Below are 115,343 nucleotides of genomic sequence, written 5' to 3' on the forward strand. Positions count from 1 at the left end.
TCTCGACGGCGGGGACCAGCGCCAGATCGCAGGGAAGCGGCAGGCTGGGGGGATCGACCGGCATTCGCTGAAACTCGACCGGGATGTCGCGGGCGATCCGGGAGAGCATCGCCAGCACGTCGTCCAGCGCCGGCCGGGTCCGGGCATCCGGCGGCGCGCACCACACCACCCGCCGGGGCGCTCCCGGCGGCGCGCCCATGCCCGGCGGCGGCGTCGGCGTCCCGGACAGCGCCGCGGCGAGGTCGGCCGCCAGCAAGGATATCTGCCGGTCACGCTCTGCCAGGGCGAGTTGCAGCGCCTCCAGCCGGGCGGGCGCATCGGATGGGCCGGCATCCGCTCCTTCGCCCCTGTCCTGCCCACCGATCCGGGCGGCGCTGCCCGACGGCGGCAGAAAGGTGAGGGTCGGCGGCATGCCGCGCAGGGGGATGTCGGTGCCGGCGAAGCGGAGCGTCACCCGCCGGGGCCGGCCGTCGAGCCAGGATTCCGGCGCCTCGGCGGCGAAGCCGCAGGGAATGGGACCACCGGATCCGTCGCCGAGAGGCGGCGGACGCAGCCGGTTGGCGGTGAGGCGGCCAACGGCCTCCTCCCCCTCGCACAGCTCCAGCTCGACCGGCCGGCCGGGCGCGAAGGCGTCGAGTGCCCAGCCGGTGATCTGCCGCCCCTCCACCGCCTCCAGATGGCCGATCAGCCCCGCCCGCTCCAGCATCGGCCCCTGGCCGCCATGGTCGGGCGGCCGGGCCTGATAGCCGAAGGGACTGCCGGCGAGGTCGCGGCCCAGGGCGTCGCGGATGCGCAGTTCATGGTTGGCGCCGTCGAAGCAGCGCGGTGGCAGCGGCAGGGCGAAGCCGTGCCGCCCGTCCCGTGCCTTTCCTTCCCCTTCCGCTGCCCCCTCCCCGGCCGGCGCCGGGTGGTCGGCGACGGCGAAGCGGAGAAGGAACACCCCGTCGTCCCATAATTCCAGCACGGTTCGGTCACCGGCATGCGGCATCGCCCGCACCCGGCCGAAGACGCGCCCGCCCGCCACACGCAGCACCGCCCCGTCGCACGGGCACAGCCCTTCCAGGTCCACCGGGCCGCCCTGGAGAAAGGCGCCGCCGACGATGCGCAGCTCCAGCCGGTGCGGACGGCCGTCGAGCAGAGGCTCCGGCAGGGGGGCGGCGAAGCCGAGCGCCGGCCAGGGCAGGTCCGGGCGCTGCCGGTCGGCGGGTCCGCGCAGATGGGGCACGCTGTCGACCAGCAGTTCCACCTCCGGCACCACGCGGCCGGTGGCGGCGACCCAGCCCTGCACCGCCCCCGATGCGACCTCCTCGATCCGGCCGTCGCAGGGCGGACGGACGGACGGAACGTCGGCTGCGGACGGAAAGGGGAAACCGGCGTGGATCTGCATGAAGAGGCGGCTTTTACCGGGCGGTGGGGAGGGTGGGATCAGGGGAAGCGGGTGATCAGGCAGTTGCGCATCGGCATCTCCGGCACAAGGTCCAGCGGCCAGCCGAGATGCCAGACGACCAACCCCTTGATGACGTTGCCATGGGCAACGACCAGCACGTCGCCGGTTTCCGCCGCCGGGGCGATGGCGCTCTGGAAATAGCGCACGGCGCGGGCCTGGGTATCGCCGATCGATTCGCCGCCCGGCGGCCGGTGATGCACGTCCAGGCAGGTCAGGCGGGCGGGATGGTCGGGCGGCAGGCCGGCGGGATCGGGCTGGTCCACCCCCTCCATCACGCCGAAATTCCGTTCGTCCAGGTCATGGTGGCGCACCACCCGCCCGCAGGCGCAGCCGCCATGGTCGAGGATCAGGGCGGCGGTGTCGATGGCCCGCGACAGGGTCGAGGTGAAGAGGGCGGCGAAGCGCCGCCCGGCGAGCTGCCCGGCCGCCTCCGCCGCCTGCCGCCGGCCGAGAGGGGTCAGGGCATGGTCGGTGACGCCGCTGAACACGCGCGCGAGATTGCCTTCGGACTCGCCGTGGCGGACAAGGAAGACGGACATGGGGGAAACCGCTCCGCTGCAACCGGCCCGGCCGGCATCGGCCAAGACATGCCGCAGAACGGCTTCCCGCACAATGCTTCAGGTCAGCCGTGGGGTGGTGCGGCATCCAGCCGGGAGGGCAGCGCGGCGATCAGCGCGGCCTCCTCCTCCGTCAGGGTCACCGGCTCGGCCGGGCCGAGGAACTCGCCCAGCACCGTCCCGCCCCCATCGGCACCGCCGTCGCGGGTGACGTAGCAGAACTGGGCATGGGCGCCGGCCAGCAGGCCGGTCTCGTCCCAGCGCACCAGCAGCTCGTAGGGGACCTTCTCGGTGATCATGCGCTTCTCCTGCTTCTGGGAAATGGGGGCGAAGGTCAGGCGACGGCGGTGCCGTCGGTCCAGCTCCAGCCGCTGCCCGACGACACCGCCAGCCGCCTGCCGCCGGCGCCGTCCGACACATGGATCAGGCGGCCGGCCGGGCTGGCGGTCGGCAGCGTCGCCACCGTGTAGCTGCGCAGGCTGACATGGCCGGCTGAGTCGAACACCGTGGCGCTGCCGACCGCCACGCCGCCGGTATTGGGGATGCGCAGACGCATCGTCGGACTGAGGCGGTTGGTGAGGAAGCAGATGTCCCCGGCATTGGCCAGGATGTTCAGCGACCGTGCGCCGCCGTGGGAGCTGTTGCCGCCGCTGTTGATCTGGACATAGGCGTCGCTGTCGTCGGCGTTGCTGCCCAGCGTCAGGCGGCAGGCGGCCGAGCCGCCGGCGCTGAGGTTGCGCAGCGCCAGCCCCTGGCCGGCATCGGCGGTGACGGCGGCGTTCTGCAGGGCGAGGCTGCCGAGGCCCAGGATGCCGCGCGCATCCGATGCCGCCGCCGCGGTCAGCAGCGCCCGGCCGGTGGCGGTGGAATCGGCGATGGCGGCGGAGTCATGGCCGTGCGAAGCCGCCGCAAGCCCGGCGCGCAGGGCGCCGACGGTGGTCTTGACGGTGGCTGTGCCGTCGTCGATGGGCACGATCTCGGCACCGGTCAACGGCCCGGAATCGGGAAGCTGGTGGAGGGCGATGTCGGTCATGGGCGTCACCTCATGGCTGGGATCGGGGGATGAGCCGGCTGCCGGAGCGGGTCAGCAGCGGGCAGCCCGAGCGGGCGGCCAGCCGGCGCAGGCGGCAGCCGGCGGCGGCCAGCAGCCGTCCGACGCGGCCCAGCATCAGCCCATCTCCGAGATGTGGAGCAGCCCGTCCTCGGCCGCCCGCACCACCGCGATGCGGTCGCCCGCCGCCGCGCGGAAATATTCGGGCACGCCCTGCGGCAGGTAATGGCCGGTCAGGACGTCGGCGGACGGCGCCGCGCCGAAGGCGACGAAGCAGGGGGAGGTGGCGACCAGCCGCAGGACCACCACCCCGAAGGGCTGCGAACTCTGCGTCGCGGCCCCGATGAGAACGGTGTGAGCGGCAGCCGGACGCAGCGCCTGGATGCGTTCGCCGAAATCGTCGATGGCAAGGACGGGCATGGCTTTCCTCCTGCTGGGATCGGGGAAACCGGCAAGGCCGGCGAGAACCATGACAACGTACCTAAAATCCGCCGCATGTGTGAGCTTATTTTCCTAAACCCTGAACAAGGGAAAGGCCGGCTCCGAAAGGAAGCCGGCCTTTCCCGCCGAACCGCCTTCTCCGCCTGCCGTCAGGCCGGAACCGTATCGGCCCGTGCCGCGGCAGCCGGGGCGGGAGCGGCGTCGGGCCACTCGCGCCCCTCGGCCTTGCCCTGGCGCTGGTAATGGTCGTAGGCCCAGGCGACCTTGCCGGCCAGCACCAGACCGGCGACATCGGGATAGCGGCGCAGGTAGAGATGGCCGGCAAGTTCCGACACGGGCAGGAAGCCGGGCCAGTCGCGCCCTTCCTGCCGGCCGCGGCCGAGGTAATGTTCGGCCGCACCCGCCACCCGGCCGGCGAACAGATCGGCGGCGACGTCGGGGTTGGCCTTCAGGTATTGCCCCTCCGCCAGCATGACCGCGTGGGCCAGGGCATCGATGGCCAGCTTCGGCTTGCCGCAGCGGCGGGCCGTGTGGGACAGCGAAGCCCAGAGGTCCCCGTCCTCCGCACAGAACAGGGACAGGCGGTCGAGGATGCGGCTGGCGGTGGCGTAGTCGCGCTCGTGCCGGATGATGGAGCCGACGATGGCCTTCAGCCCCTGGACGGTCTCCGCCTGGCTTGGGCCGGTCAGCGCCGCGTCCAGGTCGTCCGGCGTCCAGGCCCGCTTCTCCGCCAGCACGCGATAGCGGGTCAGCAGCAGGCGGCCGACGTCCGACCGCGCGCCGTCCTCGCCGAAATCGTCGAGGAACTGGCGGGCGAGGTCGAGCTTGCCGGCATCCATGATCGGCAGGATCACCGGACAGCTGTTCTGCACCGATTCCAGGCTCTCCACGATCAGCCTGCGGACGGTGACCGGCGACGGAGCGCCGAACATGTCGGCTCCGTTGCCGGTCTCGATGCCGATGTCGACGCTGCCGTTGCAGGTGTCGACCACGCCGCGCGGCAGGAAGAAGGACACGACCGCCGCCTCTTCTTCGCGGTAGATCTGCTGGAAATAGGCGTTGCCGTTCACCAGGACGCGGATGCGGCCCAGCGCCTCGGCCGGGCCGTCCAGATACAGCTTGCCCGAATACAGGAGGCGGCCGCCCTGCAGCTTCAGCAGGATATGCGCCCGGCCGGCCGGCCCGACAGGCCGGCGGGGGCGGGACCTGTCCGGTCCACGGGCGCCCAGCCGGTGCCGAAGAAGACGTCGGTCAGGTCGACCTCGTGGCGGGGGTGGTGCGGCAGCCCGGCCTCCCGGAAGAAATCGGGATAGGCGGCGTCCATGTCGCGCAGCCGGGTTTCCAGCTCGCCCATCGTCACGCTCTTGTCCGTGCGCAGCGCGCTGAGCCGGTCGCGCCAGCGGGAGCCGAAATACAGCTCCGCATGGGCATAGAGGTCGAAGTCGATCCCCAGCGCGCGCAGCGGTTCGGTGTGGGGGGACAGCGGCAGGGCGGTGCGCGCCGACTTGCCCATGGCAAGGATGGTGCCAGTCCAGTAGGGATGGCCGTTGTGCCAGCGGGGTTGCGAATACAGCCCCTCTTCGAGCGGAGCCATGAAACGGTCGGTCATGGCCTGGATCTCGGCCATGTCGTAGGTCTTGCCGCCGGCCCGGAACAGGGTCAGGACGCGGGAATTGGCCCGGTGCTCCGCCGTCGACCATTCGGAAATGTAGGACTGGAAGTCGCGCGGGTTCATCGGCACGTCCGGATGGACGAACTTCAGGTACTGCGTCTCCTTGTCCGGATTCTGCAGTTCCAGCAGCAGCATCTCGTCGGAATCGGCGACGGTGTGGATGCGGCCGGACGGCACCATCTCCGGGATGAAGCCATAGTCGCAATAGGCGGCGAGGTCGTTGCAGATCCGCTCCGGCCGGATGCACAGCATGAACAGCAGGTAGTTGCGGGCGACCAGCAGTTCGTCGTCGACATGCCAGTAGAACTGGTTCGCCAGGGTCGACACATAATCCGACCGCCGGGTCACCGTCTTGCCCTTCACCGTCGGGTGCAGATGGTCGAGCGCCAGCCGGGTGAAGGGACGCGACGGGATGGAGATCACCGGCCGGTCGCCGTCCCGCCGCCTCAGCATCTCCGGCACGATCGACGCCTCGTCCACCCGCAGGCTGGGGGCGAGAATGCCGTTGAAGTCCTCATGCGCCAGCAGATCGGCGAGATGGCCGAAGGAGCCGTCGGACGCGCAAAAATCGGCGTTCCAGAAGACGAAATGCGTGTTCAGCTGCGCCTCGCCCATCGCCATCACCCCCTTGTGGAAGGCGCGGGTCAGCACGATGCCGTAGGCGTTGCTGGCCGGGTGCCACCATTCCTGCAGAATGTCGTCGATCGGCAGCAGGTGGACCGGCGCCAGCCGGCGCAGCGCGTCATATTCCGGGATGGCGTCGAAATGGGGGGCGTCGGCCCCGGCGGTCAGGAAGACCAGATCGAAATCATGCCGGGCGGCGAGCGCCGGCAGGTTGCCCGGCGCCAGCAGGGTCGGCAGGCAGGACTGGCAGAACAGGCGGATGTAGGGTTCGCCCCAAAGCGCCACCAGCATGCGCACCCGCCGCCGCACCCCCGGCCCGGTCCAGGAGTCCTTGCGCACGGGAAGGGCAGCAGCCTCGGCAACGGCAGCCTCCGGCACCGGTGCGGCGGGCGCGGCCTCCGCCGGCTGGTCCTGGCGGCGGCACAGAAGCAGCCGGGTGAAGGAGAAGGCCGACGGCTGCGGCGGCTCGTCCGCGCGCCAGGGGCGCGACGGATCCTCTCCGGTCACGGTGAGGGCGACGAAGCCGCCGGCCGCCTGGACGACGGCGCGCGGCAAGACGCCGGTGCAGCGGTAGCGGTCCACCACCCATTCGACCTCGCCCTCCAGCGGGACGCCGCCGGCGCTGAGCCGGATGGTCTTCACCCCGCCTTCCGGCGCGCTGTAGACATACAGCTCCACATCATAGTCGCCCGGTTGCAGGCGGAGATGGACGGTGGCGCTGTTGTCGGGGCCGAGACGGCGCATGCCCTGCCCGAACAGGAAATCCTCGTCGCCCCAGCCGGTGCCGTAGAAGACGCCGCCCAGGTCGATCTCGACATTGGAGGCGGCCTCGATCCCGGAAGAGCGCACCGCCTCGGCATACAGGCGGTCGACCTCGCGCAGCCAGGCGGCGGCCTCGGCCTCCGTCGCCTTGAACAGGACGCGGGGGGCCGCCATCATCGCCGTCCCGCAGGCGCCGCCCAGCCGGCGGGCGGAATCGCGGTACAGTGAGAAGGAGCGCCGGAACCGGGTGCGGAAGGTCAGCCCGACCAGATCATGGACCTTGCGCGGCAGCAGGAAGGAGAAGCGCGGCTGCAGCCGGGCGGCGGCCTCCTGCCAGACGGTGCGGGCCAGCGGCGGCCCCCACAGCCCGGCGACGTCGATCGGGCCGGTGGAGACGATGGCGTCGTACCAGGCGTCGACCCGCCGCCGCACCGCCGTCCAGTCCGGCCCGCGGTCGCGGCCGGTATAGAAATTGATCACATAGCGCAGCACGTCGCGGTGGCGTGCGGAGCAGCAATGGGTGTTGCGGAAGAAATTGTCCCGGTACTGCTCGACGTCGCGCCGGGCATACCACGGCTTGACGTAATAATCGGGGTCGCTCATCTCCGCCGCGAGGATCTCGCGGGAATCGGTGACCACATGGGAGTCGGCGGGATCGGGGCAGACCCGGTCGACGAGGTCCCAGTCGATGGTGGTGATCTGGTCGACCGGCACGCGGTTGCGCGGATGGACGACGAAGGGATAGAGGTGCGTCGACCGCGCGATCAGGCCGGACCGCCCGACCCGGAAATAGGTGTGGAAGGGCATGAAGCCCTGGTCGTCCTCCGGCTCCCAGAAATGGGACAGGCTCATCTTGTGCAGGTTGTCGATCATCAGCCGCACCAGCCGGTCCGGCGGCACGGTGATCGCCTGGGTCGCCGGGTCGAAATGGCGGCCGCGCAAGCCCTCGACCATGCCCGGTTTGTTGGTGCGCACGCCCTCGATCTCGATGACCCGCTTGCCCGACGCCAGGATGCGGGCGATCGATTCGAAGGAGCCGTCGGAGAAGACCATGTCGGCGTTGAGGAAGACGGTCGCCGCCTCCGCCTCGTTGGCGAGCGCCATGCCGCGCAGATGGCCCCAGGACATCTGGTTGTACTTGTTGGCGTCGAAGCCGTCGAAGCAATGGATGTGGGACGGCAGCAGGGCGGACAGCGCCTGGAAGGACGGCGCGCTGCGGATCGTCTCCACCATGTCCGGCATGGTGAAGATGTGGAAGGCACAGCGGTACAGGCCCGGCAGGCAGGGGATGTTGCGCGGCGACAGAAAGGTCGGCAGCGTCACGTCCAGGAACAGCCGGACGTATTTCTCCCCCCACACCGGCACGACGAAATGAAGCGGAGGAACGTTATTCCTGACATCCATGGCCATTTCCCAGTCCTTCGTCGGAAAACGTTCCAACTTCCCAATATTCACGCCAGATATCGGTAGAATTAGCCTTCTAGTCCTGGGCAAGTATGGCTTTTAGCCGTTCGGCACCATATTTTTCCGGCACATACGGAGACAACGCCCCCGCCGCCTGTCGTTCTTCCAGCCAATCCAGAGCCCTGTCGATGTCATGGAAGGGGCAGCCGTACAAATCCTTGATGTTGTATTGCCACCAGGCGATTCGCTGAAGTCGCTCAATCGCTTTTTCGTCAAAGCGGTAGCGCTTGATCCGCCCCGGGTTGCCGACCACGACGGCATAGTCGGGGACATCCCTGGTGACCACGCTGCATGCGCCGATGATGGCGCCGTTGCCGATGGTCACGCCGGCCCTGATGTATGTGCTGTGCCCGATCCAGACATCATGCCCGACCTGCACCATGGCACGGGCGTCAAAGGGTTCGTAGCTGGGCAAGGCGTGCGTGGGGAAGAAGCCTGACCACTGGACAGGCGAGGTGCTGAGCCAATCTGTCGGGTGTTCCCCGAATCCGATATTGACATTGGTCGCAATCGAGCAGTATCGGCCAAATGATACATCATTATGGATGCCTGGACCTGAAATATAAGAGAAGGCTCCAATCGAATGTATTCCACCCATATTTGAACGAGTGAAAATCGGTGCCTCAATCACCATTTCCGGAACCGCATAGATGTCTCCTACGCATTTGATTCCATGCGCAAGCATCTTGTTGATTCCATCCCCGGAAATAGGAACCATCTCCATATCAATGTCCCCCTCCAAAATTCCCTATTCTTCTCACGCTGCACCATTCTCTCCGACCACGAACTGTTCCGGCGGCGGGGCCGGCTGGTAGCGCAGGGTCTGGAAATTTTCCGACCAATGGTCGGTGCGGATGCCGAAGTCGCGCTGCAACCGCCCGGCCATGTCGCGGCAATGGGTGTCGAACAGCGACCGGCAGGTCGCCGCCGACAATTCCTGCGTCCAGTTCGACTGGACGCTCAGCGCCGCAGCCACCAGTGCGGCCGGCGGATCGTTCCAGACCCGTTCGCGGCCGTTGCCGACGCAATAGACCAGCGTCCGCGGCGGAATCAGATAGCGCCGTTCGTGGCTTTCGATACGAAGAGGGCGTTCCGCGTTGTAGAGATAGCGCGGATGATAGCTGACATTGTCATAGCGGAGCGGGAATTCGTAGCTGGACAAGCCACAGAAATGCAGGGCGTTGGCAACCGTCTTGCGTGGGTTTTTCTTAGAATCAAGATCATAGTCGATGACAAGGACGTTCCTCTTCTGGAAGATGCTATAAATCCTGTCCAGAATTTCTGGTATATTCGGGAAGAACTGCTCCTCGTCATGCTCGACGGCTTCGAAGAAGGATTTCGGCCATCCGCCCTGGCGCAATCCATTGTTGTACAGCGAGAACGCCATGTTGATGGGGTTCCGAATGCTGAACAGGATCTTGACGTCCTTGCCGCAGGAATCGGCGATCCGTCGCAGGACCACCGGATCGGCATAGTAATGGGAGGTCATTTCGATCATGACGGGGGATTCGGCAACCCCGCTCACCAGAGCGCCGTCGACGAGGCGCTCATAATGCTTGAGATATTCCTCGATGAAATGAGGGCTGTCGGCCCAATTGGCCGAGAAGATGTCCCAGTCCTTCGCCAGGGTGATGGTTCGCGGATGGTCGCGGAAGGCCTGCCAGAACAGGAGTGAACCGGTTTTCTGCGTGCCGATGAAGACGACCTTGGGCCGGTGGGGCAGTGCCGCCCAGCGCTCCAGGATCGCGGCATCGTCCTGCTCCGAAGCCGGCTCCGGCGTCGGCGGCTGCTCCGCCTCCGATCCGTCCTCGCCGCCGGCCTTTTCCTCGCCGTCGCCCGCATAGCCGGTCAGTTCGGTCAGGGTCGCCGGATCGGAATACAGCCCGTCGCGGCTGCGCCGTTCCCAGTCCCTCAGGTCCGCGAGTTCACCCTCGAGTTGGCGGAGCCGCTCATTCCGCTCCCTCGCCTCGCCCATGGCGGCATCGAAGGAGGATTGCAGGACGCCGATGCGCGCGACGGCCTCCTCGTATGCCGAGCCCGATTGCGCGGCCTGGAGTTGGGCGAGTTCCGCCTGGAGCGCCTGGATACGGTCGCGCAGATGCGAGGTTTCGGCAATCGATGCGTCGAGGGAGGATTGCAGGCTGCGAATCCGGGCCTGGGCCTCCTCAAGGTCACGTCCCGCGGCCTCGCCGGCGGCCTGCCGGCCTTGGGTGAGGAGCTGGCGATCCAGATCGGTCTTCAGGCTGAGCGCGTCGATGAGAACGGCGTCGAGTGCCGAGCGAAGCGCAAGAATTCTGGCATAGGAGTCCGACGGACTTTCCAACATGAACCGATACCTTTTCCTTTGCGGGCGGGCGGGCCGATCCCGACGCCGTCCGCCTGTCAGAGCAGGAGAGGCGCCCGTTGCAGAAGGCGGTCGGCCATATGCAGCCCGATGGCGACGGCGTCGTAGGGAGCGAGGCGGTCGATTCCCATCACCGCTTGCGGCCCATGCAGCTCCATCGCCTGCCCCTCGCGCAAGGACATGCCGGAAATTTCAGCACGCCTTACGGGCACTTCATAAATATATCGCAACTTAATACCGCGATTCCACCGGCGCAAGTCGAAACACACTTGTGTGAAATAGGAGAATGCGCCCAGTTGATAGTCGAGCTCCTCGGACAATTCCCGCGCCAATGCTTCAGCCGGTTCCTCCCCCTCCTCGATGAGGCCGCCGAACAGACTGCAATAGCCGGGGAACCAGATGTCCGGCTTCTCGTCGCGCCGTTGCAGCAGGTAATGGCCGTCCTCGGTGACCAGCAGGGCGGCCACCGCCGCCGGGAAGGCGTCGAGCGTGACCGGACCCGGGGTGGCGGCGTCCATCGCCCTGTCGTTCATCGTCCCGGCCGCCCGCTCAGCCGGCCAGGGCGGCGCGGTGGACCTGCGCCAGCCCCTCTTCCAGCGGGGTTGCCGCGAAGTCCGGGAAAGCCTTGGCGCAGTCGGTCACGTCGAAGACGCGGCGGGTCACCGGCTGGGTGCGCGGGGTGAAGCGGATCTCGACCGGCCGGTCGAACTGCGCCGCCACCAGCCGGGCGAGGTCGCCGAAGCTGATGCTGCGGCCGCTGACCAGATTCAGCAGGCCGCGGCTGCGCCGGTTCAGGACGCGGACGATCAGCTCGACCGCGTCGTCGACCAGGATGTGGTCGCGCGTCTCCTCGCCCTCGCCGCCCAGCGTGATGACGCCGTCCTTGGCCGCCTGCCGGCGGAAGCGGTTGGGGCCGTAGGAGTTGTGGCTGTCGGCGGCGCCATAGACCAGGGTCGGGCGCAGCACCGCGACCGGCGCCTGGACCGCCTGCTGGACCATCAGCTCGCGCGTGCGGTGCATCGAGCCGTAGAGGTCGGTCGGCGAGGCCAGCGATTCCTCGCCGACCCGGCCCTCGACAAAGGGATAGACCGCGTCGGAGCTGATGTAGACGACATGGGCCACCGGCTGCCTGACGAGCGCCTCGCAGACGTTGCGGCCCATCTCCAGGTTGCGCAGCGTGGTGCCGATATCCCGGCCCTTGTCGGGGGTCAGGGCGCTGAGGAAGACCAGCGCGTCGTCAGGGCGCAGCTGCGCGGCCAGCCGCCCGGTCGCGTCCGGCGCCGCGAGGTCGAGGTCGGCGGAGGACAGCGGCAGGCAGGGCACGCCGTCGGCCGCCAGCCGCGCCACCAGGGCGGCGCCGATGAAGCCGCGGCTGCCGAGGACGACCACGCGGGCGGGCGGCTTCGGAGTGGGGTTCAGATGGTCGAGCATCGCGTCGGTTCCCGGTTCTTCGGATCGGAGGGCGGATTTGGGGGCGGTCAGAGCGCGCGACCCAGCACATGGTGCTGGAGTCCGGCGGCGGCGCAGGCGGCGGCATCGAGCATGGCGAAGGGGTCGATGACCACCCGGCCGGCGAGCGCCTGCGCCAGGGCGGCCGGATCGGCGTCGCGGTACTGCGCCCAGGGGGTCATGATCACCAGCGCGTCGGCGTCGCGGCAGGCCTCCAGCGGCGAGGCGGCGACGGTCAGGCGCGGATGGTCGACGGCGGCGCCGTCCACCACCGGGTCGTGCACGACCACCTCGACGTCGCGGATCAGCGACAGCAGGGCCAGCGACGGCGAGTTCTTGGTGGAGTTGGTGTCCTGCTTGTAGGCCAGCCCCCACACCGCCACCCGCGGGGCGCGCCGCTGGCTCAGCACCAGCGACTGTAGCCGGCGGAAGGCCCAGTCCTTGCGGTGGCGGTTGTTGGCGATCCAGGCGCGGACGATGCGGGCGTCGCTGCCATGCTGGTCGGCCAGCCGGCAGACGGTGGCGAGGTCACGCTCCAGATTGCCGCCGGCAATGCCCAGCCCCGGCACGATGTAGGAGTGCGGGCCGATCCGCTTGTCGAGCCGCAGCGTCGGCACGATCTCCGACCAGTCGGCGCCGATATGCTCGCACAGCTCGGCCAGCGTGTTGGCGACGCCGATGGAGGCGACGAGGCAGCAGTTGATGGCGATCTTCGCCAGCTCGGCGCTCTCGAAGCGAATGACGAACAGCGGGCAGTCGAAGGCTTCCAGGAAGCGGCGGTAGGCGGACGGCAGCGGGGCCGACGGATCGGCGCGGCCGATGATGGTCCGCTCCGGATACATGGCGCGCTCCACGGCGCGGCCGAAGATCAGCGTCTCCACCTGATAGGCGACCTCGCGGCCCGGCCGGACCAGCCCGCGGGTGAAGCCCGGCGGCACCTGGCTCAGGATCACCAGCAGCGCGTCGGGACGCATCGCCGGTTCCACCACCGCCAGCAGTGCCTTCAGCGGACCGAGGTCGCTGGCGCCCTGGTCGTCGGTCGCCACGTCCACCGCGATGTAGACCACGTCGCAGGCGGCCAGGGCGGCCGGGTCGGCGGTGAAGCTGATGTGGCCGGCGTTGCGCGCCAGCATCTCCGGCAGGTCGGGTTCGACCACCGGCAGCTCGCCGCGCGCCAGGGCGTCGGTGCGCGCGCCATCGGGATCGAAGCCGACCATGGCGAAGCCGCGCTCGGCCCCCGCCACCAGGGAGTTGATGCCGAGGTGGGTCATGCCGGCGTAGCCGATGACGGGCTGGTGGGGCACCGGCTGCTTGGCCGCTTCGCTCATGCTGCGTCTCCGGACAGCGCCTCGCCGGCGAGGGCGTTCAGGGTGTCGTTGATCCAGATGTCGGTCTGGAGGTTGTTGGCGGCCTCGCGGCACAGCCCCTTGAAATGGTCGTATTCCAGCCGCCAGGTCGGGTCGGGCTGGACCAGCGTCACCGTCTCCTCGTCGGGCCGGCCGCTGGGCAGCTTGCGGTCGCGCAGGCTGAAGCTGCTGGGTCCCCATTTGCACAGGGACTCGATGTGGGCGCTGCCCTTCTCCGCCCGGATGTCGGCGGTGAAGTGGTTGCGCCAGGACAAGAGCGTCATCTCCAGCTCGATGTGCAGCCGGCCGGAGGAGGCGACGACGACATGGTCGAAGGCGCGGTTCTCGAACCGGTTGGCGGCGACGATGCGGTAGGGGCCGGTGCCCTGCCCGAACCAGAAATCGATGGTGTCGAGCAGGTGGGAGCCGAGGTCGGGCAGCACACCCGCCCCTTGGTCGCGCCATGCCGATTCCCGCACCAGCCGGGCGGTGCCGTTGCCGTAGAACAGCCGCACCGTATAGACCTCGCCCAGCGTGCCGGCGGAAAGCGCCTGCTTCATGCGGACGAAATGCGGCTCGAAGCGGTGGTTGTAGGCGGTGTAGCAGGTGACCTTGCGCCGGCGCGCCAGCTGATCCAGGTCGCGCAGGGTGGAGGAATCGGCGGCGAACAGCGGCTTCTCGACCAGGACATGCTTGCCGCGGTCGAGAAGCTCGGCGATCAGCTCGATCTTCACCTCGTCCGGCGTGCACAGCAGCGCCGCGTCGAAGCGGTCGTAGCCGACCTCGCCGATGCTGCGGACATCGGCATTGGCGTTGACGGGGTCGACGGTGGCGACTAGGTCGGGGCCGGCGACGTCCCGGCGCTTGTGCCCCTGGACGCCCAACCCCACGACGATGACACGCATGCTGCTTGCTCCCGCCGCCGTTTCACTCGGCGCGATAATGGGCCTCGGACTCGATCTGGTCGATGCGCTTGCGCATCGCCTCGATCGTGATCGGATAGTTGCCGTCCATCTCGCATTCCAGCGCCGCCGAGATCGACCCCAGGATGGAGGCGATCGCCTCGTTGCTCTGGCCGTCCGCCGTGCGGGTGGCGAACAGCGCCAGGGTGGCGTAGGACAGCAGCGCGTCGCCCGCCCCCACCGCGTCGACCACATGGTTGACGAAGCTGTCCAGCGCGATGACGGTGCGCGGATCGCCCTCCGGCCGGGTGCGGAAGGTCAGGATGCCGCGCTCGCCCAGCTTCATGATCAGCGTCTTGCAGCGGGCCTGCCGGAACAGGTCGCCGGCGAGGGCGCGCACCACCGAATCCTGGTCGCCCAGGGCGAAGCGTGCCTCGCGCTCGTTGGGCGTGATCAGGTCGAAGCCCTGGAATTCCAGGATGTTGCCCCAGCGGCTGGCGACCTGGCTGTCGGCGACGCGGAAGGCGCGCTCCGGGATGGCCGACACCAGCCGCGGCACGGTCTCGCGGTTGAAGACGCCGTGCCGGAAGTCGCTGAACACCACCACGTCGGCGTCGACGCTGCGCAGATGCTCCTGCAGCTTTTCGACGATGGCGTCGGAGATGCTGCGGTTGTCGAGCGTGTCGACCTTCAGCAGCCGGTAGCCGTCGCAGATGATGTAGTCCTTGTTGGTGGTCGGCCGGGTCGGGTCGACGATGGGCAGAACCTCCACCTCGGCCTTGGCCAGATCCTCCAGGACGAAACCCTTGTCGCGGTCGTCGCCCAGCACGGTGGAGAAGGTGACCTTCGCCCCCGCCGCCCGCAGATGCTTGGCGACGATGCCGGCGCCACCGACGAAGCTGTGGCGCTTGTCGAAGCGCACGCTGACCGTCGGCGTCTTCGACATGCCGCCGATCATCGTGGTGTGGGTGTAGCTGTCGACGATGGTGTCGCCCACCACATGGACCCGCGTGCCCTCGAAGCGGGTCAGGATGCCGCGCAGGTCGTCGAAGCCGATCTCCTCCCCGTTCATGAGGAACATCAGCTTTTCGCAGCGCAGGTTGGGCGGCGCCGTCTCGATCAGGTGCGAGGAGGAATAGACGAAGTCCCCGGGGGAGAAGATGATCTCGCCGCCGTAGGAGTCGATCAGCTCTTTCTCCTCCCTGGTCTTCGGATGCAGCCCCTTGCTGATGTACTCGTAACCCTTGGCGTAGAGGTCGGGCTGGATGACCGACAGGTTGCGCAGCGGGGTGGGATCGGGGTCGATCACCACGTAATCCACCACCTGCAGGGCGGCCAGATTGAAGGCGCGCAGATCCTGCGGCACATAGGGGCGCAGCTTGCTCTTGGTGATGTGCTGGTCGGCGGTCAGGCTGGCGATCAGGATGTCGCCCTTGGATTTGGCGAACATCAGGTGGCGGATGTGCCCGGGATGCACGATGTCGAACGTGCCGTGGCACATGATCACCTTGCGGGATCGCGGCGGTGCGCCGACGATGGCGCGGATTTCCTCGGGTGTCTTGATCTTGGCGCTCAGCAGCGCCTTGCTGGCTTCATCCATCTTCACTCACCCTTCCGGTCCAGAGCCGCGAACCAGGTCTTGGTCGCCTCGGCGATGGAGGCCGGTTCCCACAGCGGCGCGTCGCGCCAATAGTCGATGTTCGCGAGGATCCGCGACACGCCCTCCTCGAAGGAGACCTGGGGTTCCCAGCCCAGGCGGGTGCGGATCTTGGTGATGTCGGCCCAGGTGCAGTCGGGTTCGCCGGGGCGCTTGGGGATGTGGATCACCTCGCCGCCCAGCAGCTCGACCAGCCGGTTGACCGGCTGCGGGTTGCCGGCACCGACATTGTAGACCTCGCCCGTCTCCTCCGTCAGGGCGGCGGCCAGGAAGGCCGTGGCGAGGTCGGAGGCATAGATGAAGTCGCGCGTCTGCGTGCCGTCGCCGACGACGGTGAAGGGCTTGCCCGCCAGCTTCTGCTTCAGGAACACCCCGAACACCGCGCCATAGGCGCCCGAGGTGCGCGAGCGGATGCCGTAGGCGTTGAAGATGCGCACCGCGTTGACCGGCAGGCCGTAGACCTGATGCCAGTGGAACGCCGCCTGCTCGCCCTGGTACTTGCTGAGCGCGTAGGGGTATTGCGGCGCGATGGGATGGTCCTCGCACGTCGGCACCGCCGCCAGCCCGTAGCAGGAGGAGGAGGCGGCATAGACGAACTTGGACACCCCGGCGCGGCGCGCGCATTCCAGCATGTGCACGGTGCCCTGGACGTTCACCGACATATAGTCGAGCGGACGTTCGATGGACGGCACGATGTCGCCGATACCGGCGAAGTGGAAGACGTGCGCCGCCCCTTCGAACGCGGCGTCGCCGGGTTCGAAGGAGCGGATGTCGCGCTCCACCACGTCCAGGTCCGGATTGCCGGCGTGGTGGGCCAGGTTGGCCGGGCGGCCCCCGGTCATGTTGTCGATGACGCGCACGCGATGGCCGCGCGCCAGCAACAGGTCGACCATGTGGCTGCCGATGAAGCCGGCCCCACCGGTGACGACGGCAATCGGACGGCTGGTCATGCGGCTTCGAGCGCCTTCAGCTTGCGGACATTGTAGTAGTTCACGCCGGTCATGCTGTCGGGCAGCTTGCCGTCACGGAACGCTTGGCAGAGGTCGCGCACCGCGTCCTCGATCGTGTGCTTGGGCTTGAAGCCCAGGATGCGCGCGATCTTGTCGGAGTTGATGTGGTAGGAGCGCGGGTCGTTGCTGGGCTGGACCTCCAGCGTGATCTCGCCCTTCTCCGGGAACACCTCTTCCACGACGCGCTTGACCGTCTGGGCGATGTCCATGATCGACATGTTCTGGTAGCCGGCGTTGAAGGTCTGGCCGGCGATCTGCTCGTCCGGGGCCTTCAGCAGCAGCTCGTACAGGTCGCACATGTCCTGGATGTGCAGGTTCGGGCGCCGCTGGTCGCCGCCGAACACCAGGATCTTGCCGTTGGTCACGGCATGGTTGGTCAGGATGTTGACCGAGAGGTCCAGACGCTGGCGCGGGCCGTAGCCGCAGATGGTGGCCGGGCGGATGGTCACGCAGACGAAGTCCGGCGACTGGTGCTTCCACAGCAGCGGCTCGCACATCCCCTTAAACTTGTTGTAGAGGGTGAGCGGGACCAGCGGATGGTCCTCGGTCACGTCCGGGGCGTCGGACACGCCGTAGACCGACGAGGAGGAGGCGTAGACGAAGCGCTTCACCCCGGCCTGCTTGGCGGCGACCACCAGCGGCTCGAAGGCGTCGTAGTTGATGGTCTCGCTCAGCTTCTCGTCCAGCTCGAAGCTGGCGTCGTTGGAGATGCAGGCGAGGTGCAGGACGACGTCGATGCCCTTCACCGCCTCGGAGAACTTGGCGACGTCGCGGACATCGCCCTGGATCACCGTCAGGTTCGGGTGGTCCTTCGGCAGGTGGTCGTCACCGAAATACATGATGTCGTAGACGGTGACGTTGTAGCCGGCGTTGAGGAGCTGGGGCGTCAGCAGCGAGCCGACATAGCCGGAACCACCGGTGATCAGAACGTTGCGCATAGGTCCTCGGATTGTTGGAAGCCGGGTTGTTGGAAGCAATGACCAATCGTCAGCGGGACCGCTCCCGCGCGGAAGCGCGGCGGTCCTTCAGTCACCATGTGACAAGGCGGTAGCCCTCCGGACAGTCGGTGAACTGCGCGGCGGATGAGAACAGCACGTCGGGACGCCGGCTTTCCTTGAAGGGCTTCAGGCATCGCCGATAGGCGTCCCGCTGGTCGCGGCCCTGGTAGAATTGCTGGATCGGCGTCCGGTCCCAGGTCGTCGACGGCCCCTTCTCGGCAAGGACATAGAGTCCCTGCTGGTATTGGGTGGCCAGGTTCCGCACATGCTCCATCGGCTCGGTGCCGACCTGATTCGGATCGACGGCGAAGATGTTGTAGGGACCGGTCCCTTCGGAGACCTGCATGTACACCCTGACGTCGGCGAACTCGTTGACGACGAAGTAATCGTACAGCCAGGGCGCCGTCAGGATGGTATAGGGCCCGTAATGGTTGGATCCCATGTTGATCGAGAACAGGCGCCCGTTGGGGCGCAGCATCCGCGACAGGTTCTTGAGCGCCAGGGCGGGGTCCCAGACATTGTCGAGCGTGCTGCCGTCGAAGATCACGTCCGCCACGCCCTCCAGATGGGCCGGCAGCGGCTTCGTCAGGTCGTGGACGATCTCCGCCCCTTCGTAGTCGGAGTGGTCGAGCGACAGGATCTTCGGCACGCCCAGGGCGCGGAAGAAGGAGTCGGCGGTGATGAGTCCGACGCCCTGGCCGGTCTGGATGGTGCGGTCCTCAAGCTCGAAGCTGTCGGTCGACAGGCCGGAGATGTCCATCCCGCAGCCCTTCAGGATGCGCAGGGCGGTTTCCGCATCGAAGAAGACCGTCTGACGGCCGATGGTGATGACGTCGCCGGTGATCGGCCGGAAGCGGTGCTCCCGGACGATCATCTCCGCCATCGTGATGCTCAGCCCCATGATGCGTTCGGCCCTCCCCGGCCCTCGTCCCCAGTCGCGGAAGCCCCCGCGTCGATCCGGCCGCCCATGGGCATCACCGGTCCTTCTTCCCGCAGCACAGCGCGATCAGATAGTGCGCCATGGCGTGGTAGCCGGTGTGCACCACCTCGTCGTTCATCGAAAACATGTAGACGTTGGTGAAATAGCGCCGCATCAGCCGCTTGAAGTCGCGCTGGTCCTTGCAGTTGACATGGCCGAGCTTGCTGTGGGCGGAGGCGTAGGCCTGCGATTGCAGCGACGGCATGCCGATGATGCAGGTGCCGGCCGGGGCCAGCGGCGCGATGGCGTTGGCGAGGAACAGCTCCTCCTCCGCGCCGGCGTTGATGTGCTCCAGCACGTCCAGCGAATAGACGGCGTCGAAGCCGCCGGCCGGGCCTTCGACCGGGCCGGTGCGCAGGTCGTGCAGGCGGAAGTCGACCGGCCAGCGGTCCGACATGGTCTCGCGCGCCGAAGCGATGAAGGACGGGTCGAAATCGACCGCGGTCACCGCATCGACCGACTGGCGCACCACGCGGGTGAAGAAGCCGTCGGAGCAGCCGATCTCCAGCGCATGGCCGGCGCCTTCGATCATCTTCGCCACGAACTTGTAGCGGGCCATGGTGAAGAGCAGCCGCTTGGGATCGTCATGATAGGCCCAGGTGGCGTGCACGCCCAGGCGTTGCAGCCCCATCGCCTGCATCTGCGCGATGTCGTCCTGGTACTGCGGTTCGCCCATGCTGCCGGGTTGCGAGGCCATGTCAGCGCCCTCCCCCGGCTGCCGTTCCAGCCGCCAGCCTGTCCAGGATGTCCGGCACGGCCAGCCCATGGGCGGCCAGGATGTCGTCGTGGCTGCCGTAGAGATGGATGAAGCGGTCCTGCAGGGCGAAGGTGTCGAAGTCGCACTGCGCCTTCACGTCCCAGGCGATCTGCTTGACCATCGGACCCAGCCCGTTCTGCGGCGAGGTCTCCTCGATCACCACCACGCGGCGGTGGCCGCGCAGCGCCTGGACCACGCCCTCGCGGTCGAGCGGCTTCAGCGTGTGGGCAGAGACCAGCGAGACCGACTGCCCCTGGGCGGCCAGGGCGTCGGCGACCTGCACCGCGGTCTTCATGATGGCGCCGTGGGCCATCACGCAGACGTCGGTGCCGCGGCGCAGGTAGCGCAGCTTGCCGAACACGAAGGGTTCGGCCGCGTCGGCGGTGAAGACCGGCTCGCCCGCCTTGCCCAGCCGCAGATAGATCGGGCCGTCGGTCTGCACGGCGCAGTGGCGGGTCGCCGCCGCGACCTCCAGCGGGTCGCAGGGCGAAAGCACCGACATGCCGGGGATGGCGGCGGCGATGGCGACATCCTCCTGGGCATGGTGAGTGGCGCCCAGCGTCGAGTAGGAGACGCCGCCGCCGATGCCGACCACGGTGACCGGCAGGTTCTGGTAGGCGAGGTCGTCGCGCACCATCTCGAAGGGCCGGTACAGCGCGAAGGTGGCGATGGTGTAGGCGAAGGGCCGCAGGCCGCGCTGGGCCATGCCGGCGGCCATGCCGATCATCACCTGCTCGGCCACCCCGGTGTTGACGAAGCGCGTCGGGAAGGCGTCGCGGAACTTCTGGATGCTGCCGGCCGGCGAGATGTCGGCGCAGATCAGGCACAGGCGCGGGTCGTCGCGGCCCAGCTCGAAGAAGGTGTCGGCGAAATGGTTCCTCATTCCGCAATCTCCTTCAGCTCGGCGATGGCCTGCGCGTATTCCTGCGGGTTGGGGGAGCGGTAGTGCCAGATCGGCACATGCTCCATGTAGCTGACGCCCTTGCCCTTCACCGTGCGGCCGATCAGCACGAAGGGCCGGTCGCCCTTGCGGTCGCGCACCTTGGCGACGATGGAGGCGGCGTCATGGCCGCTGGCCTCCGCCACCTCCCAGCCGAAGGCCGCCAGCTTGGCGTCCAGCGGGTAGAAGTTGGGGTGGATCTCGCTGGTCCGCCCCAGGCCCTGGAAGTCGTTCAGGTCGATGAAGGCGACCAGATTGGAGACGCCGAGGTTCGGCGCCATCATCAGCGCCTCCCACACCGATCCTTCCTGGATCTCGCCGTCGCCCATCAGGCAGAAGACCTGGCGGTCGTCGCCCTTGATGCGGTCGGCATAGGCCATGCCGAGCGCGATCGACAGGCCGTGGCCGAGCGAGCCGGTCGACGCCTCGATCCCCGGGACGCCATAGTCGGGATGGCCGCCCAGCCGGCTTTCCGGCGTGCACAGCCGTTCCAGCTCGGCACTCTCCAGCACGCCCAGCGCTTCGAGCAGCACATACTGCGCGACGCAGCCATGGCCCTTCGACAGCACCAGCGTGTCCGGCGTGGCGCCAGACGCGTCGCGCCGCATCAGCCCGTTGTAGATGGCGTCCACCATCTCCAGGCAGGAGAAGGCGGGCGCGATGTGCATCGCGCTGACCTTCTGCGACAGGTCGAGGATGCGGCGCCGGAAGCCGAGGCAGCGGCGCCGCGCCGCCCCAGCGTCAAAACCGTTGCGCAGCAGCACGGGTTCGGAAACGGTGGTCATCGCCGGTCGTCCCGCTCAGGCGCGCATGACATAGCCGGTGGGCAGGTCCTTGACCTGGTCGTAGTAGCGCTTGCCCCACTCCACCATGTCGGCCAGCCCAGCCTCCCAGTCGATCTGCGGTTCCCAGCCGGTGTCGTTGCGCAGGGCCGAGCTGTCGAGCCAGTAGCGCGAATCCTGCCCCAGACGGTCACCGGTGACCTCGCACAGCTGTTCGAACGGGACGCCCAGCGCCTCGGCGGTCAGCTCCACCACGCGGCGGATCGAGGTCGGCTCCTGCGGGCCGCAATTGTAGACGGTGCCGATCGGCGCCTTCTCCACCACCAGTTGGATGGCGCGGGCGAGGTCGCGGGCGTGCAGGTAGGACTTCTCGGCGCGGCCGCCGCCGTGCAGCGGCAGCTTCTCGCCCTTCAGGCCGCAGACCACCGCCTTCGGGATCACGCGATGCAGGAGCTGGCCCGGGCAGTAGCAGTTGGACGGCCGGATGATGTTCATCGGGAACTTCAGGAAGCGGGTCACCGACATCAGGTAGAGGTCGAAGGCCGCCTTCGAGGCCGCATAGGGGCTGGACGGCCGGATCGGATCGTCCTCCTTGGCGGCATGCTCGACCGAGCCGTACAGCTCGGAGGTGCCGATATGGACGAAGCGCTCCAGCCAGTCGCGCTTCATCAGCTCCTCGGACAGGCGGGACAGGCCGACGGAGTTGGTCTCGAAGAAGCGCCAGGAGTTCTTCCACGACACCGCCCCTTCGCCCTGGGCGGCGTAGTTGATGATGATTTCCGGCTTCTCGCGGTCGAGAAGCTCCAGCAGCAGGTCGAGTTCGTAGGTGACGTGGTAGGCGTGGTATTCGTAGCCCGGCTGCTTGTCGATGTTCAGCGAGAAGGGTTCGGGCCGCAGCAGGTTGCGGCCGATGCCGATCACCTTCTTCGGCGACGCGTTCTCCAGAAGATGGAACGCGGTGTGGATCGCGAAGGAGCCGCCACCGCCCAGAATTGCATAGGTCTTGCCAGACACCGGTATCTCCTCGGTAGAACGTCCGCGTTTACTCTACGAAACCCACTCTTCGACGGCTATTCCTCGACGATCGTCCAGGCGTAGTCGCCGGTGTAGCCGGCTTCCCGGAAGGTCGCGATCCAGCCGTCGGGATAGTCGTGGTACTTCGCCGTCAGCACCCAGTTCATGAACAGCGCCCGCTGTTCCGGCGTGCGGTAGCTGTCGACCTGGACGAAGGACTTCCCGCCGGGAGCCAGCCGCTCGATCTCGCGCAAAGCCCGCACCGCGTCGGGCTGCGCCACGTTGTGGATGGTGTTGAGCGAGATCACCGCCTGGAAGCTGTTGTCCGGAAAAGGCAGGCTGACGCAGCTTCCCAGATGCAGGCGCCCGACCACCTCCGGCTCGCAGTTCTTCAGGGCGTATTCGGAGACGTCGATGCCGAACACCTCCAGCCCCGGGCAGACCTTCATCAGATCCTTGACCAGGAAGCCCTTGGCGCAGCCGACGTCCAGCACCCGGTCGCCGGGCTTCAGGCCGAAATGGGCGACGATGTCCTCGGCGATCGGGACCCAGCGGCCGTCATAGCGGTAGCCGCCGTAACCGACCTCGCGCGGGCCATCGAAATAGGCCTGCCCGTATTCGCGGGCGACCGCGATGTTCTCTTCGGTCTGGGCAGCCTGCCGGGCCTGGACGTTGCGGCGCGTGCGCGGCAGCCGGCCCAGCAGATTGACTTCCTGCATCATGGATCGTTCTTCCTCAAGCCCGGCCCGGATTACGCCAGGACCGGCGCATGCAGCGGGATGTCGTAACCGGCGGCGGTGGCGTCGCGGTAGAACATGGCCACCGTCTCCAGCGAGTAGCCCGCCAGATCCTTGCCGACCAGCGACAGCTTCTTCAGCAGGTCGTGGCCGACGGTGATGATGTGGCAGCCGGCTTCCTCGGCATGGTAGATGTTCAGCAGCTCGCGCGGGCTGGCCCACAGCAGCTCCGCCTTCGGGCGGCCTTCCAGCAGCATGCGGGCGGTGCTCATCACCGCGATGGGGTCGCGGCCGGTGTCGGCGATGCGGCCGGCGAAGACCGATACCACCGCCGGGGTGCCGACATGCAGCACGTCGGCGATGTCCTGCACCTGCTCCAGCGTCAGGATGGCGGTCACGTTCAACTGGACGCCTTCCTTCGACAGCTCCGAGACGATGGGGCCGACGAACTCGCCCTTGGTGGTGGTCACCGGGATCTTCACATAGACGTTGGGACCCCAGGAGGCGATCACCCGGGCCTGCTTGGCCATGGTGTCGAGGTCGTCGGCGAACACCTCGAACGACACCGGGCGATCCGGGACGATCTTCAGCACGTCCTTGGCGAAGGCGACATAGTCCGTGACCCCGGCCTGGCGCATCAGCGTCGGGTTGGTCGTGAAACCCTTCACCAGCGGGTTCGCGGCCAGGGCCTCGATGCCCTTGAGATCGGCGCCGTCGGCGAAAAGCTGCACGCGCAGGCTGTTGATCGGGGTGACGTTCATGGAGACACCTGTCCATCGGAAGGGGATGAGGCGAGGATGAGGGAGGCCGCTTCGGCCAGATCGGCGACGACATGGTGCGGGACCCCTGACGGGTCGGATTCCGCATAGCCGTAGTCGATGAAGAAGGTGGTGCAGCCGGCGGCCCGGCCGGCGGCGACGTCGCGCCAGCGGTCGCCCACCATGTGGCTGGCGGCCAGATCGATGCCGAATTCCGCCGCGGCGTCCATCAGCATGCCCGGCTTGGGCTTGCGGCAGGCGCAGCGGGCGGCATCGGTGTGGGGGCACATGCGGATGCCGTCGAGCGGCACGCGGGCGGCGAGGAAATCATGCATCGCCTCCACCACCTCGGGGGTCTGGACGCCCGTGGCGATGTCCGGCTGGTTGGTGACGACGATGACGAGGAAGCCGGCGGCGCGCAGCCGGGCGACCGCGTCGGCCACACCCGGCAGAATCTCGAAATCGGCCAGCGTCTGCGGCGGATAGGATTTGCCACCGCGGATCACCGGCCGGTTCACCACCCCGTCGCGGTCCAGGAAGACCGCCCGCCGCCCGGATGTGCCGGCTGCCGCCCCCACCATCACGCCGTCACCACTTGGTCTGCTGGATCTGCAGGGCGGGGTGGGAGACGAGCGAATGCCAGATCACGGCCTGGAAGGCTTCGGCGTGGGGGGTCACCCGCGAGGCGGCGACCGTGGGAATCACCACGACGGCGTCCCCGGCGGCCTTGGTATGGCCACCGGCCCGGCCGACCACGCCCAGGACCGTCATGCCCAGCGACTTGGCGTAATCGATGGCGACCACGAGGTTGACGCTGACCTTCTTCTCGGCATCGCCGCCGCCGACGGAAAAGACGAGGATAGCGTCCTTCTCGTTGGCGCGGCTGGCCTTGAGCCAGGCGGCGAAGACGCCGTCCCAGCCGTCGTCGTTGATGCGGGCGGTCAGTTCGGAGACGTTGTCGGTGGGGGCATAGGTCTCGATGCCGCACAGCTTGCGGAAATCATTCACGGCATGGCTGCAATTGGCAGCGCTTCCGCCGACGCCCAGGACGAAGAGCCGACCACCCCGCTCGCGCAGAGCCACCAGGTGGCTGCAGATTTTCTCCACCTCGGCGCTGTCGATCAGTTCGCAAATCCGGGCAGTTTCCGCAAGAAATTCACTGGTGTGCGACATTGGTTCCCCTATTTGTCCGGCAATCTCGGAACGAAAGAGCGGATACTGAGAAAACTGCTTTTTCCAAGAATGCATGTAAAATTTTTAAACAAGAATCCGCTCAGTTCATCTCGGTCGTTTCTTTTACAAATCTCACTACAGATACCCCAAATTCACCAAAATCCGCAAAACACCTTAACCTTTAAAGAATATGCATCAAAAACCTTTAAAGAATATGCATCAAACTAAGTATGTATGCAATAGGTCGTTTATAGACAAGATTTCAAAGTGTCAAGAGATATCTGGCAATCCCCTTCCAGACATACAGAAGTTATTGATCGAATGAGGCAACTTAATATTGTCAATATTAAAAACAGCCACCCTTTGCCGCACCAAAAAGAACACTTAGCTCTCTAAATATTTTCAGATATATATCGATATGTGAAAAGTGAATTGAAAGATTGATTGGCTTTTTGAAATCCATTCACGCTGTGCTTAAAATCAACAGTCAGTATAACCTGCGCCACACGCCCGAAAACAGGCGTACCGAACAGGAAATTGTCACTCCGCATCCCACACGGGAAGCGCGCATAACCTTACAGGCTCAATCTGGAGAATGGATTAGCCAGTCTGGAGAATGCTTTATTGAAGTAAGGGTCATCCATAAAATCACCCCACTCTTCAACTACACGCCGGAGATGATTTTTGTATGCGTTTTTTGCCGAAATGTCGGACAAACGCCCACGCGTTTTTGACTCAAAGTGGTAAAGACAGGATTTCGGATCATAGATTACGCGTGCCCCTGACTTCCGCACCGCGAGACAGTAGGTGATGTCGCTCCAATCGGCCGGATAGCGGGGATCGAACCCGCCGACGGTCTCGAAGACGGTTCGCCGCGTTACCAGACAGGCGCCGGTGACCGCCGCGGCCGACCGCAGGAGGGCATTGCGGCCGAGATAGCCGCCATCGTCGCTTCGGGCACCGATGGCTTCATGGGTGGCGCCGCGCTCGCGGCTGGTGACGATGCCGCCATGCTGGAGGCCGCCGTCGGGATAGAGCAGGCGCGCGCCGACCACGCCGACCTTCGGCAAGGCCAGGGTCGCCACCGCCCGCCGCAGCCAGCCCCTGTCGGCCGCGACCGTATCGTCGTTTAGGAAGACCAGCACCTCCCCCTCAGCCCGGGCGGCGGCAACGTTGTTCATCGCCGACCAGTTGAAGGGGCCGGCATAGGGCAGCACGTCGACCCCGCAACCGGCCTTCATCGCCGCGATCAGGGCGATGGCGTCGGGATCCTCGTTCTCGTGGTCGATGACCAGGATCTGCATCCGGCCCGGATAGGTCTGCCGCACGCGCAGAAGGGAATCGAGGCAGTTGCGCAGCAGGACGGGAGAGTTGCGGGTCGGCACGATGACGCTGACGAAGGGCGGGGCGGCCACGCCGAGTTCGATGTCGCAGGGGTCGACCAATGCCCGGTCCAGCCCCGGGACGGCGGGCATCGGCACCGGCACCCGGCCGGCGCGGATGCCGACCTCCAGAACCGGGGCATGGCGCCGCGCCCAACGGCCGACCGCCTCCGGCGATCCGGACAGAGCACGCGGCAGGGCGCCGGCGCTGCGGAAATCCGCAGGGCGCCGGATGGTGTAGAGCATCGACTGGATGTGCCGGACGCCACCGTCGGCAGGAAGGGCATCCGCGGAAGTCGCGTCGACGAGGCGCAGCATCAGGTCGTGGGAGTCGGACGGCATGCCCTCCTCCAGCGCCAGAGCACGCAGCAGGACATCGCCGGACAGGGCGGCCAGCGGGCCGATGCAGTCGCAGGACAGCAGCATGACCGGATCGAACCCCGGCTTCAGCACCGGGATCACGGCATCGTCCGGGTCGGGGGCGGGATCGCCGCCGCCCCCTCAACCACCAGTTCATGGTCGCTGTAGACCATCGGTGCCGTCGACAGGGCGTCGAGGAGGACCGGAAGCGCGTCCTCCCCGAATTCGACCGCGCCGTCCATGACCAGATGGGCGGCGGCGCCGGACAGCCGCGGATCCGACGTCAGCAGCCCGGACAATTCCGGGTAGGCGGCCATCCCCCCTGCCCGCGTGCGGCCAGCGGATGCATCAGGGCCGCGACCTCGCTGGACGGGGCGGCAGCCGGCGACAGCACGACGGTCAGCGTCCAGGCGGCATGCCGCTGGCTCTCCAGCGATCGGATCAGGCGGCGCAACGGGCCGGGATCGCCGTCCCCCCGCAGGAGAAGGATATGCACGAGCCCCTGCGGAGAAACCGCGGGCAGCGCAGGCGCCCGCCAGTTCCGCAGCAGGCCGGCCTGCTTCAGGGCGGGATAAGTGTCGACCGGCGGTTCCGTGGTGGCCAGCACGTCGGGCAGGGTCTGCTCGATGCTGCGCAGAGCAGCCTTGATCCCGCGTAGCGCATGGAGGATCCGGCCAAGATCGTCCTGACGGCCGGGCAGGGTCTCCCGGATATAGATGGCGCTGCCGAAGGGCGTCTTGGACTGGACGTCGCGGACATGGAGCAGGACGCCGCGTGCCGTCAGGTCGTCATGCAGGTGCGGGATCAGGAAGGCGAAGCCATGCTCGCTCGATCCGCCCGTCCGTTCCGACAGGCCGGGCAGGAAGTCGCGGCACTGGACCACCCCGATGAAGCGGTCGGCCAGGAACAGCTCCAGCATCACGGTCTCGGCCGGGTCGGACAGATTGGCGCACCAGCCGGAAATCCGCCCGCCCCCATCATAGGAGACCTCGCCGGCCAGCCGGCGGACCGGCGCCAGCTCGACGGCGGCAAGGCGCCGACGCATACCGCTCTGCTCCAGCCATTCGACCACCCGCGGCGGCAGCAGGGCGAGCAGCGCCTCGTCGCGCAGGAGCGTCAGCAGCCAGAAGCGCCAGGAACGGCTGGGCGCCAGGGCATCGCGGCTCGCCGGCGACAGGGGAAGCCGGCGAAGCGCCCAGCCATGCAGGGCCTCGTCCATCTCGGCGGCCAGGGATGCGTGCGGCAGCAGGGCGCCGGACGCGAGGCGGTCGACCACCGCCGCCATGAACTCCGCGGTGACCAGGAAGGCGTTGAGGAATTCCGGAAGGCTGCGGCCGGTGGCCTGCAGCAGCTCCTCGCCGCCGGCGGGATGGCGTCCGAAAAACAGGCGGTGGCCGTTGATCGCATCGTCCAGGGTGGAGCGGCCGTCCGCACCGAAGCCGTATTCCCCAGCCGTGCCAGCCATCCGCTCCCCCTCTTTTCCCCGGTCCCGTCCTCAGCAGGCGCTCCTCAGGCGGTCACCATCAGCTTGGGGTTCTTCTTCCAGTCTTCCATGATGACCTGGGCCTTGTGGCGGTCCTCGCTGGTCAGGCTGTTGCCCAGCTCATGGGCCTTGGCCTCCAGCCCGTCGCGTTCGGAACCCGGCTGCGTGGCGGCGGCGGCCATGATGTACCAGACATAGGCTTGGATCGGGTTGTAGGCCTTGCTCTCGCGGCTGGCGTAGAGAGCACCCAGATTGGTCATGGCGCCGGTGTGCCCTTGGGCCGCGGCCTTGCGCAGCCAGTCCACCCCTTCGACCAATTCCGGCCGGCCGCCCCAGCCATGGACCAGCATCAGCCCCAGATTGACCTGGGCGCCGACATTGCCCTGCGTCGCCGCCTTGCGGTACCAGACCGCAGCCTCGGCATGGTCGGGCGGACCGGCCAGCCCGTTGGAAAAGATCAGACCCAGGTTGAATTGGGCATTGACGTTGCCCTGTTCCGCCGACAGGCGGCACCATTTCAGGGTTTCGCGGTAATCCTTCGGAACCCCGTGCCCGCGGGCATGGAGCAGACCCAGATTGACCTGGGCCACAGGATGGCCCTGCTCGGCAGCCTGACGGTAGAACTCAGCCGCACGGGCGGGATCGGCCTCCACCCCGGTGCCGTGCTCGTAGATGATGGCGAGCGCCAGCTGGGAATTGACGAAGCCCTGGTCGGCAGCCTGCCCGTACCAGGCGATCGCTTGGCTCATGTCGCGCTCCACCCCCTGGCCGTTGGCGTAGAGGGAGGCGAGCGCATGCTGGGCCACGGCATAGCCCTGCTCGGCCGACATCCTGTACCAGCCGGCGGCGGCGGCGTGGTCCTGCGCAACCCCCTGCCCGAAGGCATGGAGCAGGCCCATGTGGTGCTGCGCCTCGGCATGGCCGGCCTCGGCGGCCAGACGGTACCAGTGCAGAGCCTGGGCGATGTCCGGCCCGATGCCCAGCCCATGGGGGTAGAGCAGCGCCAGATTGGCTTCCGCCGCAGCCGGATTGGCCTTGGCGACGGTCTTGTACCAGCGCACCGGCAGGGCGCTGTCCTGCGGCGCGCCTTCGCCGTTGGCATAGCACAGGGCGAGCGAGAACTGCGCCTCGACGTGCCCCTGCTCGGCCGCCTTGCGGAACCAGTGGGCGGCGTCACCGAAATCACGCACCACACCCTGGCCGCGGGCATAGAGCTGGCCCATGCGGTATTGCGCCTCGGCATGGCCGCATTCGGCCAACGGCATCCAGTTCGTGACGGCAGCGGCATAGTCCTCCGCCTCGAACGAGGCGAGGCCGCGCTGAAAGTCCGGCTTGCGGGAAGAGGTGGATTTGCTTCGCTTCAGCAGCTTGCCGAACAAGATCAGGGCTCCCGCAGGCTTTCGTCGACGCCACGAAGGATGGGTCGCAGGAAATAGGTGATGATGCGGCGCTCACCGACCTTGATGTCGGCCGACAGCGGCATGCCCGGGATCAGGCGGAAGTTGGACGGCACATTGTCCAGCGTGGTGGTCAGCAGCTTGATCCGTGCCCGGTAGAAGAGCGCGCCGTTCGCGTTATCCTTGCTGGAGAAGGAATCCTCGCTGATCGTCGTCACCTCGCCGTCGAGCGCGCCGTGCTGCATGTAGGGGTAGGCCTCCAGCTTGACGCGCACCTTGTCGCCGATCTGGACGAAGGCGAGGTCGCGGGCATCGATGCTGGCCTCCACCTCCAGGGCGGAGCCGACCGGCACCAGGGTGAAGAGCGGCTCCGCCTCCTTGGCGATGGAACCGGCGGCGGCCTTCGGCGAGACCTCGAGCACGATGGCGTCGACCGGTGCGTCGAGCTGGACCAGCGACTGGCGCTTGCGCGCCTTGGTCAGCTGTTCGCGCATCGCTTCGCGCTCGTTGCGCTGGGAGGTCAGTTCCTCGATGATTTTGCCGTTCCACTGCTGGATGAAGACATCGCGCTCGGCCAGCAGGGCCTGCAGGTCGTGCCGGTTGCCCTGCAGCTCGTTCTGGTTCAGGACCAGGTTGCGTTCGATGTCGATGCGGTCGCTGGTGGCCTGCAGCAGGTTCAGCTTGCTGCCGACCTGGGTGGCCAGCAAGGAGGAGCGCATATTCTCGATCTCGCGCACCACCTTCAGCCGCTCGTTCAGATGGACGCGGTCCATCTCGTACTTGGTGACGTTGGCCTGCAGCCGCGCGAGCTTCTCCTCATAATTCTGCATCTGAGACTGGTACTGGGCCTGGCGCTCGCGCCACAGCGCCTGCTGCAGCGAGCCGAAGCCGTACCGGTCCACGCCCGGCATGAAGGACTTTCCGTCATGCTCGGCCTCCAGCCGGGCAATCAGCGCATCGGCATTGGCAAGGCGGGATTCCAGCTGCAGCACGTCGGCCTGGGTGAAGGTCGGATCCAGCGTCGCCAGAACGTCGCCCTTGCGGACCACGTCGCCCGGCCGCACCAGCACCCTCTTGATCACCGCCATTTCTAGGGGCTGGACCATGACGTTGGTTTCGACCGAGATGATCTTGCCCTGGGCGACGACGATCTTGTCCAGGTAGGACAGCGACGCCCAGGTCACTAGACCGATCACGAACAGCGCCAGCAGATGCAGCGTGATGCGCGCCAGGAAGGGATCGGGGGCGTTCTGGATCGCCTCCGTGTCCTTCTGGAAAGCGCCGACCGCCGCCTTCCCACGCGCCTTGGCCCGCTTGTCGAGCGGCTCGGCCGGCCGCTGCGGTGCGATGTCGTTGGCAGGAACGCGTGCCGTCTCAATTTTCGCGAGCTTCTGTGCGGTCAAGGGGACGCGCTCCTAGATGTGCCGGTTCTGCTGGTGCCAGAGATGCTGGTAGATGGCGCAACGCTCCATCAATTCGTCATGCTTGCCGCTGTCCACCACCTTGCCGCGGTCCATCACCAGGATGGTGTCCGACGGCACCAGCGACGACAGACGGTGTGAGATGATGATGACGGTACGCCCGCGGGCGATGTTCATCAGGTTGGCCTGGACGATGGCCTCGCTCTCGGCGTCGAGCGCGCTGGTCGCCTCGTCCATGATCAGGATCTTCGGATTGGTCAGCAGGGCCCGCGCGATCGCCAGACGCTGGCGCTGACCGCCGGACAGGTTGGCGGAGCCTTCCTCCAGCATGGTGTCCAGCCCCTTGGGCAGGCGCTCGACGAACTCGTCGGCACCGGCAAGCTGGATGACCTTCAGGATCTCCTCGGTCGTCGCCCCCGGCTTGGCGGCGGAGACATTCTCGCGGATCGTGCCGGTGAACAGGAAATTGTCCTGCAGCACCACGCCGATCGAGGCGCGGAGATGGTCGAGGTCATATTCGCGGATGTCGCGGCCGTCGATGCGGATCAGACCTTCCTGCGCCCGGTGCAGCCCCTGCAGCAGGCGGGTCAGGGTGGTCTTGCCCGAGCCGCTTCGGCCCATCACGCCGAGGATCGTCCCCTCCGCCGCGGTGAAGTTGACGCCGTCAAGCGCCGGCGGGGACGAGGCGGCGTAGCGGAAGCGCACGTCCTGGAACTCCACCGTGCCACGCAGCGGCGTGCGCAGGCCGCGGCCGGTGCGCCCCTCTTCCGGCGGGTGGTTCATGATCGAACCCAGCATCTGGACCGACAGCGACACTTCCTGGAACTGCTGCACCAGCTGGGCCATCTGCATCAGCGGCTGGGTGACGCGGCCGGCCAGGATGTAGAAAGCGATCAGCACGCCCATCATCAGTTCGCCGTTGAGCGCGAGATAGGTGCCGAAGCCGAGCAGGCTGGCCATCATCAGCTGGTTGAGCGGCCCGGCGACAGACTGGCCGATGACCATGATGCGGCCGACGTCGAAGCGCTGTTCGGCAGCGCGGGCGACGCGGTGGTCCCATTCCAGCTTCTGCCGGGCGTCGAGCGCCAGCGACTTCACCGTCCGCATGCCGTGGATGTTCTCGATCAGGAAGGACTGCTGGCGGATTTCCGCCTCGTACAGATCCTTCAGGCGGCCTTTGATCAGCGGGATCATGATGCCGATGTTCAGCGCCATCAGGGCGGCGAAGACCAGCACCACCACCGTCAGCGGCACGCTGTACATGAACATGATCGGCAGAAAGATGAACAGCGAGACCATGTCGATCAGCGTCATGAAGAGCTGGCCGGTGAGGAAGTTGCGGATGCGTTCGGCCTGCTGGACGTTCTTGACGATCGCGCCGGAGGGCATCCGCTCGAAATAATGCATCGGCAGGCCGATGAGCTTGTTGAAGACCTGCACGTTGATCTTCGCGTCGATCTTCTTCGTCGCGTAGAGCATCAGATACTGGCGCAGGTAGGAGAAGGCGGTTTCGAACGCGATGACGCCGACCATGCCGGCCATCAGGACCCACAGGGTGCCGACGCTGCGGTGGACCAGCACGCGGTCGATCACCAACTGGAAGAAGATCGGCACGGCGAGCGCGAACAGGCTCATCAGGATTGCGGCAATGGCGATGTCGCGGAACAGCCGGCGGTGCTGCAGGACCTCCACCAGGAACCACTTCAGGCCGAAGGGCTGCTCGCTGTCCTTGAGCGCATATTCGCGCTTCAGCAGAACGATCTCGCCGGCCCAGGCCTGGCTCAGGCGGATGCGGTCGACCGGCAGGACGACCTCCTGCCCGGCCAACGGATCCTGCAGGATGGCGACGTCGGTGTCGCCCTGCTTGCCGAAGCCGACCACCACCATGGAGTTGCCGTTGCGCAGGCGCAGGATGGCGGGGAAGGCGTCCTGGAGCTTGCCCAGATCCTCCCAGTCCAGCGTCGTCGCTTCGGCCTTCAGGCCGATGGACTTGGCGACGCGCAGGAGGCGGGCGGTGTCCAGCTCCTCGTTACCGATGACGTTGCTGTGCTGAAGCCGCTCCGCTGAAACGTCGAGACCACGCTGGCGCGCGACGACGGCCAGGGAATGCAGCCCGGTGTGGGCGCAGGGGACTTCCGCAGCAAGGGTCATGGGAACCGCCGTGAAAAATGTGGAATGCGTCGCGAAAGCAAGGTCTTCATACCGTTCGATCACCCGGTTTCGATCGACCATGCGCTCCTTGGCCCCGGGGCGCGACGAAGCGCGTGCGTCCGCCACTCGCGGACGATGCATAACCACGCGATTCCGCTGGAATAGCAGAAGAGGCCCAACAGCGGCAAGCCATCTGTCCCAGGGGGCATCCGCCATCCATCATATGTCTCCGGCCGATGTGTCCATTGCGGCACATCCGTCCGGGGATGAGATGCCGCTTGCGGATACCGCATGGTCATTGCTATCGACCAGCAAGGACGGTTCTTTGCCGACAGAGATTTTACGCCAGGCGGTCAGCCCGATGAAAAAGCCTTCACGCAAGCAGGCCAAGGCCAGACACCCGGCCTCTCCGGCTCCCTCCCAGCGAAACGCGGCACCGGCCGCAGCGGCAGCGGACGCCGGCTTCGCCCGTGCGCTGACCCTGCACCGGGAAGGCCGGACCGCCGAGGCGGAGGCCGGATACCGCGCCGTGCTGGCCGCCGACCCGGGCCATCCCAACGCCAACAACAACCTTGCCATCATCCTGCGCGCCTGCGGCGACTGGGAGGAGGCGCTCGGCTGCTACCGCCGGGCGCTCGCCCGCAACGCCGGCGATCCCTTCGTCCACAGCAACCATGGCTGCCTGCTGCTGGACATGGGCCGGACCGCGGAGGCGGAGGAGGCGCTGCGCACCGCCGTCCGGCTGAAGCCCGACTATGCCGAGGCCCATTTCAACCTCGCCAACATCCTGCGCACCCGCGGCGACCGCGAGGGCGCGCGGGCCGCCTACGGCGAGGCGCTGCGCCTGAAGCCGGACATGTCGGCCGCGCTGTGCAACCTGGGCGATCTGCACAAGGGAGCGGTCGAGCTGGCCCGCGCCGTGGAGTGCTTCGTCGCCGCGCTGAAGGCCGATCCAAAATCGGCCGAGGCCTGGAACAATCTGGGCGAGACGCTGAAGGAGATGGGGCGCATCGAGGAGGCGATCAGCGTTTTCCAGAAAGGGCTGGAGGCGCACCCCACCCATGCCCTGATGCACTCCAACCTGCTGCTGGCCCTGCACTACACCCCGGCCGTCCCGCCCGAGACCATCTTCAAGGCGCATGTGGCGTGGGCGCAGCGCCATGCCGATCCGCTGCTGCCGGCCGGCAAGCGCCACGCCAACCCGCGCGATCCCGAACGCCGCCTGCGCGTCGGCTACGTCTCGCCCGATTTCTGCGCCCATTCCGTCGCCTTCTTCGCCGAGCCGCTGATCCGCGAGCATGACCGCAAGCAGTTCGAGGTGTTCTGCTACCATGCCGCCGCAAGGTCGGACGTGGTCACCGAACGGCTGAAGGGGCTGGCCGACGGCTGGCGGTCGCTGGCCGGGGTGGACGACGCGCGCGCCGGGGCCCTGATCGAGCAGGACGGCATCGACATCCTGGTCGACCTGACCGGCCACACCGCCAACAACCGGCTGACCCTGTTCGCCCGCAAGCCGGCGCCGGTCCAGGCGACGTGGCTGGGCTATCCCGACACCACCGGCATGCGCGCCATCGACTGGCGCTTCAGCGACGCCGTTGCCGAGCCGCCGGGCGAGGCCGACCGGCTGAGCGCCGAACGCATCGTCCGGCTGCCGCACGGCTTCCACAGCTACCGCCCGCCGGTGGACGTCGCCCCGCCGGCCGAGCCGCCGTTCCGCGCCAACGGCCATGTCACCTTCGGATCCTTCAACAACACCTCCAAGGTGACCGGGGAGGTGGTGCGGGTCTGGTCGGAGATCCTGAAGCGGGTGCCGGACTCCCGCCTGATCGTCAAGAGCGCCCAGATGGGCGACGAGGAAACGCGCCGGCGCTATCTGAACACCTTCGTCCAGTTCGGGATCGACGCCGGACGCATCGAGCTGCTGGCCCGCATCGACGCCGCCGACGGCCATCTGCGCGCCTACGACCGCATCGACATCGGACTCGATCCCTTCCCCTACAACGGCACCACCACCACCTGCGAGGCGCTGTGGATGGGCGTGCCGGTGGTGACGGTGACGGGCGCCAACCATGTCGCCCGCGTCGGCGCCAGCCTGCTGACCCATTGCGGGTTGAGCGAGCTGGTGGCATCTGGCGAGGCGGGCTACATCGCCACCGCGGTGGCTCTCGCCGGCGACGCGGACCGGCTGGCGGACCTGCGCCGGACCATGCGCGACCGGCTGAACGCCGCCCCGCTGACCGACTACAAGGGCTTCGCCCGCGGGGTTGAGGCGGCCTACCGCGCCATGTGGCGGGACTGGGTGGCGCGCGGAGCCGCCTGAGGGACCAAGGCCTGAATGCCTGGGGAGGGGGCGCGGACCATCGCCGGTGCCGCGCCGTCTCCTCCCGACAGGCCCCGCCGCCCGGGTTGCGCGATCAAAGCCCCCGCAGCCCCCCGCGGCCGACATTCTCCAGGAACCAGCGGTAGGTGGCGGCGAAACCGTCGCGCAAATCCGTGGGGGCGGTCCAGCCCATCTCCGTCATCCGGCCGACGTCCATCAGCTTGCGCGGGCTGCCGTCCGGCTTGGAGGTGTCGTAACGGAACTCGCCCTCATAGCCGACGACGTCGCGGATCAGCTCGGCCAGTTCGCGGATCGACACTTCGATGCCGGTGCCGACATTGACGTGCGGCTCGTCCGAATAATGCCGGGCCAGGAAGAGCAGGCCGTCGGCCAGATCGTCGGCGAACAGGAACTCGCGCTTGGGCGCGCCCGTCCCCCACAGCTCGACGAAGGGCTGCCCTTCCGTCTTGGCGCGGTGGATCTTGGCCAGCAATGCTGCGGCGACATGCCCCCCTGCAGGTCGAAATTGTCGTTCAGGCCATAGAGGTTGGTCGGCATCGCCGAGATGAAGTCGCAGCCATACTGGCGCCGGTAGGCTTGGCACATCTTGATGCCGGCGATCTTGGCGATGGCGTACCACTCGTTTGTCGGCTCCAGCGGACCGGTCAGCAGGGAGTCCTCGCGCATCGGCTGCTCGGCCAACCGGGGATAGATGCAGGAGGATCCCAGAAAGACCAGCTTCTTCACGCCGATCCGGTAAGCGCCGTGGATGATGTTGGTCTCGATCGCCAAGTTGTCGTAGAGGAACTCGGCCGGCCGGGTGGAGTTGGCGAGGATGCCGCCGACGGTGGCGGCGGCGACGAAGACGAGGTCGGGCTTCGCTTCGGCCATCCAGTCTTCGACCTCCGACTGGCGGCGCAGGTCGACGCGGTCGCGGCCGACGGTGATCAGGTCGCACGGCTCGCGCTCCAGCCGGCGGACGATGGCGGCACCCGCCATGCCGCGATGCCCGGCCACCCAGACCCGTTTGCCCTCCAGGGAGAAAAGCGATTCCGTCCGCACCTTAAGCACCATGCCACTATGAAAAGCCGCAGTTGTCGTAGCATCGGGCTGCTGGGGAATCCAGTCCGCTCCGCTCGACTTGACAAGCGCCGGCCCGGCGCGGGATCGTCCGGCCGCTTGGGCGGGCGGACTTGCGCCCGGAACTGGGGTTTCCATCATGATTCCGAATTTGGCTTTCACCTGGCAGCTCACGGAGGTCCACGGCTGGGGACTGGTGGGTGTCCACACCGCCCTCTACCTCGCCGACATGGGCCGGCCGCCGCTGCTGCTCGAAAAGCCTTTGATGGGGACCCTGCGCCCGGAGAACCGCGCCAGGCTCCAGTCGCTGGAAGGTCCCTACCAGCAGGTCGCCGCCATGGCCGACAACGCCAAGGGCCACATGCTGCTGCTGAAGGAATTCGACGTCCTGCACGCGCTGGGCAACGGCTTCACCGCCGGCGGCCCGTCCGGGCGTTTCCGCGGCCGGCGCAACATCGGCGTCATCGCCTATGAGGACACCCGCTTCACACCCGAGGTGGTGGCCCGCGCCCGGCAGTACGACCGCATCGTCGTGCATTCGACCTACAACAGGCAGCTGCTGGAGATCTGGGGCTTCGACAATGTCGGCCTCGCCTTCCAGGGCATCGACCCGACCGAGATGGTGGAGGCGGAACCGAGCGGCCGGTTCGGCGACCGCTTCGTCATCTTCTCCGGCGGCAAGCTGGAGTTCCGCAAGGGTCAGGACATCGTGCTGGCCGCCTTCCGCGCCTTCCGTCAGCGCCATCCCGACGCGCTGCTCGTCACCGCCTGGCAGAACGCCTGGCCGGAGGTCGGCATGACCATGGCGGAATCGCCGCTGGCGCCGAAGCCTCCGCGCATCCTGCCCAACAACATGGTCGACGTGAAGAGCTGGGCCTTGGAGAACGGCGCCGACGAGGAAGGCTTCGTCGACCTGGGCTTCCTCGGCCGCAACCAGATCGCCGGCGTGCTGGCCGACTGCCACGCCGCCGTCTTCCCCAACCGCTGCGAGGGGGCGACCAACCTCGTCGCCATGGAGGCGATGGCCTGCGGCGTGCCGGTGGTGCTGTCCAACAACACCGGCCACCGCGACCTGCTGAAGAGCGGGGCCCAGGGCGACGACCTGTGCCTGACGCTGGACCGGCAGGTCCCGGTCGCCGACCGCGACGGCAGCCGGTTCGGCTGGGGCGAATCCTCGGTCGACGAGCTGGTGGAGACGCTGGAGCGGCTCTATGCCGACCGCGCCGCCGCCAAGGCCCGCGCCGACCGCGCCAAGGCTTTCATCCGAACCGAGCGGACCTGGCGCGCCTTCGCCGAGGCCTTCGTCAAGGCGACGCAGTAAAAAGGCCGCGTCCTCCCCGAAGGACGATCAGCTCCCCACCCCGTCGAGCGCGTCGAGCAGGCGGCGCGCCGCGGCGTCCCAGGTGAAGTTGTCCCTCAGATGGCGGGCGGCATCGCGCCGCTCGCCCTCGGGATCGCGGACCACGCGGGACAGGATCTCGGCCGCCGCGTCCTCGTCCGGGTGCCACCAGTCCAGCCCATGGAAGGCCGGATAATAGTCGCTGCTGTAGGGCATCAGCGCCGGACCGGTGGTGCAGGGGATCAGGTGGGCGACCTCGTCGTTCAGATAAGCGGTGTAGGCGCTGTGCCGGGGAGCGATCAGGCCGGCGCCCAGGCAGCCCGCCCGGGTGATCGGCAGATCCCAGCCCTCGCCGTGCGACAGGCTGAAATAATGGGTCGCCATGGCATAGAGGCCGGCGATGCCCTGCTCGTCGTAGCGGTCGGTCAGCAGGGCGATCGGCGCGGCCTCATCCAGCCGGCGGCCGGTGGCCTGCATGCCCTGCTCGACCAGGCCGCGGACCTTGCCGACCAGGGACGAGCCGCCCTTGCCCACCTTCAGGATCAGGATCGCATCGTCGTCTGCGCGGGTGGCGCGCAGCCAGACCCGCAGAAGCCCGTCCAGGTTCTTGCGCGCGACGAAGTCCGAGATGTTGAGCACGCGGACCCGATAATCCATCACCGCCCGGCCGCGCGGCCCCATGATGGGCAGCGGCCGTGCCCCGGCGTCCGCCGGATTGGGGGCGATGCCGGGCGGGCAGACGCGGATGCGGTCCTCGGGGTGGCCGGCGGCGACCCAGGCCAGCCGCGAGGATTCGGTCGGCACGATCACCAGATCGTGCGCCCGGTTGCAGGCGGCGAAGACAGGCGGGATCCGCGGCCCTTCGAACATGGTGTAATTGACGGTCGGCACGCCGGGGATCGGCTCGACCAGCGGCGGGGTCAGCACGCTGAGCGCCAGACGGGGCCGCAGCGGCGCATCCAGCCGCCGCGCCGCCGCCTGCAGGATCGGGTCGGCGAAGGAGGGGCGCCAGCTCTCCTCGCCCGTCAGCCCGACCAGCCGCAGCGTCTGGCCGCGCTCCATCAGGCTGCGCACGAAATGCTGGGCGAAGTCGCCGTAGCCCGACAGGACCGAGAAGGGCGCCCGCACCAGCAACCCGTGGGGAAGCTGCGGCCGGCCGGCCTCTTCGGCGATCCGGCGGTAGAGCCGGGCGCGGCCCAGAATGTCCGCCGTCCCGCCGGTCACGGTACCGCCTTCCGCCAGCACCGTCTCCGCCAGATCGGGCCGGCCGGACGACAGCCGGGCCGCGGCCAGATGGCCACGGGCGTCGGCATGGCCGGGCTGTTGCGCCAGCACATCGGACAGGATCGCGGCGGCCTCGGCAGGATCGCCGTTCGACATCAGCGACACCGCCAGCAGCACCCGGCGGTCGGGATCGCCGGGTGCGAGCCGGGCGGCATGGCGCAGGTGGCGCAGCGCCCCGACATGGTCGCCCAAACCATGCAGCATACTGCCCAGCCGGTCCTGCACCTCCAGCTGGTCGGGCACCAGCGCCGCAACCATGCGGAACTGGGCGGCGGCTTCCATCCGCGCGCCCTTCGCCTGCTGCACCACCGCCAGATTGATACGCGCCTGATGGAAGAACGGGTCGAGCGCCACCAGATGCGACAGCCGCTCCTCCGCCTCGTCCAGCCGGCCCAGATCATACAGGATGACGCCGGCAAGGTTGAGCGCACCGCTGTCGCCGGGAAGCTCGCGCAGAACCTGTTCGGCCAGGGCCAGGGCGTCGTCGCGGCGACCGGCCCGGTAATGCTCTATGGCGCGCGCGATGTCTTGACCCATGAAGCGGCTATCCATTGGCTTTGTGGGGAAAGGGGCCGGAAGGCGGACGAACGGAAATCGGGCGGGCGGCGCGGTCTTCCGGTTCGCGGCCATAGCACGGCATGTTTTTTCGGGTCAACCGGCCGCGCTCCGCTTGCCCGGGACGGCTTCCGGAATTGCAATCGGCGCCGTCCAGCGGCCATAAAGGCGCCCTGCCCTTCGCGAGCCAGTCCATGATCCAGCCGCAGCCCTTTCTCATCCCCGCCGTCCAGGCCCACCAGACCGACCGGCTGGACGAAGCCCGGCAACTCTACCGCAAGGCGCTCGCCGTCGATCCCGCCCAGTATGACGGGCTGCAACTGCTGGGGCTGGTGGAGAAGCGGTTCGACCGGACCGGTTACGCGGTGGCGCTGATGCGCCGGTCCCTGCGGCTGGCCCCCGGCTTCACCGCGGTCCGGCAGAACCTGTGCCGCACCCTGCAGGGGATCGGCGACCATGCCGGCGCCCTGGCCCTGCTTCGGCAGCTGGCTGCGGAACTTCCTGACGACGCCGAGACCCTGTACCAGCTGGGCGGCACGCTGCTGCGGCAGGAGCGGCGGCAGGAGGCCGCCGGCCCGCTGCGCCGGGCCGCCATGCTGCGCCCGGACCATCTGGAGACCCGCATCGCCCTCAGCGAGGCGCTGCTGCTCGACCCCGCCTCGCAAGGGGCGGAGTTCGAGGAGTCGCTGCGCAACGCCCGGGCCTCGGTCATGCTGGGGCCCGGCAACCCGGTGGCCCATCTGCAGGTCGCCCTGGTGCAGGAGGAGATGGCGCGCGCGACGGAGTCCCTGGCGGCCTGCCGCCGGGCGCTGCGCGTGCAGCCGACCATGACCGACGCCCGCCACATCGCCGGCATCAACCGGCTGCGGCTCGGCGATTTCGTCGGCGGCATGGCCGATTTCGAGGCGCGCAAGAACAATGTCTGGTTCCAGGCCGACGGCAATCCGATCCCGATCTGGGACGGCCGGCCGCTGCCCGACGACACGGTGGCCCTGGCCGCCGAGGGCGGCTGGGGCGACATGATCCATTTCGTCCGCTTCGTCCCGCAGGTCGCGCGCATCTGCGGCGAGGTGATGGTGGTCTGTCCGCCGCGGCTGCAGCGCCTGCTGTCGACGGTGCCCAATCCCGGCAACATCAGCTTCAACCCGGAGCGCACGCCCGCCATCCGGGCCCGGTCGATGTTCCTCAGCCTGCCCCATCTGCTGGGATCGACGGCCGACACCGTGCCGAACCGCCCCTACCTGTCGGCCGACCCCGAACGGGTGCGGCTGTGGACGGAGCGGCTGGCCGGGCTGGGCGGCCTGCGCGTCGGCCTGTGCTGGAGCAACGGCGACGCCACCCGCGACGCCGACCCCAAGCGCTCCGTCCCCTTCGAGTTCGTCCGCCCGCTGGCCGCCATTCCCGGCGTCAGCCTGGTGGACCTGCACAAGCAGGACAACGCCGCCAAGCGCCTGGCGGACGACGACGAGGCGCTGCTCCACCGCCTGGGTCCGGATTTCGACGCCGGACCGGACGCCTTCCTCGACACCGCGGCGGTGATGAAGACCCTGGATCTGGTGATCGCCATCGACAGTTCCGTCCTGCATGTCGCCGGCGCGCTGGGCGTCCCGAGCTGGCTGCCGGCGCCCTACCGGATGGACTGGCGCTGGATGAACGATGCGGAGAGAAGCATCTGGTATCCGTCCTTGCGGATCTACCGCCAGGACCGCCAGTGGGACTGGTCCGGTTCGATGGCCCGCATCGCCCGCGACCTCGCCCGCGCCGCCGAGGCGAAGGCCGCCGGGCTGGTCCCCGACCTGCTGCCGGCAGGGTGAGGGGCGGCGGGAAGACCTCATCCGCTCCGGACCGATCGTGAAATGGGGAAGGCGGTGTTATATTCCGGAATGGGTGAAGCCCGAAGAGGGGAGAGGCAGAATGATCGTCCAGCCACAGCAGCTTGTCGGAACATGGCGACGTTTCGGCCTGGTCGGGCCGGTCTATGAAATCCTCGGTGCGGGAAGGGAGCTTCCCGATGGGGATGTCATGATGAAGATCCGCGTTCTCGAAAGCGGCGAGGAGGCGGATTACCGGCTCACCGACATTCTCGACGATCCGAAAGAACGCTGATGTTCGCCATTGCCGTCGATCTGGTGGTCGCCGATACGCTGGCCAACCATCCCAAGGGTGTGTCCCAGGCCTATGCCGACATCGGGGCGGCGCTTGCCGGCTTCGGCTTCAACCGGATTCAGGGAAGCCTCTACGTCACGAACCGCGACGATCTGGCCAATCTGTTTGCCGCGATCATGGCCTTGAAGGCCCTGCCCTGGCTTCCGGCTTCGGTGAAGGACATCCGCGCCTTCAAGGTGGAGCACTGGTCGGACTTCACGGCGCTGGTGAAGGGGCCTTAACCGCGCTGGGCCACGCCCTCTCCCCTCGTTCACCTCTTCCGCGCCGCGAAGATGATCGGCGTTTCCCAGTGCAGGCGCCGGGCGAGCCAGATCGCCGGCTCCAGCAGGCCGGAGCGGTGGACGAAGGTGACGATGCGCTTGGCGACCGACAGCGCCGCCCAATCGCCGAAGCCCAGCGTGCGCAGGCGCTGCTCGAAGACGCCCCAGCCCCAGTCCAGCACCTCCAACTCGCCGGGATGGCGGCGGAGCCAGCGGTCGAACCAGGGGCGGTCGATCAGGTTGAGGGTGTCGACGTAAGCCGGGTCGCGGCCGAACAGCCGGACATAGAGCTTCGCCAGCCCGGCCGGCATCCGCGGCAGCCACAGGATGCCGTAATGCCCCTCCCACCAGGAGCCGTAGTTGGGCACGACGATCAGCAGCAGCCCGCCCGGCTTCAGCACGCGCAACGCCTCGTCCAGCACCGCCGCCGGGTCGCCGACATGCTCCAGCACGTTGGAGGAATAGACGATGTCGAAGCTGGCGTCCGGGAAGGGAATCGCCTCGCCGGTGGCGTCGCGCACCGCGTCGGCCGGCAGGCCGTAATGGTCGATCAGTCGGCGGCAGACGTCGAGCGTGGAGCTGTATTCGCCCATGCTGGGCTCGATGCCGTGGATGTCCAGCCCATGGGCGGTGCGCCCGCGCACCACGGTCATGCCGCAGCCGGACCCGACCTCCAGGATGCGCGCCCGGTCGGCATCGACGCCGGCGGCCGCGGCGGTGCGCCGCAGCTCCGCCACCTGCTCGTCGGCGCGCGCCTCCGACAGCATGTCGCGCACGACGTCCTCCACCGGCACGCGGGTGACGCCGCCGATGAAGCCGCTGTCGATGTAGCCGCGGGACAGCAGCCGGCCCAGTTCCTCCCAGTCGGGGGGAGCCATCCCGTCCTGCCGGCCCGCCGCCGCCTCAGGCATTCTTCGTCGCCCGGATCACGAAGATCGTGGCGCTCTTCATCCGCCCCAGCCGGTCCTGGATGCATTCGGCCTTGAAGCCGTTGCGCTCGAAGAGCGCCACGATCTCCTCGATCGAATAGAAGGTCTTGTAGGGCGGATAGTACCAGTCCTCGACCTGGGCCTGGATCGACACGTTGTCGGCGCGGCGGTTGATCTCCTGCCCCTTGAGTGCGCAGGCGACCTTGGTCAGCCCGGTGAAGAAGCCGCCGACCAGCTTGCGCCGGGCCGGCGTGTCCATGTAGGCGCGGCAGAAGTGGCGCACGCCCTCATGCACCGGCGACAGCCAGGTCTTCAGATAGAGGCCGAGATAGACGGTGCCGCCCGGCTTGGTGACGGCCATCAGGTTGCGCATGACCTTCATCGGGTCGGGCGCCATCATCGCGACACCCCAGCACCAGACCAGATCGAACGGGCCGAGCTTCGTGTCCAGTTCCTGCAGGTCCTGGTGATGGAACTCGATGTTGTCGCGGCCGAAGCGCTGGGCCTGCTGGCGCGCGGTGGCGAGGCTGTCCGACGACACGTCGACCGACACCACCTGTTCGGCCATTTCCGACAGGATGACGGAGCAGATGCCGTGGCCGCAGCCGGCATCGAGCGCCCGGCCGATCTGCCGCTCGGACAGCGTCTCCAGCATGTACTTCTTGGTCTCGTCGTAGATCGGCACGAAGCGGGGCCAGAAGTCGTCGTAGAATTCCTTGGTCGCGAGATCCATGGGGCTGCCCTCCCGCCCTTCCGAGGGCGTCTCATTGGTCGTGATGATGGTGGTCTTAAGGGGTGCCGGACGAACTCGTCCAGGGGGAATAGGGCCTGATCCGCCGCGCCGCCGCATCCGGCTCGACGAACAGGCGGGCGTTGCGGTTCAGGAGCGCCGCCAGCTGGCTGTAGCCGCTCTGGGCGCTGACGCCCAGCACGTCGGCGTTCATCAGGACATGGAAGTCCTGCAGGAACTCCAGCCCCGTCCAAGGCTCCACCGCCCCATCCCTCGCCAAATGGTCCAGCGAGACCGGCGCGAACTCCGCGAAGTCGGCGATGGTCGCCGGGTCGTCGGTGGCGATGTAGAGCACCGGCCGGTCCAGCGTCGGCCACAGCGCCTTCAACCAGTCGACGTACCAGGCGGTCTCGGTGATGGTGTAGCGGAACCAGACGAAGTCGCCGCGGCGGATGTGCAGGGCCACCACCGTGTTGCCGCGGGCCTTCAGTGCCTCCATCACCGGATCGACGTAGCCCAGCCATTCCGGCCGCGGCCGCAGCCAGGACTGCACCCGCTCGCGCCACTCCTCGCGATGCTCGAACAGGAACAGCGGCGAGAGGATGTCGACGTCCGGACGCGGATCGTCGCGCCGCCCGGTCACCAGATCGTTCAGGATGCGCCGGGCGAAATGCATCGGCTTCAGCCCGCCGCCGGGCCTGGGGTCGTCGAGATCGAAGTAATAGCCGCCGACCCAGTCGGGCGTCTCCAGCCGGTAGCCGAATTTCTCGGCATAGAGCCGCAGCAGCACATATTCCAATACATTGTGGGCGAAGCGCCCGTGGGTGGCCAGCGTGGAGGAGCAGATGCGCGGCGCGGAAGGGTCCGGATTGGCCGGCCGTTCCAGCCGACGGCCCTGCCGGGCCAGGATCTGCTGCAGCCCGGCGATCGACTTCACGGTGAAGAAGCGGCTGCCATGGCCGTGGACGCCGGCCAGAACCTCCACCGCCCGGTCGACATCGCCGGCGGCCAGCCAGCTTTCCGCGATGGCGGTCAGGCATTCGATGCGGAAGGCGTTGGGATCGGCGAGATGGGGATAGCGGTAGTCGGCGAAGAAGCGCCGCGAGTCCTCGTAACGCCCCTGGCGGACCAGCAGGGCCGACAGCATGTCGATGGCGCCGGCGACGTCGCTGCCCGGACTGGTCAGCGCCAGCCGCAGCACCTGCTCCGCCTCGGCCTCGCGGCCCAGGCCGGTCAGCACGTCGGCCAGCCGGGTCAGCGCCAGATTGACGCCGGCACGCGCCGCGCGGACATAGCTGTCGACCGCGGCATCGGCCAGGCCGGCGGCATGCTGGGCATTGCCCTGGTTGTAGAGGGCGCCGCCCTGCCCCGGCTCGATCGTGAGCGAGCGGCGGAAGCAGACGAGCGCTTCGTCCAGCCGGCCGAGTTCGACCAGCAGGTTGCCGAGATTCATGTGGGCGGCGGCGAAGTCCGGCTGCAGGGAAAGCGCGTTGCGTTGGCTGTCCACGGCAAGAGCAAGGGCACCGGCATCGGACGCCCCGCCCTGGCGCAACGCGATGCCCAGGTCGTGGTAGAGGTTGGAGCGCTGGGGCACAAGGCGCAGGGCGCGGCGGAAGGACGCAGCCGACACCGCCCAGTCGCGCGGACCGCCGCGCCCGCACAGCAGGGTGGCAAGGCCGTGATGCGCCGGTTCCAGTGCCGGGTCGATCGTCAGAGCCCGGCGCTGAGCCGCAGCCGCCTCGTCGATCCGGCCCAGTTCGGACAGGGTGGAGGCGAGATTGCAGCAGGCGTCGGCCATCTCCGGCGCGATCTCCAGCGCGCTGCGGATCAGGTCCAGCGCCTTGTCCCGGCGTCCCTCCCGGCGCTCGATCAGCCCCAGCAGATGCAAGGCCATGGCGTTGCGCGGATCGACCTCCAGTATCCGCAGATACAGAGCGCGCGCTTCGCCCAGACGGCCAGAGCGCTGGAATTCAACAGCGATCTGCAATGCTTCGGCGACGGTTGCCATTGTGATCCATGCGGTGAGGCCAGGGCGATGCGGCCGGGAAGCCGTTTCAACCCGGCCGCTCCACCAGGGAATATCCCCACCCTGGGAACATCCCCATGGAACCGCCCCGGGAAAGGCCCAGCCTGTTCGGGGCGCACCCTATCGTCCCGGATTGGATGCATCAACAGCGTTCGCATCGCTCCCCGCACATCTTGGATCGGTCTTGATATTGTCCCCGGAACCCTCAAAAGGCGAAAAACCAAGGGCCTTGCCTTCGTTGGATGACTTGACGATAGTGCCCGATCATCAACCCCGTACAGATCAAGGGTCGGTCCTTTGCGCAAAGTTGCCCTCATCACCGGCGCCACCGGCCAGGATGGCGCGTATCTTGCCGAGCTTCTGCTGGGGAAGGGCTATATCGTCCACGGCGTCAAGCGCCGGTCCTCGTCCTTCAACACGGGGCGGGTGGAGCATCTCTACCGCGACCCGCATGAGGAGGATGTCCGCTTCTTCATGCATTACGGCGACCTGACGGACAGCACCAACCTGATCCGTCTGGTTCAGCAGATCCAGCCGACCGAGATCTACAATCTGGCAGCCCAGAGCCACGTCCATGTGAGCTTCGAGACGCCGGAATACACCGCCAATGCCGACGGCATCGGCACGCTGCGCCTGCTGGAAGCGATCCGCATCCTGGGCCTGGAGAAGACCGCACGCTTCTATCAGGCCTCCACCTCGGAGCTGTACGGCAAGGTGCAGGAGACGCCGCAGCGCGAGACCACGCCCTTCTACCCGCGCAGCCCCTATGCCGCCGCCAAGCTGTACGCCTACTGGATCACGGTGAACTACCGCGAAGCCTACGGCATGCACGCCAGCAACGGCATCCTGTTCAACCACGAGGGCCCGACCCGCGGCGAGACCTTCGTCACCCGCAAGATCACCCGCGCGGTCGCCGCCATCGAGCATGGCCGGCAGGACTGCCTGTATCTCGGCAACCTGGACGCCAAGCGCGACTGGGGCCATGCGCGCGACTATGTCGAGGGCATGTGGCGCATCCTGCAGCAGGATGAGGCCGACGATTACGTCCTGGCCACCGGCGAGACCCACAGCGTGCGCGAGTTCGTCGAGCTGGCCTTCGGCCACATCGGCCGCGGCATCGAATGGCGCGGCGAGGGCGTGGACGAGGAAGGCATCTGCCAGAAGACCGGCAAGGTCGTGGTCCGCATCGATCCGCGCTATTTCCGTCCGACCGAGGTCGACCTGCTGCTGGGCGATCCCAGCAAGGCGCGCGAGAAGCTGGGCTGGACCCACACCACCGCCTTCCGCGATCTGGTGCGGGACATGGTCGAATCGGACATGCGGCTGGCGGCCGACGGCGACGATCACCGCTGATCCCGCTTCCGCGACCGATAGGGCGCTGTTCATGACCATCGGAACGACGACCCGAAGCGAACCGAAGACCGCACTGATCTTCGGCGTTTCGGGCCAGGACGGCGCCTATCTCGCCCAGCTTCTGCTGGACAAGGGCTATACGGTCCACGGCACCTCGCGCGACCGGGAGATGTCGGGCTTCGCCAACCTGCGGCGGCTCGCCATCTTCGGTCGGGTCGTCCTGCATTCGGCCGTGCTGACCGACTTCCGCAGCGTGGTCGAGGTGATCGCCCGGGTCCGGCCGGCGGAGATCTACAATCTCGCCAGCCAGGCCTCGGTCGGGCTGTCCTTCGAACAGCCGGTCGAGACGCTGAACAGCACCATCAACAGCACCATCAACATCCTGGAGGCGATCCGCTTCCTGAATCTGGACGCACGCTTCTACAATGCGTCGTCCAGCGAATGCTTCGGCAACACCGGCGCCCCGGCCGACGAGGCGACCCCCTTCCATCCCCGCAGCCCCTATGGCGTGGGCAAGGCGGCGGCCTATTGGGCGGTCGCCAACTACCGCGAGGCCTATGGGCTGTTCGCCTGCTCCGGCATCCTGTTCAACCATGAATCGCCGTTGCGCCCGGTCCGCTACGTCACCCAGAAGATCATCCGCGGCGCCGCCGACATTGCAGAGGGCAAGACCGACAGCCTGGAGCTGGGGACGCTGTCGATCGCCCGCGACTGGGGATGGGCGCCGGAATATGTCGACGCCATGGCCCGTATGCTGGCCCACAGCCAGCCTGAGGATTTCGTGATCGCCACCGGCGAGGCGCACCGGCTGGAAGACTTCGTCGAACAGGCCTTCTCCTATTTCGGACTGGACTGGCGCCGGCATGTCCACGGCAACGCCGCCCTGCTGCGCCCGTCCGACATCACGTTGAGCGTCGGCAACCCTGCCAAGGCGGAGCGGCTGCTGGGCTGGCGTGCCGAACGCCGGATGGCCGAGGTGGTCGCCGGGTTGGCCGACGCCGAGATGGCGCGCCGCGCCGCCGAATGAGCTTTTTCCCGAATTCCGTCCTTCCCGGAGAGCGCAGCCCATGTCGGCCAAAAGCAGGCTGGTCATCAATGTCGAGGTCGACGACCGCACCGTCCTGTTTCCCGACGGCAAGTTCCTGTCCCACATCGCCCTGACCGAAGAAGGCGCATCTGAAGACGGCGCCGTCCGGCTGGAGGGCGTCTTCCTGTTCAACGAGAGCAGGCTGGGGCCGGAGATCGCGACCTTGCCGGTGGAGGACGCGCGCGAACTGGCGCGGTCGATCCTGGATGCGGTGTTCCAAGGGCGGACCCAGCATGTCCTGTCGGAGACCGCGAAGGTCGCCGTGGTCTTCAATCCGAACGGCTTCGTCCTGCGCTTCGGCGAGGGCGACGCCCTGCGCGAACTGTTCATCGGCTCGCCCGCCATCATCCGCCTGGCCCAAGGCATCCTGCGCATGGCCGACCGTCTGTCGGCACTCCCTGCCCACTGATCCCGCTCCCCCTCTTCTCCCCGCGACGGCGCAAGGGCCTGTAAAGCAGAAAGGCGGCAACCGGTATCCCCGGTCGCCGCCTTTTCTTTTGCGCAACAGGTCCGGCAAGGCCGGGCCAAGCGAACCGCCTTCCAAGCCACCGCAAAAGAAAAGGGCGCCCTTTCGGGCGCCCTTCCCTTTACCGCGATGCTTTGTCGCCGGATCAACCGAGGTTGATGTCGGAGAGCGAGAGCACCGTGCCGTTGTAGACGCCGAGCAGGCGCACCTCGGTGGCGGCCACCTGGCCGTCGCCGTTGGTGTCGACCACCTGGTACAGGCCCGAGTTCGTGCCGTTGTTGGCCAGAACCAGCGTGCTCGCACCAGCCGACGAGTTCGTCAGCGTACCCAGAGCCGTACGGAAGTTGGCGAGGTTGGCATCCGTCAGGCTGCCGCTGACCGCCGAGGACAGGCTGACCAGTTCGTTGGTCATGCTCACCCCGTTGGTCGCCGCGGTCGCCGTGGTCAGCGAAGCGTCGCCATTCCGGTCCGCCGTGGTCCGGGCCACATCCGTCAGCTGCACCTTGTCGGTGCCGCTCTGGAAGTTCGACACCGAGATGAAGCCGGTGTTCGCACCCAGCGCCGCGATGTCGCTGAAGGACGAGTACACCACCGTATCGGTGCCGCTGCCCGACGCCAGGCTGATGCTGTCGCCAGTACCACCCTGGAAGCGGATCGACCCGCTGGTCACCGTGATCGCATCGGTGCCGAGGCCGCCGACCAGCGTCTCGATGCCCGAGACCGACATGGTCACGCCGGTGTTGCCGGTGGTGATCACGTCGTTGCCCGTGCCGCCGACCAGCGTCTCGATGCCGCGCAGCAGAACCGTCGAGCCGCCGTCGCCGAGGCTGACCACATCCGTGGCCGCACCGCCGACGATGATCTCGATCCCGCTCTCCGCACGCATGGTCACGCCGGTGTCACCCAGCAGGACCAGGTCGCTGCCCGCACCACCGATCATGGTGTCGATGCCGCGGGTGATGACGGTGTTGCCCGACGCACCCAGGGTCACGACGTCCGAACCGGCGCCGCCGACCAGGAACTCCACGCCCGAGGCCAGCATCGTCACGCCGGCCGAGCCGGTGAAGACGATGTCGGTGCTCGCACCGCCGGTCAGGGTGTCGATGCCCGACACGGTGATGGTGTTCGGCGTGTCGCCCAGCGTGATCACATCGGTGCCGGCCGCGCCGATCAGGGTCTCGACCGCGCGGGTCAGCAGCGTGCTGCCCGACGTGGAGAGGCTGACGACGTCGGTGGCCGCACCACCGATCAGCAGTTCGATGCCCGTGCCCAGCGCCATGGTGACGCCGGTGTCGCCCAGGAACACCCAGTCGGTGCCCGCACCGCCCGACAGCGTATCGATGCCGCGGGTGATGACGGTGTTGCCCGAGGAGCCCAGGGTGACCACGTCGGTGCCCGTGCCGCCGACCAGGAACTCGATGCCCGAAGCGGTCATCGTCACGCCGGCCGAGCCGGTGAAGACGATGTCGGTGCTCGCACCGCCGGTCAGGGTGTCGATGCCGGTGACGGTGACCGTGTTCACCGTGTCGCCGAGCGTGATCACGTCGGTGCCGGTCGAACCGATCAGGGTCTCGATCGCACGGGTCAGCAGGGTGGCGCCCGAAGTGCTGATGCTCAGCACGTCGGTGGCCGTGCCGCCGACCAGAACCTCGATGCCGGTGCCCAGCGTCATCGTGTTGCCGGTGTCACCCAGGAACACGACGTCGGTGCCCACATCGCCGATCAGCGTCTCGATGCCGCGGATCGTGGTGGTGTTGCCGGCCGAACCCAGGGTCAGGACGTCGGTGCCGGTGTTGCCGATCACGAAGTCCGCGCCCGAGACGGTCAGGGTCGCACCCGCCGAACCGGTGAAGATCACCTCAAGGCCCGTGCCGCCGATCAGCGTCTCGATGCCGAGAGCCAGCAGCGTGCCGCCGACAGTGCCGATGGTGACGATGTCGGTGCCCGTGCCGCCGACCAGCGTCTCGATGCCCGACACCACCAGCGTGTTGCCGGCCGTGCCGAGAGTGACGATGTCCGAAGCCGAACCGCCGGTCAGCGTCTCGATCCCGCTGACGAGCAGCGAGTTCGCGGTGTTGCCCAGCGTGACGACGTCGGTGCCGCCCTGACCCGTCAGCGTCTCGATGCCGCGCAGCAGCACCGTGTTGCCGGCCGTGCCCAGCGTGACCACGTCGGTGCCGGTGCCGCCGATCAGGATGTCGATCGCCGAAACCAGGGCCGTCGTGCCGCCCGAACCCAGGAACACCAGTTCCGAACCCGAACCGCCGGTGATCGTCTCCAGAGCATTGGCCAGGAAGGTCGAGCCGACCGTGCCGATGGTGATGACGTCCGTACCAGCACCGCCCGTCACCGTCTCCAGCGCCGAAACCAGCATGGTCGTGCCGGTCGTGCCGATGGTGATGACGTCCGTGCCAGCGCCGCCCGCCAGCGTCTCCAGCGCCGAAACCAGCATGGTCGTGCCGGTGTCGCCGATGGTGATGATGTCGGTGCCGCCCTGACCCGTCAGCGTCTCAAGGCCGCGCAGGATCACCGTGTTACCGGCCGTGCCCAGCGTGACGATGTCGGTGGTGGTGCCGCCGACCAGGATCTCGAGACCCGAGGCCAGGACGGTGTTGCCCGAGGAGCCCAGGAACACGAGGTCGGAACCCGTGCCGCCGGCGATCGTCTCGATGGAGTTGGCGAGCAGGGTGCTGCCAGCCGTCCCCAGCGTGATGACGTCGGTGCCCGTGCCGCCGGTGACCGTCTCCAGAGCCGAGACCAGCATGGTGGCGCCGGCCGTGCCCAGGGTGACGACGTCGGTCGAAGCACCACCCGTCAGGGTGTCGATCAGGGTGGCGAACAGCGTGTTGCCGGTCGAACCCAGGGTGATCACGTCGGTGCCCGCGCCGCCGGTCAGCGTCTCGATCGCCGACAGCACCATGGTGGTGCCGGTGGTGCCGAGGTTGACGACGTCGGAGCCCGTGCCGCCAACCAGCGTGTCGATCAGCGAGATCGCCAGCGTGTTGCCGGTGTTGCCCAGCGTGATGACTTCGGTGCCGACGTTACCGGTCAGCGTCTCGATGCCGCGCAGCAGCACCGTGTTGCCGGCCGTGCCCAGCGTGACCACGTCGGTGCCCGCACCGCCGATCAGGATGTCGACAGCCGACACCGTGACCGTGTTGCCGGAAGCACCCAGGAACACCAGTTCCGAACCCGTGCCGCCGGTGATCGTCTCCAGCGCATTGGCCAGGAAGGTCGCGCCGACCGAGCCGATGGTGATGACGTCCGTGCCGCCCTGGCCGGTGATCGTCTCGAGAGCCGAGACCAGCAGGGTGTTGCCGGTGGTGCCCAGAGTGATGGCGTCGGTGCCCGCACCGCCCGTCAGCGTCTCCAGACCCGAAGCCAGCATGGTGGTGCCGGTGTCGCCGATGGTGACGACGTCGGTGCCGCCCTGGCCCGTCAGCGTCTCGATGCCGCGGACGAGGATGGTGTTACCGGCCGTGCCCAGCGTGACGACTTCGGTGCCAGCACCGCCGACCAGCAGTTCCAGACCCGAGACCAGCAGGGTGTTGCCGGCCGCGCCGAGGAGGACCCAATCGGTGCCCGTGCCGCCGGCGATCGTCTCCAGCGCCGAAGCGGTGAGCGTGCTGCCCGCCGTGCCCAGCGTGATGACGTCGGTGCCCGTGCCGCCGGTGACCGTCTCCAGAGCCGAGACCAGCAGGGTGTTGCCCGCCGTACCCAGAGCGACGACGTCGGTGCCCGCACCGCCGGCGATCGTCTCGAGCAGGTTGACGAACAGGGTGTTGCCGACCGAACCCAGGGTGACGACGTCGGTGCCGCCCTGGCCCGACAGGGTTTCCAGACCCGAGACGAACAGGGTGCCGCCGGCGGTGCCGATCGTGATGACGTCGGTGGCAGCGCCGCCGATGACCGTCTCGAACAGCGAAACCGACGCGGTGTTGCCCGTGTCGCCCAGCGTCAGAACGTCGGTGCCGCCCTGGCCGATCAGCGTCTCGATGCCGCGGAGCAGCAGCGTGTTGCCGGCCGAGCCGAAGGTGACGACGTCGGTGCCCGTGCCGCCGATCAGGATGTCGATGCCCGACACCGAGACCGTCGAACCGGCCGTGCCGAGGAACACCAGTTCGGAGCCCGTGCCGCCCGTGATCGTCTCGAGCAGGTTGGCGAGCAGCGTGCCGCCGGCCGAGCCGATGGTGACGACGTCGGTGCCGCCCTGGCCCGACAGGGTTTCCAGACCCGAGACCAGCAGGGTGTTGCCGGCGGTGCCCAGCGAGATCACGTCGGTGGCAGCGCCGCCGATCAGGGTCTCGAGGCCCGAAGCCAGCATGGTGGTGCCGGTGTCGCCGATGGTGACGACGTCGGTGCCGCCCTGGCCCGTCAGCGTCTCGAGGCCGCGCACGATGACGGTGTTGCCCGCCGTGCCCAGCGTGATCGCGTCGGTGCCCGCACCGCCGATCAGGAACTCAAGAGCCGAAGCCAGCAGGGTGTTGCCGGCCGAACCCAGGAAGACCAGGTCCGAACCCGTGCCGCCCGTCAGCGTCTCCAGACCCGAAGCCAGCAGCGTGCCGCCGACCGAGCCCAGCGTGACGACGTCGGTGCCCGTGCCGCCCGTCAGGGTTTCGAGCAGCGACACCAGGATGGTGTTGCCGACCGTGCCCAGCGTGACGACGTCGGTGCCGACCTGACCGGTCAGCGTCTCGAGACCGGCCACCAGGATGGTGTTGCCGAGGACCGAGCCGATGGTGACGACGTCGGTGCCGCCCTGGCCCGTCAGGGTCTCCAGACCCGAGACGAACAGGGTGCTGCCGGCGGTGCCGATGGCGATGACGTCGGTGCCCGTGCCGCCGATGACCGTCTCGAACAGCGAGACCGACGCGGTGTTGCCCGTGTCGCCCAGCGTCAGCACGTCGGTGCCGGCGGCGCCGATCAGCGTCTCGATGCCGCGGAGCAGCAGCGTGTTGCCGGCGGTGCCGAAGGTGACGACGTCGGTGCCCGTGCCGCCGATCAGGATGTCGATGCCCGACACCGAGAGCGTCGAACCGGCCGTGCCGAGGAACACCAGCTCGGAGCCCGTGCCGCCCGTGATCGTCTCGAGCAGGTTGGCGAGCAGCGTACCGCCGGCCGAGCCGATGGTGACGACGTCGGTGCCGCCCTGGCCCGACAGGGTTTCCAGACCCGAGACCAGCAGGGTGTTGCCGGCGGTGCCCAGCGAGATCACGTCGGTGGCAGCGCCGCCGATCAGGGTCTCGAGAGCAGAGACCTGCATGGTGGTGCCGGTGTCGCCGATGGTGACGACGTCGGTGCCGCCCTGGCCGGTCAGCGTCTCCAGACCGCGCACGGTGACGGTGTTGCCCGCCGTGCCCAGCGTGACGATGTCGGTGCCCGTGCCGCCGATCAGGAACTCGAGGCCCGACACCAGAGCGGTGCTGCCGGCCGTGCCGAGGAAGACCAGATCGGAGCCCGTGCCGCCGGCGATCGTCTCGAGCAGGTTGGCGAGCAGGGTGTTGCCAGCCGAACCCAGCGTGACGACGTCGGTGCCAGCACCGCCGGTCAGCGTCTCGAGAGCCGAGACGAACAGGGTGTTGCCCGAGGTGCCGATGTTGAGGACATCGGTGCCGGCGCCGCCGGCGATCGTCTCGAGAGCGGTGGCGACCAGGGTGTTGCCGGCCGAACCCAGCGTGATGACGTCGGTGCCGCCCTGGCCCGTCAGGGTCTCAAGACCCGAAACCAGCAGGGTGTTGCCCGAGGTGCCGATGGTGACGACGTCGGAGCCGGTGCCGCCCGCCAGAGTCTCGAGAGCCGAGACCAGCAGGGTGTTGCCGGTGTCGCCCAGCGTGATGGCATCGGTGCCGGCAGCGCCCGTCAGGGTCTCCAGGCCACGCAGCAGGACCGTGTTGCCGACGGTGCCCAGCGTGACGACGTCGGTGCCCGTGCCGCCGATCAGGACGTCGATGGCCGAAACGGTCAGCGTGTTGCCGGCCGTGCCGAGGAACACCAGTTCGGAGCCGGCGGCGCCGGTGATGGTCTCGACCAGGCTGGCGAGGATCGTCGCGCCGGCAGCGGCCAGCGTGATGACGTCGGTGCCGCCCTGGCCCGTCAGCGTCTCGACCGCCGAGACCAGCAGGGTGCTGCCGGTGGTGGAGATGGTGACGATGTCGTTGGCGGTGCCGCCGACCAGCGTCTCGATGCCGCCGACGGTCAGCGTGTTGACGGTGTCGCCCAGCGTGATGACGTCGGTGCCGCCCTGGCCCGTGATCGTCTCGACCGCACGCACCAGCAGGGTGCCGCCGACGGTGCCCAGCGTGACGACGTCGGTGCCGGTGCCGCCGATCAGCGTCTCGACCGACGAAACCGTGGTCGTGTTGCCGGCCGTGCCGAGGAACACCAGATCCGAACCGGCGCCGCCGGTCAGGGTCTCGAGCAGCGAAGCCGTGATGGTGTTGCCGCTGGAGGCCAGCGTGATGACGTCGGTGCCCGCAGCGCCGGTCAGCGTCTCGACCGCCGAGACCAGCAGGGTGCTGCCGGTGGTGGCGATGGTGACGACGTCGCCGGCGGTGCCGCCGGTCAGCGTCTCGATGCCGCCGACGGTCAGCGTGTTGGCGGTGTTGCCCAGCGTGATGACGTCGGTGCCCGCAGCGCCGGTCAGCGTCTCGACCGCGCGCACCAGCAGGGTGCTGCCGATGGTGCCGGTCAGGACGACGTCGGTGCCGTCACCGCCGACCAGGGTCTCGATCGCCGAAACGGTGGTGGTGTTGCCAGCCGTGCCGAAGAGCAGAACCAGGTCCGAACCGGCATTGCCGGTGATCGTCTCGAGCAGCGAGGCCGTGACGGTGTTGCCGCCCGTACCCAGCGTGATGACGTCGGTGCCGCCCTGGCCCGTCAGCGTCTCGACGGCGTTGACCAGCAGGGTGCTGCCGGTGGTGCCGATGGTGACGATGTCGGTGCCCGCGCCGGCGGTCAGCGTCTCGAGCCCGGCCACCAGGACGGTGTTGCCGGCCGAGCCGATGGTGACGACGTCGGTGCCGGCGCCGCCGGTCAGCGTCTCGACCGCGGTGATCAGCAGGGTGGTGCCGGTCGTGCCGAACGAAACCACGTCGGACAGCGTGCTGCCGGTCAGCGTCTCGATCAGCGAGACCTGCAGGGTGGCGCCCGTGGTGGCCAGCGTGATGACGTCGGTGCCGGCGCCGCCGGTCAGCGTCTCGAGCGCCGAAACCAGCATGGTGTTGCCGTTGCCGACGAGCGTGATGACGTCGGTGCCGCCCTGGCCGATCAGCGTCTCAAGCGCCGTGACCAGCATGGTGTTGCCGGCGGTGCCCAGCGTGACGATGTCGGTGCCGATGCCGCCAGCCAGCGACTCCAGCCCGGAAACCAGGACGGTGTTGCCGGACGTGCCGAGGAAGACGACGTCGGTGCCGTTCTGGCCCGTCAGCGTCTCGACAGCCGAAACCAGCAGGGTATTGCCCGCGGTGCCCAGCGTGACGATGTCGGAGCCCGCGGCGCCGGCCAGCGTCTCGAGGGCCGACACCAGGATGGTGCTGCCGCCGGAGGCCAGCGTGACGATGTCGGTGCCCGCGTCGCCGGTCAGCGTCTCGATGGCCGAGATCAGCAGCGTGTTGCCGACAGTGCCCAGCGTGACGATATCCGTGCCCGCGCCGCCGGTGATCGTCTCAAGCAAAGACACCAGCATCGTGGAGCCGGACGTGCCGACCGAAATCACATCCGTCGAGCTGCTGCCCACCAGGGTTTCCAGCAGCGAAACCTGCAGGGTGGAACCGGCCGTCAGCGTGATGAGTTCGGTGCCCGCAGTACCAATCAGAGTTTCCAGCGCCGAGATCGACACCGTGTTACCGGCGGTCCCGAGCGTGATGACGTCCGTACCAGAGCTGCCGATGATTGTAGAGAACTGTCCTAGTGTTAGGGTTGAACCCGTCGTTACGTTAAAGGTTCCAGCCATACTAATCCCCTTCAGGTTTGGTTCGCCGGCGGATGAACCATCTTTAAGGCGCGCGTCACGCTCGGCTGATGGCAGGCAGAGTCAGTCCTAGCGCGAGCTAACACACCGTGCCCTTGTTATCCGAAGGAATGGACCCAAAGCAACGCGTTTCTACCGAAGTGGGTAGGGCGAAACGCCTGACCGGACGGGCAGTCCCATAAGGGCCATATCCCACTCCTACGCTCCCCCCAACAAGTGTCTGGAAAATCTGTCGAAATACCCGGTATGGCCAATCCGCAACAGGCTTGGTTGAAGTTGGTGGTACCCACAGTCCAACAATCCGTCGCCGTGGCCGCCCCGATGCAGGGCTCATTTCCACTCGACTCGCATCTGCGACGGCGAGCATTTACGCAGCCTTTCCGGTCACCGTCACTTCGGCGGCAACGGCTTGGCTTAAGCCTATGCAGTCATCATCGTTACAATTTCATAATATGGACAGTATTGCCGGCGACGCCCCGGCGTGGATGCCTGACGTGGACGCATGTGCGACCAGGATCACGCTTGGAGAATTCGGGAACACCCGCTATTCCGTTCCGGCGGCCGGATCGGCAGGCTGCCGAACCGATGCCGCAGGACCGACAGAGGCGACCGAGCAAACATGGCGACCATCCAGGAGGCACTCGCCGCGGCGGTGCGGCACCACCAGAGCGGCCAGGTCGCCGTTGCGGCCCGCATCTACCGCCGCATCATCGAGATCGCACCCGACCAGACCGACGCCCTGCATCTGATGGGGCTGGCCGTCCGGCGCACCGGCCAGGGCGGCGCAGCACTGCGCCTGCTGGCCCGCGCGTTGCGCCTCGATCCAGCCATGGCGGAGCCGCGCCTCAATCTCGGCAACATGCTGCGCGACTTCGGGGCCGGACAGGCGGCGGCGGCGGCCTACCGCAGCGCCATCGCCCTGCGGCCGGGCCTGACCGCCGCCTATGAAAGCCTGGGGGGACTGCACCGCGGACAGGGCCGCTCCGCAGAAGCCGAACGGGCCTATCGCCGCGCGATCCGCGTCGACCCGATGGCGACGGAAGGCCACAACGGGCTGGCCAACGTCCTGCAGGAACGCGATGCGCTGGACCAGGCCGTCACGGCTTATCGCCGCGGGCTGGCCATCGATCCCGCACATGCGGCCGCCTGCAACAATATGGGAATAGCGCTCCGCGGGCTGGCCCGCACGGACGAGGCGATGGCCTGCCACCGCCACGCCGTGACGCTGGATCCGTATTTCGCCGCCGGCCACACCAGCCTCGGCCTCGGCCTGCAGGAGCAGGGGCGTCTGGAGGAGGCGGCGCGCGCCCATGCCCGCGCGGTCGCTGTCGATCCGGGCTTCGCCGGCGGCTATGCCAACCACGGCAACGCCCGGCTGAACCAGAACCGGCTGGTTGAGGCGATCGCCGGCTTCCGCCGCGCCGTCACAATCGACCCGGCCGGCCCGGACGCCCGCCGCAACCTCGGCATGGCCCTGCTGGTCGCCGGCCGATTCGAGGAGGGCTGGCGCGAATATGAATGGCGGCTGCGCTGCAAGGATGCCCCCACCCTTGCCGCCATGCCCAAGCCGCGCTGGACGGGCGAGCCGCTGGAGGGCCGCCGTATCCTGCTGCATGGCGAACAGGGGCTGGGCGATGCCCTGCAGTTCTGCCGCTACGTGCCCCTGGTGGCGGCACGCGGCGGACGGGTGATCCTGGGCCTGCCGGCCCCGCTGGAGCGGGTGATGGCCGGGCTCCCCGGCGTGGAGCGCTTCGTCAGCGGCCAGTTCCCCACCGATGCCTTCGACCTGCATCTGCCGATGCTGAGCCTGGGCGAGGTGTTCGGCACCCAGATGGACACCATCCCGCACCGCGTGCCCTACCTGACGGCCGAGCCCGATCTGGTGGCGCGCTGGGGCGAGCGGCTGAAGGGGCTGGCAAAGGACGGGGGCCGCCTGAAGGTCGGCATCGTCTGGGCCGGATCGCCCACCCACGGCAACGACAGGAACCGCTCCATCGGGCTCGCTCCCTTCGCCCGGCTCGCCGCCATCCCCGGCGTCAGCCTCGTCTCCATCCAGAAGGGACCGACCGAGGGACAGGCGGCGAACCCGCCCGGCGGATTCCCCCTGCTGAACCTGTCGCCCGACATCCGGGACTTCGCAGACACCGCCGCCATCATGGCCGGCCTCGACCTGGTGGTCTGCGTCGACACCTCCGTCGCCCATCTCGCGGGTGCGCTGGGCGTCCCGGTCTGGGTGCTGGTCCCCTTCGCGCCGGACTGGCGCTGGATGCTCGACCGCGAGGACAGCCCCTGGTATCCGACCATGCGCCTGTTCCGCCAGGACCGCCCCGGTTCCTGGGACGATGCCATGGACCGCCTGGAACACGCGCTCCGCGAGCGCGCCACACACGTCAACCACACCCGAACCGGAGCTTCCGACATGCCGATCCTGGCGCCCGTATCCTGGGGCGAACTGCTGGACAAGATCACCATCCTCGACATCAAGGCCGAGCGCATCGCAGACGCCGACAAGCTGGCCAACGTCCGGCGCGAACGCGAAGCGCTGGAAGCCGTCGCGGCACAGGCCGACACCGCCCGGCCGGAGGTCGCGGCGGTGATCGACGATCTGCGTGCGGTCAACACCACCCTGTGGGAGATCGAGGATGAAATCCGCGACTGCGAGCGCGCCAAGGATTTCGGCCCGCGCTTCGTCGAGCTGGCCCGGCGGGTCTACCGCACCAACGACCAGCGCGCGGCGCTGAAGCGCGACCTGAACCGGCTGCTCGGCTCCGAACTGGTCGAGGAAAAATCCTACCAGGCATATTGAGACCCGACAGCCCTCCCTCTCCAATCCAAGGGTCCTGCTCCATGACCACCGACAGCGCAACCGGGACCACCGACCTTCCGACCGCCCAGAACGGCCCGGAGCAGCAGAGCCTGGACCGTCAGGCCTTGGAACAGCGCCTGTCGCGGATCCTGGAGCTGTGCCGGACCGGCCGGCCGGAGGAGGCGGAGGGCCCCTACCGCGAACTGTGCGCCAACCCGCCGCGGGATGCCGCCGGGCTGCTGTCGCTGGCCGAGGCGGCCCGCATCCTGGGCCGGCCGGCCGATGGCGTGGCCTGGGCGGAAGCGGCGGTCCGGTCGCAGCCGGACCGGGCGGAGGGCTGGAGCGTGCTGGCCCTGGCATTCATCGCCGCCGGCCGCACCGACGACGGCTATGCCGCGGCTGCCGAGGCGTTGCGGCGGACCGGGAACGGGAACGGGACCGGGGCGTTGGGCGAGACGGGGGCGGCCCAGGCTGCAGTCCAGGCCCACCGCGCGCAGGCGCTCGCCCGGCTGCGCCGCGGCCAGCTGGCCGAAGCGGCGGCGGCCTGCGACATGGCCCTGCGCCTTGCCGACGGCACGGCACAGCCGGCGCAATCGCTGCGTCAGGCGCAGGCCGAGACGCTGGGCACCCTGGCGCTGGTCCGCATGCTGGAGGGCCGGACCGAGGAGGCCGAGACGCTGTTCCGCCGGGCGCTGTCCCACCGGCCGGTCCTGCCGGAGATCCTGGGCAACCACGCCTCGCTGCTGGCCCGGCTGGGCCGGGACGAGGAGGCGCTGGAGCAGGCCGAACAGGCGGTGGCGCTGCGTCCGCGCCTGACCGGAACCCTGTACCTGATCGGCACCCTGCACCACCGCGCCGGCCAGCCGGAATCGGCCATCGCCGCCTTCCACCGGGTGCTTGCGGTCGATCCCGGCCATCTCGACACGCGGCTGCGGCTGGCCGACAGCCTGCGCGTCGCCGGCCATTGGGAGGAGGCCGCCACCGTCTGCCGCGACGGGCTGGCCCGCATCGCCAACCCGGACGATCCCAACCGGACGCCGCTGCTGGCCAATCTGGGCGCCGCCCTGCAATCCGGCGGCGACGCCGCCGGCGCGCTGGAGGCCTACCGCGAGGCCCTGCGCCTGTCCCCCGACCTGCCGGAGGTCCACAACAACCTCGCCCGCCTGCACCAGGAAACCGGCAACCCCGACGCCGCCATCGAGGAACTGCGCCGCGCCACCGCCGGCCGGCCGGCCAACCAGCCGCTTCCCCTGCCGCTGCGCCGCACCCTGCTGTCGCTGCTGATCGCCGCCGGCCGCACCGCCGAGGCGGAGGCGGAGGCCTTCGGCATCGCCCGCACCGCACCGGAGGACGCGGAGCTGTGCTTCGGCATCGCCGCATTGTTCCTGCAAGGCGGCTGGCGCGATCAGGCCCTGCCCTATGCGCGCAAGGCGATCCGCCTCGCCCCCGGCGCGCCGCGCAACTGGATCGCCTTCGCCGAGGCGCTGCGCGACGCCGCCCCGCCCGAACCCGCCGACGGAGTGGATGAGGGGCTGCGCGCCGACCTGCTGGCGGCTCTCGGCCGGCCGGAGGTGGAGGGTGCCGGGCTGGGGCGCGCCATCGCCGGCGTGCTGATGGCCTCGCCCGTCATCCGGACCCTCGCCGCCCTGCCGGAGAATGAAGGCCCGGCCCTGGACGACGCCAGCCGCAACCTGCTGGCCGACGGTTCGCTCGCCGGGCTGGCGGAGGACGCGCTGCTGCTGGCCCATCTGCGCGCGGCACCGGTCTGCGATCCGGTGCTGGAGCGGGCGATGACCCGGCTGCGCCGGGTCCTGCTGCTGGCGCTGACCGGCCCCGGCCTGCCCGACCGGCCGGCCTGGCGCACCCTGTGCGCGGCCATCGCCGAGCAGTGCTTCCTCAACGAGTATGTCTTCGCCGAGACCGACGGCGAGTTCCAGGTGCTGGCGGTGCTGGTCCGCACGGCGGAGGCGACGCTGGGGAGCGGCGAGCAGCCGCCGGCGGTGCTGGTCGCCCTGCTCGGCGCCTACCGGCCGCTCTACCGCTGGGAACGGGCGGCCGCCCTGCAGTCCCTGTCCTGGCCCGACGAGATCGCCCGGCTGCTGAACCGGCAGGTCGCCGAACCGCTGGCCGAGGCGGCGATCCAGGCGGAGCTGCCGGCGCTGACCCCGATCAGCCACCCGGTATCGGTCGGCGTGCGCGCCCAGTACGAGGAGAACCCCTATCCGCGCTGGATGAGCACCGGCCTGCTGCCGGAGCCGGTGACGCTGCCCCGCTTCCTGCATGCCCTGTTCCCCCATGCCGCCCTGCCCGCTTCCCCCGCCTGGGACACGCCGGGCTGGGAGGCGCCGGAGGTGCTGGTCGCCGGCTGCGGCACCGGGCGCGAGGCGGTGTGGGCCGCCTCCACCCTGAAGAACGCCAAGGTGCTGGCGGTCGACCTCAGCCGCCGCAGCCTTGCCTACGCCACGCGGCAGAGCCGGCGGCTGGGGCTGAAGAACATCGAGTTCGCCCAGGCCGATCTGCTGGAGCTGGGGACGCTGGGCCGCCGCTTCGACGTGATCCACAGCGTCGGCGTGCTGCACCACATGGAAGACCCGATGGCGGGCCTGCGCGTGCTGCGCGGGCTGCTGCGGCCGCATGGCGTGATGGAGGTGGGCTTCTACAGCGCCGCCGCCCGCCGGCCGATCCTGGCCGCCCGCGCCTTCATCGCCGAGCGCGGCCATCCGCCGACGCTGGACGGCATCCGCCATGTCCGCCGCGACATCCAGGATCTGCCGGCCGATCATCCGGCACGCGCCGTCGTCCATTCCCCGGACTTCTACGGCACCAGCGCCTGCCGCGACCTTTTGATGCATGTCCACGAGCTGCATGTCACCCTGCCCTGGCTGGCCGGCGCGCTCGAGACGCTGGGCCTGGAGTTCCTGGGCTTCCGGCTGGCCGATCCCGCCGTGGCGGCGCTCTACCGCAAGCGCTTCCCCGAGGATCCGACGATGACCTCGCTGGCCCGCTGGGACCGGCTGGAGGCGGAGCATCCGATGATCTTCGGCGGGCTGTACCAGGCCTGGGTGCGGGCGCGGGAATAAGGGCGGGACGGGAGCGGGCGGGGGCCGGTTGACCCTGCCGGTTTCGGGGTGATATCGCTTCGCCGCCGGAAGAAGAGGCAGCCCAGGCAAGGCGAAAATGGACGCGGCAGAGAAAGACGTCATGGAACAGCTTGTAAAAGACAGGGTCTCGATCTGCATCCCGACCCGCAACCGCCCGGCCCTGCTGCGCGAGCTGCTGGACACGGTCTTCGCCCAGACCTACGGCAATTACGAAGTCATCATCACCGACAATTCGGACAATGACGAGACGCGCGATCTCGTCGCCGGCCGCTATGCCGATCCGCGCGTCCGGTATTACAAGAACGAGACCAACCTGGGGATGGACGGCAACGCGCGCCGCGCCTTCAGCTTCATCACCGGCGAGTTCTTCACCTTCACCGCCGACGACGATTTCTGGGACGCCGACAACCTGCGCCACAAGGTCGACCTGCTGCGCCGGGTGCCGGAGGTCAACGCCTGCTTCTCCAACGCCCACCACATCCTGATGGACGGGCGCCCGCACCCGCAGCCCTTCCACACCACGCTGCGGCCGGGGATGGAGGCGGTGATCGACGGCTATTACCTGAACCCGGTGTCGCTGCACGTCCCGCCGTCGCCGCCGCTGTTCGTCAACACCCTGACCGGCCTCTACCGCACGGCCCAGTTCCTGGCGCCGATGGTGGAATCCTGGGAATGCGGGTCGGAGGAATACGCCCACTGGTATCTCGGCCTGTCGGGCCAGCGGCTGGGCTATGTGTTCGACCCGCTCATCACCATCCGCGACGGCGAGCACAATTGGGAAATCCAGACCGGCAACGGCGCGGTGACCAATTACCGCAAGTCGCCGGAGACCCGCGCCGCCCAGCTGAACCGCATCTACTCCACGCTGCGCGCCAAGCGCGGGGCGGAGCTGACGAAGATCGACCGGCAGGTCGAGCTGGCGGTCTTCACCTTCCTGGTCGAACAGATCGGGCAGGCGGCGGTGCAGTATATCGGCAGCTTCCCGCTGATCACGGTGGCCGACTTCAACGCCTACATCCAGGAGCGCAACCGGCGTCAGGCGGCCCAGATCCAGGCGGCCCAGGCATGAGCGCCGTTTCCGCTCCACTCGTCAGCATCCTGATCCCGGCCTACAACCGGGAGCGCGAGATCGAGGAGACGATCCGCTCCGCGCTCGCCCAGACGGTGCGGGACATCGAGGTGGTGGTGGTGGACAACGCCAGCACCGACGGCACCTGGGCGATCTGCGAAAGGCTGGCGGCGGAGGACGGGCGGCTGCGCCTGTTCCGCAACGACGCCAACATCGGCCCGGTCAACAACTGGCGCCGCTGCGTCGCCGAGGCGCGGGCGCCCGTCTCCAAGATCCTGTTCTCCGACGACCGGCTGGAGCCGGCCTATCTGGAGCGCACCCTGCCGCGCCTTCAGGGGCGGGTCGCCTTCGTCTTCACTCCCGCCAAGCTGGTGGACGAGGCGGGGGCGTCGCACGGCGTCATCCACCAGTATTTCGTCGACACCTTCCCGTCCGACACCTTCGTCGTCGAGTATCTGTCGAACTTCGGCGGCCTGCCGGTGTCGCCCTGCGCGGCGCTGTTCCGCACCGCCGACCTGCGCGACGGCATCGTCAGCGACCTCGGCCCCGGCCCGGCGGGCGGTTCGGCCGCCGATTTCGAGGCGCACGGCGCCGGCCCCGACTGCCTGATCTACCTGATCGCCGCCAGCCGCTATCCCTATGTCGCCTATGTCGGCGAGCCGCTGGTCACCTTCCGGCGCGGCGGCATCACCTCCGACCTCGTCGCCAGCGGGCGCTTCTTCACCTGCTATCACCATGCGCTGATGTGGTTCATGAAGTCGCCGATGGCCCCGCCGCCCGCCCGGCTAGCCGCCGCCGCCCTGTGGCGGCAGGAGGTGCGCATCGCTCGCCGGGTCATCCCCTATGAGGATCACCTGCGGGCCTACGGGGTGGAATTGGTCCCTTGATTGGACGCGCTCTGCCATAGTACCAACTCTTTACCGAAGCTTGGAAAATTTCACAAAGCTCAAGGTTTCCATATAATGTACGCGTCCAGCCGCATAGGCATCAGAATAACCACCTACAATCGCGCTTCCTATCTGCAAGATTTTTTTGTCCGCAACGAAAGCATCATTTCGTCGCCGAATGTCAATGTTCGCATTTTCGATAATCACTCCACGGATGGGACCGAACAGGTTGCTTGGGATCAGGTCTACAAGCGAAACAACCTCTCCTATTACCGATGGCCTGAGAATGTCGGATTCGACCGCAGCCTTGCTCTGGCTGTCGAAAAAGAGGACACCAACAGCGACTATCTTTGGTGGTGCGCGGATGACGACATCATTGCACCAGACTCCTTGAGCGTAATCAGGAAAATTATTCAAGAAATTGATCCAGATCTTATATTTGCCAACTATTCTGCATACAACATCTTGGATTCCGGGAAATTCGATCTTATTTCTCAGCCTCAATATGGCGTTTATTGCAGCGGTGACTATGGAACAATTTCAAATCTAGGAAATTTATTCCGATCTATACTTCAAGCAGTTCCGTCTTTTGGATGCTTTATCATCAAAAGATCTTTGATTGATTTCATGGATACGGAATCACATATTGGAACGCACCACGCATATATCGGGTTTGTCCTCAATGCACTCGCGAGAAAGGCGCGCGAGATAAGCCCTGCCCGCGTCGGCATCACCCGTGACCCTCTTTTCTTTATCAACAAGAACGAAGATACAAAGACATGGAGCGGAAAGAACGATCACGTTCTCGCAGGAATACGCCGACTTCTTTCAGAATTTTCTTCAGAATATAATGAGCCAATCAAAGATATTTGGCCCAATTATGAGAGACTATACTTCAATTATTCCTTTGGTGACAAAAGACGTCTCTTGGAAGATCTTCGTTCATCCGAACGATTCTTTTTCGAATGATTCAATTTTCTCCTGGATGCCTTCAAATGACTTTTGATAAAAATTCAAGGGGCCGCCAAATCACTGTTGCTATATTCATAAATAGCCATATCCACATGTTCAAAAAAATCTCAGATACATGGACCTTTCCCTATACAAAACGGTTGTGATTTCCCCGTTTTCCCGCGCAGATTTAGAGGAAATTCTTCAAATCAATTTCGATCACATCCAGGTTCCGTTAGGGCAGGATTTTGACAGGAACTTCCTGTCTCTTTGCGAACTTGCAAAGGATATGGAGGACGACAGCTGGATCGTCCCGCTCGCCGATGACGACATTATCCTTAATTTTCAGACCGTCAACGGAGAACGCCTTAGCGACTTCTCGGAAGAGTTGAGAAAATCCAGAGAAAGAGGGGCAAGCTTTGTTTTGTTCGAACATGCTGAATACTCGACAGACGGCATAGAAAGACATTCCATCATGAGGGAGAGCGCGCAGTTCCCTCAGAGGGATCGGGAAATGGTCAGGATAGCCTCAATGTCATCCCCATACATGCTATCCTTCCCAAGATTTTGCGGCATCGCCTATGAGGCGAAGCTGCTCAAATTTCCGGAGATCACCAGCTATGCCGGAACGTTGCATGCCTATGCCGCCCCGATGTATCTGAGCGTCATGAACGGCCTATGGGGAGAATTCATACCATCCCCGAGATTCGCCTATTATGCACCGGAAAACAAATCCTGGTCATGGACGAACAAAACCAGGATATTTCTCGGCATTATGCATTTCGCCAGCCTGTCGACTTCGCTTGGGTATGAACAGGCAGCATTTTCGGACTGGCCGCACCGGTTCCGCTTCCTGCTCCACCCCTGATTCAGCTGCAGCGGGCAAGCCGTTGCACCGTCACAGTTCACGCTCCGCGATGTCCTGCTGGATGCGCTCCCAGATGCCGGTGAAGATGCGGTCCCAGGAATGCTGCTCCAGCACCTGCCGGACGACGCCGGCGCTGCGCCGCTCATACTCCTCCTGCGGCATCGTCAGGGCGCGGGCGATGATGGCGCGGTTGGCCTCGGCGTCCTGGGTCAACTCGATGGCGTAGGGGGAACGGAAGCCGCTCTCCGGGGTGACCATCGGCACCAGGCCGCGGGCGCAGTTCTCCAGGATGGCGGTGGCCTGGGCGTCGCGCGAGCTGGCGTGGATGTAGAAGGCGCAGTTGTCCTTGATAAAGCGGTCCTGCTGGGCCGAGCTGTTGTCGACCCAGCCGAGCGAGACGAACTCGTGCCCGTTCAGGCGGACGCGCTGGTAGGGGTGGGCGCGCAGCGCGCTGCTGCCGGCATGCAGCACGGCGCCGGTGCCGGCGACGCTGTTCAGCAGCAGGTCGAAGCCTTTGTGCGGGGCGAGGTCGCTCATGTGCAGCAGGCCGCGCATGCTGGCTTGCGAATAGCTGCGCGGCGGGGCGAAGCGGTGGCCTTCGCAGCCCATGTCGATGCGGACGATGCGGTCCTTGACCCGGCCCAGCATGTCGTCGCCCGGCAGGGCCTGGATGCGCTCGTACCAATAGTCGCCGCAGATGCCGAAGATCAGCCGCGCCCCCTGGAGCTGGCTGTCCATGAAGGGGCTCCAGCTCTTGTGCTCCTCCACCGGTTCGGGGAGCAGGGGCAGCATCAAATAGGTGTTGGGATGGGCCGGCTGGCCGGGCTCCAGCGCGTTGTCGCGCACCCAGTCGTCAGCAAGCCCGCCGGCGGAATCGAAGCTGGTGTGGCCCAGCAGGATGTCCGCCGGGTTCCGCGTGACGCGCGAGGCGTTGAAGCTGTCGAGATGGACGTCGGTGAAGCGGCCGAGCACGCGGCGCGCATGCTTGCAGATCTCCGCGTTGTTCGCCTCGTACTTGTCGTAGCTGTCGCGGCGGAAGGTGTAGGGCGTCCAGAAGAAATGCAGCATGCTCGGTCTCAGTCGATCTATTGCTGGACGATCTATTGCTGGGCGATCCAGGCCAGCATGTCGGAAACGCCGCGGCGGGCATCGACCTTCGGCTCCCAGCCCAGCAGGCGGCGGGCCTTGGCGATGTCGGCGACGAAGATGCGCTGGTCGCTGATGCGCGGCGGCAGCCGCTCGAACCGCATCTCCACCCCGTGCAGCTCCTCCAGCAGGCGGAACAGCTCCAGCAGGGACAGGCTGTTGGCCATGCCGCCGCCGATGTTGAACACCTGGCCCGCCACCGCGTCGGCCCGCTCCACCGCGCTGAAATAGAGGGTCTTCATGTCCTCGGCATGCAGCACGTCGCGCACCTGCTTGCCGGTGCCGCTGATGGTGAAGGGTGCTTTGAGTTGGCCGAGCCCGGCCTGCACCGCCAGACCGCAGAACCAGCCGACCCAGCCCTGGTCGGCGGTGGCGTATTGCCGGCCGCCATACATGGAGGAATGGCGGAACACCACGGTGCGCAGCCCGAACACCCGGTGATGGTCCAGCATCATCTGGTCGGCAGCACCCTTGGAGGTGCCGTAGGGCGAATGGAAGTCGAGCGGCGCGGTCTCGTCGAAGCCGTTCGGGAAGGCCGGGGCGACGTAGCGGGTCTCCGTCTCCTCATACGGCGTCCATTCCAGGTCGCCATAGACCTTGTTGGTCGAGCTGTAGAGCACCAGGGCGTCGGGGGCCGAACGGCGCACCGCGTCCAGCAGGTTGAAGCTGCCCAGCGCGTTGACCTCGAAATCCAGCCGCGGGTCGGCCAGCGAGGTGGTCATCGCCACCTGACCCGCCAGATGGAAGACCACGTCCGGCCGCAGCTCCGCCACCGCGCGCTGCACGTCGTTGGGATTGCGGATGTCGCCGTGGCGGAACTCGAACTCGCCCTGGCCGCGCAGCCAGTCGAGGTTCAGCGTGCTGCCGCGGCGGGACAGGTTGTCGAAGACGCAGAGGTCCTCGCCACGCTCCAGAACGGCGGCGGCGAGGTTGCTGCCGAGGAAGCCGCAGCCTCCGGTGATCAGGTAGCGCACGGGGAAGCTCCGAAATTTTCGGGTGGGTCCAGGAAGGCCAGCGTCTGCCGCATCCCCTCGTCCAGCGGGGTCGTGGCCCGCCAGCCGAGCCTTGCGGCGGCCTTGCCGGCGTCGGCGACGATGCTCATCACCTCGTCCGGGCGGTAGGGCAAGGCGCCCCAGACCAGGGCGTCGCCGCCATGGCCGACGGCGCGGGCCGCAGCCTCGCCCAGGGCGCGGATGGTGATCGGCGCGCCGGAGCCGAGATTGACGATCTCACCGGCCGGGAAGTCCGGCAGCTCCGCCAGCCGCAGGCAGGCCCCGGCCACGTCGCCGACATAGACATAGTCGCGCAGCTGGCCGCCGGCTGTCAGTTCGGTGCGCCGGCCCTCGCGGCAGGCGCGCAGGATCATCGGCACGAATTTCGTGTCGTTCTCCAGCGGGCCGTACATGCCAAAGGGCCGGACCACGGCGAGCGCCAGCCCGTGGGACGCGGCGGTGCCGAGCGCTGCCAGCGTCGCCGCCGCCTTGGTGATGCCGTAGAGGCTGCGCGGGGCAAGCGGCGCGTCCTCGCCGATCGGGCGGTCGGAGGGGCCGTATTCGTAGCAGGTGCCGACATGGACGAAGCGGCCGACTTTCGCCTGGGCCGCCGCGCGCACGAGGTGCAGCGTGCCCTCCAGGTTGGTGCGGGCCGAGGCCGCCACGTCCTGGAAGCGGTAATCGACGCCATAGGCGGCGCAATGGACGATCAGGTCGGGACGCGCCCCGGCCACCGCCGCCGCGATCTCCTCCCCCGATGCCGTCAGGTCGAGCCGCACCGGCTCCGCCGCCACGCCCAGGCGGGCGAGACGCCAGCCGTCGCTGCCCTCGCGGCCGGCGGCCAGCACCGTCCAGCCGGCATGGCCGAAGCGGGCGGCCACATGGGCGCCGAGGAAGCCGGCGGAGCCGGTGACGAGAACACGCATCGCCCGGCGGCCCTCAGCCGGCCGTCCGCGCCCGGACGAAGCTGCGGATGACGTCCAGCATATAGTCGATGTGGGCGGCGGTCAGGCCCGGATAGACGCCGATCCACAGGGTGCGGGCGGTGACGATGTCGCTGTTGGTCAGCTCGCCGACGACGCGGTGCGGGCGGCCCTTCATGTAGGGCTGGCGCAGCAGGTTGCCGCCGAACAGCTGGCGTGTGCCGATGCGGGCGCGGGTCAGCTCGCGGGTCAGCTCGTCACGGCTGAAGGGGGCGTCGGCCGCCACGGTCAGCGGGAAGCCGAACCAGGACGGGTCGCTGTTCGGCGTCGCCTCCGGCAGGATCAGCATGTCGGCCAGCTCGGCCAGACCGGCCTTCAGGCGGGCAAAGTTGACCTTGCGCGCCTCGATGAAGCCGTCCAGCCGGTCCATCTGGCCCAGCCCGACCGCCGCCTGCATGTCGGTGATCTTCAGGTTGTAGCCGAGATGGGAGTAAATGTACTTGTGGTCATAGCCGTGCGGCAGGTCGCCGAGCTGCCAGTTGAAGCGCTGCTTGCAGGTGTTGTCCTGGCCCGGCTGGCACCAGCAGTCGCGGCCCCAGTCGCGGAAGGATTCCAGCGAGCGCTTCAGCTTGGCGTTGTTGGTGAAGACCGCCCCGCCCTCGCCCATCGTGATGTGGTGGGCCGGGTAGAAGCTGAGGGTGCCGATGTCGCCGAAGCTGCCGACCAGCTTGCCGTCATAGCGCGCACCCAGCGCGTCGCAGCAATCCTCCACCACCCACAGCCCGTGCTTCTCGGCGACGCGGGTGACGGCGGCAAGGTCGAAGGGGTTGCCCAGCGTGTGGGCCAGCATGATGCCGCGGGTGCGCGGTCCGACCGCCTCTTCCAGCAGCCGCATGTCCATGTTGTAGGTCGGGATGTCGACGTCGAGGAAGACCGGGACCATCCCGTTCTGCAGGATCGGGTTCACCGTGGTCGGGAAGCCGGTGGCGCAGGTGATGATCTCGTCGCCCGGCTGCAGCGCGCGGTCGCCCAGCAGGGGCGAGGTCAGCGCGGTCAGAGCCAGCAGGTTGGCCGACGAGCCGGAATTGACCGTCAGCACGTTGCGGGCACCCAGGAACCCGCCCAGCCGCTTTTCGAAGGCGTCGTTGAAGCGGCCGGTGGTCAGCCAGAAATCGAGGGCGGAGTCCACCAGCAGCGACATCTCCTCGCCGCCATAGACCTTGCCGCTGACCGGGACCGGCGAGCGTTCCGGGTCGAAGGGCCGGTCGGCATGGGCGACCTCCGCATATTCGGCCACCAGATCGAGGATCCGGCGGCGCAGGTCTTCCCGGCGATCCGCCGAACCGGCTGACGAAGAGGGGGCCGGCGACGAGGAGGAGGAGGTCATGACGGTCTCACGGAAGAAACGGTGATGCGGAAGGGCGCCGGCCGCGTCAGGCGGCCGGACGGGCCTCGTTATACGCAAGAAGCTGGGCCGACATAAGGGCGGGGATGTCCTGGCCGCGGCCATAGGCGCGATACCACTCGACGGTGCGGGCCAGCGTCTCCGCCAGATCCCAGCGCGGTGCCCAGCCCAGCCGCTGCCGCGCCTTGGAGCAGTCGAGCGCCAGGAAGCGGTTCTCGTGCGGGCCGGCGGGGCCGCTGTTGTCGACCCAGGCGGCGCCGTCGCCCCACAGCGCGGCCAGCCGGTCGGCCACCCAGTGGACCGGGCGGGCGCTGCCCTCGGCCGGGCCGAAGTTCCAGCCTTCGGCATGGGTCGCCGGCTCGTTCCAGGCGGCTTCCGCCAGCATCAGGTAGCCGTGCAGCGGGTCGAGCACATGCTGCCAGGGCCGGGTGGAATGGCGGTTGCGCACCACCGCCGGACGGCCGTCTAGGAAGGCGCGGATCAGGTCGGGGACCAGCCGGTCCTCCGCCCAGTCGCCGCCGCCCACCACGTTGCCGGCGCGGCCCGACACCAGGGCGACCGGGCTTTCCCCCGGCGGGAAGAAGGACTGGCGGAAGGCGGCGGTCACCAGCTCCGCGCAGCCCTTGCTGTTGCTGTAGGGGTCGCGGCCGCCCATCGGCTCGTTCTCGCGATAGCCCCAGACCCACTCGCGGTTCTCGTAGCATTTGTCGCTGGTGACGTTGACCACCACGCGCACGCTGTCGATCCGGCGCACCGCGTCGAGCAGATGCACCGTGCCCATGACGTTGGTGGCGTAGGTCTCCACCGGGTCGCGATAGGAACGCAGCACCAGCGGCTGGGCCGCCATGTGGATGACGATGTCGGGACGGGCGGCGGACAGCGCCGCCTCCAGCCGGTCGCGGTCGCGGATGTCGGCGATCTCGCTGCGGTGCAGCCGGTCGCGCAGGCCCGCCGCCTCGAACAGGCTGGGGGTGGTCGGCGGCTCCAGCGCGTAGCCGGTGACGCGCGCCCCCATGGCGGAGAGCCAAAAGCCGAGCCAGCTTCCCTTGAAGCCGGTGTGGCCGGTCAGGAAGACCGACTTGCCGGACCAGAACGACGGATTGGTGGACATCGACGGGGCGGACATCGGGGCGGTTACCAGGTCTTCCAGGGCGGGTTGCCGGCGGCCCACAGATCCTCCAGCAGGCGCTTGTCGCGGATGGTGTCCATGCACTGCCAGAAGCCGTCATGCTTCCAGGCGTGCAGCTGGCCGTCCTCGACGAGGCCGCGCAACGGCTCCTGCTCCCACATGGTGTCGTCGCCGTCGATGTAGCGGCCGACCGTCGGCGACAGCACGAAGAAGCCGCCGTTGATGCGGGCACCGTCGCCGGGCAGCTTTTCCTGGAAGGCGGAGATGCGGTCGCCCTCAAGCTCGACCACGCCATAGCGGCCGGGCGGATGCACCACGGTCATGGTGGCGGCACGGCCATGCGCCTTGTGGAAGGCGACCGAGGCGGAGATGTCCACATTGCCGACGCCGTCGCCGTAGGTCAGGCAGAAGGCCTCCTCCCCCTCCAGATAGGGCAGCACGCGCTTGATGCGGCCGCCGGTCAGGGTGGATTCGCCGGTCTCGACCAGGGTGATGCGCCAGGGTTCGGCCAGACGGCGGTGAACCTCGACCGTGTTGGTCCGCAAGTCGATGGTCACGTCCGAATTGTGCAGCGAATAGCTGGAGAAATACTCCTTGATCGCATAGCCTTTGTAGCCCAGGCAAATGACGAAGTCATTGATGCCATGCGAAGAATAAATCTTCATGATGTGCCAGAGGATCGGCTTGCCGCCGATCTCCACCATCGGCTTGGGCCGCAGGTCCGTTTCCTCGGAGAGCCGCGTTCCAAGGCCGCCGGCAAGTATTACAGCTTTCATTTCCTGCAGCTCTTCCAATTCAGGAGTGGACCAGGGCAGACTATTAATCAATTTATGAAAAAACGGTCAAGCACAGGCGCTCGAAGCCGTTCGCGGACACCAAAGGTCACGATGGAGAGTTGCCTTAGCGCCACCAGGCATGATCGTCGGTGATCTCGGGATCGGGGATGTGGATGTCGGTGCCCGGCGGCAGGGCGAGGAGGTTCACGGCGCCGATCCCATCGAAGACGTCCAGCGGGTTGCCGGCGAAATTGCCGGGGTGGAACAGGCGCGCCGTGTGCCACCAGACCCGGTAGCCCATCGAACGGATCAAGCCGATCAGGGCGGGGGAGCGGTCGCGCCGGTCGTTCTCCACATACAGCACCGGACGATGGCGCGCGATCAGCCCGGCCGCCCCGCGCAGCACCTCGGCCTCCATGCCCTCGACGTCGGCCTTCAGCAGGCGGCAGGACGGCAGGTTGAAGCTGTCCAGCGTCACCAGCGGGACCAGCTCGCCATGGTCCCAGCCGCCGAGGGCGAGGGCACCGAAATTGTTGGAGCGGCTGGGGTCGAGCACCGGCACCCGGATGGATCCGGCCTCGCTCCCCACCGCCATGCGCCGGGTCCGCACATTGGCGATGCCGTTCAGGGCCAGATTGGCGGAGAGCAGGTTGAACAGCATCTCCTGCGGCTCGAAGGCGAGGACGGAGCCGGACGGCCCGACCATGCGGGCCAGCGGCACCGTCTGCGCGCCGATGTTGGCCCCGACCTCCACCACAACGTCACCGGAACGCAGGATCGAGCGGAACACCGCAACCTCATGCTCGGCATATTCGCCATAGAGGTCGAGGGAGCGGCCGACATACTGGTCGTTGCGGTTGTAGACCATCAACCCGTGGCGGCACGGCCGCATGCGGTTGAAGCCACCCTCCAAATCCACTGGCCCGCCGATCATTCGCTCCATCCCATCCCCGCTGCCCTATCCCCGCTGCCCCATCCGGCCTGACGCAGGACCCATGGCCTATGGCACTTGCTGTAATCCAAAGCCGGAACCGGAAGCCACGACTTTCCGCCCGCGCGACTTTCCGTCCAGGCGGCCCATCATCGCATTCCCGGCATTTCGCCATGGCACCCGGTTGGGCGAGACGCTACACCTAGCCCCCGTCGCCACTTTCGGCAGTCCCTTCGGGAGAGCAGCCCCATGTGCGGTTTCGCCGGCTTCGCCGGACCCGGCGGCGAGCGCGACCTCGCCGTCATGACCAGCATCATCCGCCACCGCGGCCCCGACGACGACGGCGTGCATATCGACGACAGCGGCGCGCTGCCGGTGCATCTGGGCTTCCGCCGCCTCGCCATCATCGACATCGAGGGCGGCCACCAGCCGATGGCGACGGCCGAGGGCGATCTGGTCATCGTCTACAACGGCGAGATCTACAACGCGCCCGAGTTGCGCCGCGCGCTGGAGCAGGCCGGCCACCGGTTCGTCACCGACCATTCCGACACCGAGGTGCTGCTGCACGGCTACCGGGAATGGGGCCTGGAGATGCTGGAGCGGCTGAACGGCATGTTCGCCTTCTGCCTGCATGACCGCCGCCAGGGCCGGCTGGTGTTCGGGCGCGACCGCTTCGGCAAGAAGCCGCTGTTCTACGCCGAGACGCCGGGCGGGCTGGTCTTCGCGTCGGAGGCCACCGCGGTGCTGTCGCACCCGTCGGTGCCGGACACGCTCGACCGCAACGCGCTCGTCAAGTATTTCGCCTACGGCTTCATCCCGGCGCCGCTGACCGCCCATGCCGCGGTGCGCAAGCTCCCGGGCGGCTGCAGCATGGTCTACGACCTGGCGAACCGCCGGCTGTCGGTCAGCCGCTACTGGGAATACCGGATGGTGGTGGACGACCGGCCGCCGGGCGGTCCCGACGAGTGGGCGGAGGAGTTGCGCGAGCTGCTGGACCGCGCGGTGGAACGCCGCATGCTGAGCGACGTGCCGGTCGGCTTCTTCCTGTCGGGCGGCATCGACAGCGCCGCCATCGTGGCGCTTGCAGCAAAGCACCGCGACCCGGCGTCGATGAAGACCTTCACCATCGGCTTCGACGAGCCGAGCTTCGACGAGAGCGGCTATGCCGCCGACGCCGCGCGCCATTACGGCACCGACCATGCCTGCCGCACGCTGAACCTCGACACCGCGGCGGGGATGCTGCCGGAGCTGCTGGGCCGGCTGGACGACCCGATCGCCGATCCCTCCATCCTGCCGACGCATCTGCTGTCGCGCTTCGCCCGCGAACGGGTGACGGTGGCGCTGACCGGCGACGGCGGCGACGAGCTGTTCGCGGGATACGACACCTTCGACGCGCTGCGCACGGCGCGGCTCTACCACCATGCCGTCCCCCGCCCGCTGCACCGGCTGGCCGAGGCGGTGGCCCACCGGCTGCCGCGCTCGGACCGCAACATGAGCTTCGACTTCAAGCTGCGCCGGGCCCTGCGCGGGCTGGGGCACCAGCCGGCGCACTGGATGCCGTCCTGGCTGGGTCCGGCGTCGGTGGAGGAGGTGTCGCGGCTGTTCGGCACCGAGCTGTCCGCCGACGACCTCTATGACGAGGCCGACGCCCTGTGGCGGTCGGGCGCCAGCCGGCACGACGTGGACCGCTCCATCGAGTTCTACGGCCGCTTCTATCTGGGCGAGAACCTTCTCATCAAGGCCGACCGCGCCAGCATGTTCTGTTCGCTGGAGACGCGCTCGCCCTTCCTCGACCGCGACCTCGTCGCCTTCGTCAGCCGGCTGCCGGCCTCGGTCAAGCTGCAGCCGAACGGCCTGATGGGCGGCACCCGCAAATGGATCCTGAAGAAGGCGATGGCCCCGCTGCTGCCGCCGGCGATCCTGTCGCGGCCCAAGAAGGGCTTCGGCATCCCCTTGAGCCGCTGGCTGCGCCACCTGCCCCAGCCGCCGCTGGAAACGGCGGCGCGCATCGGGGTGGACGGCAAGTGGCTGGCGGCGCGCTGGGACGAGCACCGCGGCGGGCAGGCCGACCACCGCGGCCTGCTGTGGGCCTGGACCGCGCTCGCCACCGCGCTGGACCGCCCGGCCCAGACACCGGCACCGCCCCTGGCACCGATGGAAAACGCCGCTTAACATCTTCCCCACGGCTAGAGCCGGGGATTTCCAAGAGCAGCCTAGGCCGCTCTCTTCAGTTCGCGCTTCAACGGTTTCCTACCGGAAGACCTCGGCGCGGGCTGTGTTCCAGCCCTTAGGATGTTGCGGGCAGCATTGGTATCGGCGTGTGCCGTATGCCCGCAATGTCCACATCGAAAAGTCGCTTGGCTCTCGCGACTTGCTTTATCAATTGTCCCGCATTCAGCGCAGCACTGCGACGTGTATGCCGGATTGACTTTACGCAACTCACCGCCACGTTCGGCGATCTTGTAGGAAAGGAGGGTCTCGAATTGATGCCAAGCGTTGTTCAGGATGGCGCGGTTCAGCCCCGCCTTTTGCCGCACCTTCCTCCCCGGCTCATCGATCGTTCCGGCCGCGCTCGCCGTCATGCTCGTGGTCTTCAGCGCCTCCAGCACAACAACGCTGTGCATCGCGGCAATCTCCGTGGTGCGCTCGTGGTTCCAGTGCAAACGGATGCGGGCGATCTTCGCTTTGGTGCGTGCCAGGATCTTGCGCGCAGCGTGACGACGGTTCGAGCCGCGCTTGCACCGCGCCAGCTTGCGAGCCTGTTTGCGCGCCCGGCGGTCCAAAAGGTTCAGATGCTCCTTCGGCATGTCGCGGAATGTGCCGTCCGACAGAGCGATGGTGTGGACCACGCCCCGGTCAATGCCGATAGCCGGGGCAAAGTTCGGAGGCGCGGTGTGTTCGACCTCGGTCGAGAACACGACGTGCCAGCCCAATGCATCGCTGGTCACGGTGACGTTCTTGACCGTGCCGGGAATGTCGCGGGTCAGTCGGAACTTCACCTCGCCGATCTTGGGCAGTTTCACCACCGCCCATTTGGCATTCAGCTTGCGCCACTGGCAATCGCGCCCACTGAACCGGAAAGCATCGTTCATGCCCCGCTTGCGTGGTGTCGGGTAATCGGCCCTGTCGGCGAAGAAGTTGCCGAACGCCTTGTCGAGATCGCGGAGCGCCTGCTGCTGGCAGATGATCGACACGGCGGCGATCCAGTCGAACTCGGCGCGAAGCGCGGTCAACTCGCGAGCCTGCGACGGATAGCTGATCGTAATTCCGGTGTTGGCCTTGAACTGGCGCCACCAATCGCAGCGTTGCTCCAGGCCGAGATTGTAAACGAGGCGGCAAACGCCAGCGTACTGACCGAACATGGTTTCCTGTTCAGCGGTCGCATACAGCCGGAATTTGCAGCCTCGGTTCTGCATGGGTCAGACGCTCTTTTGGTTTTCGATGTACCGCTTGATTACGTCGAGCGGAGCGTCGCCAACCGTGCAGACGAAATAGCTGTTGGTCCACAAGCTCGGAAGCCGCGACTTGAGTTGGGGGAACTCGTCCCTCAGCAAACGGGACGACCGGCCCTTGATCGCTTTCACCAGCCGATGAATGCCGAATTGCGGGTCGCAGCCGACAAGCAAATGCACGTGGTCTGGCATCACTTCCACTTCGACCAACTCGGCGCCCGTCTCTTTGCACACGCCAGCGACGATCTCCTTCAGCCGCCCGCCTATCGGATCGATCAACACCGGGCGACGGTACTTTGGGCACCAGATTGCATGGTACTTGCACGAATAGACTATGTTTTTGTTCGACCGATAATCAACCATGTGGAATTAGATAGCATGGACCTGTCTAACATCCAAGACCATTCCGCCTGTGGCGATGGCTCGGCTGTCCCAATGCCTAACGGCAGGGGTTTCCGCCGCTCCGGGAGCGCGTTTCGATGAGTTTAGACAGTCTGGATCGTCCGCTCTCCCGGACGCGCGGGGGGCGGACATGCACAACGCTGCCCGCGCCGACGGTCCCTCCGGCCGCGCTTCGTCGCTTGCGCGCATCCTGGTCGGGCTGCTGCTGGGGCTGGGGGGGCTGATCGTCGCCTACCAGTTCGGCATGAACATGCATGCCAGCACCGGCCTGCCCTATTGGGACGACTGGGGCTATTTCTTCGGCACCGCCCAGGGCGTGCAGCAGCCGCTGACCGTCCAGTCGATCTTCGCCAAGGACAGCGACCATGTGGCGCCGTTCTTCAAGCTGCTGACCCACGGGCTGTGGCAGGCCATCGGCGTCGATTTCCTCGCCTTCCGGCTGGTCGGCTGGCTGGCCTTCGCCGCCATGCTCGCCGCTTACGCCCTGGTCCTGCTGCGGGACTGCGTGCGGTCGGCCTGGGATGCGGTGCCGGTGGCGGCGGCCGGGCTGTTCCTGACCGGCACGCTGAACAACGAGTATTTCTATTACCAGCACATGGGGCTGGCCCAGCCGATCTTCTTCACCTGCCTGTTCCTGTTCCTCCACATGCTGGCCCGCGGGCGGCTGGTGCCGGCGACGCTGTTCCTGCTGGCCTTCGGCTCCACCGGGGTGTTCGGCGCCAGCTATGCCCTGGGGGCAGCCGGGGCCGGGGCGGTGCTGGCGCTGCGTCAGGGCGGGGGCTGGCGGGACCGTTTCGATGGCCGCACCCTGGTGGCGGTCGGCGGCGGGCTGCTGCTGACCGCGGCGATGCTGTGGATGACCTTCAGCGGCTCCTACGCCAACCACACCGGCCAGCCGCTGGTGCTGCCCTGGCACAGCGGCTTCTGGGCCTTCCAGCTGGGCGCCTTCGCCACCGCCGCCGGCCTGCCGGTGGAGGCGGTGGGCGCGCCGCTGTCGCTGGCGGCGGGAGCGGCGGCACTGGCGCTCTGCCTGATCCCGGCGGCGGGCCTGCTGCTGGGCGGCGCCGGGCGGGAGAACCGCAACGCCGCCTTCGCCATCGCCGGGCTGATCGCCGGGACGGTGATCGTCACCATGACCACCGCGCTGGGCCGGGCCGGGCTGTGCGGCGAGGGCATCGCCGCCGCCATGCGCTGCGGCACCATCCCGCGCTACGCCTATCCGGTGCTGCTGGCCTTCCCCGCGGCGGTCGCCGGCTGGACGCTGCTGCTCGGCCGCCGGAAGCAGGCCGGGTTGGGCACAGGCACGGCCGCCGGGCTGGTGCTGGCGGCGGCGCTCGCCGTCGGCCATGGCGCCGGCACGGACGGTTTCTGGCGGCACTGGAGCGTGGCCGGCCTCAACCGCATGGTGGCGGAGCGCGACGCGGCGGCGGAACGCTGCGTCGCCACCTACCTGCAATCGATCCGCACGCCCGCCGGGATGGGCACGGCCGGCATGGATTGGAGCCAGCCGCTGGTCTGCCCCTCCGCCTCGCCGCGCAACATCGCGCCCTTCCTCCAGGCCGCCCACGATCTGAAGGCCGGCTTCGTGCAGTCGATCCTGGCCGATACGGCGAGCCGGCCGGAGCGGGCGACCCTGGCCACGCTGCTGCGGGCGGGCAGGCTGGACGAGGCGTCGGCACGGCTGCGGCTGGAAGTACCGCCGCGCGACGCCGGTCTGCTCGGGGGCGGTCTGCTCGGCTCGCTCGACCGCTTCGTGCAGCTTCCCTCCGGCTCGCCGGCCGCGCTCGGCTGGGCGGTCGATGCGGCGGTGCCGGCGCCGGCCGCCTTCGTCCTGCTGGGGGTGGGGGACCGCATCGTGGCGACCGCGCCGACCGGCGGTGCGCGGCCCGACGTCGCCGCCGTGCTGCAGGACGGGCGGATGACCGACAGCGGCTTCAGCCTGCCCATTCCGCCCGACCTGGCCGGCCAGCGGGTGCGGCTGTTCGTGCTGGGCCATGACGGCGGGCTGAAGGAACTGACGCCCCCCGGCGGGGTGGCGGCGACGCCCTGACATGAAAAAGGCCCCGCACCGGGAACGGTACGGGGCCTTTTTCATGTCCTGTCTTATCCCATGGGGGCCGTCAGTCCCGGATGCTGCGGTCCGGCGGCGGCGGCTCGTCGAAATTCAGCATGGTCTTGATGGAATAGTGGCTCTTGCCCTGGCTCTCGAAATAGATGCGGACCAGCAGTTCGGCCAGCAGCCCCATCAGGATGCACATCACGCCGGTGACCAGCCCCATCGTCACCAACAGCGGCAGCGGCGTCATGATGAAGGAGATGCCGTCGACCAGCTTCAGATAGACCGCGTAGATGCCGGCCAGGAAGGACAGCCCCATGAACATCAGGCCGGCGAAGCCGAAGATGTAGATCGGCTTGGTCTCGTACTGGGTCAGGAACTTCACGACGACGAGGTCGAGGACGACCTTCAGCACGCGCTCCAGCCCGTATTTCGACTGGCCGTGGCGGCGCGGGTGATGGCGCACCGGCATCTCGGTCAGCTTGGCGCCCTGCCAGCGGGCGTAGATCGGCACGAAGCGGTGCATCTCGCCATAGAGCCGGTAGCCCTGCAGCATCTGGCGCCGGTAGGCCTTCAGCGTGCAGCCATAGTCGTTCAGCTTCACGCCGGAGATGGTGGAGATCAGCCTGTTGGCCATCTTGCTCGGCAGCGTGCGCAGCAGGAAGCCGTCCTGCCGGTCGGCGCGCCAGCCCGACACCACGTCGTATCCCTCGTCCAGCTTGGCGAGCAGGCCGGCGATGTCCTGCGGGTCGTTCTGCAGGTCGCCGTCCATCGGCACGATGACGTCGCCGCGGGCATGGTCGATGCCGGCCATCATCGCCGCGGTCTGGCCGACGTTGCGGCGGAAATTGATGACGCGGATGCGGCGGTCGGACGCCACGCGCTGCAGCTCCGCCTCCGTCCCGTCGGTGGAGCCGTCATTGACGAAGATGACCTCGAAGCTCCGCCCCAGCCCGTCGAGCGCCGGGATCAGCCGGCCGCACAGGGGGGCGATGTTGTCCTCCTCGTTGTAGACCGGGATCAGGACCGAGACGGAAACCGTGCCCATGTCCGTGGTGGCGGATCCGGGGGTAAGCAGGAGGGTCATCGAACGGGTCCGGAGGCTGCTGGTCATCTGTGGGGGCGATGCCGGGCCATGGTATGGCCGCTGGATCCGGCGAGCGCAACGGCTAATTGGGTCGCTTGCCGCCGCCTCAGGCCGCGCGGCGCTCGCGCAGGACCGTCAGGTCGATGACGGCGCCCAGCAGGGCCACCATCACCTGGAAGGCGAGGATGCCGAAGCCCAAAGCCAGCGACTGGGCGTGCGGAACGCCCACCAGATCCAGCAGGCCGACCAGCGACGCCTCGCGCAGGCCGATGCCGGCGACGGTGACCGGCATCAGCACGATCACCGACATCAGCCCGATCACGGCGCACCAGACCGAAAAGGGCTGGTCGATGCCGACCGCCAGCCCGAGGGCCTGGCTGCCGGCGACCGCCGCCACCTGCACCGCGATCCCGCCGGCGATCGACAGCAAGGCCCGCCCCGGCCGGCGCGTCTGGTCGCGCCAAGCCTCCAGGAAACGGCGCAGCGGCCCGAGGAGCCAAGCCTCACGCTTCGGCCCGGCGCGCCAGCCGAGCAGCGCCAGCAGCAGGGCGCGGGCCGGCGCCCAGGCCAGCAGAACGGTCGCCGCGGCCAGCCCGGCCAGCACCAGCCCGACCGCGACCAGCAGCCCGTCGCCGAAGCGCGCCGACTGCACCGCCAGCCCGCCGCCGGTCAGCAGCAGCAGCCCGGCGATCCCCGTCACCTTGTCGAAGGCGACGGCCGAGACGATGCGTCCGCCGTCTTCCCGGCCCTGCCCTTCCTCCCGGCTGAGCCGGTAGGCCTTCACCGCCTCCCCCGCCAACTGGCCCGGCAGCACCAGCGCATAGAGTTGCGCCACCAGCGTATAGGCGAGCAGCCGCCCCGCCCGCAGCTCCGGCAGCAGCACCCGCAGCTTCAGCGCGTTCAGCACATGCATCAGGAAGAACAGCAGGCCGGCGAGCCCCATCAGCCCCGGAGACGCCACCGCCAGCACCCGCCCGACCTCCGCCACATCGACCCGCCACAGCAGCAGGGCGACCAGCAGCGCGCTGACCAGGGCTTTCAGGCCGGGACGCATTTAAGGTTGCCTTTTCATGAAATCATGAAGTCATGATGTGACGTGAGGGGTTTATGCCCTCTCCCGCCTCTCGCACAAACTTCGTTTGTGCGAGAGGCGGGAGAGGGAGAATCCTCACGACCCCGGCCGGCGGGCCAGCACGTAGATGTAGTCGCCGTGCGACCAGGAGTTCAGGCGGAAGATGTGGTAGAGCGCCTCGGCAATGAGGCGCCGGCCGGGACCGTAGTCGCCCTCGGTGCCCTGGCCGCTGGCGGCGCCCAGAACGTTGCGGTAGAGCGGCGAGAAGAAGGGGAAGCCCCATTCCACCACCCGCTCGATCTCCAGCCCGACCGACTTGATCTTCGCCTGCAGCTCGCCGCGGGCATAGTTGCGGTGATGGCCGACCGTGCGCTCGAAATCGCGCATCCGCCCCTGCAGGGTGGAGACCAGCAGGTAGCGGCCGGTCATGGCGGCGAGGTTGCGCAGCGCCGCCACGTCGTCCTCGATATGCTCGACCACGTCGGTGCAGACCACCAGATCGAAGCGGCGGTCGAGATGGCCGGCGGCGACGTCGAGCAGGCCGAACTCGGCGGTCGGCGCCCGGCGGCGGGCGACGTCGATGGCCTTGGCGGAAAAGTCGAGGCCGCTGTAGCTGGCCTGCGGCTTCAGCGGCATCAGCGTGGCGAGCAGCGAGCCCTGGCCGCAGCCGACATCGAGCAGGCTGTCGTAGTTCAGCGGGCGCACCATCTCGGTGACGATGCGGCGCAGATGCCGGCCGGTCGGGCCGTATTTGCGCATGTCGTTCCAGCGCCGCTCCCAGCTGTCGTCGTAATCGACGCCACCCGGGTGATCGGCCGCAGCGGCAGCCATGGGAGTGGGCAGGGGAGTGTTGGCGGACTTGAATGCGTCGTCGCTCATGCGGGCCTCCGGCGCAGGATGAATTCGTTGCAGCCCGTCGGCACGCGCGGCGGGCGGACCTCCAGCATGTCGAAGCCGAGCGCGTCCATCCGCGCCCGCACCTCGTCGGCACTGGCATATTCGTAGGGGTAGCCGCCGAGCCAGTCGGTGACGTCCACCCAGAACTCCATGCCGCGCTCCTTGCGCAGCGGGTTGGAGCCGGTGATCGCCCAGGTCGCCAGGAACATCAGCGAGCCCAGCGTCCAGTCCCAGAGCTTCCGAAGGAAGCCCGGCGACAGATTGTAGACGATCTTGATCAGGGTCCAGATCGGCGAGGTCCAGTGGCGGTTGTAGAGCGCCAGCACGAAGGTGCCGCCCGGCGCCACCAGCGGGGCCACCGTCTCGATCGCCGGCCACATGGAGCCGGTGTGGTGCAGCGAGCCCCAGGCATAGACCACGTCGAAGCGGCCGAGCGAGCCGACGAAGCCGCTGTCCAGCGCCGAGCCGCGGCGGAACTCGATGCGCTCGGCCAGTTCGGGCGCGAAGCGGCCCAGGTTGCGGCGGGCGACCTCGACACCCGTGGGGTTGACGTCGAAGCCGAGAGCGCGGGCGACGCCCAGCTTGCCGGCGGCGATGGTGAACAGGCCGGAGCCGGACCCGACGTCGCAGAAGCTGGCATCCTTCAGCCGGTCGGTCCCGACCAGCCCCTTCAGGCTGTCGATGGCCGCCACCAGCCGCGGCTCGTCCAGCACGGTGCGCGAGTAATGGTCCCAGTTCTCGCCGAAATCGAAGGCCAGGGCCGGAGTGCCGCTCCCGCCTTCCGCCGTCTTCACCGGTTCCGCCACGCTGTCCGATCCCTTGCTGTCCGAGCCCACTCTGCCGCGCCGCCATACGCTCCCGAAAGCCGCCGGATGTCAACAGCACGTCAAGCGGGGGGCGTGGCGGCACGTATCCTTGGACGGGCGGAGAGCGGCGGGCAAGATGAACACGGATTTCACGGATTTGGACATGGATTTCACGGATGTGGCGTTGCAAGGCGGCGGCTCCGTGAAGGAGCAGAGGTGTCGCCAAGATCAAAAAATCCGTGAAATCCGTGTCTTAATCCGTCAAATCCGTGGAGATCCTGTCAGCTCCCCCGCACTTCGCGCGGGAGCCCGACGGCCTCACTCCGCCTGCGCCGGCCGGACCCGTCCCGCCGCCTTGCTCCCGGCGAGCGACAGGTCGCGGTAGGCGGCGGCGACGGCGCGCCAGGAGAAATGCTCGACCACCCGGCGGCGCCCGTCCTCGCCCAGCCGGCGGCGCAAGGGCGCGTCCTCGGCCAGACGGGCGAGCGCCGCGGCAAGGGCGGGCGTGTCGTCGGCGTCCAGCATCAGGCCGGTCTCCTCCTCCACCACCAGGTCGCGGTTGCCGGCGATGCGGGTCGCCACCACGGGCAGGCCGGCGGCCATCGCCTCCAGCACCACGTTGGGCATGCCCTCGTCGCGGGACGGGAAGACGAAGGCGTCGGCGGCGCGGTAGGCGGCCGGCAGCTCGTCGCGCCCGAGCCAGCCGAGGAACCGGACGCGCTCCGACAGGCCGAGCCGGGCGGCCTGCGCCTCCAGCTCCGGCCGGGCGGGGCCGTCGCCGACGATGGTCAGGCCGATGCGGCCGCGCAGAACCGGCGACAGGCTGGCAAGGGCATCGAACAGCACGTCCAGCCCCTTCTGCCGCACCACCCGGCCGACGAACAGCAAGGACAGGCGGTCACTCGTGCCCCGCGCGTCGGCAGGGGAGAAGCGGGCGGCATCGACGCCGTTGGGGATGATGGCGACGGGCTGGTCGGGGGCGAAGCGGCGGGCGAGATCGGCCAGCCCCTCGCTGTTGGCGACGACGGCGGAGGAGCGCCGCCACAGCCAGCCGATCACCGGCCCGGCCAGCCGGTGGTAGAGCGAGATGCCGTCATACTGGAAGCCCGGCACGTCGCCGCCGCGCAGGCTGACGACATAGGGCACGCCGGACAGCGCCTTCACCATCCAGGCAGCCGGACCGCAGGGCAGGCCGAAATAGGCGATGGTGGCGTCCGGGCGCCAGCGGGCGGCGATCCACGGCGCCATCACCAGCGAACTGGCGAGGAAGGCCAGCATCTCCACCACCGAGCTGCGGTCGCGGCGGCGGCGCAGGGTGGGGATGCGCCGGATCTCCACCCCGTCGGCCCGGCGCTCCGCCCGCGGAAGATCGCCGAAGGCGGAGGTCAGCACCAGCACCTCCTCGCCCAATGCTGCCAGCTCGCGGGCGGTGTTGTCGGTGGCGTTGGCCGCCCCGCCGCCCAGCGGCGGAAATTCGTAGTTGATCAGCAGAATCCGCGCCATGCCGCCCGCCATGCTCCCCGTTCGACGAGCGCCATTGATGGGCGGTGGGCGGCGGCGATGCAAGCGGCCAGCCGCCCCGTCCCCGTCCGGCCCACGCCTGTCCGGCCCACGCCTGCCGACTGGCGCCCATCCTTTGCAGCACCCGCCATCTCTGCTACTGATCGCGCCGGTCCTCGAAGCTGTCCGAAACCAGGTCCTCAACCGGGGCGATGCGGTCTCCATGAACATCCAGCAAGCCTTCGCCACCGCGCTCGGATTCCAGCAGAGCGGCAAGGCCGGGGAGGCCGCCCGGCTCTATGGCGAGATCATCGCCGCCGATCCCGAATTCGCCCCTGCCGTCAACAATCTGGGGCTTCTGCGCGCCGATGCCGGCCGCAACGCGGAGGCGGCGGCGCTGTTCCGCCGCGCGCTGAGCCTGACGCCGGGCTCGCTGAACGGCTGGAACAACCTGGGCGGGCTGCTGATCCGGCTCGGCCGGCCGGAGGAGGGGGTGCGGGCCTACCGCAAGTCCGTCCGGCTGAAGCCCGACCAGCCGGCCGTGCTCAACGAGCTGGGCGTCCAGCTGGAAAAGCTCAAGCATGCCGAAGAGGCCCGCGACGCCTTCGCCCGCGCCGAGGCCCTGACGCCCGACGATGCGGAAATCGCCAACAACCACGGCGCCATGCTGCGCATGGCCCACCGGCTGGACGAGGCGGCGGTGCGTTTCCGCCGCGCCATCGCGCTGGACCCGCAGCACAGCGGGGCCTACAGCAACCTGGGTTCCACGGTGAAGGACAAGGGAGCCTTCTGGGAAGCCCTGCTGGCCTTCCGGCGGGCCACCCGGCTGGCCCCGGACTTCGCCGGCGCCCATTGGAACGAAAGCCTGGTCCGGCTGCTGCTGGGCGATTTCGTCCAGGGGTGGCGGGGCTATGAATGGCGCTGGAAGCATGGCCGCCTGCCCTCGCCGCAGCGCAGCTTCGTCCAGCCGCGCTGGGACGGGTCGCCGCTGAAGGGGCGGCGGCTTCTGGTCTATTGGGAGCAGGGCTTCGGCGACGTGCTGCAGTTCGTCCGCTATCTGCCGCTGCTGGCCCAAGCAACTGGTGGGGCGGCTGGCGGGGCGGCCGGCGGACAGCCGGTCTATCTGGAATGCCAGCGGGCATTGCTGCCGCTGCTGCGCCGCCTGCCCGGCACCATCGCGGTGGAGACCGAGGGACCGCTGCCCGACTTCGACGTGCAGATCCCCCTGCTGAGCCTGCCGGCGCTGTTCGGCACCCGGCTGGAGACCGTGCCGGCCCGCGTGCCCTACCTGACGGCGGAGCCCGGTCTGGCGGCGCGCTGGGCCGAGCGGCTGCGGGGGCTGGCAAAGGACGGGGGCGGCATGAAGGACGGGGGCGGCCTGAAGGTCGGCATCGTCTGGGCCGGATCGCCCACCCACGGCAACGACCGCAACCGCTCCATCGGGCTCGCTCCCTTCGCCCGGCTCGCCGCCATCCCCGGCGTCAGCCTCGTCTCCATCCAGAAGGGACCGACCGAGGGACAGGCGGCGAACCCGCCCGGCGGATTCCCCCTGCTGAACCTGTCGCCAGACATCAAGGACTTCGCCGACACCGCCGCCATCATGGCCGGCCTCGACCTGGTGGTCTGCGTCGACACCTCCGTCGCCCATCTCGCGGGTGCGCTGGGCGTCCCGGTCTGGGTGCTGGTCCCCTTCGCGCCGGACTGGCGCTGGATGCTCGACCGCGAGGACAGCCCCTGGTATCCGACCATGCGCCTGTTCCGCCAGGACCGCCCCGGTTCCTGGGACGATGCCATGAACCGCCTGGAACACGCGCTCCGCGAGCGCGCGTCCGGATAAGGATCAGAGGGGGCGTAGGGGCCGTCGCGGTGAACCATCACCAGATCGACCTGCCACATCCGCTCGTCATTGGGACGGTAAAGCGGATCGACGATGTCCCAGACCTGGAACCCATAGGGGGCCATGGCGGCGATGATGCGGGGCAGGCGGGCATCCGCGCCGGCCACCGTCGCCTCGATCACGAAGACGGCGTCCGGCCGCATCAGGGTGGCCGCCCCGGCCAGAACCTCCAGTTCCAGGCCATCGACGTCGATCTTCACCAGCATCGGCCCGGCATAGCCGCGTTCGGCACACAGGCCGTCCAGCGAGAGGGCGGGCACCGTGCGCAGGCGGGGCAGGGTGCTGTCCGGCTCCGCCCCCTCCAGAACGACGGAGGAGTAGAGCCCGTCGTCGGACACCGCCAGCGGAACCGTGCCGTCCCGGCGGGCGATGGCGGCGATGCGGTATTCGGCGCTGCGCAGTTGCCCGCACAGGGCCTGCAGGGCCGGTTCGTTCTCGGCCACCGGCTCGATCAGCACATGGTGGGCTTCGGGAAAGACCTCGTAGAGCGGCGGGGTGCCGGTCTGGGCGCCGACGTCGATCACCGTGGCGGGGGTGAAGCCACGCCCGCGCAGCAGCGTCAGCGTCTTGTGCTTGCTCTGGCGGATCGCCGTCCGCTGCGACCGGATCAGCGCCAGCAGGGTCACCGCCATCGGGTCGGCCGGACTGACCCGCAGGATGGCGCGGTAGAACTCCTCTGCCCGTTCCAGGTCGCCGGAGAGATGAACGTCGAAAGCGATCTTGAGGCCGTCGGCGATGCTCACGGCGTAACTGTCCCCCAGACCGGCGACCACCCGGGCTTCGCGCGGCGGCGACTGGATGGCTGATCATAAAAGTGCCGCGCCGGACGGACCGGCGCGGCACAGTTTCGGCTGGAACCCTTTCCCGGGTCCATAGCAACATTTGATGATATTTACCCGTTTGTTCAAGCGCCTTCTTCCGCAACGGCCATGTTTCCGCTTCCCCGGCCACGCATTTTCCGCATGGCGGAGCCAGCGAGGTCCTTCCGGGTGCCGCTTCCCCCGAAAGCGGTCATCCATGGGACGGTCCCCTGCGACTCGGAGCGGCGGACGGCGCGGTCCGGAGAGGGCGGGAAGCGCCGCTTGCCAGGAGCGGGGACGCCATGGGATGAAGCGCCGCTCCCCACCTGCCGACCGGTCCATCCCATGCGCCTTTCCGACCAAGCCGCACTCCAGGCCGCACTCGACGCCGAACGGACGGGGGACCGCGAGACCGCCCTCAGGCTCTGCCACGGGCTGCTGGAGCGGGTGCCCGCCGGCCCGCAGGCCCCGGCCGCGCATGACGCGCTCGGCCGGCTGCTGCTGGGCCAGGACATGGCCGCCGCCGCCGGCCATGCGCTCGCCGCCTGGAACCTGACGCCCGCCGATCCGACCCGCAGGTCCAACCTGTGGCAGCTGCTGACCCATCTGGGCGAGGCCGGCGACGTCGCCCGCTTCCGGGGGCGCGAGGACTGCGTCGGGCTGGTCGCGCTGGGCAACGCGCTGCGCCGCGACGGGCAGGCGCTGCGTGCCGAGCGGGCCTATCGCCGGGCGCTGGAGCTTTATCCGGAGGTGTCCTTCACGCTGAGCCGGCTGGCCTGCCTGTGCGCCGAGCAGCACCGGCTGGAGGAGGCCGACGCCCTGTTCACCCAGGCGGCCGAACGCCACGGCGGGCGCGACGCCGTCACCCGCACCGACCCCGCCTTCCTCCAGTCCCTGCGCGAGGGACCGCCGCCCGCCGGCATCCGCGCCACCATCCAGGAGGGCGCCGGCGCCGCCGCCCGGCCGCTGGTGGTCTATGCCTGCTGCGATGCCGTCTATGCGCGCAAGTTCCTGCCGACCATGGTGCGGTCCATCGCCGAGGACAGCGGGCTCGACTGCGCCATCGCCCTGCATCTGGTCAATCCCGACGCGGAGGCCGAGGCGACGGTGGCGGCCCTGGCCGCCGCCCACGGCGCCGACCGCTTCATCATCCTGCGCGAGACCATCGACCTGTCGCCGCTGGGCGACAATGCCAAGACCTATTACGCCTGCAGCCGCTTCCTGGTGCTGCCCGACCTGCTGATCCGCTGGCAGCGGCCGGTGCTGATGCTGGACGTCGACCTGCTGGCGATCCGCGACCTGAACCCGCTGCTGGCGACCTCCGCCCGGTCGGATCTGGGCATGATGAGCCACGCGCTGAAGCGGCTGGACATCTGGAGCCTGCTCTATGCCGACGTGCTGCACATCCGGCCGACCACGGGGGCGCTGCGTTTCCTCGACCTGACCCGGCGCTACATCCGCCATTTCCTCGACCGCGGCCTGCCCGTCTGGTTCCTCGACCAGGCGGCACTCGCCGCCGTGCATCTGGCCGGCTTCACGGCGGAAGCCGCCCCGCGCCTGACCGTCTATCCGGCCGACATCCACAGCAGCACGGTGATGGTCGACGGCGAGGGACGCTACTGGACCGACGACAGCGCCTATTTCTATTCGGTCCGCGCCACCGGCGGCGGCCAGCATGCGGTGCACCGGCTGAAGCGCCGCGCCGGCACCACCGCCGACGTGAAACAGGGTTGAAGCAGGGTTGAAGCAGGGCTGAGGCCGGACTGAAGCCGGGCCGGGCGGCACCGGCAGGCGGGTGACGGGCGCATAGGACGGCAGGTCATGATTTCATGAATCATGATTTCATGCTTCTTCTTCATGACGTGAAACCACTTCCATCTTTCCTGATCTTGCGTGTAAATCCGCGAAGCTCCCGCTGGGATCACTCCGCTCTCCATCCTTTGCTACCGGGAACCACCGCATGGCTCGGATCATCAGTTTCGCCTCCACCAAGGGCGGCGTCGGCAAGACCAGTCTGGTCATGGCGCTCACCTCCGAACTGCGCCGGCGCGAGGCGAGCGTGCTTCTGCTCGACTGCGATCCCAACCGGCATCTGGCCGAATGGGCGCGGCGGCGCAACGATGCCGGCGTGCGGGTGCTGGACGAGATCACGGAATCGAACGTCCGCCAGACGGTGCAGGAGAATGCGCCGAGCTTCGACTACACGCTGATCGACCTTGCCGGCTTCGGCAACCTGACCATGCTCTACGCCTTCTCGGTCAGCGACGGGGTGCTGATCCCGACCCAGCAGTCCTTCATGGACGTGAAGGAGACGGTGCGCACCTTCAAGGTGGTGGCGGATTCCGTGGGCGTGCTGAAGCACACGCCGGCCTCCAGCGTGGTGATCGTCCGCACCCAGGCGGCCATCGAATCCCGCGTCGACCGCCATGCCCGCGGCCTGCTGGACGAACATGGCGTCCCCGCCTTCCGCACCGAACTGATCGAGCGCTCGCTGCTGAAGGAGATGACCTACACCGGCCACGGCCCCGGCGAGGTCAACCCGAACAGCAACGCCGACCTGAACGTCCGCTCCCTGACCGACGAGTTCGTGGCCTTCCTGGAAGCCTCCCCGGCCAACCCGCTGATCCCGCGGGGGTGAGAAGCGTGCGCTTCGCACGGCTTCCCACGCGATGCTATGGAAACAGGCCATGGCATCGCGTCATGATTTCATGGCATGGCCTCCTGCGGCGCCCGGACCGGAAAGAGCCGGGCTTTCCCGGGCGTAGGATCGCGTCGGCGACCGGCCCTGGTTCGAATCCGGCCGGGCAGGGCTGTCGAGGGACGAACCTATCTCTCCCATAAATCATGACATGATTATTTCTCATGATTTAATGGCAGAGAATCCGCTCCTGATAGCGGATGGTCCCGATCGGTCGCTTGGCTGGTTTCACATTGCGTCGTCCATACGAATGCCATGCGAAGGTGCAAACGGACCGGTTTTCAGTTCATGATATCATGATTCATTGTTCGGCTCGTCGTGGTGGCGGTGGCGCCATTGCATGACGAGCATCTCCCTCTGATGCGGGGGCCTTGAGAGGCGGCTGATCCTTCGACGGTCCGGACCCGCCGGGGGTACGGTATCCGTCCGCCCCTCTGCCACCACCGGCACGCCTTCCCAACCGGAAGCCCACCTTTCACGTGGCGATGAAGAGAGTTCTTGATTTCATGACTTGTCTTCATGGCAAACATACCCCCTTGATTGCCCACGGTCGGTTTCCCCGCTTGCCGACAGCCTTCCGGCGACCGGCAGCGAGAATGGAGAATGAGGCGCAGGGGGTGGTTGGGCCGTGATGAACGGCCGCCAATCCCCTTGAGCAGAACGGCCCTCGCAGCACTTCACCGAATTCTTTAAATCATGTTTTTATGCCATGACTTTCTATCGTTTCATGAAATCATCTTCCCCCCCCCCCCAACCCCACCCTGTGCTTCCCGCGCCACGCCGGCCGGCTTTCCGCCAAGACGCGCTTCGCACCCGCCACATGCCGTGAAGACAGGACACCAAGTCATGATAATGCTTCATGGCTTATCTCAGCCGGCGCCAAGCCGGTGCCGTCCTGACCGGAGTGCCCATGTCGACCGACAGCCCCGCCAAGCCCGCCCTGAAGCCCGCCGCCAAGCCGGCCCGTCCCCCTTTGGGCGGGATCGGGATCGGCGGGCTGGGCACGGACGACGTCGACCCGATCCGCCAGTACGGATTGAGCAAGGGCTTCCTGCCGACCGAGACGGAGCCGCCCGCGGCTCCCCAGGCCGCCATCCCCCAGCCCGTCCACCAGCCCCCGACACAACCGGCTCCGGCACCGGCTCCCGCCATCGTCCGCCCGGCGCCGACCCGGCCGTGGCAGGCGATGCTGCCGGACTATCTGGTGGAGGAGCTGCGGCAGGCCGCCGCACGCGAAGGCACCGCCCAGAAGGTGATCGTCCTGAAGGCCCTGCGGCAGGCCGGCTTCCGGATCGACGACATCGACCTGCAGGACCTGCGGCGGCGCTGAGGCTCCCGGCCCGGCGCACAATGCACACAGGCGGGGCCGAAGGGACGGTTTGACTCTCCAGAAGCAGCCGTCTATCCCCTGCACACGGTCCAGACCGACTGCCGACCACCAGCGACGACGAGATGAAGGCAAACATCACCCAGGCCGCCCCGGCACTGTCCACAGCGGCAGCATCGCCCCTTCAGGCCTCGCCCCGTCCGGTATCGTCCGTCCCGGCGCCCGCTCCGGCGGCCCCGGCCCCGGCCCCGGCACAAGCTCGGGCCACCGCCCAGCCACAGGGCTCGCATGGCCTCACCATCGACATGCTGGAACGGATGCTGGACCAGCAGCCCACCGACCCCAACGTGTGGAGCGCGCTGGGCGCCCTGCTGCGGCAGGCCGGCAAGCCGGAGGCGGCGATCGCCTGCCAGCGGCGCGCCCTGGAGATCGACCAGCGCCATGTCGGCGCCTGGACCAATCTGGGCAACGTGCTGGGCGACGTGGAGCGCTATGACGAGGCCATCGCCGCGCAGGAGCATGCGGTGGTGCTGTCGGGCGGCAACGCCAGCCTGCTGTCCAACCTGGTGGTGGCGCTGCGGCACGGCTGCCGGTTCGACCGCGCCCTGGAGGTGCTGGACGTCGCCCTGCGCGCGCGGCCCGGCGACCCGGGCCTGCTGTGGGACCGCGCCCTGACCCTGCTGCAGGTCGGCCGCTATGCCGAAGGCTTCCGCGACTACGACTCCCGCCTGTCGCTGCCCAGCTACCAGAACCGCATCGCGGAAGGTCCGATGTGGGATGGGCGGCCGCTCGACGGCAAGACCATCCTGCTGACCACCGAACAGGGTTTCGGCGACGTGCTGCTGACCGCGCGCTATGCGCCGCTGGTCAAGGCGCGCGGCGGCCGGGTCCTGCTGGAATGCCATCCGGAGCTGCAGCGCCTCCTGTCCGGGCTGGAGGGCATCGACGGCTTCGTGCACGCCGGCACCGCCTATCCGGCCTACGACGTCCACTGCCCGCTGATGAGCCTGCCGCACCGGCTGGGCACGACCATCGAGACGGTGCCGCCGCCCACCCGCCTGACCGTTCCGGCCGAAGCGCGCGAAAAGGCCGCCCGGCTGGTGCCCGGCCATGACGGCACGATCAAGGTCGGCATCATCTGGTCCGGCCGGGTCACCTTCAAAGACAACGCGCGGCGCGCCACCACGCTCAGCCGCTTCCTGCGCTTCCTCGACGTGCCGAAGGTGCGGCTCTACAGCATCCAGAAGGGCCCGCCGGAGGCGGAGCTGGAAACGCTCGGCACCTCGACCCTGATCACGCCGCTGGGGCCGCATTTCAACGATTTCGCCGACACCGCGGCGGTGCTGGAGCGGCTCGACCTCGTGATCATGACCGACAGCTCGGTGGCGCATCTGGCCGGCTCGCTCGGCCGCCCGGTGTGGAACCTGCTGCAGTTCATGCCCTACTGGGTCTATGGCGACGGCAGGACGGGTGGGGGCGACACCACCCCCTGGTACCCGTCGATGCGCCTGTTCCGCCAGACCACCCCCGGCGACTGGGACAGCGTGTTCGCCGCGGCCGAGAAGGCCCTGCGTCAGGTGGTGGCGCTCAGGACCTGAACCGCCTCAGCTGCCGGCCCGGCCGTAGCGGGCCAGCAGCGGGTCCTGCCTTTTGAGGATGCGCTCCAGAGCGGCGAGCGCGTCGTCCACCCCCTCCGCCGGCTCCACCCAACGATCGGCCTCCCACGACATTGGGGGCTGCGGCCTTGGGGATTCCGGCCTTGGGAATTCCGCCGGAATGGCGGCTGTCGCGGCGCGGGGGGCCACCTCCCCCAGCATCGGCGCCAGATCCTCGGCGACGAAGATCCGGTGGGTGCGCCGGCGCGTGATCTCCACGGCGATCTCCAGCCGCTGCAACTCCTCCAGAAGATCGGTGGCGGCACTGGTGGCGCAGCGCAGCCGCGCCGCCAGCCGGGCCGGGCCGATCACTCCCTCCGCCGCCACCGCATCGACGGCGCGGCGGATGCGGGCGTCGCTGCGCCGGTCGGCCACGCGCCGGCGCCAGCCGCGCCAGCGGTGCAGCAGGGCGACGAGGCCGTCCTCCCCCTCCGCCGCCTGACGGGCCATGCCGTCGAGGAAGGCGACCAGCCAGTCCGCGCCCGGTTCGGCGCGGCGGATCGCCTCGACCCCATTCAGGCAGGGCAGCGGCAGGGGCGTCATCTCCCGGACGGCAAGTGTCGCTTTCTCCTGAAAATTTTCACGGGGTCTGAGCAAGAACATATCGACGGATCAAGGGCTTCTATGCAAAGCTTGCGGCTGAAAATTTTCTTGCAGCCGAACGCTTTCGCGGGAGGGCGTCTGGGGTATGGGACGGCGATCCGACGATCCACCCGATGACCCACGCTGGTCCGAGGCCGAGCGCTTGGCCACACAGCTTGACCGCATTCTGGACAGCACCTCTCTGAAGAGCGAGGCACGTGCTGCCGCCATCAATGATCTTGCCGCCCGCCTCAAACGGACGCCTCAGACGATCCGCAACCACCTGCGCAAATACGGCCGGCGCCGTCTGGTCCGCGACCTGCTGCGCGACGATTCGGGGCGCGGTCCAAGGATGCCGTTGGAAGCCGAGACCATCGTCCGAACCGTCCTCGACGACAAGTATCTGACCCCTGAAGGGTGCTCCCTGAACGAGGCCACCATTGTGATCAACGGGCGCCTGGAAGGTGCTGGGCTGAAGCCGGTCTCGTTCAACACGGTGAAGAGCCGTCTCTGGAAGCATTGGACGGCCGAAGAGGTGGCACGTCGGCGTGGCGAAACCATCAAGGTGCGCAAGCATCGGCACCGGGGCGGTTCCCTGGTGCCGGATTACCCGCTGCAAATCTGCCAGATCGACGAGACGGAAATCGACGTGCTCGTTGTTGACGGCGCGGGCCATCTGCTGAAGCGGCTTTGGCTCACCGTTCTGGTCGATGTGCTGACCCACATGATCCTGGGCTTCTGGCTGTGGCCGCGGTCGGCCAACCGGGAGGCGATCGGGCTGTGCGTTCAGCACGCCATCCGCCCGAAACGGGCGTATTTTCAGAAGTTTGGCATCGAAGCTACGGATGTCTTCGGCCGACCGGAGCGCATCATTTCGGATCGGGCGGCCTGGTACAAGGCTCTGAAAGGCCACCGCGGCCTGGAGGATCTGCGCATCACGGTGGATCCCCGGCGTGGCGAACCGCATATCCGCAACATAGTCGAGCGCCTGCAGGGATCGATCAACCAGCAACTCCGCAAAGCTCGCGGGCAGACCGGCCGATCCGTCGCCGACCGAGGCGACTATCCCGCCGAGGAGCGCGCCTGCCTCACCTATGAGCAGATCGAAAAAGCAACGGCCATCATCGTGTTCCGTATCTGCAACGGGGAAATGGATGAGAAAACCCGCAAGCGTCCCGACCTTGAATGGACCAAACACGCATCCCGCATTCCCGAGCATCTCCTGAGTGTCGACTGGGAGGAGGTGCAACTCGCCTTTTTGCCGGAACGCACAGGCAGCTTGTCCAGCAAAGGGATCCGGGCCTTCGGCCTCTTCTACTGGAAGCAGGATGATGAGCGACTGGCAGAGCTTTACGCCAACCGCGGTCGCGAAAAGCTTCGGATCAAGGTCAACCGCAATGACGTCAGCCACATCTACCTGTGGCACCCGACGCTGATGCAATGGCTCACGGTCCCTCGCGCCGACGGCGTACTGAAACCCATGACGGTTTGGGAACTGGACGCTCAGAACAGCCGGGAGCGCAAGGAGGCGGGAACCTCCTGGGCGGAGCGAGGGAAGTCACGCGAAATGGTGGACGAAGCACTGACTCCAAGGCCTCGGAAGGTGCGGGTCAGCCGAAAGACTGCCAGCGACGCCCTGGCGGCGCAAATCGCTGGCGACTCCCAAACCCTATGCGGAGGAGATGGAGATCAACCGGCTCAAAACCTCGGGTGATGGGCTGGGCCGCTTGCCGATGATCGAGGACTGTTTCGATGTGGAGGCTTGGGAGACCACATGACCGACCATCTCAGCGAGGAAGCCCGCCAGCAGGTGGAAACCCTGGACGCCACCGCCCGCTGCGCGGCCATCGGGGCGCAACGATGGATCGGCTATCCTGCGGCGCTCCAGGCTCTAGACGCGTTGAGCCAAATCCGGGAGCGCCCCGCCTCCACACGCACGGCCGGCGTGGCCATTTGCGGGCCGTTCCGCAACGGAAAGACCATGGTTGCCGACAAGTTCCTGAGCATGGAAACCATGCAGGTCCGCCCCTCCCACTACTATCAACTGCCAACGGGCGCCTCACGGATGGAGTTCCTGAGTGGCATGATCCGGGCGATGGGACGGGTTCCCGACCCAACCCAAAGGACGATCGAGGGGCGACGGCAGCAGCTGGAAGCCTTGCTCGATGAACACGAACCGCGTGTCTTCATCTTCGATGACGCCCATCACGGCTTCAGCGGCAGTGCCGCGAAAGAATTCCACACGCTGCTGCGCGTCATGGGCCACCGCTGGGACATGTCGCCGGTGCTGATTGGCGATCGATCGTTGGCGGAAGCGATCCACAACGACGGCGAACTGCGGACCCGCCTGACCAACCGCCCCTTGCCGCGATGGCAGTACGACGCCGACTACGCGCGTCTGTTGAACAGTCTGGTGCGTGCTCTGCCGTTGCGCCGCAAATCCGAACTCACCGAGGAGCCTCTGGCCAAGCGGTTTTTCCTGACAGCTGAGGGTCTCATCGGCGACATCGTTCAAAATGTAGCTGCTGCGGCGGTGGCAGCGGTCCACTCCGGTGAAGAACGTATCACGCTGGAGATTTTCAACTCCCTAAACCTGGAGCCGCCGTCGAAGCGCTTCTCACCGGGCGAGATGCGCGGGCTGGCCTGATGAACGGCCATTTGCCGCCTGGGCAGCCGGACGACGTGTTTTCCGTGGAGCCGCTGCACCGGGGCAGGCCGGAGCCACGGCCAATCACCTGGGCGCCAGACCCGGCCCCCATTGCCGACGAACTCTTGAGCAGTTGGCTCAGCCGTCGGGCCTGGGCGGATGCCATGGGACCGGATGCCTTTCTGCGCAGCCTTCGATCCAGTCTCGGACAGACGATCCTGGACCTGGATGGCGCACTTCCGCCCCGGTTCTTCGCCTTCCTATCCCGGTGCACTGGGATGCCGATACAGCGGTTTGAGGCGATGCAGCGCTTTGCCCATCCGCCAGATACGGTTTGGGCGAGGCTCTTCTGGGCGCCGCGGTTCTGTCCCCAGTGCTGGACGGAGGATGAGGCTCCATACATACGCTGGCGATGGCGGGCGACGCTATTTGAGGTCTGCACGGACCATGGCCTTTGGCTGTGCAACCGCTGCCCAGCCTGTCAGGCACCTCTTTCCATTCTTCGAGGACCACACCGCCGCCCGCTCTGGCACTGTGCCGGATGCCAACTTGACCTGCGTACAGCGACGGCGATGCAAGCGTCTCCAGACGCTGTCCGGGGACAGACCTTGATCTTGGACATCACCGATTTGGCCGAAGAAATCGGGCGACGGCGCCTTATTGAACAGGCATCAAGCATCCTGCATGATGGCGATGCCAGACAGGATGGCAGACGCCACGCTCCCCAGACGGGATTGGCTTTGATCGGCAGGTCCTGGAAACGAGCCTATTCACTGTTAGATGGGACCCCGCGGGGAGGCGTTAGAACACACCTCCTGCGTCTCCTTCATGGCGGCTCCCTGGAGGCGGCTCTGGCAATCGAACCGCGGCCGGTCCGTTGTTGGGAACCGACAGCCAAGCTCAACTCTGTCACCCTCGACGACCTTATCCATGAGTACTGTAAACCTGGGGAGACCGAACGGCACGTTCGTCCCGCGACCATCGATGACATCCCTCATGTGCAGACGTTCTGCCGCGGTTTGTTTGGAGATTCCTTTGGCGATGAGGAACATGAAGGTCACGATGCTCAAATCCAGACAGACCTCGAGACGCTTCTTGCTACTCCCTGGCAAGCCTTGATCGAGGCGAAATTCCCTTTTCTCATTGGTCTGGATGGTTCCAGGGTGGTCGGTTTGGTGGTTGGTCGGCAGGAGAAAACCGCTGTCCTCATGGTCGAGCGAACTGGGGCTGCCTTCATTCCCGTGCTGCTCGAAGGACTAGCCCAGGTGATGCTCAGCCATGGCACGCGCCCACTCAAGGTCTGGGTAGCCCAAGAGAATCAACGGTTCTTTGAGGAAGCTGGTTGGCGCAGTTCAGGGGCTGAAAACGAAGCCGGCCAGATTTGCATGGAATACTCTCCACCGGTGACGGACACTCCGTAGCCAATCCCAGCGATAAGCGCCCTTTGTCAGCAGTTTGTATCGGCAGGAGCCGCCTCATCATCGTCGGACTTTAGATCCTGGAGCCGTGCCGTCACTCGGGCCGATGTCGCGGCCACCTCGGTCAAAGGGCCGGTGAGGTTGATGGCCGGTGGGTTGGGCCGGGGCTGCCGCCGGGCCGGAGGGAGCGGCGCTCCCCCCACTGGCTCCGGCGAAGTCGGCGCCCCGGCAGGGGTGCCGTCGAGCACCCCGGTGTCGGCCAGCCCCATCGCGCGCAGATCGTCCAAGTCGGGCAGGTCGGCCAAGCTCTCCAGGCCGAACTGATCGAGAAAGGCGTCGGTGGTCACGAAGGTCAGCGGGGCGCCCGGGCGTGGGCTGCGCGGCCCCGGACCGACGAGTCCCGCCGCGCGCAGGCGGCCGACGGCGTCGGCATCGACTGTACGGCCTAGCAGGCGCTCAAGGTCGCGCCGGGTCAGCGGCTGGTGATAGGCGATGGTAGCGAGCAAGAGCTGGTCGGCCGGACCGAGAGCAGGGAGGGGGCCGCCGGCAGGGCGCACCGCCCGCAACACCGGAGCGAGATGGGGGCGGGTGCGGTGATGCCAGCCGCCAGCGACCGCCACCAGGTCGTAGGGCCGGGGGCGCAACTCGCCACGGATGGCGGCGATCACCGCGTCGAGCGGGCAGTCGTCGCCGACCACCCGCGCCAGCACCGTCCGTGGCACCGGGGTTGGCGAGGCGAAGATCACCGCCTCGACCCGGCTCATCCACTCCCGCCACCGCAGCTCGGGCGACAGATCGGCCAGGGCCCGATCGAACGGCAGGTCATCACCGGCCTTTGCAGGAGGCTGTGCCATGGTCCCTCGCTTAGAGCCCATAAAGGCGCGCGGTGGTTCGCCCGGTCAATTCGCGAACGACACCGAGGGCGACCAGCCGATCGAACAGGCGGCGCGCAGCGCGCTCGGGGATGAGGTCGCGTACCCCGGCGACCGACAGCGCGTCGCGGGCGAGCAGCCGGTCGATGACGGAGCCGGCGGCGCGGGCGCGCAGGCGGGACCGCAGCGCCTGCAGCGCTGCGCTGCGCTGCGCGAGCAGGACGAAGCGATCAAGCGCCCGCCCGCTTCCACGCAGGATGGCGCCAGCCAGGCGGGGATCGTCGGCCGATGCGAGAGCACCGAAGGCGCCGCCGCGCGACCGTAGGCCTAGTGTGACGAGCGGCAGCCCCTGGTCCCAATCAAGCCAGCGGGCCAGAGTCACATCAGCGGCCCACAGCACCAGCCCGCCGCGTCCGGGCCGGGCATCCAGCACCGCTTGAACGGCGGCGGCGGCGGCGGCGAGCGGGCAGGGCAGGGCGGCGGCGGCGGCGAGACGCTTGGCCAATGCGTCCGCCACGACCGCGTCGCGCGCTCCGAGGCCAGCGATCAGGTCCGGCACGTCATTCCAACGGGCGCCGACGGTACCGATGCTGAGCCACAGGTAGGCGCGCACCACCGGGGTCACTGGGCCGGCCGGCAGCGCTGGACCAAGGGCGACGAGGTCGCGCAGCGCCGCTTCGTCCTCCGGGCGTCCGTCGCGGGCCACCGCGTCGGCCGCGGCGGCTAGCGCGAGGCGGTTGGCCCAGGCGCCGGCGTGAGCGGTCGACGATACCACCGCCGCGTCGAGAACCGTGAGGGCGGCGCCGACTTGGACGGGAGTGGCGCTATCCTCCCGCTCGGCGTCCCGCCGTGCCCACACCGGCATGCGCAACGCGTACGTTTCAACGGCTGCAGGATGGTCGGTTCCCGACAGCCGCCGGGTCACCAGTATCTCCGTTCCACGACACGACCAACCTTGGAGCCGATCCACTGGTTGACCAGTTCCCACACGATGCGGTGCGCTTCCCAGAGTGGCATCGCCTGTTCGGCATTCCATTTCCCGTCAATGTTGCCCAGGTGGCGCGGCCCTTCGCTAAGGGTCCGGGCAAACTGGATGCTGCCGTTGAGCCGCCCCCGCGTGTCCTTGCCGATCCATGGGTCAACATTATGAAGGCCGCCAATATCGGCGCTGATGGCGTTGAGCACCAAACCGAAGCCCGTCCAGGTGGGCCGCGCGGTCAGCACCGCCAGAACAGTGGCCACCGTCTCGTCCGCCAGAGCCAGGGCCGCCCACTGCCGGACGAGGTCCTGCACCTCCGGGGCCTCAGGCGCCCGGCAGGCGTTAGGCAGCCGGAACCCAGGCCCCGCCTGGCGGTGGGCGATCACGGTGCCGTCGGCGTCCTCGCACCGCAGCAGCGCGATCCGCACCGGTTCGTAGCGAGGATCGAGCAGGCGGGCGGCGCCGTTCATCGCCGAAAGCCGTGCGGCCGTCCAGGCGTCCACCGTGTCCCACGTCTCGTCGAATGCGATCTCGGCCGTGCCAGTGTCCGTGGTCGCGGTGCGGTGCACCGGGTTGGGCTCGAGCACGAGGTCGCTCGACCGCAGGGTCCAGAGCGGCGTGCCATCGGCGTCCGCGCCGCGCGCCACATGGCAGTCGGGCTCCGTGAAGCAGGCGGCGAGCAGGGTGAGATCGCTGTCCTCGCCTTCGAGGACGGCGCAGTAGGTGAGCGGCATGGCGGCACCGGGGGCAGGGCGCAGGAAGGGAAAAAGAGGCGACGGCGCTTATCCCTCTGTTTACCACCCTTAAGCGCCGGGGTACAGGGGTGCGGCGTCATGTCCGATAACCTTGGCTTATCGGACATGACAGACACCCGGCCACCGGCTACACTCGGAACCTCGTTTTGCTGTCGGCTGGCGAAATAACCTTTACTGACCGCTTTTCGGCGCGAATTCTGGTCTCAATAACGTGAACTGAGACCCAGTCGCCGGGCGGTTTGTCCTCAATAACCTTTACCGGCGATCTCAATAACCTTAACTGGGGCCCAGTCCCTAGCCGGGCTGTACTCCCACAATGCAGACGCCTTTCCGCCTCAGCATGCCGGTTGGCATCTTGTCGCCCTTTGGTTGGGAGGGGTTCACGATCCCGGTTGCCAGAGCTTTCCGTTGCTCGGTGCAACGGCCCTTCTCTCACCGTGCGGTGATGCCGGCGCGAGCTCCGGCCTGTTCAAACCGCCTGTATAGGCCGCCAAACGATCATTTTCTCAAAACTGATTAAACTAGGCGTCTTGTCTCGCGCCGGCTGACGGCCTCAAGCGATCAACGGAGCGCAAGCCGGGCCGCGGCGCATAGATATTTTACCAAACGGTCCTTACGTGGCGTCTGCGTATTTGGTAAAATGCCCCAACTGGACGCTGGCGAGGGTGTCTGTCGCTCAATCGGGTGAAATTCGGCGGCGTGCACCGTTTCCGGACCGCTGCGCTGGGAGAGGTCCATGGCCCTAATCGGGTACGCCCGCGTTTCAACCGACGAGCAAACCACCGACCCGCAACTCGACGCGCTGAAGGCGGCCGGTTGCTCGACGATTCACCGGGAGCATGGGTCCGGCGGCGACCGGTCACGTCCAGAGCTGAAGCGCGCCATTGCGCGCTGCCGTGCCGGTGATGTGCTGGTCGTCGTGCGCATCGACCGGCTGGCCCGTTCGCTCGCCCACCTCCTGGAGATCATCGAAGCGCTCAACTCCCAAAGGGCGGGCTTCCGCTCGCTGGGTGATCCCATCGACACCACCAGTCCGCAAGGCCGCTTCACCTTGCAGATCCTTGGCGCGGTGGCCGAGTTCGAACGCGCGCTCATTCGCGAGCGCACCAAAGCCGGACTGAAGGCCGCCAGGGACCGCGGCCGCACCGGCGGCAATCCAGGCCTGCGCTTCCGTTCCGCGTCGGCGGTGCGCGCCGTCAACGAGGCCCGCGAGGCGCGGCGCGACGCTGATGTGCTGCGGGTGGCCGATGATATTCTGCCCCACGTCCGCGCGATGCGACCCGGCTATTCCTGGGCGACCGTCGCCCGCAGCTTGGACAGAAATGGCTCGCGGCGCCCCGACGGTGGTCCGTGGACCGGAGCGGCCCTGGTGCGCGCCGTCCGTCGCCTCGCGCGTGACGGGTTCGTGAACGACAAGGTACTGGAGCGTACGCCGCGGCGGCGCGACAGCGATGACCTTGTCACCTTGGTTGCCTCGGCGGTGAAGACGCTGGACAACCCAACCCTGACCAACATTGCCCGGCATCTTGAGGAGCTGCACTGCCGGACGCCCCGCGGGGAAACGCGCTGGTCGGTCTCGTCAGTTCAGAACCTTCTGGGTCAGGCCGTCGCACAGGGGCTTCTGGAAGACCGGCCGCTTCCCGCTCCGGAAGCGCCTCGCCGGCGCGGCCGTCCGCCAAAATCGCTCAAAGGCCTGCAAAGCACTCCATAACGGCGACAGTCAATGCACGTGATCAGCGGAGCAGCACGAACGTCTCCACTGCGTCTCCGCAAAGGTCTAGCTCACTCTTCGTCAGATCCAGACCGATCGGCGTCACGCCCATTGCGGGCTCCCATAGGTGGTGTCTTCGACGTTCAACGCTTTTTACCGGCATTCGGAAAAGGGACCTCCACCGCATCACCCTATCACTCAAGGCTATTCCCGTAGGAGCGGGAGTGAAGGAATACGGCCGCGTGCGTTCGGGCTTATATCGCGGCGCTTCAGCCTGCCTTACCCCTTCCGCGTTCAACGCGACGACCAGGGAGGGGACCGCCGGTAGGCGCATCACCGGGGCTTTGTGTGAGCATGCCGGTCTCGGGTGGCGCCATAAGCGGGCTGGTGTCCACGATGCCTCCTTTCTGAAGCAGGGGAAGCTGCTTCTGCGCCCAGCGGATTGCCTGGATGCCGGGGCTGTTGAGCAGCAGCTTGGCGGTGGGATAGGCCCACATAACGCGGTCCACCAGATCGTTCGGCCGGTATGGCTCGTCGGCAATGCCGTCACCGTTTAGGTCGTAGGCGGCGTTGTCGGACCAGTAGTTGCCGCGCCCCTTCTCCGACCACTCGACCACGCGGGCGCCGACGTACTTCACCTGGGTGCGGTTGTTGATGAAGGCGTTGCCGACGACTGTGTTGCGTTCGGCGCCGCCGGTGAGGTGGGCGCCGATCTCGCAGCCCTCGAACCGGTTGCCGTGGATCTCGTTTCGGACGGATCCGAGAACAAACAGGCACTTGCCGGTGCCGATCCGTGACCCGTCGACCGGTTCGGCTTCCCGTGGAACGTCCGGGTCCGGATCGTCCCGGTCGCTCTGGATCGGGGCCGTGCCCAGGAAGCGCCCATTCACGGCGTTGGCCTCGAACCGCGACCCGTTGACGGAGTGAAGCAGGAAGCCGTGTTCTTGGTCGCCCTGTGAGAGGTTGCCCCGGACGGCGATGCGGTTGGACATCATGATCGCGTAGCCGACTTGGTTTCCGACCGAGATGTTGCCGGACACCTCGCTGTCGTTGGCGTCCATATAGTGGATGCCGAACCGTACGCCCTCCAGCCAGTTACGGCTGAAGACATTCCGCTGGGTCTTGCTGACGAAGATGCCGTCACGACCGTTGACGATCCGGTTGCCGATGATGCGGGTGCCCGGGCTGTTCCAGACGGATACCCCGTTGCCACGCTCCGACATCCGGAGATCGTCGCGGCCGATGATTGTGTTGTCCCGCACCAGGGCGTCGGACGGTCCCCAGAGGTAGACACCGAAGAGATTTCCTTCGAGACGGTTGCCCTCGATCACCGCCCGATGGGCGGCGCGGTCCAGGTGGATACCGGACGCGATCCGCTCACGATCCGTGCCGGAATTCTGGACGACCAGATTGCGCACGGTGACGTCCGGAGCTTTGACCATGATCACCGGACCCCGGCTGCGCCCGTCGACCACGGCGCCGCTTTCGCCGTGGAGCGTCAACGGGCGCGACACCGTGACGGGGCCAAGATGCACGCCCGGCTCGAGCACGAGCACGTCGCCGACCGCGGCAGCGTCCACGGCTGCCTGCAACGCCTCTTCGCCCGCGGGAACGCGCACGGTGCCAGCTGCGGCGGCCGTGGCGACGATGGTCGCGGCGATGCCGACCATTCCGGCGCGAACCGCGCGTGCCCGACACCTGTGGAACAGCCCGCGGCCGGATACATCCGCCGTCCTGGTCGTCATGGTGCGGCCTGTTCCGCTGTGCTGCATGAAGGAGTCACCCACGAGCTTCGGGATTGTCTGTGTCCAGCACCATAAAGCCCGCTGAGAGGCGCGGTGCCTTGACCAACGACAAGTTGGCCGGTTCCGATGCCCGGCCTGCACGTTGAGCGCCTTGATGTCGATGGTCTTGTCGAGTTTGCGGCCGGATCCGAGTGATGGTTTACTTGCCTGAAGTCAAGTCGCGCCCCAACTCGGCGGGGTAAGGTTCGGCCCGTGCCCGTTGAGGCGTTCGCGCAACGGAAGACGCCGAGGCCGACCGCCAACGCGGTCGTTCATTCGCCGAATTGGTGGGTGCGTGGGCGGCGGTCGCCGCGTCATCGCACCTGCTGCTCTCCTCTTCCCCACCCTTAGACATCACCGGGACTGGACCTGCCATGATCACAGGAGCTCACATTATGACCGACACCGTCGCATCCACGAAGCCGAGCGTACCCTGGAGGCAGCGGACGGTTCTGTTCATGATGGCGTCGGTGACGTTCCTCTTCCTGAGTTTCCTGCTCGTCAGCGCCTACGCTTGGTTCCATACCGACGCCGCGGTGCGGGTTGCCCGCGTGGGCGAGCTTCGGTCGCTGCTCGTCAGCCTTGACCCCGCCAAGCCTGGTCCAGATCTGGCCGGGCGTGTCGTCTACGTCCAGGGAACCGCAGCGGCCGGGCAGCCGATCACCGACAGCAGCACGGGCGTCATCTTCGAAAACACGCTGATCACCCAGAGGATCGTGGAGCGGTACCGCGGCGGCCGGAAGGCAGGCTGGACCCCGGAGGAGACGCAGTTCATGCCGTCGTCCGGCGCGCGTCTCGACGGATGGGCGTTGACGGACCCGCTTCTGGCCGCGACGCCCTCGGCGCTGGGGCCCTTGCGCCCGGGCGAGGATTACCGGTTGCCCGCGGGTATGGTGCTCGCCGACAGCGATCCCCATGCGGCTTATCAACCAAGTGGCAATGCACGGGATTCCGACCCGGTGTCTCATCCGGCGGCCAATGACCGTCGACTCCTCTACCGGACTCTGCGTGACGGCCCCTTGAGCGTGATCGCTGCGGTCGACCGGAGCGGCCACGGATTGGTGCCGCTTCGCATCGACGGGGATGACGTGGCGCTCCTGGCGAACGGAAGCGTCGATGCTGCGACCATGGTCGAGAGCGTTCTGAAGAACGCCAACACGGCGCGTGCGGAAACGATGCTCTGGGCTCTTGCCGCCGGATGGGTGTTGTTCCTGATCCCGGCGATCTGGGCACCGGTGCAGCGCTGGATCGCCCTGACCATTGTCCCCTTGGGCGGCATCCTCGCGACACTCACCGCCGCTTCGGTCGCGGCCGTGCCGGGTGGCGTGGCCGGCAGCTTTCTCACTGGGCAAACCGTTGCACTCGGGTATGTGCTGCTGATCGGATTGGCCGCCCGGAGGCGTGGCGTCCTAGTCTGATCCGGTCGTGGGAGGCGTCGCAGCACCGCATCAAGCCACCAAAGAACTCCTCAAGCGGGTCGCACTCGATCGGAAGAAACGCTATGGTGTTTCCCTCGCAACCCTTCAGGTGAGGTGAACCGCTCCGGCTTTCCTGGAGGCCCCATTTCTTGAGCGACTGTGTTGCGGGTCAAGCGGTTTTCCATGGCGAGGCTGTCTTGATGATGGCGTTCAGGATGGTGAGGAGATGGCGCATGCAAGCGACGAGGGCGACCTTCTTGGGACGCCCCGCCGCCACGATCCTGGTGTAATGGGCCTTGATAACGGGGTTCCAGCGGACCGCCGAGAGCGCAGCCATGTAGAGGGCGTTGCGCACAGCGGTGCGGCCACCGGCGATGGCTCTATGGCCACGCATCTGTCCAGAATCGCGGTTGACGGGCGCGACGCCGACCAAGGCGGCGATGCGCCGGCGGTCAAGGCGGCCGAGTTCAGGTAGGTCGGCGATCAACGTGCGCGCGGTGATGCCGCCGATGCCGGGGACTGACGTCAGCAGGTCGTCGGCAGCTCGCCAGACGGGGGAGCCACGCACGCTGTCGTCAATGTCCTTGTCCAACTCGACCAGTTGAGCCTCCAAGGTTTTCCGGGTGGCTTCGATGGTGCGGCGGACCCGTGGGCTGCGGGCCTGACGCAGGCGGTTGGCTTCCATGCCGATCATCTCGACCACTTGCCGACGCCGCGCCACCAACTCGGCCAGCACCTGGCTCTCGGCGTCGGCGATCGGGCGAGGTTCGGGGCGGATGCGTTCGGCGAACAGGGCGATGATCTGGGCATCGAGCGCGTCGGTTTTGGCGAGCCGCCCGGTGGCGCGGGCGAAATCGCGGATCTGACGCGGATTAACGACGGCCAGGGGCAGACCAGCGCCCGCCAGGACGGCGGCGACGGTCACTTCGAAGCCGCCCGTCGCTTCCAGCACGATCAGGGTGGGGGCACGCGTGCGCAACTCGGTGACGAGGTGATCCAGGCCTTCGCCGTTGCGCGCAACGGCGAAGGCCTGCCCTGCGGGCAGAATGTGTACGTCGAGACGGTCCTTCGAGACGTCAATGCCGACGAAGCTTGGCGAAGAAGGTTGTTCCATGACCCGTCCTTGCGAATGCGGGCTCACCTTGCGGCCCGAGCGACTGTTCGGGTTCCGGATGGAACCGGCGGACGGGGCACCGTGCTCAAGAACGGGCTCGATCGCCCGAGAGATGGGCGGGCTCCCGTCCGCCGACAGCCTCGCCGGCTTCACGTTGGCGGGCAAGGAAGAGATACAAGAGACTGGGGTCATCATGACGAAGCAGACATCACCCTAGTACGCCCCCTGAAGTCCGCGAGCGCGCGGTTCGGATGGTGTTCGAGCACGAAGGCGAACATGCCTCGCAGGGGGCGGCGATCAGTTCGATCGCGGCGAAGATCGGCTGCACTCCGGAAACTTTGCGGGGCTGGGTCCGGCAGGCCGAGCGTGACCAGCGCAAGCGGCCGGGGCCGACAACGGACGAGCAGGAACGGATCAAGGCACTGGAGCGTGAGGTGCGGGAGCTTAGCTAGGCGAAAGAAATCCTTCGCAATGCGTCGGCGTATTTCGCCCAGGCGGAGCTCGACCGCCCATTCAGGAAATGATCGCCTTCATCGACGCGCACCGCGCCGTTCATGGGGGCGAGCCGATCTGCCGAGTGCTGCTGATCGCCCTGTCGACTTACCACGCCTATGCCGCCCGGCGGGCCGATCCAGAAGGCGCCAGCCCGCTCGCGAAGCGACGCGGAGGTGAGCGTGGCTATCCGGCGGGTCTGGAATGAAAACTTCCAGGTCTATGGGGTACGTAAAGTCTGGCGGCAGTTGCTGTGGGAAGGAATCGACGTGGCACGCTGCACAGTGGCCCGGCTAATGCGCCAATTGGGCCTGAAGGGCGCGACATGGGGCAAGACAGTCCGCACCACGATCAGCCACCGGGCAGCGCCCTGTCCCGCCGACTGGGTGAACCGCCAATTCCAGGTGCCCCGCCCGAACGCCTTGTGGGTGGCGGATTTCATGTACGTATCGACATGGCAGGGCTTCCTCTACGTGGCCTTCGTCATCGCCGCCTTCGCTCGCCGGATCGTAGGCTGGCGGGTGTCCATCACAGCCCACGCTGATTTTTTGCTGGACGCTCTGGAGCAGGCACTTCATGACCGCCGACCGGCCAAAAGCAGCGGCCTCATCCACCACTCGGATCGTGGGTCGCAATATGTCGCTATTCGATACACCGAGCGCCTGACCGATGCTGGTGTCGAGCCCTCCGTCGGTAGCGTCGGCGGTTCATACGATAACGCCTTGGCCGAGACCATCAACGGTCTCTATAAGACCGAGGTGATCCGGCGTCGCGAACCGTGGCGCACCCTGGAAGCCGTCGAGTTCGCCACCTTGGGGTGGGTCGAACCCATCGGCAACATTCCTCCTGTCGAGGCTGAAGCGCGTTATTATGCTCAAACTGAGGACGCCGGCTTGGCGGCGTGACTCAAGCCGAATGGCCTCCGAGAAACCCGGAGCGGTTCACCTGCAGCATCCCCCGGATAGGATCAATGCCGACCTGTCCGGCACCTGCTCCGTCGTCTTCGAGGCTCCGATACTGGAAGCGCGCCAGTGGACAAGCGTCAGGATGTCTTCCATCCCTTGGCCAGCCACAAAGGGGAGCCATGACCGATGACTGTCTCGACCGATGAAACCAGCTGGGCGCGCACCGTATCGTGCGTCATCCAGCCGTCGGTGGCAGCCTCAGCGTCCGCCCCGTTCCATGCGGCCACAGCAAAGAGCGTCGCCACCTTGCGCCGAAGCTCGAACGATCCTCTATCGCTGCTCTTGCTACAGCCAGCCACATGCTCAGTGGTTCGCGAACACCTGCACCTTGCCGTTGGGAGCGCCGAACAGCACGACCTGATAGGGTTGGCCTGACTTTCCGTCCATTCCGGGGGCGTCCTGGGGCATACCGGGGGCCGCCAACCCCTTGGCTTGCGGGCGCTCGGCCAGCAGGCGTTCCACGTCCCCAGCCGGAACATGGCCCTCGATCGTGTAGCCACCGACCAGCGAGGTGTGACAAGACTCCAGGGCTTCAGGGACGCCGTTGTCCCTTTTCACCGTTTCGACACTCTCGACCTCGTGCACGGTCACGGCGAACCCTGCAGTACGCATGTGCTTGACCCAACCCACGCAACACTCGCAGCTCCGCGCCTTCCAAACTTCGACGGTCTGGGCCGCTGCCGCGGGGCGGTCACCGAACAGGACGAGGCCACCGACGGCGGCGCCTCCGGTCAGAACGGCGCTGACCAGCGCCGCCATGATGGTTCTGGATGTCATGGAACTCTCCGCACTCTCTATTCATGTTCGGACTCGGTATAGGCCGCCCAAAGACGGTCGCCAGTCCGAGGATCGATACAGTCGGCACCAGCATCGGCCCGGCACCAGGCCGCAACCCGGCGCAACCCGGCGGTTCCGGGGCGATCAGAGGGAGGCGCGTGGAGGTTTCGGCGCGGGGTCGACGGCAATGCCGGCCGGAAGGGCGAGAGCAGGGATGGCCAAGGGAACCGGCAACCGGATGATGGGAGGAGGAGCACGCCCCGTGGGAAGGGTGACCGGCATCGCGTGGCACCCGGAGATCGTGCAGGCGTCGTCGGATGCCGGCGCTTCATGGCCGCCCGGGCAGGAGGGCGAGACGAGCGTTCCGTCTGCTGCCGCCAAGCCGGAAGGCGTGCAACCTGTTCCACCGCAGTGTTCGGCCGCCGGTCCGCACGGGATGGAAAGACCGTTAGCGGGGGCCGAGGCGAACAAGAGCGCAAACGGGGCAGTGAGGACAGCCAGCACCAGCAGGACGATTGCCATCCACCGAAATCCCGCTGCGAAAGTCCGCGTCACGATCCTGCCCTCTTCGGCCTCGGCGAGAACCACCAAGACGAGGCCATCCTATCCATCTATGCGCGCTTCGCGTTGATCCTGGTCAATAGCGGCAGCCCGTCGGCCCTGCCGCACCCCGTGCAACAGCAGCAGGCCGACGCCGCCGGTGATGCCGATGTCCGCCATGTTGAAGGTCGGCCAATGCCAGCCAAAGGCGTGAAGATCGAGAAAATCGGTGACGGCGCCCTGACGAACGCGGTCGATCACATTGCCGATGGCGCCACCGATGATCGCGCCGATGGCCACGGCCTCGGTGCGGCTGTCGGTGCGCGCCGCCCACACGGACAAGCCGGCGACGATCGCCATGGCCAGGCCGCTCAGCAGCCAGGGACCGGCCATTCCACCTCCCAGGAACCCGAAGCTGACGCCGGGGTTGAAGCCAAGCCTCAGATTGAGGAAGGAGGTGATCGGGATGATCTCAGGCGGATTCAGGATGTGGGTCAGCATCAGCCATTTGCTCGCCTGATCCAGGATCATGACGAGCACCACCGCTGACAGGGGCATCCAAAGACCTCCAGGCGGTCGCCGATGAATCATGTCGAACAGTCCTCCTTCTCAACGTTTGGGCCGCCTTGGCATTCTGAATGCTCCAGCCACTAGAGCATCAAGCAGGGAATGGCGACCGGACGCCGAAGCGTCCGGTGATGCCGGTAATCAGTGGTGATCGTGCAGGCAGTGGCTGTGATCGGCGAGCACCTCGATCACATGGCAGGTCCGGACCTGCCCCTGCGGGCATGGCTCGACCATGTTCCGGACTTCGGCCCGCAATGCCTGGAGACGGGCGATCTTGGACTCGATGTCCGCCAGATGGGCACGGGCCAAGGCATCCGCCTCACCGCACGGATGCGCCGGATCGTCGGCCAGCATCAGGAGCTGGCGGATGGCGTCCACTTCGAAGCCGAGTTCCCGGGCATGCCGGATGAAGCGCAGCCGGCTGACCGCCGCCGCGTCGTAGGTGCGCCGATTGCTGTCGGTTCGGAGCGGAGCGGGCAGCAGGCCAATCGATTCATAATAGCGGATGGTCGGGATCTTCACCCCGGCCTGAGCCGACAGCTCTCCGATGGTCAAAGGCTTCATCTTGCGTTTTTCCCTCTTGATCCTCCAGTCGCTGGAGAATGTACGGTCGGGTCAGCAGATCGACAAGGGAGCGCCCGATGCGCGTGACTGAAAACGAGGAGACCCCTGCCACGCAGCGGACCCGGTACCGGGTGAGCGGCATGGATTGCGGCTCCTGTGCCGGCAAGATCGAAACGGCCCTGCGGCGGGTGGACGGCATCCACGAGGTTCGGGTGTCGGTGCCCAACGGTACGATGACCGTCACCCATAGCCCGTCCGTCACCGGCGACGCCATCACCCGTCCCGTGAACGCGCTCGGTTTCCAGACTGGTCCGGGTGAAATGCTGGGCGGGCCGAAGGCCGAAGCGGAACACCGCGACGGGCAGCATGGCGGTTGCAGCCATGATCATGGCCATGGACACGATCATGGGAAGGAGCACGGCCAGGCCCACGCGCATGACCATGGGCACCTTCACAGCCATGACGCCGGCTCCGGTCCCTGGTGGAAGACGCCCAAGGCACGCCTGACGCTCGCCTCGGGGCTGGCGCTCGGTCTCGCCTATCTCGTGGGCAGGCTGGTCCCGTCGATGGAAAGCTGGGCCTTCCTGCTGGCGATGGCGGTCGGGCTGGTTCCGATCGCCCGGCGGGCCTTCGCCGCGGCACGCGTCGGCACGCCCTTTTCCATCGAGATGCTGATGACGGTGGCCGCCATCGGTGCCGTGGTCATCGGCGCGGTGGAAGAGGCCACGGCGGTGGTGTTCCTGTTCCTGGTCGGTGAACTGCTGGAAGGCGTCGCGGCTGGCCGGGCCAGGGCCAGCATCCAGGGGCTCATCTCGCTTGTCCCGGACACCGCCCTGCTCGAACGCGATGGGAGGACCGAGACTGTGCCGGCATCGTCGCTGGCGGTGGGGAGCGTGATCCTGGTGCGGCCAGGCGACCGGGTGGCGGCGGACGGCGTGATCCTGTCCGGCGACAGCGCGCTCGACGAGGCGCCGGTGACCGGCGAAAGCGTGCCGAAGCGCAAGGGCGAGGGCGCACAGGTTTTCGCAGGAACCATCAACGGCGACGGCGCCCTGCGGGTGCGGGTCAGCGCGACGGCAAACGACAACACCATCGCCCGCGTGGTCCGGCTGGTCGAGGAGGCGCAGGAGACCAAGGCGCCGACCGAACGCTTCATCGACCGCTTCTCCCGCTGGTACACGCCGGGCGTGGTGGTGGTGGCGGCGCTCGTCGCCGTGCTGCCGCCGCTGCTGGGCGGTGGCGCCTGGGAAGAGTGGATCTACAAGGGACTGGCGGTGCTGCTGATCGGCTGCCCCTGCGCCCTGGTGATCTCCACCCCGGCCGCTATCGCTGCCGGCCTGTCCAACGGTGCGCGCCGCGGCCTGCTGATGAAGGGCGGTGCCGTGCTGGAGGCGTTGGGCCGCATCACCACCGTCGCGTTCGACAAGACCGGCACCCTGACGGAGGGCAAGCCGCGCGTCACCGATGTCGTCGCCGCCGGCGGCAACGAGGAGGAGGTTCTGGCCGATGCCGCGGCGCTGGAAACCGGGTCGAGCCACCCGCTGGCCAAGGCGATCCTCGCCGCCGCCGAAGAGGCCGGGCTGACGGTCACCGCGGCGTCCGACATCGGCGCGCTTGCCGGAAAGGGGGTACGGGGAAGGTCGAACGGCCGCGAGCTGATGCTCGTTTCACCGCAAGCGGCCGCGGATCGGCTGTCCGCCGAGCAGGCGGAGCGGGTCGCCGTGCTGAATGGCGAGGGCAAGACGGTGTCGGTCCTGCTGGTCGACGGCCGGCTGTCCGGCCTGCTGGCGATGCGCGACGAGGCGCGGCCCGACGCGCGCGCCGGGATCGAGGCGCTGACCCTTGCCGGCATCCGCTCGCTGATGGTGACCGGCGACAATGCCCGCACGGCGAAGGCGGTGGCTGAGAGCCTGGGTGTCGAGCCGCATGCCGAGCTTCTGCCGGAGGACAAGCAGCGCATCGTCCGCGAATTGCAGGCCCGCGGCGAGCGGGTGGCGAAGGTCGGCGACGGCATCAACGACGCCCCGGCGCTCGCCGCCGCCGACGTCGGCATCGCCATGGGCGGCGGCACCGACGTGGCGTTGGAGACGGCGGACGCCGCCGCGCTGCATGCCCGGGTCGGTGATGTGGCCGCGATGGTCGCGCTGTCGCGTCGCACCATGGCGAACATCCGCCAGAACATCGGCCTCGCCCTGGGACTGAAGGCGGTGTTCCTGGTCACCACCGTGGTTGGGATCACCGGACTGTGGCCGGCCATCCTCGCCGATACCGGGGCCACCGTGCTGGTCACGGCCAACGCGTTGCGGCTTCTCTCCGTCCGCCCCTGACCCGCCTTCAACCCGATGAACGCTCGCTTCGCGTCTTCCTTTGACAGCAGGAGTGCCGATTGGGGAACCAGGTTGCGACGACGGGGGACGGGCTGTCCTGCCCCAACTGCCGGATCACGCTCGTCATGTCGGAACGGCAGGGTGTCGAGATCGACTATTGCCCAAAATGCCGCGGCGTGTGGCTCGACCGTGGAGAACTCGACACGATCATCGAGCGCAGCGCCCGCTATGCGATGCAGTCGCCATCCCCCTCGGCGGGCGGCGCCCTTGATCCCGAACCGGCTGGAGCTCCGCAGGCTGCCGGCCGCTTCCTTCCCCAGGGTCCGGGCAGCCCGTGGGGAGCCGTGCCGTCCGCGCCCGCATGCCCGGCGCGGCCTCACGGCGACGAGTCCTTCCGTCCCGTGTCCGGCCCTGCGGATCACCAGGCCGGACATCGGGATGGGCATGGCGGGCATGGGGCTGGCGAAGGTTGCGATGATGGCTCCCAGCGAACGCATGGCGGCCGTCATGGATCAGTCTTCGGCCGGCTTTTCGATTTACCGGTCCGAACGGGTGCCGGGCCGGTATGAGCCAGCCCGAGACCCTGCTGTCCTGTTCGACACGTGTTTCCCACCGCCGAGCAGAACAGCCAGGACCAAGATGGCTCCAGCGAGCGGCACCAGAAGGAGGTCGCCATAACGGCCGTAGAGGGTCGGCGGCAGTGCCGGCGGCAGCGGCGCGTCGATGACGCCGGTCTCGCCCAGCGGCAGGCTGGCGCGAACGGTGCCGTAGCCGTCGATGATCGCCGATATGCCGGTGTTCGCGGCGCGCACCATCGGCACCCCTTCCTCGACCGCCCGCATGCGGGCCGAGGCGAGATGCTGGTGCGGACCGATCGACATCCCGAACCAGGCGTCGTTGGTGGGGTTGAAGATCCAGTCCGGCCGCCGGTCGCGCTCGACCACCTCACCTGGGAAAATGGCTTCGTAGCAGATCGCGATCCCCACCGCTGTTTTGCCGACCGTCAGGGTCCGCGGACCCGGTCCGGCGGAGAATTCACCGAAACCGGCGGTGAAGCGGTCGAAGGGCAGGATGTGCCGCAAAGGAACATATTCGCCGAACGGGACCAGATGATGCTTGGCGTAGGCCGCGACGATGGCGCCGGCCCCGTCCACCCCGACAACCGCATTCCAGAATGCCGGTCCAGCCGCCTCCAGCGTGCGGCGCGGCGTTCCGGCCAGAAGTTGCGCGTCGGGCGGCAGCCGGGAGGCGATGCGGGCCAGGACGTCGCGGGCTTCGTCCAGGAAGCCCGGATAGGCAGTTTCCGGCCAGAGGAGAAGATCGTAGCGTCCCGGGCGGAATGACAGGTCGAGATACCGCTCGACCGTCGCGGCCCGCTCCTCGGGCCGCCATTTGCGGGCCTGCGGGACATTCCCCTGGACGATCCGCAACACGGGCCCTGACCCCTCGCCGCCATCGGTCGCCGGCAGGCGCAGGGAACCTCCGCCCAACAGCAGCAGCGCAAGGATCGCCCCCATGCGCGCCCGGCGGCGCTCCCGTCGTGACCATGCCAGCAGCGACAGGGGCAGCAGAACCGCGGCAAGAACCGTCAGCAGACCCAGGCCATAGCTGCCGACCAGGGCGGCGATCTGCCGGGCGCCGGGATGATCGACCCAGGCATAGCCGATCAGGTTCCAGGGAAAGCCGGTCAGCGCGTGACCGCGTACCCACTCCGAGGCCATCCAGAGCAGAGCAAAGACCAGGGCGCCCGCCATGCCGCCGATGCGCAGCCGGGCAAAGGCCCAGGCCGGGGCGGCGAGGAACAGGGCGAGGAACGCGCTCAGTCCTCCGACCGCGGGAACGGCCATCCAGCCAAAGCGGTCGGCCTCGACGTAGAAGCTCTCGGCGATCCAATGCGTTCCGGCGACGAAGAAGCCCAGGCCGAAGCTCCAGCCGATCAATCCGGCCAGACGCGGGGAGGCGCCCTGGAGCAGCAGGAAGTGACCGCCGAGTCCCAGCACGAGAAAGGGAGGGAGCGAGAAGGGCGGCAGAGCCAGGACGGTCAGCGCGCCCAGCATACCGCCGGCCGGCACCGCGACCGCGGGGTGCCGGGCAAGGCGCGCCAGGGCCGCCTTCCATCGCCTCATCGAGAGGTCCCCTGCGTGCCCCTGAAGTGCAGGATTGCCTCCGCCGCCATGATCTTCCGCTCTCCGCCTCTGCTAAAGCTCCCGACCGTGCATGCTCCAGCCGCTGGAGAAGCAAGAGCTATCTTCGTGCGCCGCTCCGCCGGGGGCGGGCGGCCCGCCGGTGTCCTTTGCGGTTGTTGATGCATCTCCGGACGCGCTACCATCCCGGCATGATCCGCCTGCGCCGCCTCATGCCCGTCCTGCTGCTGCTGAGCTTCGTGCTCGGTGCGGTGCAGGCCGTTGCGGGCCAAGGGTGGCCGGAGAGAAGCGCAGGAACGGTCGCGCTGCCCTGGACGGCCTGCCTGCCGGATGGCTGCGATTCCGGCAGCGGGGGCGAGGCCGACGCGGAAAATCTCCCAGCTGTGACCTGCCTGCATGGTGGCGGCTGTGTCGTCCTCCCGGTTTCACCGG

At 67.7% G+C, this 115,343-nt stretch carries 90 protein-coding genes, 4 pseudogenes and 1 other annotated feature (1 of these 95 cut by a window edge); of the genes and pseudogenes, 31 read left to right on the forward strand and 63 right to left on the reverse strand.

Annotated elements, in window-relative coordinates:
* From AB8P05_RS32170 to AB8P05_RS32295, 26 genes are all read right to left on the reverse strand, one after another.
* A protein-coding gene (locus tag AB8P05_RS32170; RefSeq protein WP_472762024.1) for a hypothetical protein crosses the window boundary here: on the reverse strand, positions 1-1,387 show its 5' portion. Its footprint begins 1,340 nt before the window's first position; the window shows 1,387 of its 2,727 coding nt (coding positions 1-1,387); the start codon lies at positions 1,385-1,387; its stop codon lies off the left edge, out of view.
* A 38-nt stretch (positions 1,388-1,425) separates the two neighbouring features.
* A complete protein-coding gene (locus AB8P05_RS32175; protein WP_455176245.1) occupies positions 1,426-1,986 on the reverse strand; it encodes a histidine phosphatase family protein in 561 nt (186 codons plus the stop codon).
* 83 nt (positions 1,987-2,069) lie between these two features.
* Entirely contained in the window at positions 2,070-2,303 is a 234-nt protein-coding gene (locus AB8P05_RS32180) for a hypothetical protein (RefSeq protein WP_455176244.1), read from the reverse strand.
* A 35-nt stretch (positions 2,304-2,338) separates the two neighbouring features.
* Entirely contained in the window at positions 2,339-3,037 is a 699-nt protein-coding gene (locus AB8P05_RS32185) for a hypothetical protein (protein WP_472762025.1), read from the reverse strand.
* A gap of 10 nt (positions 3,038-3,047) precedes the next feature.
* Positions 3,048-3,173, reverse strand: coding sequence for a hypothetical protein (locus AB8P05_RS32190; protein WP_455176242.1), 126 nt, complete (start codon positions 3,171-3,173; stop codon positions 3,048-3,050).
* A complete protein-coding gene (locus AB8P05_RS32195) occupies positions 3,173-3,475 on the reverse strand; it encodes a hypothetical protein (protein ID WP_455176241.1) in 303 nt (100 codons plus the stop codon). The genes AB8P05_RS32190 and AB8P05_RS32195 overlap by 1 nt, the downstream gene beginning before the upstream one ends.
* A gap of 170 nt (positions 3,476-3,645) precedes the next feature.
* Entirely contained in the window at positions 3,646-4,566 is a 921-nt protein-coding gene (locus tag AB8P05_RS32200; RefSeq protein WP_472762026.1) for a hypothetical protein, read from the reverse strand.
* A gap of 83 nt (positions 4,567-4,649) precedes the next feature.
* Positions 4,650-7,958 carry a hypothetical protein gene (locus tag AB8P05_RS32205; protein WP_472762027.1) on the reverse strand — a complete coding sequence of 1,103 codons (3,309 nt, stop codon included), beginning with the start codon at positions 7,956-7,958 and terminating at the stop codon, positions 4,650-4,652.
* A gap of 76 nt (positions 7,959-8,034) precedes the next feature.
* Complete coding sequence (locus tag AB8P05_RS32210) at positions 8,035-8,742, reverse strand: CatB-related O-acetyltransferase (RefSeq protein WP_455176239.1); 708 nt, start codon at positions 8,740-8,742, stop codon at positions 8,035-8,037.
* 33 nt (positions 8,743-8,775) lie between these two features.
* Complete coding sequence (locus AB8P05_RS32215; RefSeq protein ID WP_455176238.1) at positions 8,776-10,344, reverse strand: sulfotransferase domain-containing protein; 1,569 nt, start codon at positions 10,342-10,344, stop codon at positions 8,776-8,778.
* A gap of 56 nt (positions 10,345-10,400) precedes the next feature.
* On the reverse strand, positions 10,401-10,880 hold the full coding sequence (locus AB8P05_RS32220) for an NUDIX domain-containing protein (protein WP_455176237.1): 480 nt from the start codon (positions 10,878-10,880) through the stop codon (positions 10,401-10,403).
* Positions 10,881-10,911: 31 nt separating this feature from the next.
* Complete coding sequence (locus AB8P05_RS32225; RefSeq protein ID WP_455176236.1) at positions 10,912-11,793, reverse strand: NAD-dependent epimerase/dehydratase family protein; 882 nt, start codon at positions 11,791-11,793, stop codon at positions 10,912-10,914.
* Positions 11,794-11,840: 47 nt separating this feature from the next.
* Entirely contained in the window at positions 11,841-13,139 is a 1,299-nt protein-coding gene (locus AB8P05_RS32230) for a nucleotide sugar dehydrogenase (RefSeq protein WP_455176235.1), read from the reverse strand.
* Positions 13,136-14,062, reverse strand: coding sequence for a Gfo/Idh/MocA family protein (locus tag AB8P05_RS32235; protein WP_455176234.1), 927 nt, complete (start codon positions 14,060-14,062; stop codon positions 13,136-13,138). The genes AB8P05_RS32230 and AB8P05_RS32235 overlap by 4 nt, the downstream gene beginning before the upstream one ends.
* Before the next feature lie 22 nt (positions 14,063-14,084).
* A complete protein-coding gene (locus AB8P05_RS32240) occupies positions 14,085-15,659 on the reverse strand; it encodes a PfkB family carbohydrate kinase (RefSeq protein ID WP_455176233.1) in 1,575 nt (524 codons plus the stop codon).
* A gap of 2 nt (positions 15,660-15,661) precedes the next feature.
* Positions 15,662-16,666 (reverse strand): NAD-dependent epimerase/dehydratase family protein, encoded by a 1,005-nt coding sequence (locus AB8P05_RS32245; RefSeq protein ID WP_455176232.1) that lies wholly within the window; start codon positions 16,664-16,666, stop codon positions 15,662-15,664.
* Entirely contained in the window at positions 16,663-17,664 is a 1,002-nt protein-coding gene (locus AB8P05_RS32250) for an NAD-dependent epimerase/dehydratase family protein (protein ID WP_455176231.1), read from the reverse strand. The genes AB8P05_RS32245 and AB8P05_RS32250 overlap by 4 nt, the downstream gene beginning before the upstream one ends.
* 91 nt (positions 17,665-17,755) lie before the next feature.
* Positions 17,756-18,625, reverse strand: a complete 870-nt coding sequence (locus AB8P05_RS32255; protein ID WP_455176230.1) for a hypothetical protein — start codon at positions 18,623-18,625, stop codon at positions 17,756-17,758.
* Between the two features lie 73 nt (positions 18,626-18,698).
* The gene (locus tag AB8P05_RS32260) at positions 18,699-19,400 is read right to left on the reverse strand and encodes a class I SAM-dependent methyltransferase (RefSeq protein WP_455176229.1); all 702 of its coding nucleotides are present in this window, start codon (positions 19,398-19,400) and stop codon (positions 18,699-18,701) included.
* A 1-nt stretch (position 19,401) separates the two neighbouring features.
* Positions 19,402-20,343, reverse strand: a complete 942-nt coding sequence (locus tag AB8P05_RS32265; RefSeq protein ID WP_455176228.1) for a transketolase family protein — start codon at positions 20,341-20,343, stop codon at positions 19,402-19,404.
* Complete coding sequence (locus AB8P05_RS32270) at positions 20,340-21,185, reverse strand: transketolase (protein ID WP_434625465.1); 846 nt, start codon at positions 21,183-21,185, stop codon at positions 20,340-20,342. The genes AB8P05_RS32265 and AB8P05_RS32270 overlap by 4 nt, the downstream gene beginning before the upstream one ends.
* Positions 21,186-21,200: 15 nt before the next feature.
* Positions 21,201-22,196 (reverse strand): GDP-mannose 4,6-dehydratase, encoded by a 996-nt coding sequence (locus tag AB8P05_RS32275; RefSeq protein ID WP_455176227.1) that lies wholly within the window; start codon positions 22,194-22,196, stop codon positions 21,201-21,203.
* Between the two features lie 56 nt (positions 22,197-22,252).
* Positions 22,253-22,915, reverse strand: a complete 663-nt coding sequence (locus tag AB8P05_RS32280; RefSeq protein WP_455176284.1) for a class I SAM-dependent methyltransferase — start codon at positions 22,913-22,915, stop codon at positions 22,253-22,255.
* 32 nt (positions 22,916-22,947) lie between these two features.
* On the reverse strand, positions 22,948-23,694 hold the full coding sequence (locus tag AB8P05_RS32285) for a transaldolase (protein ID WP_455176226.1): 747 nt from the start codon (positions 23,692-23,694) through the stop codon (positions 22,948-22,950).
* Entirely contained in the window at positions 23,691-24,272 is a 582-nt protein-coding gene (locus AB8P05_RS32290; RefSeq protein ID WP_455176225.1) for a D-glycero-alpha-D-manno-heptose-1,7-bisphosphate 7-phosphatase, read from the reverse strand. Before AB8P05_RS32290 ends, AB8P05_RS32285 begins: the two co-directional genes overlap by 4 nt.
* A 7-nt stretch (positions 24,273-24,279) precedes the next feature.
* A complete protein-coding gene (locus AB8P05_RS32295) occupies positions 24,280-24,816 on the reverse strand; it encodes an SIS domain-containing protein (RefSeq protein WP_472762277.1) in 537 nt (178 codons plus the stop codon).
* Between AB8P05_RS32295 and AB8P05_RS32300 the strand changes: the two genes are divergently transcribed.
* A complete protein-coding gene (locus AB8P05_RS32300; RefSeq protein WP_472762279.1) occupies positions 24,703-25,092 on the forward strand; it encodes a hypothetical protein in 390 nt (129 codons plus the stop codon). The two genes, AB8P05_RS32295 and AB8P05_RS32300, sit on opposite strands and share 114 nt — an antisense overlap.
* Before the next feature lie 347 nt (positions 25,093-25,439).
* Here the strand turns inward: AB8P05_RS32300 and AB8P05_RS32305 are convergent, their stop codons facing one another.
* The 6 genes from AB8P05_RS32305 to AB8P05_RS32330 are packed head-to-tail and all read right to left on the reverse strand — an operon-like array spanning position 25,440 to position 33,058.
* Positions 25,440-26,708: a glycosyltransferase family 2 protein gene (locus AB8P05_RS32305; RefSeq protein WP_472762028.1), complete on the reverse strand. Its 1,269-nt coding sequence runs from the start codon at positions 26,706-26,708 to the stop codon at positions 25,440-25,442.
* On the reverse strand, positions 26,705-26,923 hold the full coding sequence (locus tag AB8P05_RS32310) for a hypothetical protein (protein WP_472762029.1): 219 nt from the start codon (positions 26,921-26,923) through the stop codon (positions 26,705-26,707). The genes AB8P05_RS32305 and AB8P05_RS32310 overlap by 4 nt, the downstream gene beginning before the upstream one ends.
* On the reverse strand, positions 26,890-28,071 hold the full coding sequence (locus AB8P05_RS32315; RefSeq protein ID WP_472762030.1) for a hypothetical protein: 1,182 nt from the start codon (positions 28,069-28,071) through the stop codon (positions 26,890-26,892). The genes AB8P05_RS32310 and AB8P05_RS32315 overlap by 34 nt, the downstream gene beginning before the upstream one ends.
* 44 nt (positions 28,072-28,115) lie before the next feature.
* Positions 28,116-29,468 carry an SEL1-like repeat protein gene (locus AB8P05_RS32320; RefSeq protein ID WP_455176223.1) on the reverse strand — a complete coding sequence of 451 codons (1,353 nt, stop codon included), beginning with the start codon at positions 29,466-29,468 and terminating at the stop codon, positions 28,116-28,118.
* Positions 29,469-29,470: 2 nt separating this feature from the next.
* A complete protein-coding gene (locus AB8P05_RS32325) occupies positions 29,471-30,889 on the reverse strand; it encodes an HlyD family type I secretion periplasmic adaptor subunit (protein ID WP_455176222.1) in 1,419 nt (472 codons plus the stop codon).
* A 12-nt stretch (positions 30,890-30,901) separates the two neighbouring features.
* Complete coding sequence (locus tag AB8P05_RS32330) at positions 30,902-33,058, reverse strand: peptidase domain-containing ABC transporter (protein ID WP_455176221.1); 2,157 nt, start codon at positions 33,056-33,058, stop codon at positions 30,902-30,904.
* A 361-nt stretch (positions 33,059-33,419) separates the two neighbouring features.
* Here AB8P05_RS32330 and AB8P05_RS32335 point away from each other — a divergent pair, with 361 nt between their 5' ends.
* Positions 33,420-35,378: an O-linked N-acetylglucosamine transferase, SPINDLY family protein gene (locus AB8P05_RS32335; RefSeq protein ID WP_472762031.1), complete on the forward strand. Its 1,959-nt coding sequence runs from the start codon at positions 33,420-33,422 to the stop codon at positions 35,376-35,378.
* 94 nt (positions 35,379-35,472) lie between these two features.
* Here the strand turns inward: AB8P05_RS32335 and AB8P05_RS32340 are convergent.
* Positions 35,473-36,377 (reverse strand): annotated as a pseudogene (locus AB8P05_RS32340) (GDP-L-fucose synthase family protein).
* Between the two features lie 220 nt (positions 36,378-36,597).
* On the opposite strand from AB8P05_RS32340, the gene AB8P05_RS32345 reads away from it, so the two are divergent.
* The gene (locus tag AB8P05_RS32345) at positions 36,598-37,779 is read left to right on the forward strand and encodes a glycosyltransferase family 4 protein (protein ID WP_455176218.1); all 1,182 of its coding nucleotides are present in this window, start codon (positions 36,598-36,600) and stop codon (positions 37,777-37,779) included.
* Between the two features lie 27 nt (positions 37,780-37,806).
* On the opposite strand, the gene AB8P05_RS32350 is transcribed toward AB8P05_RS32345, so the two are convergent.
* A complete protein-coding gene (locus AB8P05_RS32350; RefSeq protein WP_455176217.1) occupies positions 37,807-39,618 on the reverse strand; it encodes a tetratricopeptide repeat protein in 1,812 nt (603 codons plus the stop codon).
* A 212-nt stretch (positions 39,619-39,830) separates the two neighbouring features.
* On the opposite strand from AB8P05_RS32350, the gene AB8P05_RS32355 reads away from it, so the two are divergent.
* The 3 genes from AB8P05_RS32355 (at position 39,831) to AB8P05_RS32365 (ending at position 42,023) form a co-directional block, all read left to right on the forward strand.
* Positions 39,831-41,450 carry a hypothetical protein gene (locus AB8P05_RS32355; RefSeq protein ID WP_472762032.1) on the forward strand — a complete coding sequence of 540 codons (1,620 nt, stop codon included), beginning with the start codon at positions 39,831-39,833 and terminating at the stop codon, positions 41,448-41,450.
* Positions 41,451-41,550: 100 nt separating this feature from the next.
* Positions 41,551-41,742, forward strand: a complete 192-nt coding sequence (locus AB8P05_RS32360) for a DUF5397 family protein (RefSeq protein WP_455176215.1) — start codon at positions 41,551-41,553, stop codon at positions 41,740-41,742.
* Positions 41,742-42,023, forward strand: a complete 282-nt coding sequence (locus AB8P05_RS32365) for a virulence factor (protein WP_455176214.1) — start codon at positions 41,742-41,744, stop codon at positions 42,021-42,023. The genes AB8P05_RS32360 and AB8P05_RS32365 overlap by 1 nt, the downstream gene beginning before the upstream one ends.
* 29 nt (positions 42,024-42,052) lie before the next feature.
* On the opposite strand, the gene AB8P05_RS32370 is transcribed toward AB8P05_RS32365, so the two are convergent.
* The 3 genes from AB8P05_RS32370 to AB8P05_RS32380 are packed head-to-tail and all read right to left on the reverse strand — an operon-like array spanning position 42,053 to position 45,729.
* Positions 42,053-42,940, reverse strand: a complete 888-nt coding sequence (locus tag AB8P05_RS32370; RefSeq protein WP_472762033.1) for a class I SAM-dependent methyltransferase — start codon at positions 42,938-42,940, stop codon at positions 42,053-42,055.
* Positions 42,941-42,965: 25 nt separating this feature from the next.
* Positions 42,966-43,724 (reverse strand): class I SAM-dependent methyltransferase, encoded by a 759-nt coding sequence (locus AB8P05_RS32375; protein WP_455176212.1) that lies wholly within the window; start codon positions 43,722-43,724, stop codon positions 42,966-42,968.
* 55 nt (positions 43,725-43,779) lie between these two features.
* Positions 43,780-45,729 carry a tetratricopeptide repeat protein gene (locus AB8P05_RS32380; protein WP_472762034.1) on the reverse strand — a complete coding sequence of 650 codons (1,950 nt, stop codon included), beginning with the start codon at positions 45,727-45,729 and terminating at the stop codon, positions 43,780-43,782.
* A gap of 315 nt (positions 45,730-46,044) precedes the next feature.
* On the opposite strand from AB8P05_RS32380, the gene gmd reads away from it, so the two are divergent.
* From gmd to AB8P05_RS32395, 3 genes are read left to right on the forward strand one after another with little or no spacing between them, the layout of a single operon-like run.
* The gene (gene gmd, locus AB8P05_RS32385; RefSeq protein WP_455176210.1) at positions 46,045-47,100 is read left to right on the forward strand and encodes a GDP-mannose 4,6-dehydratase; all 1,056 of its coding nucleotides are present in this window, start codon (positions 46,045-46,047) and stop codon (positions 47,098-47,100) included.
* Between the two features lie 31 nt (positions 47,101-47,131).
* On the forward strand, positions 47,132-48,127 hold the full coding sequence (locus tag AB8P05_RS32390) for a GDP-mannose 4,6-dehydratase (protein WP_455176209.1): 996 nt from the start codon (positions 47,132-47,134) through the stop codon (positions 48,125-48,127).
* 40 nt (positions 48,128-48,167) lie between these two features.
* On the forward strand, positions 48,168-48,596 hold the full coding sequence (locus AB8P05_RS32395) for a hypothetical protein (protein WP_455176208.1): 429 nt from the start codon (positions 48,168-48,170) through the stop codon (positions 48,594-48,596).
* A 202-nt stretch (positions 48,597-48,798) separates the two neighbouring features.
* Here the strand turns inward: AB8P05_RS32395 and AB8P05_RS32400 are convergent, their stop codons facing one another.
* Positions 48,799-56,490 carry a beta strand repeat-containing protein gene (locus AB8P05_RS32400; RefSeq protein ID WP_472762035.1) on the reverse strand — a complete coding sequence of 2,564 codons (7,692 nt, stop codon included), beginning with the start codon at positions 56,488-56,490 and terminating at the stop codon, positions 48,799-48,801.
* Positions 56,491-57,241: 751 nt separating this feature from the next.
* Here AB8P05_RS32400 and AB8P05_RS32405 point away from each other — a divergent pair.
* The 6 genes from AB8P05_RS32405 (at position 57,242) to AB8P05_RS32430 (ending at position 66,304) form a co-directional block, all read left to right on the forward strand.
* The gene (locus tag AB8P05_RS32405; protein ID WP_472762036.1) at positions 57,242-59,428 is read left to right on the forward strand and encodes a DUF6165 family protein; all 2,187 of its coding nucleotides are present in this window, start codon (positions 57,242-57,244) and stop codon (positions 59,426-59,428) included.
* Positions 59,429-59,469: 41 nt separating this feature from the next.
* Positions 59,470-62,508 carry a tetratricopeptide repeat protein gene (locus tag AB8P05_RS32410; RefSeq protein WP_472762037.1) on the forward strand — a complete coding sequence of 1,013 codons (3,039 nt, stop codon included), beginning with the start codon at positions 59,470-59,472 and terminating at the stop codon, positions 62,506-62,508.
* Positions 62,509-62,629: 121 nt separating this feature from the next.
* Positions 62,630-63,598, forward strand: coding sequence for a glycosyltransferase family 2 protein (locus tag AB8P05_RS32415; RefSeq protein WP_472762038.1), 969 nt, complete (start codon positions 62,630-62,632; stop codon positions 63,596-63,598).
* Positions 63,595-64,485: a glycosyltransferase family 2 protein gene (locus tag AB8P05_RS32420; RefSeq protein ID WP_472762039.1), complete on the forward strand. Its 891-nt coding sequence runs from the start codon at positions 63,595-63,597 to the stop codon at positions 64,483-64,485. The genes AB8P05_RS32415 and AB8P05_RS32420 overlap by 4 nt, the downstream gene beginning before the upstream one ends.
* 75 nt (positions 64,486-64,560) lie before the next feature.
* Positions 64,561-65,454 carry a glycosyltransferase gene (locus AB8P05_RS32425; protein ID WP_472762040.1) on the forward strand — a complete coding sequence of 298 codons (894 nt, stop codon included), beginning with the start codon at positions 64,561-64,563 and terminating at the stop codon, positions 65,452-65,454.
* A 118-nt stretch (positions 65,455-65,572) separates the two neighbouring features.
* Positions 65,573-66,304 (forward strand): hypothetical protein, encoded by a 732-nt coding sequence (locus tag AB8P05_RS32430; RefSeq protein WP_472762041.1) that lies wholly within the window; start codon positions 65,573-65,575, stop codon positions 66,302-66,304.
* Positions 66,305-66,334: 30 nt separating this feature from the next.
* Here AB8P05_RS32430 and AB8P05_RS32435 read toward each other — a convergent pair whose 3' ends face one another.
* The 7 genes from AB8P05_RS32435 to AB8P05_RS32465 all read right to left on the reverse strand — a co-directional run bounded on the left by AB8P05_RS32435 (position 66,335) and on the right by AB8P05_RS32465 (position 73,609).
* Positions 66,335-67,372 (reverse strand): glycosyltransferase family protein, encoded by a 1,038-nt coding sequence (locus AB8P05_RS32435; RefSeq protein WP_472762042.1) that lies wholly within the window; start codon positions 67,370-67,372, stop codon positions 66,335-66,337.
* Positions 67,373-67,404: 32 nt separating this feature from the next.
* On the reverse strand, positions 67,405-68,424 hold the full coding sequence (locus AB8P05_RS32440; RefSeq protein ID WP_472762043.1) for a GDP-mannose 4,6-dehydratase: 1,020 nt from the start codon (positions 68,422-68,424) through the stop codon (positions 67,405-67,407).
* Positions 68,412-69,368, reverse strand: a complete 957-nt coding sequence (locus AB8P05_RS32445) for an NAD-dependent epimerase/dehydratase family protein (protein WP_472762044.1) — start codon at positions 69,366-69,368, stop codon at positions 68,412-68,414. Before AB8P05_RS32445 ends, AB8P05_RS32440 begins: the two co-directional genes overlap by 13 nt.
* A 13-nt stretch (positions 69,369-69,381) precedes the next feature.
* A complete protein-coding gene (rfbH, locus tag AB8P05_RS32450) occupies positions 69,382-70,752 on the reverse strand; it encodes a lipopolysaccharide biosynthesis protein RfbH (RefSeq protein ID WP_472762045.1) in 1,371 nt (456 codons plus the stop codon).
* Positions 70,753-70,798: 46 nt separating this feature from the next.
* Positions 70,799-71,896, reverse strand: coding sequence for a CDP-glucose 4,6-dehydratase (gene rfbG, locus AB8P05_RS32455; protein WP_472762046.1), 1,098 nt, complete (start codon positions 71,894-71,896; stop codon positions 70,799-70,801).
* Positions 71,897-71,904: 8 nt separating this feature from the next.
* The gene (gene rfbF, locus AB8P05_RS32460; protein WP_472762047.1) at positions 71,905-72,675 is read right to left on the reverse strand and encodes a glucose-1-phosphate cytidylyltransferase; all 771 of its coding nucleotides are present in this window, start codon (positions 72,673-72,675) and stop codon (positions 71,905-71,907) included.
* A gap of 124 nt (positions 72,676-72,799) precedes the next feature.
* Complete coding sequence (locus AB8P05_RS32465; RefSeq protein WP_472762048.1) at positions 72,800-73,609, reverse strand: FkbM family methyltransferase; 810 nt, start codon at positions 73,607-73,609, stop codon at positions 72,800-72,802.
* Between the two features lie 246 nt (positions 73,610-73,855).
* Between AB8P05_RS32465 and asnB the strand changes: the two genes are divergently transcribed.
* Positions 73,856-75,778: an asparagine synthase (glutamine-hydrolyzing) gene (gene asnB / locus AB8P05_RS32470; RefSeq protein ID WP_472762049.1), complete on the forward strand. Its 1,923-nt coding sequence runs from the start codon at positions 73,856-73,858 to the stop codon at positions 75,776-75,778.
* A gap of 41 nt (positions 75,779-75,819) precedes the next feature.
* On the opposite strand, the gene AB8P05_RS32475 is transcribed toward asnB, so the two are convergent.
* Both AB8P05_RS32475 and tnpA read right to left on the reverse strand, forming a co-directional pair.
* Entirely contained in the window at positions 75,820-77,022 is a 1,203-nt protein-coding gene (locus tag AB8P05_RS32475) for an RNA-guided endonuclease InsQ/TnpB family protein (RefSeq protein ID WP_472762050.1), read from the reverse strand.
* Positions 77,023-77,025: 3 nt separating this feature from the next.
* Positions 77,026-77,421: an IS200/IS605 family transposase gene (gene tnpA, locus AB8P05_RS32480; protein WP_472762051.1), complete on the reverse strand. Its 396-nt coding sequence runs from the start codon at positions 77,419-77,421 to the stop codon at positions 77,026-77,028.
* 169 nt (positions 77,422-77,590) lie between these two features.
* On the opposite strand from tnpA, the gene AB8P05_RS32485 reads away from it, so the two are divergent.
* On the forward strand, positions 77,591-79,510 hold the full coding sequence (locus AB8P05_RS32485; RefSeq protein ID WP_472762052.1) for a hypothetical protein: 1,920 nt from the start codon (positions 77,591-77,593) through the stop codon (positions 79,508-79,510).
* Positions 79,511-79,580: 70 nt separating this feature from the next.
* Here the strand turns inward: AB8P05_RS32485 and AB8P05_RS32490 are convergent, their stop codons facing one another.
* From AB8P05_RS32490 to AB8P05_RS32510, 5 genes are all read right to left on the reverse strand, one after another.
* Positions 79,581-80,603, reverse strand: coding sequence for a glycosyltransferase family 2 protein (locus tag AB8P05_RS32490; RefSeq protein ID WP_455176191.1), 1,023 nt, complete (start codon positions 80,601-80,603; stop codon positions 79,581-79,583).
* A 106-nt stretch (positions 80,604-80,709) separates the two neighbouring features.
* A complete protein-coding gene (locus AB8P05_RS32495; protein WP_472762053.1) occupies positions 80,710-81,657 on the reverse strand; it encodes a lysylphosphatidylglycerol synthase transmembrane domain-containing protein in 948 nt (315 codons plus the stop codon).
* A gap of 114 nt (positions 81,658-81,771) precedes the next feature.
* Positions 81,772-82,554 (reverse strand): class I SAM-dependent methyltransferase, encoded by a 783-nt coding sequence (locus AB8P05_RS32500; RefSeq protein ID WP_472762054.1) that lies wholly within the window; start codon positions 82,552-82,554, stop codon positions 81,772-81,774.
* Entirely contained in the window at positions 82,551-83,408 is an 858-nt protein-coding gene (locus tag AB8P05_RS32505) for a class I SAM-dependent methyltransferase (RefSeq protein ID WP_462620144.1), read from the reverse strand. Before AB8P05_RS32505 ends, AB8P05_RS32500 begins: the two co-directional genes overlap by 4 nt.
* Before the next feature lie 288 nt (positions 83,409-83,696).
* A complete protein-coding gene (locus tag AB8P05_RS32510; RefSeq protein WP_472762055.1) occupies positions 83,697-84,881 on the reverse strand; it encodes a glycosyltransferase family 4 protein in 1,185 nt (394 codons plus the stop codon).
* A gap of 220 nt (positions 84,882-85,101) precedes the next feature.
* Here AB8P05_RS32510 and AB8P05_RS32515 point away from each other — a divergent pair, with 220 nt between their 5' ends.
* Positions 85,102-86,715 carry a tetratricopeptide repeat protein gene (locus AB8P05_RS32515; protein WP_472762056.1) on the forward strand — a complete coding sequence of 538 codons (1,614 nt, stop codon included), beginning with the start codon at positions 85,102-85,104 and terminating at the stop codon, positions 86,713-86,715.
* 167 nt (positions 86,716-86,882) lie between these two features.
* Here AB8P05_RS32515 and AB8P05_RS32520 read toward each other — a convergent pair.
* Positions 86,883-87,407 (reverse strand): annotated as a pseudogene (locus AB8P05_RS32520) (FkbM family methyltransferase); the annotation flags it as partial.
* A 513-nt stretch (positions 87,408-87,920) separates the two neighbouring features.
* Here AB8P05_RS32520 and AB8P05_RS32525 point away from each other — a divergent pair.
* From AB8P05_RS32525 to AB8P05_RS32540, 4 genes are all read left to right on the forward strand, one after another.
* Entirely contained in the window at positions 87,921-89,309 is a 1,389-nt protein-coding gene (locus AB8P05_RS32525) for a tetratricopeptide repeat protein (RefSeq protein WP_472762057.1), read from the forward strand.
* 226 nt (positions 89,310-89,535) lie between these two features.
* Positions 89,536-90,213, forward strand: coding sequence for a ParA family protein (locus tag AB8P05_RS32530; RefSeq protein ID WP_014190058.1), 678 nt, complete (start codon positions 89,536-89,538; stop codon positions 90,211-90,213).
* A 970-nt stretch (positions 90,214-91,183) separates the two neighbouring features.
* Entirely contained in the window at positions 91,184-91,603 is a 420-nt protein-coding gene (locus AB8P05_RS32535) for a hypothetical protein (RefSeq protein ID WP_472762058.1), read from the forward strand.
* Between the two features lie 122 nt (positions 91,604-91,725).
* Positions 91,726-93,198 (forward strand): tetratricopeptide repeat protein, encoded by a 1,473-nt coding sequence (locus tag AB8P05_RS32540; RefSeq protein WP_472762059.1) that lies wholly within the window; start codon positions 91,726-91,728, stop codon positions 93,196-93,198.
* Between the two features lie 6 nt (positions 93,199-93,204).
* On the opposite strand, the gene AB8P05_RS32545 is transcribed toward AB8P05_RS32540, so the two are convergent.
* The gene (locus tag AB8P05_RS32545; RefSeq protein WP_472762060.1) at positions 93,205-93,798 is read right to left on the reverse strand and encodes a hypothetical protein; all 594 of its coding nucleotides are present in this window, start codon (positions 93,796-93,798) and stop codon (positions 93,205-93,207) included.
* A gap of 202 nt (positions 93,799-94,000) precedes the next feature.
* On the opposite strand from AB8P05_RS32545, the gene AB8P05_RS32550 reads away from it, so the two are divergent.
* The 4 genes and pseudogenes from AB8P05_RS32550 (at position 94,001) to AB8P05_RS32565 (ending at position 97,905) form a co-directional block, all read left to right on the forward strand.
* Positions 94,001-95,551, forward strand: coding sequence for a Mu transposase C-terminal domain-containing protein (locus AB8P05_RS32550; protein WP_472762061.1), 1,551 nt, complete (start codon positions 94,001-94,003; stop codon positions 95,549-95,551).
* A gap of 60 nt (positions 95,552-95,611) precedes the next feature.
* On the forward strand, positions 95,612-96,484 hold the full coding sequence (locus tag AB8P05_RS32555) for a TniB family NTP-binding protein (protein ID WP_472762062.1): 873 nt from the start codon (positions 95,612-95,614) through the stop codon (positions 96,482-96,484).
* Positions 96,484-96,879: pseudogene (locus tag AB8P05_RS32560) on the forward strand (TniQ family protein); the annotation flags it as partial. The gene AB8P05_RS32555 and the pseudogene AB8P05_RS32560, both read left to right, overlap by 1 nt.
* Positions 96,880-97,098: 219 nt before the next feature.
* Positions 97,099-97,905 (forward strand): hypothetical protein, encoded by an 807-nt coding sequence (locus AB8P05_RS32565; RefSeq protein WP_472762280.1) that lies wholly within the window; start codon positions 97,099-97,101, stop codon positions 97,903-97,905.
* 26 nt (positions 97,906-97,931) lie between these two features.
* Here AB8P05_RS32565 and scpB read toward each other — a convergent pair whose 3' ends face one another.
* The 3 genes from scpB to AB8P05_RS32580 form a co-directional block, all read right to left on the reverse strand.
* A complete protein-coding gene (gene scpB / locus AB8P05_RS32570) occupies positions 97,932-98,666 on the reverse strand; it encodes an SMC-Scp complex subunit ScpB (RefSeq protein ID WP_472762063.1) in 735 nt (244 codons plus the stop codon).
* Between the two features lie 100 nt (positions 98,667-98,766).
* Positions 98,767-99,699 (reverse strand): DUF1403 family protein, encoded by a 933-nt coding sequence (locus AB8P05_RS32575; RefSeq protein ID WP_472762064.1) that lies wholly within the window; start codon positions 99,697-99,699, stop codon positions 98,767-98,769.
* Positions 99,696-100,487, reverse strand: a complete 792-nt coding sequence (locus tag AB8P05_RS32580) for a hypothetical protein (RefSeq protein WP_472762065.1) — start codon at positions 100,485-100,487, stop codon at positions 99,696-99,698. Before AB8P05_RS32580 ends, AB8P05_RS32575 begins: the two co-directional genes overlap by 4 nt.
* A gap of 757 nt (positions 100,488-101,244) precedes the next feature.
* Between AB8P05_RS32580 and AB8P05_RS32585 the strand changes: the two genes are divergently transcribed.
* Positions 101,245-102,219 (forward strand): recombinase family protein, encoded by a 975-nt coding sequence (locus tag AB8P05_RS32585; RefSeq protein WP_149225166.1) that lies wholly within the window; start codon positions 101,245-101,247, stop codon positions 102,217-102,219.
* A gap of 269 nt (positions 102,220-102,488) precedes the next feature.
* Here the strand turns inward: AB8P05_RS32585 and AB8P05_RS32590 are convergent, their stop codons facing one another.
* The gene (locus tag AB8P05_RS32590) at positions 102,489-103,889 is read right to left on the reverse strand and encodes a nitrous oxide reductase family maturation protein NosD (RefSeq protein WP_149225167.1); all 1,401 of its coding nucleotides are present in this window, start codon (positions 103,887-103,889) and stop codon (positions 102,489-102,491) included.
* Between the two features lie 509 nt (positions 103,890-104,398).
* Here AB8P05_RS32590 and AB8P05_RS32595 point away from each other — a divergent pair.
* Positions 104,399-105,421, forward strand: a complete 1,023-nt coding sequence (locus AB8P05_RS32595; protein WP_188092412.1) for a TMEM43 family protein — start codon at positions 104,399-104,401, stop codon at positions 105,419-105,421.
* Positions 105,422-105,590: 169 nt separating this feature from the next.
* On the opposite strand, the gene AB8P05_RS32600 is transcribed toward AB8P05_RS32595, so the two are convergent.
* Positions 105,591-106,535: an IS110 family RNA-guided transposase gene (locus AB8P05_RS32600; protein ID WP_149225169.1), complete on the reverse strand. Its 945-nt coding sequence runs from the start codon at positions 106,533-106,535 to the stop codon at positions 105,591-105,593.
* Positions 106,536-106,786: 251 nt separating this feature from the next.
* Between AB8P05_RS32600 and AB8P05_RS32605 the strand changes: the two are divergent.
* Positions 106,787-107,932, forward strand: a pseudogene (locus AB8P05_RS32605) (IS3 family transposase).
* Positions 107,014-107,130 (forward strand) — a sequence feature (AL1L pseudoknot). Its footprint overlaps the pseudogene before it by 117 nt.
* Before the next feature lie 363 nt (positions 107,933-108,295).
* On the opposite strand, the gene AB8P05_RS32610 reads toward AB8P05_RS32605, so the two are convergent.
* From AB8P05_RS32610 to AB8P05_RS32620, 3 genes are all read right to left on the reverse strand, one after another.
* Positions 108,296-108,769 (reverse strand): DUF411 domain-containing protein, encoded by a 474-nt coding sequence (locus AB8P05_RS32610; protein WP_149225170.1) that lies wholly within the window; start codon positions 108,767-108,769, stop codon positions 108,296-108,298.
* Positions 108,770-109,372: 603 nt separating this feature from the next.
* A complete protein-coding gene (gene lspA / locus AB8P05_RS32615; RefSeq protein ID WP_149225171.1) occupies positions 109,373-109,867 on the reverse strand; it encodes a signal peptidase II in 495 nt (164 codons plus the stop codon).
* Between the two features lie 150 nt (positions 109,868-110,017).
* Positions 110,018-110,440, reverse strand: coding sequence for a MerR family transcriptional regulator (locus AB8P05_RS32620; protein ID WP_098736316.1), 423 nt, complete (start codon positions 110,438-110,440; stop codon positions 110,018-110,020).
* A 77-nt stretch (positions 110,441-110,517) separates the two neighbouring features.
* Between AB8P05_RS32620 and AB8P05_RS32625 the strand changes: the two genes are divergently transcribed.
* Together AB8P05_RS32625 and AB8P05_RS32630 are read left to right on the forward strand one after the other, a co-directional pair.
* On the forward strand, positions 110,518-112,767 hold the full coding sequence (locus tag AB8P05_RS32625; RefSeq protein WP_149225172.1) for a heavy metal translocating P-type ATPase: 2,250 nt from the start codon (positions 110,518-110,520) through the stop codon (positions 112,765-112,767).
* Positions 112,768-112,892: 125 nt separating this feature from the next.
* Complete coding sequence (locus AB8P05_RS32630; protein ID WP_149225368.1) at positions 112,893-113,336, forward strand: TFIIB-type zinc ribbon-containing protein; 444 nt, start codon at positions 112,893-112,895, stop codon at positions 113,334-113,336.
* On the opposite strand, the gene lnt is transcribed toward AB8P05_RS32630, so the two are convergent.
* Positions 113,304-114,893 carry an apolipoprotein N-acyltransferase gene (gene lnt, locus AB8P05_RS32635; protein ID WP_211102954.1) on the reverse strand — a complete coding sequence of 530 codons (1,590 nt, stop codon included), beginning with the start codon at positions 114,891-114,893 and terminating at the stop codon, positions 113,304-113,306. The two genes, AB8P05_RS32630 and lnt, sit on opposite strands and share 33 nt — an antisense overlap.
* Positions 114,894-115,343: the final 450 nt, after the last annotated feature.

The sequence above is a fragment of the Azospirillum sp. VT-I1 genome, assembly GCF_055698305.1.

What these genes read in the sequence shown, in the direction of transcription:
- AB8P05_RS32255 (WP_455176230.1), bottom strand. Translation starts at nt 18,625, where the DNA reads ATGGGGCTGAGCATCACGATGGCGGAGATGATCGTCCGGGAGCACCGC.
- AB8P05_RS32205 (WP_472762027.1), bottom strand. Translation starts at nt 7,958, where the DNA reads ATGGATGTCAGGAATAACGTTCCTCCGCTTCATTTCGTCGTGCCGGTG.
- AB8P05_RS32185 (WP_472762025.1), bottom strand. Translation starts at nt 3,037, where the DNA reads ATGACCGACATCGCCCTCCACCAGCTTCCCGATTCCGGGCCGTTGACC.
- AB8P05_RS32240 (WP_455176233.1), bottom strand. Translation starts at nt 15,659, where the DNA reads ATGGATGAAGCCAGCAAGGCGCTGCTGAGCGCCAAGATCAAGACACCC.
- rfbH (WP_472762045.1), bottom strand. Translation starts at nt 70,752, where the DNA reads ATGACCTCCTCCTCCTCGTCGCCGGCCCCCTCTTCGTCAGCCGGTTCG.
- AB8P05_RS32585 (WP_149225166.1), top strand. Translation starts at nt 101,245, where the DNA reads ATGGCCCTAATCGGGTACGCCCGCGTTTCAACCGACGAGCAAACCACC.
- AB8P05_RS32235 (WP_455176234.1), bottom strand. Translation starts at nt 14,062, where the DNA reads ATGCGTGTCATCGTCGTGGGGTTGGGCGTCCAGGGGCACAAGCGCCGG.
- AB8P05_RS32210 (WP_455176239.1), bottom strand. Translation starts at nt 8,742, where the DNA reads ATGGAGATGGTTCCTATTTCCGGGGATGGAATCAACAAGATGCTTGCG.
- AB8P05_RS32290 (WP_455176225.1), bottom strand. Translation starts at nt 24,272, where the DNA reads ATGGTGGGGGCGGCAGCCGGCACATCCGGGCGGCGGGCGGTCTTCCTG.
- AB8P05_RS32445 (WP_472762044.1), bottom strand. Translation starts at nt 69,368, where the DNA reads ATGCGTGTTCTCGTCACCGGCTCCGCCGGCTTCCTCGGCGCCCATGTG.
- AB8P05_RS32435 (WP_472762042.1), bottom strand. Translation starts at nt 67,372, where the DNA reads ATGCTGCATTTCTTCTGGACGCCCTACACCTTCCGCCGCGACAGCTAC.
- asnB (WP_472762049.1), top strand. Translation starts at nt 73,856, where the DNA reads ATGTGCGGTTTCGCCGGCTTCGCCGGACCCGGCGGCGAGCGCGACCTC.
- AB8P05_RS32555 (WP_472762062.1), top strand. Translation starts at nt 95,612, where the DNA reads ATGACCGACCATCTCAGCGAGGAAGCCCGCCAGCAGGTGGAAACCCTG.
- AB8P05_RS32315 (WP_472762030.1), bottom strand. Translation starts at nt 28,071, where the DNA reads ATGGCTGGCACGGCTGGGGAATACGGCTTCGGTGCGGACGGCCGCTCC.
- AB8P05_RS32420 (WP_472762039.1), top strand. Translation starts at nt 63,595, where the DNA reads ATGAGCGCCGTTTCCGCTCCACTCGTCAGCATCCTGATCCCGGCCTAC.
- AB8P05_RS32285 (WP_455176226.1), bottom strand. Translation starts at nt 23,694, where the DNA reads ATGAACGTCACCCCGATCAACAGCCTGCGCGTGCAGCTTTTCGCCGAC.
- AB8P05_RS32625 (WP_149225172.1), top strand. Translation starts at nt 110,518, where the DNA reads ATGCGCGTGACTGAAAACGAGGAGACCCCTGCCACGCAGCGGACCCGG.
- AB8P05_RS32350 (WP_455176217.1), bottom strand. Translation starts at nt 39,618, where the DNA reads ATGGGTCAAGACATCGCGCGCGCCATAGAGCATTACCGGGCCGGTCGC.
- AB8P05_RS32175 (WP_455176245.1), bottom strand. Translation starts at nt 1,986, where the DNA reads ATGTCCGTCTTCCTTGTCCGCCACGGCGAGTCCGAAGGCAATCTCGCG.
- AB8P05_RS32620 (WP_098736316.1), bottom strand. Translation starts at nt 110,440, where the DNA reads ATGAAGCCTTTGACCATCGGAGAGCTGTCGGCTCAGGCCGGGGTGAAG.
- AB8P05_RS32230 (WP_455176235.1), bottom strand. Translation starts at nt 13,139, where the DNA reads ATGAGCGAAGCGGCCAAGCAGCCGGTGCCCCACCAGCCCGTCATCGGC.
- AB8P05_RS32600 (WP_149225169.1), bottom strand. Translation starts at nt 106,535, where the DNA reads ATGGAACAACCTTCTTCGCCAAGCTTCGTCGGCATTGACGTCTCGAAG.
- AB8P05_RS32220 (WP_455176237.1), bottom strand. Translation starts at nt 10,880, where the DNA reads ATGGACGCCGCCACCCCGGGTCCGGTCACGCTCGACGCCTTCCCGGCG.
- AB8P05_RS32475 (WP_472762050.1), bottom strand. Translation starts at nt 77,022, where the DNA reads ATGCAGAACCGAGGCTGCAAATTCCGGCTGTATGCGACCGCTGAACAG.
- AB8P05_RS32510 (WP_472762055.1), bottom strand. Translation starts at nt 84,881, where the DNA reads ATGGCGCGGATTCTGCTGATCAACTACGAATTTCCGCCGCTGGGCGGC.
- AB8P05_RS32365 (WP_455176214.1), top strand. Translation starts at nt 41,742, where the DNA reads ATGTTCGCCATTGCCGTCGATCTGGTGGTCGCCGATACGCTGGCCAAC.
- AB8P05_RS32545 (WP_472762060.1), bottom strand. Translation starts at nt 93,798, where the DNA reads ATGACGCCCCTGCCGCTGCCCTGCCTGAATGGGGTCGAGGCGATCCGC.
- AB8P05_RS32335 (WP_472762031.1), top strand. Translation starts at nt 33,420, where the DNA reads ATGAAAAAGCCTTCACGCAAGCAGGCCAAGGCCAGACACCCGGCCTCT.
- AB8P05_RS32595 (WP_188092412.1), top strand. Translation starts at nt 104,399, where the DNA reads ATGACCGACACCGTCGCATCCACGAAGCCGAGCGTACCCTGGAGGCAG.
- AB8P05_RS32590 (WP_149225167.1), bottom strand. Translation starts at nt 103,889, where the DNA reads ATGGTCGGCATCGCCGCGACCATCGTCGCCACGGCCGCCGCAGCTGGC.
- AB8P05_RS32215 (WP_455176238.1), bottom strand. Translation starts at nt 10,344, where the DNA reads ATGTTGGAAAGTCCGTCGGACTCCTATGCCAGAATTCTTGCGCTTCGC.
- AB8P05_RS32250 (WP_455176231.1), bottom strand. Translation starts at nt 17,664, where the DNA reads ATGCGCAACGTTCTGATCACCGGTGGTTCCGGCTATGTCGGCTCGCTG.
- AB8P05_RS32260 (WP_455176229.1), bottom strand. Translation starts at nt 19,400, where the DNA reads ATGGCCTCGCAACCCGGCAGCATGGGCGAACCGCAGTACCAGGACGAC.
- AB8P05_RS32195 (WP_455176241.1), bottom strand. Translation starts at nt 3,475, where the DNA reads ATGCCCGTCCTTGCCATCGACGATTTCGGCGAACGCATCCAGGCGCTG.
- AB8P05_RS32360 (WP_455176215.1), top strand. Translation starts at nt 41,551, where the DNA reads ATGATCGTCCAGCCACAGCAGCTTGTCGGAACATGGCGACGTTTCGGC.
- AB8P05_RS32495 (WP_472762053.1), bottom strand. Translation starts at nt 81,657, where the DNA reads ATGCGTCCCGGCCTGAAAGCCCTGGTCAGCGCGCTGCTGGTCGCCCTG.
- AB8P05_RS32630 (WP_149225368.1), top strand. Translation starts at nt 112,893, where the DNA reads ATGTCGGAACGGCAGGGTGTCGAGATCGACTATTGCCCAAAATGCCGC.
- AB8P05_RS32490 (WP_455176191.1), bottom strand. Translation starts at nt 80,603, where the DNA reads ATGACCCTCCTGCTTACCCCCGGATCCGCCACCACGGACATGGGCACG.
- AB8P05_RS32390 (WP_455176209.1), top strand. Translation starts at nt 47,132, where the DNA reads ATGACCATCGGAACGACGACCCGAAGCGAACCGAAGACCGCACTGATC.
- AB8P05_RS32515 (WP_472762056.1), top strand. Translation starts at nt 85,102, where the DNA reads ATGAACATCCAGCAAGCCTTCGCCACCGCGCTCGGATTCCAGCAGAGC.
- AB8P05_RS32465 (WP_472762048.1), bottom strand. Translation starts at nt 73,609, where the DNA reads ATGATCGGCGGGCCAGTGGATTTGGAGGGTGGCTTCAACCGCATGCGG.
- AB8P05_RS32535 (WP_472762058.1), top strand. Translation starts at nt 91,184, where the DNA reads ATGTCGACCGACAGCCCCGCCAAGCCCGCCCTGAAGCCCGCCGCCAAG.
- rfbF (WP_472762047.1), bottom strand. Translation starts at nt 72,675, where the DNA reads ATGAAAGCTGTAATACTTGCCGGCGGCCTTGGAACGCGGCTCTCCGAG.
- AB8P05_RS32410 (WP_472762037.1), top strand. Translation starts at nt 59,470, where the DNA reads ATGACCACCGACAGCGCAACCGGGACCACCGACCTTCCGACCGCCCAG.
- AB8P05_RS32610 (WP_149225170.1), bottom strand. Translation starts at nt 108,769, where the DNA reads ATGACATCCAGAACCATCATGGCGGCGCTGGTCAGCGCCGTTCTGACC.
- AB8P05_RS32370 (WP_472762033.1), bottom strand. Translation starts at nt 42,940, where the DNA reads ATGGCTCCCCCCGACTGGGAGGAACTGGGCCGGCTGCTGTCCCGCGGC.
- AB8P05_RS32190 (WP_455176242.1), bottom strand. Translation starts at nt 3,173, where the DNA reads ATGCTGGGCCGCGTCGGACGGCTGCTGGCCGCCGCCGGCTGCCGCCTG.
- AB8P05_RS32330 (WP_455176221.1), bottom strand. Translation starts at nt 33,058, where the DNA reads ATGACCCTTGCTGCGGAAGTCCCCTGCGCCCACACCGGGCTGCATTCC.
- AB8P05_RS32405 (WP_472762036.1), top strand. Translation starts at nt 57,242, where the DNA reads ATGGCGACCATCCAGGAGGCACTCGCCGCGGCGGTGCGGCACCACCAG.
- AB8P05_RS32225 (WP_455176236.1), bottom strand. Translation starts at nt 11,793, where the DNA reads ATGCTCGACCATCTGAACCCCACTCCGAAGCCGCCCGCCCGCGTGGTC.
- AB8P05_RS32345 (WP_455176218.1), top strand. Translation starts at nt 36,598, where the DNA reads ATGATTCCGAATTTGGCTTTCACCTGGCAGCTCACGGAGGTCCACGGC.
- lspA (WP_149225171.1), bottom strand. Translation starts at nt 109,867, where the DNA reads ATGCCCCTGTCAGCGGTGGTGCTCGTCATGATCCTGGATCAGGCGAGC.
- AB8P05_RS32270 (WP_434625465.1), bottom strand. Translation starts at nt 21,185, where the DNA reads ATGACCACCGTTTCCGAACCCGTGCTGCTGCGCAACGGTTTTGACGCT.
- lnt (WP_211102954.1), bottom strand. Translation starts at nt 114,893, where the DNA reads ATGAGGCGATGGAAGGCGGCCCTGGCGCGCCTTGCCCGGCACCCCGCG.
- AB8P05_RS32530 (WP_014190058.1), top strand. Translation starts at nt 89,536, where the DNA reads ATGGCTCGGATCATCAGTTTCGCCTCCACCAAGGGCGGCGTCGGCAAG.
- AB8P05_RS32265 (WP_455176228.1), bottom strand. Translation starts at nt 20,343, where the DNA reads ATGAGGAACCATTTCGCCGACACCTTCTTCGAGCTGGGCCGCGACGAC.
- AB8P05_RS32425 (WP_472762040.1), top strand. Translation starts at nt 64,561, where the DNA reads ATGTACGCGTCCAGCCGCATAGGCATCAGAATAACCACCTACAATCGC.
- AB8P05_RS32245 (WP_455176232.1), bottom strand. Translation starts at nt 16,666, where the DNA reads ATGACCAGCCGTCCGATTGCCGTCGTCACCGGTGGGGCCGGCTTCATC.
- AB8P05_RS32540 (WP_472762059.1), top strand. Translation starts at nt 91,726, where the DNA reads ATGAAGGCAAACATCACCCAGGCCGCCCCGGCACTGTCCACAGCGGCA.
- AB8P05_RS32280 (WP_455176284.1), bottom strand. Translation starts at nt 22,915, where the DNA reads ATGCAGGAAGTCAATCTGCTGGGCCGGCTGCCGCGCACGCGCCGCAAC.
- AB8P05_RS32500 (WP_472762054.1), bottom strand. Translation starts at nt 82,554, where the DNA reads ATGAGCGACGACGCATTCAAGTCCGCCAACACTCCCCTGCCCACTCCC.
- scpB (WP_472762063.1), bottom strand. Translation starts at nt 98,666, where the DNA reads ATGAGCCGGGTCGAGGCGGTGATCTTCGCCTCGCCAACCCCGGTGCCA.
- AB8P05_RS32485 (WP_472762052.1), top strand. Translation starts at nt 77,591, where the DNA reads ATGCACAACGCTGCCCGCGCCGACGGTCCCTCCGGCCGCGCTTCGTCG.
- AB8P05_RS32310 (WP_472762029.1), bottom strand. Translation starts at nt 26,923, where the DNA reads ATGGCCGCCTACCCGGAATTGTCCGGGCTGCTGACGTCGGATCCGCGG.
- AB8P05_RS32180 (WP_455176244.1), bottom strand. Translation starts at nt 2,303, where the DNA reads ATGATCACCGAGAAGGTCCCCTACGAGCTGCTGGTGCGCTGGGACGAG.
- AB8P05_RS32525 (WP_472762057.1), top strand. Translation starts at nt 87,921, where the DNA reads ATGCGCCTTTCCGACCAAGCCGCACTCCAGGCCGCACTCGACGCCGAA.
- AB8P05_RS32355 (WP_472762032.1), top strand. Translation starts at nt 39,831, where the DNA reads ATGATCCAGCCGCAGCCCTTTCTCATCCCCGCCGTCCAGGCCCACCAG.
- AB8P05_RS32300 (WP_472762279.1), top strand. Translation starts at nt 24,703, where the DNA reads ATGGCTGCAATTGGCAGCGCTTCCGCCGACGCCCAGGACGAAGAGCCG.
- AB8P05_RS32380 (WP_472762034.1), bottom strand. Translation starts at nt 45,729, where the DNA reads ATGGCAACCGTCGCCGAAGCATTGCAGATCGCTGTTGAATTCCAGCGC.
- AB8P05_RS32580 (WP_472762065.1), bottom strand. Translation starts at nt 100,487, where the DNA reads ATGCCGCTCACCTACTGCGCCGTCCTCGAAGGCGAGGACAGCGATCTC.
- tnpA (WP_472762051.1), bottom strand. Translation starts at nt 77,421, where the DNA reads ATGGTTGATTATCGGTCGAACAAAAACATAGTCTATTCGTGCAAGTAC.
- AB8P05_RS32375 (WP_455176212.1), bottom strand. Translation starts at nt 43,724, where the DNA reads ATGGATCTCGCGACCAAGGAATTCTACGACGACTTCTGGCCCCGCTTC.
- AB8P05_RS32430 (WP_472762041.1), top strand. Translation starts at nt 65,573, where the DNA reads ATGGACCTTTCCCTATACAAAACGGTTGTGATTTCCCCGTTTTCCCGC.
- AB8P05_RS32395 (WP_455176208.1), top strand. Translation starts at nt 48,168, where the DNA reads ATGTCGGCCAAAAGCAGGCTGGTCATCAATGTCGAGGTCGACGACCGC.
- rfbG (WP_472762046.1), bottom strand. Translation starts at nt 71,896, where the DNA reads ATGTCCGCCCCGTCGATGTCCACCAATCCGTCGTTCTGGTCCGGCAAG.
- AB8P05_RS32415 (WP_472762038.1), top strand. Translation starts at nt 62,630, where the DNA reads ATGGAACAGCTTGTAAAAGACAGGGTCTCGATCTGCATCCCGACCCGC.